The organism is Shinella sp. Sh6 (genome assembly GCF_055392685.1).
The window spans coordinates 446,753-557,973 of sequence record NZ_AP044006.1 but is presented as its reverse complement, the minus strand read 5'-3'; the positions used below and the strand labels follow the sequence as shown (position 1 = coordinate 557,973).

Genomic DNA, 111,221 nt, shown 5'->3' with positions numbered 1-111,221 from the left:
GGAGACGGTTTGAGCTTTATCACATCATGGAACTTGCGGCGCACATGCGCCATACAGGCGGCTTCAATGATCTGGTTACCGTAGAGCTTCTTGTAACCCCCGTAGCCGTCGGCATGCATGACGCCGCTGAAGCTTGCCAGGTGATCAGCCGGATGTGCGCCCCTGCGGTCGGGGCTGTAGTAATAGGCAATGGCTGCGGGAGTGGCGGATTGATAGCCACTGCCGTCAAAGACGTAGACCCAGACCCTGCCGGTTTTTGTCTTACCCCGCCCGGGGTCGAGAACATCGACCGGGGTATCGTCCGTATGTATTCGGTCGAGTGCTGCGATATGGGCCCTGATCAACAAGACGAGTGGCGTCAGCAAAGCGGATACGCGGCCGACCCAGTCGGCCATCACGGATCGGGAGATGTCTATCCCCAACCGGTCGTACATCTCTGACAGGCGGTAGAGGGGAATGTGATCGTCGAATTTGGCGATCATGATATGGGCGAGCAGTCCCGGTCCGGGTTTGCCGCGCTCGATCGGCAAAGTCGGCATCTCGCCAACCACTGTCGTATCGCATTCTCTACAGATCATGCGCTTTTCGACATGCCGGACAATCTTGACCGACGCCGGCACGTGCTCCAGCACCTGGACCACTCTGTCGGTCGCCTTCAGGAATGACGTGCCACCACAGGTCGGGCAATTGCAGGGAGCCACATAGACCAGTTCTTCGGTGGCGAGATCATCGGGTAGAGGCTTGCGCTTTGGCTTCTCGGATGCGTCGTCCAACTCCGGCAGAGGAGTTTTCCCGGAGCGCAGTTCAGCCTCGGCGCGGGAGGCCTCGATCTCCTCCAGCATCAGTTCGAACTGCTCAATCTTCCTGTCGATCTTTTCCGAAGAGGCGCCATGCTGCCGATGTCGGAGCAGCTCCAGTTGCGCGCGAAGAAGCCCGATTATGGAGTCACGCTTGATGACTTCGGCTTCCTGGCTCTCAAGTTTCGCCGCCTGCTCGGCGACCAGTGCGCGCAAAGCAGTGAGCTCGTCCTGACTGTTCAGCGGCGCTGTTTCCATAACCGCAAATCTAGCCGATTTGCCTCTGGCGCGCCAGCATTAAGCCTCTGATGTCCCTGCAAAATATAGATTTTATCCCGTTCGACCAGGAGCAGATGTCCACGCTGGGCGACGCCAATCGATCCCTTCCACGAGCATGGAAAGCTGCGCCTGCGTCAGATGTGCGACACCTTCTTTCGCCGTCGGCCACGGAAAATATCCGCGCTCCAAAATCTTGTAGTAGAGGCAGAAGCCCTGGCCGTCCCACCAGAGAAGCTTGATGCGATCGGCGCGTTTTCCGCGAAAGCCGAAGATCGCGCCCGAGCCCGGCGCCTCCTTCACGACCGTTTCGACCAGCGCCGATAGGCCATCAATGCCACGCCGCATATCGGTCACTCCGCAGGCCAGATAGACCCGCACATTCCCCGATGGCCCGATCATGCCGCCTCCACGCAAGCGACCAGCGGGCCAAGCAGCTTTAACTCTACGTCAGCCGGAACCTTCAAGCGCCGACCGTTTCGAAGCAAAATCTCGACGATCGCCGGCCTGGTTGCCGCGGCAGAAGCCTGGCCTACGCCAACCTCCTGGGTAATTTCCACCGGGAGGAACACCGTCGGCCGATCGGCATAGTTGAATGATTGCCGCCACAAGCGGATCTGGCCCGGATGAATGTCGTGCCGGCGCGCCACATCGCCAATGCGAGCACCGGGCTCATCAGCTTCCGCAAGTATCCTCAGCTTCGCCTCGTCCGACCAACGCCGTCTGCGCTCGGTACCGGATATGATCTCCATGCGAGCCATGAAACCTCTTTGTTCTGGTATTAATGTCAGCACTATTGCTGGTTCTAATGCCAGAACATCGCCTGATTTGCCCCATCAGCAAAAACAGCTCACCAGACGCTCACCGTCGAAGAGCTGCACGGCTGGCTCCAAACCGAGCGGGCAAAGCTATCGCGCAGTTCTCCCGTCGCAGAGGCGATCGACTACATGCTCAAGCGTTGGGATGGCTTCACGTCATTCCTCGAGGATGGCAGGATTTGCCTGACGAACAATGCAGCCGAGCGCGCGCTCAGAGGCTTCGCGCTCGGCAGGAAGTTCTGGCTCTTCGCCGGATCGGACCGTGGTGCTGACCGTGCCGCGTTCATGGGGACACTGCTCATGACCGCCAAGCTCAACGACATCGATCCGCAGGCATGGCTTGCCGACGTTCTCGCCCGCATCGCCGACACGCCGATCACCAGGCTGGAGCGATTGCTTCCGTGGAACTGGCAGCAAGACACGCTGAACGCTCAAGCGGCATAACCCGCGGCCTCCACCGGAGGATTACGGCAGCGCCACGTGGCTTGTTGAGCAAAAGCGGCGGCAGGATCGACCATTCGTGGTCGGTGAGTTCATAGCGGCAGCGCGTCATCAGGGCTCCCTCATTCGAAAGCCTTGAATCATTATCCGCCCCAGCCGGCAATCGACTTTATGGGTTTACTGCCTAGGTAGGGGACTTATTCAAATTCTTGTCAAGATTGGATGATTCTGTTTCGGAATGGGTCTTGGGGCATGGAGGAAACCATGCGCGATCTCTTCTGGCTATCGGATGAAGCCTGGGCGGCATTGGAGCCGCACTTGCCGAAGAACCAACCGGGCAAACCCCGGGTGGATGACCGACGTGTCATCAGTGGCATCCTGCACATCCTGAAAACGGGTGCGCGCTGGCGGGACGTGCCACCGCAATACGGTCCGGCGAAAACGATCTATAATCGGTATGCCCGATGGGCGCGGCGCGGTATCTGGCAGCGCATCTTCGCCAAGGTAGCCGCTGCCGGATCGATCCCTGATGAACTGATGCTCGACAGCTCTCATGTGAAAGCTCACCGCTCTGCATCCGGCGGAAAAGGGGGGAGTGGACGCAAGCGGTCGGGGTCTCGCGTGGCGGGAGAACAACGAAAATCCATTGTATGGCCGATACTTGCGGCCGGATCGTTGCCGTCGCCCTGACGCCGGGAAACATCGCGGACATCTCCATGGCCCAGCCCATGCTGGAAGTTATCTCACCGACCCGCCGCCTGATCGCCGATAAGGCCTACGATGCCGATCGGCTGCGGCTTTGGCTTAGTGAACGAGGAATTGAGGCCGTTATCCCTGGACGGGCAAGTCGTGACGTAGTCTACCCACTCAATCGAACTGCTTACAGACGCCGCAACGTCATCGAGCGCATGTTTGGTAGACTCAAAAACTGGAAGCGCATCGCAACACGATACGACCGCCTCGCTGTCAACTATCTCGCCGCTATCGCCCTTGTTGCTCTTGCGACGCAGTGGCTTAAATGAGTCCCCTACCTAGCGCAACCTGTCTAGCATGGTGGCCACTCGATCAATCACCTCTCCTTGCTGCTCATCGGTCATGTCGCTTCCCGAAGGCAGGCAGAGACCTTTCTCGAATAAGCCCTCGTCAAGACCGCTCCCATGGTAGTTAGCGCCTGCATACAACGGCTGCAGGTGCATCGGCTTCCACAGTGGACGGGTTTCAATCTGGTGTTCAAGGAGCATCAATCGGATGTCTTCGCGGCTCACCCCGGTCTTGTCCGGATCGATGGAGAGCGCCGTGAGCCACCGGGTTGAACGGCAATTTGATGGCTCCGGCATAAATTCGACCCCAAGACCTTCTAGAGCGGCCTTATAGCGCGCAAAGACCTCGCGCCTACGTCTCACTCGGGCCTCGAGCACATGCATTTGCCCCAATCCTATCGCTGCGCAGATATTGGATAGGCGATAGTTATAGCCGTAGGTCGAGTGTTCATAGTGCGGGGCCGGATCGCGAGCTTGGGTTGCCAAGAACCGTGCTTGTTCCGCCCAGTGTTTGTGGCGAGTGACCAGCATTCCCCCGCCCGATGTAGTTATGATCTTGTTGCCGTTAAACGAAAGGATCGCGGCATCACCACCTGTACCCGATCTGCGATCCCCAATACTGGCACCCAAGCTTTCTGCGGAATCGACAATGAGGCGGACATCATACTTGGCGACAATGGTCTCCAATGCGCAGATATCTACGGACTGGCCATACAGATCGGTTGGCACCAAAGCCTTAGGTAGACGGTTTTCGACTGCGGCCCTGGCGAGCTCCTCTGAAACAAGCTCGACGTCGATAGTCCAACTCTTGCGATCAAGATCGAAGAAGCGCGGTGTAGCGCCGAGATAGTTTATAGGAAATATTCCACCTGCAAAGGTCATCGAGGATATCCAAACCTCATCGCCTGGTCCTACCCCGGCGATCCGCAAAGCCAGATGGAGAGCCGCGGAGCCAGAAGAAAGCGCGACACAATGCGCATCTGCCCCGAGATACTCACGCACGGAAGCCTCAAAGGCATCGAGCTGAGGGCCAAGCGGAGCGACAAAGTTTGAGGCAAAGGCTTCAGCTACGAACTGCTCCTCGTAGCCAGACATATGAGGACGGGAGAGGTAAATACGCATACTCAGTCCTTGACCAAAGGTCTTGCCGGATTGCCGACAACGGTAACGCCGGGGGGCACGTCGCGGACAACGACTGCTCCCATGCCGACTACTGCTCTTGAACCAATCTTGATACCTTGGCGGATGACTGCGCCCGAGCCGATATAAGCATGATTGCCTATGGCGACATTCCCGTTCACTTTAGCGCCCGGCGCGAGGGTGACGAAATCCCCAACGGTACAATCATGCTCGACATAGGAATATAAGTTAGCATGAAAACAGAGGCCTATGCGGATGTTGGAAGTCAATGTCACAAATGGTGAAAGGCACGCACCATCTCCAATAATGACTTCATCCATCTGCACGACGGAGGCGGCGCGAGCCTCGATTAGAGGGACGTCTGCAGCCGCGCATTTTTCAGCGAGGCACTGACGGATTGTTGACGAGGCGACGGCAATACTGACGAACTTCTGTCCGACGTCGCACCTCAGGAAGTCAGTCCAACTTACAATATCATGACCGTTCATTTTACCAGGCGCTTGCCAGTCATCTATGAACACGAGTTCAGCCTCAGGGCATTGTGCTCGAAGCAGCGGCATGATGCCTCGGCCGCAACCGGACGCTCCGTACACGCCGATTAACCTGCTCATGAGTTGCTCCCTTTAAACTTGGACATTGTCGCCTCGCCCGCAGCCGAAATGCCTTCCCTTTTCAGGACTTTGTGGAAGGTCAACCACATAATCTTGATATCCAGCAAAATGCTTCGGTTGTCTACGTACCAGACGTCCAGTGCGAATTTTTCATCCCAAGAGATCGCATTGCGCCCGTTCACCTGAGCCCAACCGGTGATGCCTGGGCAAACCTCATGGCGACGTGCCTGCTGCGGGGAATAGAGCGACAGGTATTCCATCAATAGCGGACGCGGGCCGACTAGGCTCATTTCTCCCTTCACAACGTTCAACAGTTCGGGCAATTCGTCGAGTGAGCTTGAACGTAAAAAACGGCCGAGCGCGCTGAGCCTTTCGGCATCAGGGAGGGGGGTGCCATTGGAATCAAACGCATCACGCATGGTGCGGAACTTGATCATCTGGAACGGCCTGCCATGGAGGCCGGGCCGGGTTTGGCGAAAAAACACAGGGGATCCCATCTGAGTGCGGATGAGCACCGCAACCACGATGAACACAGGCGAAAGTAGGCTCAGGCCGAACGTTGCGCCTAGGACGTCGAGCATACGCTTCATTTTACGATTCCGGCCCCGCGCCCACGACCCATTCAACCCATCTGTTTGCCAGCAGTTTGCGTGAAAACTGAGCTTCTGCAAGCCATAGGGCGTTGGCCCCTTTCTGCTTCAAAGCACGCCGATCCTCTGCCGCAGCAATTAACGCATCTGCGAAGGCCACAGGATCATCAGGTGGCACTACGAAGCCGCAATTCATATCGAGGATCATTTCAGCAAGCCAACCCGGATAGTTATTCAACACTGGCAAACCTGCAGCGATATAGTCGAAGAACTTGTTTGGCGACGTCCCGTAGTAGAAAGCAGGGACATTTCGCAGCGTCTGAAGACCCAAATCCGCACCAGCCATCAGCGCGTTGAGTTGTACTTTGGGTAAAGGATCAAGAAACAGCACGTTGTCAAGCTTTTCGCCACTAGCGCGCGTTTGTAGACGCGGCTTTTCCCGGCCTTGACCAATGAAAGCGATCTGAATATCGTTTCGGCCACGGTGCTTCAGCTCAGACGCCGCGTTCAAGACGGCATCAAGGCCGTTGGCGGGACCATGTGTGCCGGTGAAAATAGCTAGCAACTGATCGTCGCCAACGCCCTCTGGGCGCCACAAGGCGCTTGAACCTGAGAAGAGATCGATATCGCAGCCATTCGGCACCATTGCGATCCGCGATTTGTCGACACCACGGGCCGCGATGCCTTCAATGATACCAGGGGAGAGACCGATCAGCCGATCGGCGCAGCGATACGAAATCCATTCCAAAATGGACATTAACGAAAGTATCACGGGATTCTTGATGACACCCATAGCCTTCGGCAATTCTGGCCAAAGGTCTCGCACCTCGAAAACGAACGGTTTACGCCGCAGCCAACGCGCAATAATTCCAGGGATTCCAGCAGTAAGCGGGGTTGTGGTGGCAAAGATGACATCCACAGGCTCACGCAGCGCGACGCCGATCGAGTTAACCGCGAATTTTACAAATACAGCTACGCGCCGAACAAATCCCATATGGTTGGAGTAGTCGAGATCAAATTCGATAACATCAATCCCATCAACACCCCCTCGTCGACGCCCCTTCTCAAACGGCCCGTAAAGCCCAGTCTTGCCTTGGGCATAGCTGCCGCAAACCATCGTGACACTGTGTCCAGCCCGAATGAGTGCCTGCGCCATCTCGTAAGATCGAGTTCCAGCTGATCCTTGTGGCGTTGAGAAGTGCTGGTGGAAGTACAATACTCTCACGCTTCCCTCGCGTTTGTATGAGTTTCCAAGCCGAATAGACCTGCTACCATCTGACTTTTTTGAGTTTCGCGCGAAGCCACACCAAAATCCACTCTACTCTCAGTTTCCTAAGCCCTAGCTCTACTGGCAGCGATCAGTTCCAGTGCCTGTCTGGATAGCGACAATTATAACAACACTGTTATAGGCGCCGATGGAAAAGACAGCGAACGCGGCGAGGGTCGCAAATGCAGCTCCGATTGCCCCAAACAAGTAGACAAGACATATATTAGCTATCAAACCGACGATCGCGCTTTTTATCGCGAGCTTGGCAACCAGTGGCGTCATATCGAAGGCACTCAAGACCGGGACGCAAACCTGGTAGCCGGTCCGAACTACAAAAGCGGCGCTGACTAGTAGACCCAGGAAAATTAAATCCATCTTTCCAAATCCTATATCTATTTTCAGAAAATAATAAAATACATAGGCAATTAAAATTAATGCAATGGCAATACACCACGATGAAATATAAATAAGCCTCACCCAAAAATGATAAAAACTAAAATATCTCTCCTTATTAGCCACAATATGAGGTGACCAAAGAAGTGAAAAACTGTCGAATAACATGCCTATTGCCGAACCAACAATATAAGCCTTACTATAAGAACCGACATCTTCCAAGGGAAACCAGGCAGACAAAAAAAATCTATCGCTTACTCCGTTTGCTAACGCAACGATTTGCATCAAAAAAAGAGGGGAAACGTATGATACAACTTTTGAATATGAAAGTATTGCCTTTTTTGTCGCTATATCATTCTCCTGCAATTTCCAACTGATTAGAGCAGCAAGCAATGACGAAACTAAAAGCGCAACAATAAAGAACGGGCCTACTGGCAAGATCGGAGGCGCCATAAGAAAACACAGCATTCCGAGAAAAATGCACCCTGGACGAAGAAGCTCACCCGCTGCATACGCCTTAAGATTGTTCGTGGCGCGAGCTACAGCGCTGCCCGATGCCAGGTGTGAAGCTGCCAACCCCGAAAGCGGCAAAAGTGCAAACCACGCAAAAGGCGAATCGGGACCCAAGATAAGAAAAATCACAACTCCAGCCAACAATGCGAAGGCCAGCATTCCTACATATAAATGCGCAACAGCACTCAAGACCGCCCCGGCACCGAATTCGTATGTATAGCGCGTGAACGCAGATTGGAGGTTCAATCCGAACACACAAATTGCTGCCATAAAATATGCTTGACTAATGCTGATAAACCCAAAATCAGTATCCGAAATATTATAAGCCAGGGTTAAATTTAGCGCCAAAACAAGCAGTTTCGAGACGATAAGCGCAGCTGAGTACCCAGCGGCAAGTCGTGCTAACTTATATAAATTTGCCATGATGCTTTAGGCTCCGGTAGTGCTCCGCGTCCCGAAACTTTATCGGCCTCGCGGGATTTCCGCCGGCTATTGCAAGGGCGGGAACGTCTATCGCAACCACGGAACCAGCTTGAACTATAGCACCTTCGCCAATGGTTACACCGGGCAGAACCAGCACGTTCAATCCTATCCAAACGTTATCGCCGATCTGGACGTCACGGACCAAGACAGAAGTGTCGTATGGTAGTGCATCGCCCATATAATTGTGGCTTTGCGTCAAAACTATGAGTCCAGCTGCCGAGTGAAAGTTGTCACCGAAGGTAACCATGCCTCGACCATACGTTCGGACGCCATTAAAGTTAGCATTCTTTCCAATACTTACTCTGGAGCCAAACCTCGACCAGCCATTTATATGAAGCTCGCGCCTGCCGTGACGACAGACAGCGCGCCGACCGAAGGCAAAGCGATAGAGCGCTTGCCGCAGCATATGTAGTAGCATCTCTCTATCTCTCTAAGGGCGTCATACAGCCTGCGAATCTTCCAATCTACGCACGGAAAGCAATTCTTTCCCGAGGGAATTGACCGGCATAGTTATCGCAAAATAAAAACAAGACAACGGAAAATAATTTACTATGAATCCACCAGATTGCGACAGTGAAATAAAACAATACGAAGATAGAACTATGAAGAAATCGAGTATCTTAAGCCTACTATATCGAAATAATCCAAACATCAATACAAACATAAAAGGAAGACCCAACTCAAGAATCATTTGTAGCGGCATATTATGTATACTTTTTATCAAAAAAAGATCCTTACTATTAACTTTTTGCAGAAGTGCAATACTATTTCCGGATCCTATTCCTAAACCAAAACTCCTCGCGAAATCGGCAAGTGCGTAGGATGCGGCATTTGCGCGCACATCGATGGATATAACGGAGGACACATCATCTCTGTATCCCAAGACTATCAGCGCGCCGCGGGTCAACTGTTCAGCGATCTTGTTCAACGCGCTCGTTGCGAGCAGAAGCGCAATGAGCACAATTGAGATTGATGCGAGGGATACGACCAACCCTTTCAGCGAATTTCCCCAATGCTTCTTGTACCAGTATGCCGACGAGTACCAAAACGCTGCATACGCCATGCAACCCCACAGTGCAGCACGCGATTCATTAATGCCCATTAAGGTCAAAGCGGCTAAATGCACGGGAAACATTTGGCTTACATCGCCGGCGCGTATTGCCAGGATGAAGAAAGCAGCGAGAGCGAGCGAGGCATCATTCTGGTTCCAATACCATCCGGTCACCCCCCTCCCGTTCGTATTAGGCAGATCGAAACCTGCGAAATATTCGACACTCATTAAAACAATTAATACCACATAGAAAACTCTGAGCATATGGTAAAAATCAAACGGACTCCTGCAGAAATACTCATATGACATAAAGAATAAGAATAACATTACCAAGTAATGACTCATGAATACAACTTGAAGGTGCGATAAAGGATATCCACCGACGGCAATGCTAAGAATCTGAAAGACGAAGAAAACAAAAACGATAGATATAAACCACTGCAATTGGCTTTTCTTGCTTAGAAAGAATATAAAAAAAGCAATGGGAAGCATAATCCTAAATAAAGTAATATCTGACTCTGGCCCAATCCTCAGAACGGCATTCAAGAACGCGACCCAGAGGAAAACGTTAGTCCATATATCTCTTTTTGAGAAGAGCAACATCATTAAAGTTCTACTTCGGTCACGTGGATCGCCGGAGCTTTTTTTAAGGCATCTACGATCACAGAGATATGAGGAATACGTGGATTACCATAGAGCGACAACAAAGGAAACGCGTGGACTCTACTTTCCGGGAACAACAGAGAAAGTGAAAAAAGCGCCGTGGAAACGCATGAATAGATCGCTTCAGGTGGCTCCGCTCGAGAAAGAAACTCAAGCTCTATGAGTGTTTCAAGTTGCAGGACTTTTATACCGGGAATGGCGTCTATGCGGTCAAGCGCTACCCGGCATTCGGCGCGATGTGCCACGTACGTCAAATCGCTTGCAGCCTGCGACACGACTAGGCGGAGCAATGAATGATAAGCGTCTTCAGTAACGTATCCCTTTTCGACAAGGGGCTGGCCTATGAAATAGGTGCCAATTGCGGGCTTTTGGCCCGCGCAAAATTTAGTTTTAAGGGCTTCGAAATTGTGCCTGACACAGTGCTGCTGTGCTATGGCCTCGATTGGAAGAAAGGTGAAGACGTCTCTCGGCTTGCCTGCGTTCCGCATCAAATCTTGGGCGAGTAATGTGGCCACGCCATCATCGAGGAGAGATATCGGGCCTCTAAAAAATGTTGCGACGACCCTGATAAACCTCGAAAAATAGCTTCCAACAAATACTTTTTCATATTTGTGAAACAGAAGGTCGCGCAAATGCCACAACGCCAAGATCATTGCGAAACGCTGACCAACATGTGCCTTTAATAACCTGCAGTTCAGGCCGAGCTTTCTCGCTAACGATACGGTCTGTATGTCGTTGCGACCAACTCCGGTGAGGCGGAGAATGACAATATTGCCGCTGTCATAGCCGACTGCCTCATATGCGCACAGAAGCTGGAGTGGGGTTTCCACAATGGCCAAGCTGCATTTGTTCATATCATTGAACCTAAAGATATTCGCTACTTCAATCTTTTCAGTTTTTTTGAATCATCTCCCAGAGTAAAGGCTCCCCACGATGCAATTCCCTGGCAGCTCGATAACCAAGTACAGTTTCCATGTACTTTGGTGCTAACCCATAACCAGGTCGTATTGATCGCACGTTCGACGTTGTAATTTCCCCCCCTTCTGGGATGTCTTCAACAACGAACAACGAGCGGCGAAAAACGACATTGCTGCGCTCGCTTGATTTTCGCTCATAGTCGACACGCCCCAGTGCATCCCAGCTAGTACGGACCATATTGCACAACTCGCGTAAGTCGTGCGGCTCCAGCGAAAAGCTGTCATCAGGTCCGCCGCCATTCCGATCCAGCGTGAAATGTTTCTCAATTATAGAAGCCCCCATCGCCACGCTTGTCACTGCCGTGATGTTGTCGATGGTGTGGTCGGACAGTCCTACAACGGCGCCGTAATTCGCAATCATATCCGGGATGGTACGGAGATTGTAATCCTGTGGAGGCGCAGGGTAGCCACTTACGCAGTGCAACAACGCCAGCTGAGTGCAACCGGCACCGCGTGCAGTAGCAACTGCCTCCGCAATTTCCTTGTCGTCGGCCATCCCTGTCGAGATGATCATTGGCTTTCCCCTCGACGCGATGTGCTTAATCAGCGGCAAATCAATTGCTTCAAAGCTAGCGACCTTGTAGGCCGGCGCTCCCAATTCCTCCAATAAATCTACCGCGGTGCTGTCGAAGGGCGAAGAGAAAAGGGTTATGCCAATCCTGCGAGCCTCGGCAAAAAGTTCTCGATGCCATTCCCACGGGGTAAAGGCTTCGCTGTATAGGTCATAAAGGGTTCTTCCATCCCAGAGCCCACCCTTGACCTGAAACAGCTCGCTATCGCAGTCTATGGTTATCGTATCCGGGCGATAGGTTTGGATTTTTACCGCGCACGCTCCAGCCTCCTTGGCTAAGCGGATAAGCTTTAGAGCAGTATCAAGGTTTCCGTTGTGATTCGCTGAGATCTCCGCAATAATGTAGGGTGGGTGTCCGGACCCAATCTTCTGGCCATCAATCTCAAACTCAGGCATTTAGTTGCGCTCCATCGTCGGTGTACTAGTATCACGCGCGCCGGGAAGAGATCGTAGCTCGCGAATGAACCTTACGTAGCCATTGGCTAGTACAGAAGCTTCAAGCGGTACAAAGCCGCACTTCACAAAAACGCGCCTCGAAGCTTCGTTTTCCACGGCAATATCAGCAAAAAGTGTCCTGATACCTAGCTGCCTTGCCTGAAGACAGCCAATAGAAAGGGCGCTACTTCCAAAACCCATCCTTCGGATATCGCTGAGCAGAGCGATGCTCACGCGATGACTGACTTTATCCTCAAGTGGGTCGAAACGCAGATAGCCAAGCCACCTCGCATCATGTTCGATGATCATGAAATGGCGGCTAGGGTCGGCTATAGCACATCCAAACCATACCAAGTGGCTTTCGTATGTTTCCGTTTGAGACACCGATTGTATGGCGGCACTGCCATGTAAAGCCTGCCGACAATCCCAAATCTGCTTGGCGTCGGCGAGCGTTGCCGGACGTAACACCAGCCCACTTTCTGAGGGCCGCCGGCTCATACGCCTTGCCCCAACATTTCAGCAGCGACGCGATCGCACCCGTAACCATCCGTAACTGATCGCGCCCTGAACGACATACCTTCGAGATTGGTCAATACATCTCTGCTATTCAGGAAATCCATCAAACGCACTTTCCAGCCGTCATTGCCGATTTCCCCTAGAAGCAACGCAGCGCCGGCATCAGCGAGCGCGACTGCGCCCGGACGCTGATTGGGCGCCAAGACTAGTATCAACGAAGGTACTCCGAGACAACAACGCTCCCAAGAGGTCCCGCCGCCTGCCCCGATGGCGAGATCGGCCTTTGCCATCAGCCCCGCCATATCACTTACATCCACCAGAACTTCGGTTTGCCAAGGCATTCGCGCCGCCAAGTCGGTCACATGCACAAGCGTTGGAGCGCGGCTGCCCATTACCACAGTTATTCGCATATCTTCGGGTAGATCAATACCTGCCAGCACTTGAAGCACGCTAGCAGTTGCATCGCCAATATCCGTCCCGCCCATCGAAATCATCACGTGCCCTATTCCGCTTGTCTGGCGCTGCGCAAGCGCAGATTTGCGGCACCTGCTAAATTCTGGTCGCAGAAGCGCATAAGTGGGGCCGATCAAGCGGCGACACTCCATAGGGACAAGCCTGTCATAGTCCGCCGCTAAACGTCCAAGGTTTTGGTCAAGTAGAAGGTCTGCTACATGTAACCGATCAGCCAAGTCGTCAATCACAAACAGTCGCGTTGGACCTACCCGCAACGCGCGGTGCCACCGGTAGTCTAGAGCGTAATGATCAACCACTACCCAATCTGGTGGTTTAATAATTACATCGCACGTTTCAGATGCATCCTGTTCCAAGCCACTTCCGGCTCCAACTTTTGGAGCCTTCAGCAAGGCTATATCAAAGCCCTCTGCAGTGATTTTATCGGCCAAGTGACCAGGATATGCTCGCGAAATGAATTGGCAAAATGCGCCGCGTTGGCGTAACGCCCCAGCCAAGGCCAAACACCGCATGACATGGCCGTTGCCAATTTCAGGTGAAGCATCGGTACGGAAAGCAACCGTTGGGGTGGCTACCATGCAGTCCATCCCCCATCGATAGGGAGAATGGCACCCGTGATAAATGATGCTGCGGGAGAAGCCAGAAATGAAATGGGTGCGGCAACCTCAGCGGCTCGCCCTAATCTCCCCAGCGGAACCCTGTCGAGAAGACGTTGCATCAACGCCGGCGCACGTTCATAGGCCTCCGGCGACGGAAACGGTCCTGGCGCTACTGCGTTGCAGCGAATTCCTTGGGAGCCGAGTTCGACGGCCGCGTAGCGGGTGAGCTGAGCGAGACCGGCTTTTGCCGCCCCATAGAAGGGTGGATTGGTTCCTTCAGGGCTGTCGTAGTTACGGGGATCGGGACTGACCAAGCCATACATCGATATCAAATTAACGATACTAGCGTCGCCACTCTCTACGACGGCTAGGCGCAAATGTGGGATCGCTAATTTTATTAGCCGATGTGCGGCAACCACATTGATCTCATAGGTCGACCGAAAATCTTCAGATGTCGCAGTCTCTAAATTACCGCCCCTACCTGAATGAGCATTGTTCACCAGTATATGCAACGGACGATTTCTGCCAAAACTACTGAAGAACGTTTCTACCGCTTGTTCATCAGTCAAATCGAAATTCGCGGCCTCTGCCCGCAAACCACGTTCCTGTAGCTGGGCAACGAGTTTATCGCAGGAATCGCCAAATCTTCCATTAATTAAAACCGTTGCACCTGCCGCTCCAAGCGCAAACGCAATTTCACGACCGAGAAAGCCTGTTGCGCCGGTGACAAGCGCCACCCGACCACACAGAGACGCACTCACTTTTCCACCCTATCACGAGATTTCCATTGAGAAGGGTCTAGTGACTTAACTGATAGTACAGGTCTAGCTTGTGTTAGCGTTTCAAGCTGCTGTTGGGTCAAAAGCGGCTGGTTCGCCGACATCAAGACCTGTTCAAGCTGCCTTACATTGTCGAACCCAACGACAACACCATCGATCCAGTTATGGCTTCGCAAGAATGCCAAGCAAAGCGCAGCGACGTCCTCATATCCGGTAGCTGCAGTTTGCGCGATGAGCCATGATCGTATTTGAGTTGCATTAGGCACATGAGCGCACTGCCAAGCTTCGAGATCGTCTGACAAGAGCAACCCCTGTAGAAAAGCACTGCGCACATGAACGGTCAGCCGACGTTGATCTCGTAGCAAGCGCAGCATATTAATCGCTGTTTCCCAGCGGTAATCAAGTATATTAAAGGGAATCTGGACGTGCTCAATGTTGACGTCCTTTATTGCTAAAATTAGCTCTTCCGGAGTTTGGACAGAAACACCTATTGTATTCAGCAAACCTTTTTTTTTCCAGGTTTTTAGAATCTCAAATACATGACCACCCCACATCCCAATATGTGCGGCACGGTGCAAGAGAACAGTGTCGAGCGCCTTGCGCTGCAATGCTATACAAGAGGCACGCAAGCTGTTCTCGGCTATTGCTTCCGCCAACTCGGGGGCAGCATTAGGGGAACATTCGGCCATAGGTGAGAGCTTTGTAACAATCCTACAGCGTCCAGACCAACCAGTCGCATTGACTTTTCCAACTACGTCTTCGCTACGACCATAAGCCCGGGCCGTATCCAACCAATTGATGCCTGATGCGATGGCGATCTTGATCAATTGCATGCTTTCGGCTTCGTCGGGCTCGTTGGCGCGCACAATACCGTAGGGCATGCCGAATTGGGCTGTCCCCAGCACTAATTTATCGGCGGATCGTTCGGGCCAACATTTATCACCCCATATCCGCAACGAATGTACAATATCACGCCAGCTCACTGAGACAGGATCATGATTGCGTGGGAAGTCATGTAACAGCTGGAGATAATCATCAAGACAGTCAATCGTACACCGTGTATGGCCGCGATTCATACCTGCGAATTTGTCGAAGATGAAACTTCCTTTTCGAGCCCTTATCCAGGGCATAACATGCTCCCGCTCGAAGGGCGTTTTCGCTTCGATGCCAGCTTGGCGAATAATCCCAACCCGCGAGACTTCTACAGAACAACCGTGGGGCAAGCCGGATGCAGGATCCGAAGTGGTGAGGTAGTTAAGGCCCCGACGCCTAAAGTCGGCGACCACCTCTGCGATCAACTCCCCATCCGGGACCAAGTTGTCGGCGGTCAAGCGGACGACTATCTCATCATCCTGACAACCTTCAAGCGCCCCAACAAATCGACCAAGGACGTCGTCGAGCGCCCCTCTATAACACCTCAATCCATGGATATTCGCCAATTCCGCCAGGGCGTCGTCGGATCTCCCAGCCGATGTGGCAAGTATTAGTCGATGTCCCCGATTGGCTGCTCGCTTTGCGGCCAACACAGCTATAGGCGTACCGAGAAAATCTAATAACACTTTCGCGGGGAGCCGAGTTGAATTTGTCCGGGCCTGCATCACAATGATGATATCTTGCGACATGTGCCTCAACCAACGACGGACTTAACTGCTGATATCACCGCGGCCTGCTCATAATCACTCAAACCAGCATGCAGCGGAATTGAGATGGCGCGAGAATAGTAGTCTTCAGCTTTTGGAAAATCACCCAAATTAAAGCCAAGTTTCCGATAATATGGCTGTAGGTGGACCGGTATGTAGTGTAGATTTACCCCGATACCGTTGGCGTGAAGGGTCTCGAATACTTGGAGATGCCGCGATTCGTCGCGCAGACGGATCACGTAGAGATGCCAGGACGATTCCGCGCCAGGCAATCGGCCTGGTAGTTCGATTGGCAAATTCTTGAGACCAAGATCGTAGTGATCCGCAATAGTGCGTCGCCGCGTGATGAAATCATTAAGCCGGTCAAGCTGACTCAATCCAAGTGCAGCCTGCAACTCGGTCATTCGATAATTCCAACCGAGTTCCAGTTGCTGATAATACCACGGTCCATCAGGCGCATGTGTCATCTGCTCAGGGGCGCGGCTAATCCCGTGGCTGCGCAGCCGCTCCATCCGTGCGGCAAGTTGCGCGTCGTTGGTAACAGCCATGCCGCCTTCGGCAGTGGTAATGATTTTTACCGGATGAAAACTGAAAACAGTGACGTCGGAATAGACTCCGCTTCCCACAGGCAAACCCTGGTATTTTGCTCCGATTGAATGGCTGGCATCCTCGATAAGCCGCACTCCGTAAGCTCGCGCGAGGGCTGCAATGCTGCTCATATCGGGAGATTGGCCGCACATATGCACTGCGACAATGATTTTTGGCAATCGGCCAGCTGCCTGCGCGACCTCAAGTTTTGACGCCAAAGCATCGCAACACATATTGAAAGTGCTAGGATCAATATCAACAAAGTCCACATCAGCCCCGCAATACCTTGCGCAATTTGCGGAGGCGACAAAAGTGATTGGAGAGGTCCAGACGAGATCACCTGCCTGTAGATCTAACGCTAGACACGCGATATGTAGGGCCGAAGTGGCGGAATTGACAGCTACAGCATAGTGCGCCCCCACTCGCTCGGCCAGGGCTTTCTCAAATCGCGAGACCACAGGCCCTTGGGTTAGATAGTCGGAGCGCAAAACATCCGTAACCGCCTGGATATCCTCCTCGCTAACAATCTGGCGTCCATATGGAATCATCAGATTGTTCCTATCTTCTTGAAATTCGCTTTGATCCAGTCAGATAGCTCAGCTTTATCCATCCACGTATCGTTGTGATCACTTGTATACGTGAAATCGTCAGAAACCCTGCGCCCATCTTTAATGCGCTGAGGATCATCAGCCCACTGGTTGATGTTGGGCAAAATCTTGTAATGTTCGTCGTACTCGTAAGTGTACGGACCATCCTCTTTGCCGATCATCTGCTCATGAAGCTTCTCACCTGGCCGTATGCCAACGATAGTATGCTGTGCGTCAGGCGCGATAACCTTAGCGATATCCATTATGTTCATGGATGGGATTTTTTTGACATAAATTTCGCCCCCTACCATGTCGGAGAATGCATGCCAGACAAGCTCAACACCCTGATCTAGCGAAATCATGAAACGCGTCATTCGGGGATCTGTGATCGGCAGCACGCCCTTGTCCTTTATCGACATGAAAAAGGGAATGACCGATCCGCGTGAGCCCATGACGTTACCGTAGCGCACCACCGAAAAATGGGTATCGTGTTCACCAGAGTAAGCGTTCCCGGCTACGAACAGCTTATCAGACGCAAGCTTTGAGGCACCGTACAAGTTAACCGGGCTCGATGCTTTGTCTGTGGACAAAGCGACGACTTTTTTTACGCCGGTGTCAATCGCCGCATCGATCACATTCATCGCACCATTCACGTTTGTTTTGATGCACTCAAATGGGTTGTATTCAGCTGTTGGCACGATTTTGGTTGCCGCTGCGTGCACGACGTAATCTACACCATCAAAAGCCCGGTACAAACGCTCACGATCCCTTACATCTCCGATAAAGAATCGGACACGGGAATCGCCTTCAAACTTTTTGCTCATATCCCACTGCTTCATCTCGTCGCGTGAGAATATGATAATCTTTTTGGGATTGAACCGCTCAAGCGTCATTGGCACAAACGAATTGCCGAACGATCCGGTACCACCGGTGACTAGAATGGTGCTATTCGTTAACATTCGCAAAATTCCGTAGGTTTATACTGTCATTCATTCAGCGGCTCCAACTTCCCCTGGTGTCGATAATAGTCCCTTGTAGCGGAACGGTGCGTTTGAATAACGCGTGGTCTACCAACAGGACGTGGATATCTGCTCTAACCGAAGCATCTTCAAACGTTGTTAGCTCGATTCTGTCAACGAATGGAGGTATGTCTTGATCAATGTACGGCTCAACACCAAGAATACTACAAGCCTCCCTCTCTGATAACCTTCGCGCAATTTCCAACGCCGGGCTTTCCCGCAAGTCATCAATGTCTGGCTTGAAAGCAAGACCATACACAGCCACCGTCACGTCCCGCGCTGTTTTGCCTGGATGTTCGATCAGATGCGCACCGATTGCCGCATGGATCTTGTTCAGTACCCATTCGGGCTTGCTGTCGTTGACTTCGCGCGCAGTTCGTATGAGGCGAGCCTCCTCACGGGCAGAGGACACGATGAACCATGGATCGACGGCAATGCAGTGCCCCCCGACGCCGGGCCCGGGTTGCAAAATGTTCACTCTGGGATGACGGTTAGCAAGTCGAATTAGCTCCCACACGTCTATTTGAAGCCGGTCGCAGATCAATGAAAGCTCATTAGCAAAGGCGATATTTACGTCACGGAAGCTGTTTTCCGTCAGTTTCGCCATCTCGGCAACATTTGGGCCACTGGCAATAACGCACTCGCCCGTAACAAAGGCGCTGTAAAGTGCCACAGCGCAGGCGGAACAGGTCGGCGTCATGCCGCCGATCACTCGGTCATTCGTGATTAGTTCCTGCATAACCTTGCCGGGCAGCACGCGTTCGGGGCAATGCGCAATACGGATGTCGGAAGCTTCGCCCGCATCCTGTGGGAAACTCAGGTCCGGGCGTGCCTCCGCCAGCCACCCTGCCATAGCCTCGGTCGCGCCGACAGGTGAGGTAGATTCGAGGATCACGAGGTTGCCGGGTCGCAAGACCGGAGCGATCGCCCGTGACGCGGATTCAATGTAGCTAAGATCAGGTTCGTACTTGGCACCCTTGAACGGAGTGGGTACGGCAATAAGGAAGGCGTCGGCTGGTTCCGGCTCTGTGGTGGCTCGCAGATAACCTTCCCGCACTACCGCCCGCACCAGAATGTCGAGATCAGGTTCCACGATGTGAATCTCGCCGCGGTTGATACTATCAACCGCGGCGAGATTCACATCGACACCGACGACCTCAATCCGTCGCGAGGCGAACATTGCAGCTGTCGGGAGCCCGATATAGCCAAGCCCTATAACTGAAATGCGTTTTAAAGATACTCCGGGCATCACTTCATACCTTGTCGAGGCCAAAAAAATCGAGAATTGCGTTACGGATACGCTGCGCAGCTAAGCCATCGCCATACGGATTGTGCGCTCGGGCCATCATCCCATAAGTTGAAGCGTCATCCAAAAGAGCCGAAGCCCAACGAACAATCTGAGCAGAGTCAGTGCCCACCAGCTTAACTGTGCCGGCGTCGACCGCCTCAGGGCGCTCCGTCGTGTCGCGCATTACCAAGACAGGCTTACCCAGCGAAGGCGCCTCCTCCTGCACCCCTCCCGAATCGGTTAAGATAATGTCAGCACGACGCATTAGATGAACGAATGGCAGGTAACCCTGCGGCGAAATGAGACGCACCCGCTCCAAAGCCCCAAGCTTGGATTCGACCGGACCCTTCACGTTTGGGTTTAAATGTACTGGAAATACAATCTGAACGTCCTCCCGTTTAGCTAGCGTAGCGAGAGCATCGCAAATTCGCTGAAAACCGTCTCCAAAGCTCTCGCGTCGATGCCCAGTTACAAGGATCATTCGCTTCGATGGATCAAGCCCGAAGGCGATATCGAAACCCTCGCTCTGCGCCTCGTTGCTTTTAAGTCGAAGCTCAACCTCTAGCAGCGCGTCGATCACAGTGTTGCCAGTCACTATGACCGCTTCAGGCGCCACTCCTTCGGCGATCAGATTGGCCGCTGACATCTGGGTCGGCGCGAAATGTAAACGTGCGATAGTCCCGGCGACCTTGCGATTAATCTCCTCGGGCCAAGGAGAGTAAATGTTGCCCGTACGCAGACCTGCTTCGACATGACCAACGGGGATTTGCTGATAATACGCAGCAAGCGAGGCCGCAAGCGTGGTCGTTGTATCGCCATGGACAAGCAGCAGATCAGGAGAAAATTCTTCCAATATCGCCTTAAGGCCGACAAGCACCGCCGTAGTGATTTCCGTGAGCCCCTGTCCTGGCTTCATCACGTTGAGGTCGTAACAAGGAGCTATCTTAAACAGACCCAACACTTGGTCGAGCATTTCCCGATGCTGAGCCGTGACCGCTACTTGGACATTGAGGTCAGGCGATTCATTCAGCATTTTATAGACTGGCGCCATCTTGATGGCTTCCGGCCTTGTCCCAAATACTAACAGGACCTTTTTCATTTATAACTCAGACAGTTCACATACGTGTTCAAGTTCGCCACCTACATTTGCCCCAAAACGGCGTCTCGTATTGAATCAAAGTCAGTGGCTGTAACCGCGTTCCGGAGACGATCAAGACAACCTTACCCTACACCAAGCGCTTCGACCGCAAGACGGTATCCAGTCGATACCATAAGCGTGCTTCATGCCTTTATGCGCTGAAGCAAAATGCATCCATCAAACTAGCCGACCATTACTTCCGGTATTGAGGCACGACTACCGTCATCTTAAGCGGACATTCATCAACACCCGTTCCCGCCGTTTGCGGAAAGCGTTTAGCACTATGGCGTACAGCGCGCTACCGAATCCCCCAAGCAATGCAGATAAAGCCAAGATCAACCCGACTCTGGGAGAATTTCTCACGATGAGAACTGAACCAAAATCGACTGCGTTCTGTCCGCCATCTACGTCTCGTATCACCCTCTTGGCATTAAGCAAATCGGCAGCAACGACATCGGCGCTTTGCATATGCTCGTCTAACCCCCCTGTTATCAACGCGATATCTGCTTTTGCTTTCCGGTACACCTCAGACGTAAACGTTTTTGCAAGCTCCTTTTTAGCAGCATCATAGTCCGCAACTGAAGACGGATTGTCTGTAACCAGCCTCATAGTGAAATTTTTGCTATCAACGGTCCAATCATCTTTCAGATAGTCAGCCATCTCATTCGCCGTGCGAAACTCAAGACATGCGGCGTCATTACTACAAAGTTCCCGCTCAGATACCGGATAAATGTTAACCTTATAGGGGATTGTTACCTCATACTGGTGCACGACAATCTGCGAATAAGCGAGCCCACTCACAATCACCACACCCATTACGATAGCCACAACCCATTTTTGGTCCCACAGCAATTCACATAAGTCAAACAGGTTAATTTCGCCGTTCTCCGGATAGCCATCAGACATCAATCCCCCCCCCTCATGATACACGTTGTAGGCAAAAGGCGAGCATCACTATCAAAGACACCCCCTACTGAGCAAGTTACTAGCGCCCACCCGGCGCCAAAATCAATTCCACCGCCTTTAATGCTGCAGTTGTGTTGACTTCTATGACTGTCGCCAGCATTCGACGACATCTGGCTTGGACACGTACTTTACACACGATCCCACCGCAGCAATGTTCACTTAGTACTGACGAATGCACGCCTGTTCCACACAACGTCATGAACGTCGGGAGAAGGCCTATAGCCTGACACTAATGACTTGAGCAGCTCCTTCGCGCCCTCGACATCCCCATTATTCGTCAAATGCTCAAGACGCTGAAGCGAAGGCTCTAAGGTAATCCAAGGCAAAAAATCTTCGCGCGCGCGCATGATTAGCGGATGCGAGCTTGGCGCCGGACTATCGCCTATCAGCAGTTCTTCGTAAAGTTTCTCGGCAGGACGAAGACCGGTTGTTACGATTTCAATATCCCCGTCGGGGTTTGAATCGTCCCTGACCGTGAGACCAGACAACTCCACCATACGCCGCGCTAGATCAATGATTTTCACAGGCTCACCCATGTCTAGAACAAAGACTTCACCGCCTTCGGCCATGGCTCCCGCTTGGATAACTAGCTGTGAAGCCTCCGGTATCGTCATAAAAAAGCGCGTGATTTCCGGATGTGTCAAAGTGATCGGACCGCCACTGCGGATCTGCTCCCTAAACAATGGTACTACGGACCCCGAGGATCCAAGCACATTGCCAAAACGGACCATGGAAAAGTTGGTTGAGCCGCTTCCTTCCGCCAATGCTTGTAAGGCCATTTCAGCCAGCCTCTTGCTGGCCCCCATTACATTCGTTGGACGCACGGCTTTGTCAGTACTTACGAGAACGAAGCGAGCAACACCCGCCGACATGGCAGCCTTTGCACTGACCAATGTGCCGAAGACATTGTTGCGAATGCCCTCTATGGGGTTGTGCTCTACCAAGGGCACATGCTTGTACGCTGCGGCGTGATAGATAGTATCCACACTCCAGCTAGTGAGGATATCCAGGATTCTCCTCTCGTCCCGTACTGACGCCAGCATTGGAACGACTATAGTTTCAGCCTCAGCGAAATGGCGAAGTAGCTCTGCGTGGATGGAATAGAGTGCAAACTCACTCTGCTCAATCAGCAACAACTTCAGCGGCCTAACGGCCATAATCTGGCGACACAGCTCCCTACCGATTGATCCGCCCGCCCCCGTCACGAGGACCGTTTTATCCTTGATATCGCGACCCAGCAAATCTCCGTCTGGGCTGACAGGTTCACGACCTAATAGATCATTTGCATCAAGCTCTTGAAAGGCTGAAGAATCGAGTTTCCCCTTGGCAATTTCGCTCACATTCGGAGCAAGGCGAACAGCAACGCGCTTACCTCGGAGACTTTCAATAATGTCTTTCCGTCGCGATGCCTTGAGCGTCGGAAGAGCCAGCAGAACCGTCTTCACCTCATGCTTGAATACCAAGGTGCTAAGATCGCTGGGACTATATACCCTTATGCCATTGATCAAGGAGCCGTGGAGCGTGGCATCATCGTCGAGATAACCAACAACCCTCTGGTCGCCTGCATTTTCAAGAGCGCTTGCTAGCTGGCGGCCGGTCAATCCCGCGCCATATATCAGCACACTATAGCGCGATTTACCGCTCAATATCCGCCGGTAGGATTCGCCCAAAAAATAGCGAACAACCAACCGGGACATGCCGACAGCAATGAGCAGCAGTAGAGGCTGCAAGATGCCAACGGTCCTGGGGATGCCAGGAACACTTATAGACGTAAACACTGTCAGGTAGATTAGCCCGTAGAGTGACACCGCCTTGACGATTGAGAAGTAAGCGGACCAGCCAATGAAGCGGAAGATCGCTCTATAGAGACCTAAGCGCACAAATATTGGAATAGCGATTGCTATTGATGCAAGTATCGCAATCCATTGTACGCCCGAGATAGCCACCCAGCCGTCGAGTCTGAGACAAAAAGCGAACCATACTGTCAAAGCGCATAGCATCGCGTCCACGGCCAACGCCAAAAAGCGCTTGCCCATACGTGGGATTTCCAGAACCCTCAGCACGTAGTCGTCTGTCATATCATCATCGCCGCCGCTGACTGAACGCTCTCACATTCACACCGCTTTCATAACTTCAAGTCCTGGTAGCCCATACACTGCAATCAAACCATTTCAAAAGATCGGCAGGAGAAAACTGGCTCCTCATCGCGCCACCATCGCTGATCTCTAAAGCTCCATGCCGAATCGGGCAAACAGATTTTGGGGATCAGAGCAATCTGTCTGCCGGTCGGACGAGGGGTGACGGAAAAACCTTCGGCATCGACGAGGGTGTCGATTCTGCTCGTAAGTCCGCTGCGGGAACACCCCATGCCGCCTTCGTATGCATGCCCCGTTTCCCGTGGCCGCGCGCTGGTTAACGCGGATATAGGTCGAGTCGATTCTGACTATGTCGCCATCGTAAGTCTCCGAAACGGCTTCAAGCAGCCGATCGCAGATCCGGCTTTCCGCCCCCGGGCGAAGTGATTGTACCAGGTGGCGACAAAACCGTGGCGTTCTGGAATTTCTGCCCAAAGCGAGCCCCTCGGGGCCGCCAGAGGATAACCTATTCAGCACGGGCACGGGGAGCCCCTCGCGGACCTTGTCGGGCAACAGCGGATGCGGCCGGCTGGCTGGCTAGAATGGCGGTGTCAGCCCTTGGTCTCGGGGCCGATGGTTGCCTCCAGCGCCGGAAGCGATCCGGTCTCCACTCGTCATGGCGTCGAGGTGAACTTGCTATATGCGCGGGGTCTGTTCCGCAGCGCGGCTTCTTCAATTCGATGGAGGGCTCAGCCCAATCAGACTCTTGATGTCGCCGTGGGCCGTGCTTGATCCCCGCGCGAGCGAAAGCCGATGCCAGTGCTCAGCATATCACATATCTTGTTGGGCCGCAGTCCTTGAATCATATACGATCGGAGTATCTGTCAGGGCAATCGCATACCTCTTTCATGGCAAGCCTGATAGCAAACACGGCCGCCGCTGCGACGATAAAAAAGGATTCCCCGATCGCTAACCGATTGTTGGAGTTTGTGGTAATTGTGCAGAAAAAGAAGAAACTTATACTATAGAGATAGACGGCGAGGCTTGAAGAGATCACGTTGCGACGACGAGCGTCATTCACGCTATAGACCGCAGCAATGACGAAGACAAGCAGGAACGTGATACCAAGAAGTCCGTGGCGGACCATGATCTCAAGGTAGCCGTTATGCATCAGGTTGTAACCGACACCCGAATAGGTCGTCTTTCTCCACTGAACAAGCCACGCATTGCCCCAGCCGATCCAAGGCGCTTCCTGTATTAACTCTCTTGCGTTCGACCACAACTTGAGACGTTCGCGCATCGATGACGGAGTTGTCGGATCAGCAATCGACCTCTGTATCGCAGAGAGCGGTCCCCGCGCAGTGAGGGTATCGTCAATCAGCCTCTCGGCTGCATCCATTGTTGTTCCCGCAACTTTCTCCACATAGGGGGTGGCGATGGTCGCGATGGCAACTGCGACCAGCAACGAGCCTCCCAATAGAAGCAATCGCCATCTGCCAACATAGTGTAACAGCATCAAGATACTCATGAATGTGATTGTCGTGGCGAGTGCAAGCCATGCCCCTTTGGACTGCGAGCCCAGCATGCCGAAGAGGCTGAGGGCCGCGGTTGCGCCCCCAAGCGCTAGTTGAGGCCACTTGTGATCGCCCCTCAGGCGGCCAGTCTCTGCAGCATGAAGTACCCAAAAAAGCGCTGTCAGAAAAAGCATGCCGGCTCCGATCCCGGCATGGATGGAATTATGATGGAAAAGGGGGGCAGCCCGTTTTCCCGTAGAGATCACAAAAAAATCCAGAGTGAAAAATAGACCGACGAAGCCGCAGATGAGGAGAAGAGCTGCCGCTGGGAGAATACAACGTCGCGTCGCATATAGGGCAACGCCCGCAAAGGGAAAGAAGACCGGAAAGACATAGAGCCATTCAGAGGTGCCTTTGTCCCCCGAAATCAAAACTCCAAACAAAAATCGAATAGCGACATAGATGGACCAAGCATAGCACACAAGCGCAAGCCAATCGCGGGAGACCCGCTTGGCGTCTGCTCCCCGTCTAATAACGGCAAAAACAACAAGGACGATAGTGACGTACCGGTAGACGTCGCTTTCGACCAGCATGGCGGAGGCCATGAGAGCCCACAACGCTGGGAACAGAAGAACGCGCACCTGTTCGCCTGATATTGTCCGAAAATTAGTCAAGGCGTGCATATGCGATCCTGTGCGCAGTTTCGATCACGCAGATGCCATAAATTCTTAGCCGGTTCCACCAGTGAAACTTCGACGCTCGATAGACCGAACGCCTTGCAACCTTCGTAACATCGCGTGTTGGCGCGGCTAAAAATTGGCGCGTGGTGTAGATTCGCATACCGGAAGCCAAACCTCTCTCCAGCACTATGTCCCAAAGGTAATTCATTGTTTTCAAACCAGTGAGCAGTCTCTGCGCGCCTTATCGGGTGACGATATAGCATGCGCAGAGCCTTGAGGGCCATGTGCTGCGCGGCCGATCTTGTCGCCAAGCCGTGATATGACAATGCACCTGAAACCTACGATGCGATGATTGAAAAGTTTGATTGCATCCGCGCCGGGAAGCGCTTCGACGGCAGCGGTGGCCTGAGCGATGAGATTGGTATGAAGCTCGATGTTGTCCTCGACGATCACACCTGTAGGTTCACCAATATAGAGAAAGACGGAGAGGTCTCTAGATGGCTACGATAACAGCCGTACTCGCCAAGCAAGATGGTGCGACCATTATTGCGGAGAGGTATTGGCACCACAGTCTCAATGCGCTCTGTTGGCGGCGTCTTCCCTCCGTCAATGCCAGAAATGCGCACAGGAGGAGGAGTCAGGACCTCCGCTCTACGGAATAACATGTTCCAGTGATTAGCCGAGCGGTCGAGATTGATCGCATAGATGCGGACGTCCATTTCCAATCGTCTTTCCAATGCGCTAGCTGCGCAGTTCATTGCGTTGCCGCACATGTTCTCAGTTATCAAACATTCGCCCAACACAGTGGGGAAACCTAGATCTCCCTTGACAAAAGAGGGAATGGCTGGGGCGCCAGGATTCGAACCTGGGAATGGCGGTACCAAAAACCGCTGCCTTACCGCTTGGCTACGCCCCAATACTCTTTCTTAAGCTTGCATCGCCTGCGATGGTTCTGCATTGCGCTGGGCGCCTTAGCAAAGGAGTCGTGCGAATGCAATGCTACTGTCTAACAGTTATAGAATCTCGCAAGGATGGCGATCCTCCATCAGACTTTTGGAGGGACAACCGGGTGTTCTGCATTCGGTACGAAGTGCTCCTGGCTGAGTCTGCGGCTTTATAATGTCAATTTTAGAACTCACTGATCGGCATAGATTCGGCCAATCTAGCGATTTTGCAGAGAGGTTGGACAGGACTTAAACCGTGTACGCGCGCCTCTATTAGGATGCGCTTAGGCTGGCCGTTAATGATGATGCTATGTCGGATCCCGAAACCGAACGCCAACGCCGCCGCCATTCTCAGGGATAAATTCGATCCCACCATTTTCGAGCACTTGCGTGATACGTTCGAGAGTAGTTTTACGCAGTTCTTCTCCTCGCTCCAGTCGAACAATGGTTTGGGTAGAGACTTTCGCAGCTTTTGCGAGTTCAACGACACCCCAACCCAACGCGGTGCGCGCCAATTTGCACTGTATTGGCTTCATATCACCAAACCATGGTGATTTGTGTTGCGCATCATCGCTTCTTCCTGTAGGTCATGCACAGCAGACGGCCAGAAGGCGTGTTGCAGCACACCCTCCGGCCTGACCACAACCAAGCTGTAAGGAGCTCGGATCATGGCTGATTCTGAGAATAGCAGAACTTTGCCTGCAATCACCCATAGAAACCTCCCCATCGCGTCGCTGGTGCCATAGCCGCTTCGACACGGCTCGACCCGTTTCAGCGATCTGGACGCCGCACGACCTTGCCACCGAGCAGGACACCCCTGCCCCGTGGATAGCGGGCCTGTGCGTCGTGCGCGGCAGCACCCTTTCATGCCTCAGGTAATCAAAAAATCTCAAGGAGGGAACACCATAATGACATTCATGCATCGATTCCGGCCGGCAGCCCTTGCCGGAGCAGTCGTAATCGCCCTGTTCGCAGGGTTCGTCGCAAGCATCGCACAGGCCGAGGACCTTCGCGTCGGAACGCAGATGAAGCTGATGACGCTCGATCCGCACTACGCGGACCTCAACGAGAACAATTCGCTGCTCTCTCACATCTACGAACGGCTGGTAAACCAGGATGAGCGGTTGAACCCGCAGCCGGGCCTTGCCGTATCCTGGAAGCGGCTCTCCGAGACGCGCTGGGAATTCAAGCTACGCGAGGGTGTGACGTTCCATGACGGCTCCCCGTTCACGGCAAAGGACGTCATCTACTCGATCGAGCGCATCCGCGACTTTCTCAAGCCTCCGAGCGGGGGCTTCCAATCCTATACGCAGGCGATCAAGGCAGTGACGACCCCGGACCCCATGACTGTGGTCATCGAGACGAGCGAGGACATTCCGACCCTACCGCTGTCGCTGACCTCCATCTTCATCATGAAGGACAAGGCAGACGGCTTTGTCACGACGGAGGCGCTCAATGCCGGCACGCAGCCGATCGGAACCGGTCCCTACAGGTTCAAGAGCTGGCAGTCGGGCGAGGTTCTGACCCTTACGAGGAACGATGCCTATTGGGGTGGCACGCCCGCCTGGGACAATGTCGTCTTCCGTGTCATCGAAAGCCCGGCGGCCCGCGTGGCGGCGCTGACGACCGGCGATGTCGACATCGCCGACTATATCCCGGCCCGCGACGTCGAGGGTCTGAAGCAGCGTGGTCTCAAGGTCGAAAGCACGAGCGCCGCCCGCTCCAACTTCCTGCAATTCGACATCGCGGACGAAGCCGCCCCCGGGGTCACGGACCAGTCGGGCAAACCGATTGCCAATCCCTTCCGCGACAAGCGCGTGCGCGAGGCGCTCACCCTTGCCACCGACCGCGCCTTCATCACCGACCGCATCCTGCTTGGCTATGGCACGGCCGCCTCGCAACTCTTTCCCCCGGGCATGGCAGGGACGTCGGAGAACCTCAAGGTAAGTTCGCCCGACTACGAAAAGGCAAAGGCCCTTCTTGCCGAGGCCGGCTACACCGGCGGCTTCAAGCTGGTTCTCGCGGGCCCTGCCGGCCGTTATCCGGGTGACGGCGAGTCCCTCCAGTCGATCGCGCAGAACTGGGCTCGGATCGGGGTGAGCGCCCAGCCCGTGGTCGCCCCCTTCTCGGTCTTTGCCACCAAGCGCTCCAATGGTGAGTACCCGGTCTGGTATGGCGGTTGCTCGGGCGAGGCGGTCGGCTTCTGCCTCCAGGCACTTCTTGGCTCGCGCGACGACAAGACAGGATCGGGCTCGCTCAACTACGGCAGGTACGGCAATCCTGAGTTCGACGCGATGCTGGCCAAGGCCCTCGACATGGAGGATGGGCCGGAGCGCAATGCTGCAATCGCCAAAGCGACTGAGTTCGTCATGGCCGACTATCCGATGCTGCCGCTCTACCATTTCCACCTGATCGTCGGGCACGGAAAGAAGGTTGGCGCCTATGCCGTCCATCCGCGCGGCTGGACGACGGCCATGCAGGCTGTCCCGGCGCCCATGTGAGGACGCGGCCATGATCAGCACCATCGTCGGAAGGCTTTCACAGGCCTTCCTTCTCCTCCTCGTCATGTCGGTGATCGGCTTTGTCGGCATCCATAGCATCGGCAATCCCGTCTTCAACATCGTCAATGCCGAGACGGCCACCGCCGAGGACATCCGCAACGCCACCATCGCCCTTGGCCTCGACCAGCCGCTCTGGTGGCAGTACCTCGTCTTCATGGGCAATGTCGTAACCGGCAGGTTCGGCACGTCCTATATCTATCACCTGCCCGCCTTCCCGCTGGTCCTGAGCAAGTTGCCGGCAACCTTCGAGCTTGCCACGGTCGCCATGCTCGTCGCGGCTCCCTGTGGCACGCTCCTTGGCCTTCATGCCGGGCGCCGGCAGGGCGGGCTCGTCGACAGGCTCGTCCTCAAGGCCAGCGTCTTTGCCCTCAGCATTCCCTCCTTTTGGCTGAGCATGATGCTCATCCTGATCGGCGCCATCGCGCTCGGCTGGCTGCCGCCGGGTGGGCGAGGGCAGACCAATGCCTTCTTTAGCGAGGAATGGAGCTTCCTCACCCTGGACGGCCTTCGTCATATTGCTCTTCCCGCCCTTGCCCTTGCCGTTCCGAACATCGCACTGGTCGCCCGGCTTGCGCGGGCCGGAACGATCGAGGTGGAGGGTCAGGATTTCATCCGCTTCTGCCGGGCCAAGGGACTGTCACCGCAGCGCATCCTCTTCCGACATACCCTTCCCAATATCAGCATTCCCATCGTCACGATCGTCGGCATGCAGTTCGGCGGCATGCTCGCCTTTGCCGTCGTGGTGGAGACGATCTTCGCCTGGCCGGGCGTGGGCAAGCTGCTGATCGATTCCATCCAGCTACTCGACCGGCCCGTCGTCATGGCGACGCTGACCTTTATTTGTGTCGCCTTCGTCCTGCTCAACGCCCTCGTCGACCTGCTCTATGCCGTGCTCGACCCGCGCGTGCGCCGCTCCGCCTGAAAGGATCACCATGAACGTCCAGACCCTCCGCGCGCTCTGCAAGGCATCCTGGCACTATCGCGTCAGTCTCTCGGTGCTGCTGCTTGCCGCATATGTGCTCCTTGCCCTTGCCGCGCCCTTCATCGCGCCACAGAACCCCTATGATCCGCTGCAGATCCAGGCCTGGGAGGCCTCGTCTCCTCCCGGGACGATCAGCGGGGCGGGGTATCTCTATCTCCTCGGCACGGACGGCCTTGGCCGCGACATCGTCAGCACCGTGCTATACGGCCTTCGCCTTTCCCTCCTGGTCGCGCTCGTCAGCACCGCAGCGGCTGCCTTCATAGGACTGACACTTGGGGTCAGCGCCGCCTACTTCGGCAAATGGGTCGATGCACTGATCATGCGGATCGTCGACTTGCAGCTCAGCCTTCCGACCATTCTCGTCGCTCTCATTGCCATCGTCACGCTAGGCCCCGGCGTTGACCGCATCATCCTTGCGATCGTTATCGTCCAATGGGCAAGCTATGCACGGCTTGCCCGGGGGGTGGCGCTCTCGGAAATCCGCAAGCCCTATATGGACGCGGCCCGACTCTTGCGTCTCCCGATCGAGCGGATCATTTTCCGACATCTGCTGCCCAACAGCATTGCCCCGGCTATCACGCTGATCCCGATCGAGCTCGGCCATGCCGTCGCGCTTGAGGCGACGCTCTCCTTCCTGGGCCTTGGGGTTCCGATCGACAAGCCCTCCCTCGGCTCGACCGTCGCCAACGGCTTCCAGTATCTGCTCACCGGACAGTACTGGATCAGCCTCTTTCCCGGCCTTGCCCTCTTCGGCCTTATCGCCAGCATCAACTTCGTCGGCGAGGACATCCGCCGCCGCCTCAACCCGAGGAGCCTGTCCCATGACGCATGACAGCATCGAAGAAGCGGCCCACGAAGCCGGGCGCGCGCCCCTGCTCACCGTCAGAAATCTCACCATCAAGCACCGGGGTGCTGGAAGTGGCGGAAGCGCGGGCGCCGGCGCCGGCGCCGCAACCATCCTCCATGAGGTGAACCTCGATCTTCACCGCAGCGAGGTTCTCGGGCTGATCGGCGAATCCGGCGCAGGCAAGTCGACACTCGGCAATGCTGTCCTCGGGCTTCTTGCCACCGAGTTCGAACAGACCGCCGGCAGCATTGTCTTCGACGGCATGCCGCTTAAGGGGATGGGTATGCGCGAATGGACAAAGCTGCGCGGGCGGCGGATCTCGGCGATCTTCCAGGATCATACGGCATCCCTCGATCCGCTGATGGCCGTCGGCCGGCAGGTCGAGGAGGCGGTCGTTGCTAACAACGATGGACCGCTGCGCAAAGAGGCGCGCACCATTGCGCTGAATCTTCTCGCCCGCGTCGGAATCACCAATGCCGCTGACCGCTACGACCACTATCCCCATCAGTTCTCCGGCGGGCAGCGCCAGCGCATCGTCATCGCCATCGCCCTTGCCGGCGCACCCGACATGATCATCGCCGACGAACCGACCTCGGCCCTCGACGCAACCGTGCAAAAACAGATCCTCGGTCTCCTGCGTGATCTGGTGGACGACACCGGCGTCTCGATCATCCTCGTCACCCATGACATGGGCGTCGTCGCCGAGGTCACCGACCGCGTCGTCGTCCTGCGCCATGGCCGGATCGTCGAGAAGGGGATCACGAGCGAACTCCTCGATGCGCCGGAGCGGAGCTATACCCGCGGCCTGCTGGCCGCCGTCCCGCGGCTGAAGTTGGCGGGTCCGGATGGGGAGACGGAGGAAGGTGGCAGTGCCAGCACGTCCCCTGCCCCGCAGGATTCGCCGATCCTCTCCGCCAGCAATGTCACGAAGGTCTTCTCCGGCGGCAGTCTTGCCTGGTTTGCGCCGAGGAACCGCAAGCCGGCGCTGGAGAACGTATCGATCGGCCTCGCTCCCGGCGCCATTACCGGCATCGTCGGGGAAAGCGGCAGCGGCAAGAGCACGATCGGGCGGATCATCGCCGGGCTCGAGACGGCAGATGCCGGCGCGCTTGCGATCGAGGAAAGGCCGTTTGACATCCGCCGGCCCGGCCGCAGGAGCGGCCTCATCGGCAAGGTGCAGATGATCTTCCAGGATCCCGCCGTCTCGCTGAACCCGTGCCTCACCGTCAGCGAGACGCTGAGGGAGGCCGTGCGCTTCGGCAATCGCCCGGCGGACGACGTTGCGGGCGCGATCGGCGCGATGCTCGACCGGCTGCGCCTTGCCCGCACCCTTCTGCCCCGCTATCCCCATCAGCTCTCCGGCGGGCAGAAGCAGCGTATCTGCATTGCCCGCGCCCTCCTGGCCGCTCCCCGCCTTCTCGTTGCCGACGAGCCAACCTCGGCCCTCGACGTCTCCGTCCAGGCCGAGATCGTCGCACTCCTGAAGGAGACGATCACCGAACAGGGCATCTCCATGCTGTTCATCTCGCATGACCTTGCCCTTGTCCAGGCGCTCTGCTCGTCGATCTACATCTTCAAGGACGGCAGGGTCGAGGATGCCGGACCGTCCGGCTTCGTATTCGCGCGCTCGCAGAACCCCTATACCCGCAGCCTGATCGACGCGCGCCCGCGCCGCTTCGTCCATTGAGCCCGGCCCTGCCGTCATCGCGGCAGGGCCGTCCTCCCCGTTCCCTACTCTTCACCCCCCACACGCTGCGCCCTCCCGCGCGGCGAGGAAAGGCCTGTCATGACATCCCCCTTCACGATCGCTGTTACCGGACAATCCCTCATCAAGCACGATACCCGCGCCATCGCCACGCCCGGCTTCGATGCGGTGCGCGACGTGCTCGCCCGCGCCGACTTCGCCTTCACTAACTTCGAGAGTACCATCCTTGGAAGCCATGGCGGATGGCCGCTGAAGGGCGCCTTCTTCGGCTGCAGCCAGCCCAATGTGCTCGATGCCCTGCAGGACCTCGGCTTCCACGGCCTGTCGCTGTCGAACAACCATGCCTTCGACCTCGGTCCCGCCGGCATTGTCTCCACGCTGGAGGAGGTGGAGCGCCGCCGCTTCCTTCATGCCGGCATCGGGCGCAACCACACCGCCGCCGGCCGTCCCGGCAAGGGGGCGTTTGGCGGGCGCAAGGTCGCGCTCGTCGCCATGGACGGGGGACCCGGCCCGGACTTCATGTATGCCGCTGACGCCGCCATCGGCCGGCCGGAGCGCCCGGGCGTAAACCGCCTAAAGCTGACGAAGGTCATCGACGTCGATCCCGAGGCCTTCGACTACCTGCAGGCCGTCCGCGACGAGGTCGGCTATACCCGCATGGATCTCGGCAATGACAGCCAGCCGGACGATACACCCGACGTCGATCCCGATCGTGAGGTCGCGATCGCCCGGGCCATATTCCGGCGCGCCAACGGCTTTGCCCAGCGCGTCAGGATCGATGCCACCGACCTTACCCGCAATCTCCTTGCCATCAAGGCCGCGACAAAGGAGGGCTGTCTCGTCATTGCCTATCTGCACCACCATCACTGGGCCTCCGTCTGGTCCGACGTTCCCGACTGGGTGGGTGCGATCGCCAGGAACTGCATCGATGCCGGCGCGGCCATGTTCGTCAGCCACGGAGCGCCCGTCCTCCAGCCCCTCGAAATCTACAAGGGCAGGCCCATCTTCTACAGTCTCGGCAACTTCATCTTCCACGTGCGCTCCGAGAAATCGCCGTGGCGCGCTCGCGAGGTCTGGGAGAGTGTTGTTGGGCTTTGCGCTTTCGGGGACGAGGGGCGGCTGCAGAGCCTCTCCTTCCATCCGGTGGTGATCGGAGGCGTCGAGGCGTTGAAACACGATGCGCTTGACAGCCGGGTCGTGCCGGAGGTCGTAGGCGGCGCGGATGCCGCTCGGATCCTGCAGAGGTTCAAGGATCAGTGTGCCGACGTGGGAACTGAGGTCGAGATCGACGGGGACGTCGGGTACGTGCGCAGCCTGGAATGACTGGCGCGATGGTGCATATTGCGCCCGCGCACGAGACGCGCGCTTGACGACGTTTGGCTTCGGCCAGTCTCCAGATTTTGCCGGAGAGGAAAACACGCAGTGCGGCGCCAATGCGCTCTGAACATTGGCAGTAGCGGCAGTCGCCCGAAGGGTGGAGAAGTCCACTCGCCAATCACGGGCGGCGCCTTGGTGATTGCGGTCTTTGACAATTGTTTGGCGTTCCGGCCCGTCGGACTACGTAGCGCGTGTGCCTGACTGACTGACGCCACGGATTTGAACCGACCAGGCGATTTCGAGGTTCGTGCGAGAGCGACGGTGTGACGGTGGCGTTTGTCGGTCAACGCACCGTCGCCCTCAGCGCAGCAACCATCTAAAGGCCCTTTGCAGTTCCTGCGTTCCATTCGACTGATACCAGCGTCCGTGGGAAAAAATGACCCGCTCGGGTTCCCAGGCAATCATTTCTTCGACCGCCTGCTTCAGGGCTTGCCGCTCGTTGCGAAATGTCAGCCGCATGTCCCGCGGCATCTGCCCGTCCGGGTCGGAGACGCCGCCGAGCTTGGTGAGAAGCCTTCCCCACCACGTCAATTTCCGTGGCTCGAAATTTTCGATGAGGTCGGTCAGGATCAGCGTGCGACTGGGTCTGTGAAAGACTTCGACCTCCGTCATGAAGCTTCCGCCTATCGGCAGGGTCGTGATCTCGCTATCCCACGGGTACCCGGACCGTGCATCAAGCGGCAGGTGCGGGAAGGTGATCCTTTCGCCAGCGCGCTCGACAATTCCGGGCGCGAGATAGACAGTGGCGCTGGGAAAAGCGTGGTGCCAGGCGCCGATCCACCAGTAGTGGATTTTGTTGGGTCCGATGATCCATCTTGGTACCCCGACGTCTTCGACGGCGGCTTTCAAATCGGCGGTCAATTCCGTCGGTGAATGGATAAAAAGATCCTGCCTGTTCAGGCGGAGGATCGTCATGCGCGTGGGGAACGTCATCTTTATGATCGGCGGGCCAAACTCGATCCCAGGTCCGTCGACAACCCAAACGTCTTCGCAAACACGTTTCAGGGTGTTGATTGGCGGGTAGAGGTTGGTCTCGGTCATTGTGCCAGCCTATCCCGCCGCGTAGGATAGGTCTAATCGTCATTCTGCTCGTTTCGTTGGCGTGTATCTGGCGCTGACGCTTGGAAGTGCTTGAGCTGCACGCCGACGTGGAACTGACATAGTGGACCAGGCTTCCTGTCGGCCAAGCTCACCGTTTCCGTCCGGGCGTCGACTTCAACAACGACAGACATTCAAGCAAATCTCGGTCAATCCATCTCGGTGCGCACGTGACGATCGCGAGGGTCGAAAGCGATTGCAACGCCGATGGAGGCAACCGATGCGACGCCGGTGATACATGGCGCTCAACGTGACCGGCCAGAAAGACGCTTGTCAACGATTGCGCCGGTAAAGGCGACTGTATCTCAGATGCTTGCGGTCCGTGATTGCGATACGGTTCTGGGGGCAGCCTGAAGTTCCTGTTCTCCTCGACATCCGTGGGCACGGGGCGGCTATTGCCGACGCCTGCACGCCCCCGGACCGAACCGGTCGCGGATCGCAGGAAAGCGCGTCGTGCCGGAGCGTGTCGATGGGAAGGAAGCCTAAGAGGATACTGCAACAATTTCGAGCAGCTTCCCGGACGCACGGGACGTATACCGAGATCACCATTGATACAGGATATGTCAATGTGGCTCACGGGCGGATCTGGTTTTAGCCCCTTGGCGAACCGGTATTTTGGTGTTCAACCGAGCTAATTCGCCAAACGACGGGCGGCCCACCGGAAAAAACAGCAATGTCGCCAATGAGGCGATCCCCGTAGTTGAGAGGTAACTCAGACGCCATGGCCAAGCTCAACCCTCAAGCCATGGAGGAGGAACAACCGCTTCAGGTCACACCAAAGACCGCCTGATCATGACTGCCCCGGGGCTGCACCGGGAAATTACACCATCTTGACGGACGTTATCATCGCCTGCCGCTGTCGGCTATCGACCGGTACCCTTCACACAGCTGTCAACCTGACCATATCGATAGGTTGCTGAACGCAAACTTCGTTTGCAATCCTAGGCCATCCCAAACGGGAGGGCCGGATGCTCAGGATCCTTACCAAGCGCGATCATACCTCGTTCCTCTATGAAGAAATGCTACGCGGAAGAGCGCGCGTCTTCCAAGAGAGATTGCAGTGGAACGTTGATGTCCGCGACGGAAGAGAAATGGACTGGTACGATGTCAACGCCGATCCGATCTACATCGTTTCGCTGACCCAATCCGGACATGTTGCCGGGTCGCTGAGAGTACTCCCAACGAGCGGCCCTACGATGCTAACCCGCGAATTCCGGTCTTTTTTCCAAAAGCCGATAAAACTCGCGAACCCGTCGACCTGGGAATGTTCGCGGTTTTGTGTCCATCCAGATTTTCCCGCAGCGGCGCGTGCCACGAATGTCTCTGCTCGTCTCCTCTCGGGTCTATGTGATCTGGCGCTAGAATCCGAAATTCGTATCATCGTTGGCGTATACGAGGTTTCGATGGAGCGCGTGTATCGGCGGATCGGCTGGTCGCCGACGCGGCTTGCGGCATCCTTGCCAGAGTTTGGCAGCTTTTGCTGCGGATCGTGGGAGGTGTCCCAGAACACCTCCGTCCACCTCCGGAATCGATGCTCGGGCGGATGACAAGCACGTCCCACGGCATACGACAAATTGCCCGCAACGCTCGCAGCACATTTAGAGTAGTAAAAAATTGTTTACCAACACTCTCCTACGTTGCAATGCAGTAAGATGATGCAGTGAATTGGGAGGCCGCAGGATGCCAAGGCGAGCGTTACGTATACATTGCCTGGATATGATTACCTCAGCATCGAATATCGACGAGCTCCGATCAGCCATTTTCCATATCCGGGATTGTTATCGTCTTTCACATTTCGTCTTTCACCTGGTTCGGCTTGGGATGGGCAATGCCGAACATCCTCTAATCCTCTCCACATATTCAAAAGCTTGGGTTGACTACTATGTCGAGAACAACTTCTTCATGCTTGATCCCGTTCTTGACGTCAGCCGTGTTGGGCTCTTGCCGGTTGACTGGTCATGCTTGGAACGTGCGAGCGCAGCGACAGAGCATTTTTTCCGCCAAGCGGATTCCTACGGGGTTGGACGCTTCGGGATAACAATCCCTGTCCGTGGTCCACGTGGAGAGCGATCTTTGCTCACAGCTACATCCAATTTGAGCGAGCATGGATGGGCGGATCTGCGCACGGATTGTGAAGAAGACCTTCAGCTTCTCGCGCCTCACATCCATGAGCAGGCACTGACTGTCTCAGGGCTGCGCGCCAAGGCGGCGCGCGCGTTATCCCCCCGACAGCTTCAGTGCATCGATCTGATAGCACAGGGAAGACTCCCAAAGCAGATTGCTGCAATGCTGGGAATTTCTGAAAGCGCGGTACGCCTCCATTTGCGCTTGGCGCGGCAAAAACTCGGTGGCGCGACAACAACGCAAGCCGTCAGCCGCGCCGTTGCGATCGAACTGGTTCACAGCTAGCTCCAGGCCCACGAGGCACACCGCGCTCCACGCGGGTGCGGCATGGAAACGTCTTTACTGCGATTGAAGGCTTGCTCTGCCGATGCATGACCACGGTCTTGCCGTTTGGGGAACACCCCATGGACGTCCGCGCCTTTTTGTCGACCACCGCGTTCTGTAGAGCGACGGGGTCTTTGGCGGCGTGGAGCAAAGGAGGGCGCTGCAACCTATCAATATTGTCAGGTAGAGCGCCTCTGATTTTCTCATAGGGTTGCGTTCACGGATCGGTGCGGCCGCATTGTCCGCGCCGTAAAGACTGGGACTGGTGGTTCGATGCGAAAAGAGGAAATCGATATTAGTCTCGTGCATGTTGCAGAAGTATGCATCGTGACAGCTCATGCTGAGCGAGTCGCTGCCGATATTTGCAAGAGAGTGCGGGACTATTGTTTGTCGGCCGAGGTCAGTGCGCTCAAAGCCCGTCTGAGCTTCGAGAGTGCCGAGGCGATGATGACATCCGACGAAGAAGGACTCCACATTCGCGTGGAGACTCGTGACCTCGCAATGCTCCACGGCATCCGAATACTCTTGCAGATGGCAATATCGAAAGTCGCATCGTCGTTACAGACGAGGACCGATTGGCACACACCATAAACGGCCTTGCCCAACGTCGCATTCTAGGCTCCCAGAAAAGTTGGGGCATTCTGGCGTGACGCAATTTTCAGTCGTGAATCCGAGCTTTCCCCGAAAGGATCGCGTAGTGGCCGCATTACCAAAGGCAGCCTTGAGAATTCCGGCCATTGGCCGTACACTATAAGGAGGAGAACGACGATGGCTGCACCTGCATTGAACACATCTAGAGCCCGTGTCCGTGGTGAGCGTCTGGAGACGCGCGTCACGGCGGACCAGAAGAGCCTTATTGAACACGCCGCCGCACTTCAGGGCCGGACAGTGACGGATTTCGTGCTGACCAGCGTACAGGAAGCGGCACGGCGCGCCATCGAGGAACATCAGCGTCTCGATCTGTCCCTTCGTGACAGCCAGGCGTTCGTGAACGCGCTTATCAATCCGCAGCCGGTCAATGACCGTTTGCGCGATACGGTACAGCGGTATCGCCGAACCACCGGCGCCTGACGGGTGGGAGAGTTTTCTGAGGATTTCGTGCGGGTCGAAGTGCTCGGCCCGCAACATGATCGAGCATCGTTCGACAGCGGCGTAGAGCCGCTCGATCGATACTTCCGTACCCAGGCGGGACAGGATGCCCGCAAGAACATGGCAGCACCATTCGTGCTGGTGCTGCCGGATGGTGCTGCTGCTGGCTATTATACGCTGTCATCAACGGCGGTGAACGTGGGTGATTGGCCGGCCGCTACTGTTCGAAAGCTTCCGCGTTACCCGGTTATTCCGGCGACACTGCTCGGAAGGTTGGCCGTCGACCGGCGCTATCAAGGAAACGGCTATGGTCGGTTTCTTCTGGCCGATGCGCTGTTTCGATCGGTCCGGAGCGAGATCGCGTCTTTTGCGATCATCGTTGAGGCCAAGGATGAGAATGCGCGTTGCTTCTATGAGCGAGAGAGCTTTTTGCCGTTCCCCGATCAGCCTTTGAAACTGTTTCGGCCGATGGCGGACATAGCTGAACTATTTAAGTAACGGATTTAGGGGCATTTGAATAATCTGGAGGAAGCTGAAAAGCGCCGGCAGACATTCGGAGACCTAGAAATACCGCTGAAATGGTGATTGGCGGCGTGGGCTGATGGCTGTTGGCGGCATTTGCATCCGATTTTGCGTTGGATTTCGTGGCGTGATGTACCTTTCGGAGCGTCATGCTGTGGCGCCTCGCCCTTCGTGGAAGATTTAGCTAAGCATGTTTCAGGCGATCTTGGCCATGCCGATCTTCACCGTTGCCCTGCTGATGCCAATGGTGCGGATGAAGAGCTTCACCTTGTCCTTTTGCCTGGCGAAGACATGCTCGAGGCGAACCTACTCCTTCGCTGCGGAGAATGCCCTTGCTCCTCTCAGGCGAAAACGGGTCGGAGGCCTGGTTCTCCGCCATGATCAGAACTCGCCCTTCATCCTCGCCCCCAGAGCGTAATCATGGCCTCGACCGCCTCGCAGTCAGCAGCGGTGATGCTGTGCTGCAGGTGATCAATTCTCGGCGGCGAAAGCGCAACGCTTCGGCAGCATCGAAATCAATACCGTCGAGTTCATAGACGCAGGCCGTCAGGATCGTGCGCGCCTGGTTGATAATCTCGATCGCAATCTCCGTACCTGTCGCAGGAGGTCTCCTGCTCAGCCATGATCGGCTTTTTTCTGTGCCCCAAAATGCTCAACGAAGAACACCGCGGCCGCGGTCGATGGCCCGACGCTGACGCTCCGTTACGATCTGCTGCGCGCTTCCCATGCGAACGGCCTGTTGCAGAACCTTCAGGCGATCCTGCATCACCTCGAAGGCCCGGCGCTGCGCCGGCGGCACGCCGTTGATCACGTTCCTCTCGCCGCGCAAGATCGCATCGCGCCCGAACCGTAGATCAAGCGCCCGGCTGACGTCCGCAAATTCCTCCCCGATGCGGCCATCGAGCGACCCGGCGGCAACGTTGAGCTTGGCGCCCTTCTTCTTCATCGCTGCCGCCAGCTCGCGTAAAGCGTCTTCTGCCGGCGCCGACAGGCCCGGGATGGCAATACCCATGCGCCGGCGCTCCTCGCCGATTGCCTTGGTCTCGCTATCGAGGGCCGTGGCGTAGGACGCACCCAATGAGCGAACGCGGCTTTCAGCTTCCGGCACGGCCTGGAGAGCTTCCTTTCGCTCGCGGCCGACTGCCAGCAACCGGTCCATGATGCGATCGGAGCCCCGAAGCGCGCCATAGGCCGCGGGATCGTTGGCAACGGCCGCCGCGATCCGCTCACCCGCGAAGCCTTTCACGATCAGGCTCTCGATCCTGTCGACGGCGCCGGCGGGATCGCGCCAGATGCGCTCGGCCTTTTCGACAAGGGCAGCGCGATTGTGACGGTAGTGGGCAACCTCTCGCGCCCTCGCCCGCGCCTCATCTTCCACCGAGGTCTTGAACTCCGTTACGGCGGCAAACATCGGCAACACGCCGCTCGTCTCCTTCCCCGGCTCGAGGCTGGCGCCGGCAACCACCTTTGAGCGGTCCTTCTTTTCCGCAAGATGCTGTTCCTCGGCAAAGCGGCGCACGACCCTGAAAAGCCGCTCCAGCTTCTCGCGTCGATCGGGAGCAAGATCGTCGGGCATACGCTCGACCATGTTGCGCTCGGCAATGGCATCGGCCTTCTCCGTGAAGGCGGACCATCCAAAGCGCGCCGTCAGCGCCTCATTGACCGCCTTCACTTCCTGAACCAGCAAACGGTCCTCGACAGCATAAGCGAAGGCGGTCTTGTAGGCATCGGATCCGCCGCGCTCACGGACCGCCTCGATTTCGACAAGGCGCGCCATGGCCGGTTTCGAGAGCGCGGGGATCGACAGGGACATATGCCCACGCCTCTGTTCCTCTCGAATGCAGAAGCGTTCGGCCTGACGACGGAATTCGGTCGCATGCGACCGGGCGAGCGGCAGCAGATCCGACAGGGCCGCCATCGCTGCATTCCGTTCGTCCCGCGCGGCACGGCCATCGACCAGATGCTGCGATCCCTGCAGACGGCCAAGCCGCTGTGGACGCATCGCAAGATCGTCAGCAAGGCGGCGCGGCTCCATGCCGGTATCCGACGCCAAGGCGTTCAGCCTAGCCAGCGCACGATCAGGATCGCGATAGACTTTCTCCAGGACCGGGCGAAGAATCGCCTCCCGCTCCTTCCATCGCTCCGAGGCCAGTTGCGCCCTGCGGGCTTCCTCCTCGAGGCTACGGGCAAATCGGGTCGTCGGTGGAATGAGATATGTTCGATCCGCGGGCACTTGTGCCGCGACGGTTTCGGAACGCTCCTCATTATAGGAGACGCTCTTCTCGCGTTCGATGGCGAAACCGAGCGCCACGCTGGCGCGCTCCCACAGCTTCGCCACCTGCCCGCGCTTCTCCGCAAGCCACGCCAGCCGCCGAGAAGCCCCCTCCTCTTGTCGCGCCGCGACCTCGGCAGCCAAGTTGATACCGCGACGACGGGCAAAATCGCGGGCATGCGTCTGGTAGCCAGCCTCGCTCTCGAAATCGAGCGTCGTGGTCTTCGCACCCGAGCGGCCGAGACGTTCGACGATCTGCTTGAACAGTTCGGGACGATGGCTCTCGCGCTCGAGCCGCTCCTGGCGGTCAGAGGCCGTTTCCTTCAGTTCCGCCGTCCAGACATTGCGATGAACCTCGCGTTTCTCCGTTCGCTTTTCGCCTGTCTCCGGATCGGTGACGACGACATCCACTTTGACGGCCTCGACGCCGTCCTTGCGCAGCGTGACCGTATCGCCGACAAAAACGCCGCCCTTCGCCAGCGCCTTCGGCAGGCTCACGCCCCAGACTCGCTGGACGGTTCCGTCATCCGTGCGGACATCGGCATAGGGGCTTTCCTTGGCATCCTCATCGTCCGGCCGGAACTTGGCCCCGCCGGTCTCGACCAACTCGCCGGTGACGCCGGCGGCATGATCGGCGCGCGGCTTGCGGCCCCATTCCGGCTTCGGCTCGAAATCCTCGCGCGCCGCATAGAGCGTTGCCTGATCGCGATGTCGGGTCATCGAGACATAGGTCAAATGCTGGTCCATCATGCCGGTGGCGAGCACGAAGGTCCGGTCGACAGTGGCGCCCTGCGATTTGTGGATCGTCGCGGCATAGCCGTGATCGACGTTGCGATAGCTGTCCTGGCTGATGACGACGTCGCGGCCATTGTCGAGACGAACCGACAGCAACGGCCCTCCGCGCTGATCTCCGGTCGCAACGACCGTCCCGAGCATGCCGTTCTTGACATATTGCGGGCCGAGGCGGCGCGCCCGCGGTTCGAGGAAGCGAGCATTTTCGAGAAAGATGATGCGATCGCCCGCGGCGAACTCGCGAACGCCGCGCTCTGTCTGGAACGCGCGTGCGGCGGTCAGCGCGCCAGCCGCGTTCATCACGTTGCGCAGCGCTCCATTGAGACGCTTCACATCCTCGTTGGTGTGGGCGAGCACGAGCAACTCGTCGCCCCGCAGCCGGCCGTCGTGACCGGCCGCCTGTGACAGGGCAATGGCTTCTTCGCGCGCTGCGCTCCAATCCGCGACGATCCGCTCGACGGCTTCGACGCGGTGCTCGGCCTCGACGATCCGGCCTCGCTGTGCATAGGCATCCAACCCCTCTTCGATCTTGCCGCGGGCGAAGAAACGCGATGCATCGCGTGCCCAAGCTTCCCGCTGGCGGCGGACACCGGCAAGCTCGGCGGAACCGATCCGTTCGGATATCGCCCGGAAAGCCGCACCGGCCTGGATCGGCTGAAGCTGCATCGCGTCACCCACCAGAACGGCCTTTGCGCCAGCATCCTCGACCGCCTTCAAGACACGCGCCATCTGCTGCGACGACACCATGCCGGCCTCGTCGATGACGAAGACATTGCCGCGTTCCAGGAGATCACGCCCGTTCTCCCAGGAGAGTTCCCATGAGGCGAGCGTTCGCGACTTGATGCCGGAACTGTCTTCCAGCCCTTCTGCCGCCTTGCCCGCAAGGGCAGCGCCGAAGACGCGATGATGTTCGCCCTCCCAGGCAACCCGCGCGGCGGCAAGCAGCGTTGACTTGCCCGCCCCTGCAAGCCCGACGACAGCCGCGATTGCATTGTCACCGGTGACGTGACGGACGGCGTCGACTTGCTCCCGGTCGAGCTTGATGGGCTTTGCCGGATCGGCCGTTTCGACCTGCCCCACTGCTGCGGCAACCTTCGCTCCCGCGATACCGAAACCGGTGCGCTTCAACAGGACCTCTGCCGACTGCGCCATGTCATATTCGATGCGCAGGATCTCGCGCGTGGTGAAGATCGCCGGTTCCGCGACCTTCCCGGTCTGCCGATCCACCTGCTGCGGCTTCAACAGCACAAGATTGTCGGACGCCATCAGACGCGCGCGAATGTTCGCGAAATCCGTGGGGTCGTCGACATAGCGATGCAGCGCCTTGGCGATAGCCGTCTCATCGAAGGTGGACCGTTCGTTGGCGAGCTGTTTCAGCAGAAGTTCCGGCTCGGCGAGCAGCCGGTCGGCCATGTCCTGCCGCCGCGCCAGATCGGCCGGCGCGAAGTACATCTCGACGCCCTTGCGGGCGAGCGCCGCTTTTTCCGGGCCGAGATGTTTTTGCGCGATGCCATCGAGGCCCTGCTCCGCGTAGGAGCGTCCGTCGAGACGGATGTCATGGCCGGCGAGCGCCAGATGCCGGTTCGCCGTCTCCGCCCAACCGATCTTCCACGCCTTCATCGTCTCCTTGTCCCCGGCCCAGAGTCTATAGACGATCTTGCCGTTCGGCCGGTCCGGCGTGACGACGCGCAGCGGCTTTCCATCCCCGCCGAGGACCGGAATCTTCTTCGGCCCGAACCCCTCCTCCGTCAGGGGCCGCAGTGCCGTCATCAGATGAATGTGCGGATTGCCGTCCTTGTCGTGATAGACCCAGTCGGCGATCATCCCCTGCGAGGTCAGATTGTCCCGGACGAATTCCTGGACCAGGGCGATGTTCTCCGCCCGCGTCAGCTCCTCGGGAAGCGCAATGATCAGCTCGCGGGCAAGCTGGGCGTCCGCCCGCGTCTCGAAGGCATCCACAGCGTTCCACAGCGCCTCGCTTGCCGCAGCGACGCTCTTTTCCTCGATGGCCGTGCGCAGCCATGCCGGAATCTGGTCCGGCAGCGCCAGCTCCTCATGCTTCAGTTCGCCGGCACCGCGGTGATAGCTGAAGGAGGTCCCGGCCTGTTCGTCCATCATCCGGGCGCGGTGGCGATAGGCAGCGGCAGAGACGACGCTACGCCCTGCTCCCCTGCCGATCACCTGCGCTCTGACGAACATGATCGTCACGACGGTCTCCGGATATCCCAAGCACGTCGCGTCAGCGACGTATATTGCGCCCTCAAATCGATCGGGCCGCAGGCCCGATGCCATTTTTCCGGAAGACGGCTCGCTCAGGAATTCCGGCATCGACGTTTTGGGGCTTGCACAAGATAGCTCGCTTAACTATCATTTTCTAGTCAGTATAATGAGCCAGATAGCAATATCTACTTTATAAAAGGAACCGGATAAGTGGCTTCAAAATCGTCAATTCTGGACATCGACACACAAATCGAGAAGCTCCGCGAACGTAGAAAAACGTTGATAGCAAAATCCGCCGAGCGGTTCGCCCGTGCCGCGACGAAAGCAGGACTGGCGGAGATGGAAATCACTGACGAGGAGGTCGATCGCATCTTCGAAGAGATCGCCGCGCGATTTCGCAAAGCGAAGGAGAAAGGGGCCGGTGGCACGGCTACTTCGCCGCATGGATCGGCAAATGGCGGGGCTGGAGCGAAGACGGAGGTTCCTCATGACGGCTGACCGCAAGAAGGAAGCCCGCGAGAAATTCCTGCTCGGCGGAATCGTCGTGCGCGCCGGGCTGTCGAAGGCAGACCGGGCGTATCTGCTTGGCGGGCTCATCGAACTGGCACGCGTTGCGTCCGGTTCACCGGAATATCAGCGGCTGCGCGAGGTGGGCGAGAAAGCCTTCATGGCTCCAGCCCTCAAGGGCGACCAGCGGGTGCTGGAGGCCGCAAAGTAATGGCACGAGCAAGACCGCATCCGAGCGTGTTGCTCATCCTTGTGCCAGTCGTCGTTTCCGCTTTTGCCTTCTATGTCGCCAATTGGCGTTGGCCGGAGCTGGCAACCGGCATGACGGGCAAGGTGCAATACTGGTTCCTACGGCTGTCGCCTTTGCCGGTGCTTCTGTTCGGACCGCTCGCCGGGCTGCTCACGGTCTGGGCGCTGCCGCTGCATCGGCGTCGGCCGATCGCAATGGCAAGCTTCCTCTGCTTTCTGCTGATGGCGGGCTTCTATGGACTGCGCGAGATTGCCCGGCTTTCGCCATTCGTCGAGCGCGGCACGCTGACCTGGGATCAGGCGCTCTCCTTCCTCGACATGATAGCGGTCGCTAGTGCGGCACTGGGCTTCATCGCGGCGGCGGTCTCCGCACGCATTTCCAGCGTCGTGCCGGACCCGGTCAAGCGCGCCAAAAGCAGAACCTTCGGCGATGCCGACTGGCTATCGATGGGAGCAGCCGCACGCATCTTTCCGGAAGATGGCGAGATCGTCGTGGGCGAGCGCTATCGTGTCGACAAGGAGCTTGTCCACGAGATGCCGTTCGATCCGAACGATCCGTCGACATGGGGGCGCGGCGGAAAAGCGCCGCTCCTCACCTACAAGCAGGACTTCGATTCTACGCACATGCTCTTCTTCGCCGGGTCCGGTGGCTACAAGACGACCAGCAACGTTGTACCGACGGCGCTGCGGTACACCGGCCCGATGATTTGTCTCGATCCCTCTACCGAGGTTGCGCCGATGGTGGTCGAGCATCGCCGGAAGACGCTCCAGCGCGAGGTGATGGTGCTCGATCCGGTAAACCCGATCATGGGCTTCAACGTCCTCGACGGGATCGAGACCTCGACGAAGAAGGAGGAGGACATCGTCGGCATTACCCATATGCTGCTGTCGGAAAGCGCACGCTTCGAAAGCTCCACTGGCTCCTACTTTCAGAACCAGGCCCACAATCTCCTGACCGGGCTTCTGGCGCATGTGATGCTGTCGCCGGAGTTTGAGGGGCGGCGCGACTTGCGCAGCCTGCGCCAGATGGTCTCGCAACCGGAGCCGTCCGTGCTCGCCACGCTCCGCGACGTTCAGGAGCATTCAGCCTCGGCCTTCATCCGCGAGACACTCGGCGTGTTCGTCAATATGACGGAGCAGACCTTTTCCGGCGTCTATTCGACGGCATCGAAGGATACGCAATGGCTGTCGCTCGACAATTATGCCGCTCTCGTCTGCGGCAGTACGTTCAGGTCTGCTGAGATCGCCGAAGGCAAGAAAGACGTATTCCTCAACATTCCCGCTTCGATCCTGCGGTCCTATCCGGGCATCGGCCGGGTGATTATCGGCTCGCTGATCAATGCGATGACCGAGGCCGACGGCGCGTTTCGGCGCCGGGCCCTGTTCGTGCTCGATGAGGTCGACCTGCTCGGCTATATGCGGGTGCTGGAGGAAGCGCGCGACCGCGGCCGCAAGTATGGCATCAGCATGATGCTGATGTACCAGTCCGTCGGCCAGTTGGAACGGCACTTCGGCAAGGACGGCGCTGTCTCATGGATCGACGGCTGCGCCTTTGCGAGCTACGCCGCGATCAAGGCGCTCGACACGGCGCGCAACGTCTCGGCGCAATGCGGGGAGATGACCGTCGAAGTGAAAGGCAGTTCACGCAATATCGGCTGGGATACGAAAAACAGCGCCTCACGGAAATCCGAAAGCGTCAACTTCCAGCGCCGGCCGTTGATCATGCCGCACGAAATCACCCAATCGATGCGCAAGGACGAGCAGGTCATCATCGTGCAGGGACACAGCCCGATCCGTTGCGGACGCGCGATCTATTTCCGGCGGAAAGAGATGAACGCCGCAGCCGAGACCAACCGGTTCGTCAAAGTGGGCAAACCGTAAGGTTCGGATAGCCGGTCTGCGTTGGAGTAAGAGCCGATGCGCAAGATCGCCTGGAGGCTGATCAATTGCGTCGGGTAAACCGATCGGCGGGGTCTTCAGCTCCGGGTGGCCGGATCCAGTCGACGAAGGCGGCATAGGCGATTGAGAAGGCAACGAAGCCGATCGCCATCAGCAGCATTGCCCAAGCGGGCATCGCGGGCGAGGTCTCAGGCTTCACGAAGGCCGCAAACGCCAACAGCAACGTGATGACGGCCGCCGGGAAGAAGAGATAGGTAATCGGACGAAACAGGCAGAGCAGGAAATAGGCCAAATGCCAGACGCTATGGATGATACCGCGCGCCACTCCGGCGGCGAGCGCGCTCATCACGCGGCCGACATACCGCACGACGCGAAAAAGTGGGCTCCGCTTCTTCGGTTGCGCATGGAGATTGACGGCGGATTGTTCTTCGGCCACGGCAGTATCGTCCTCATCCTGACGAGCGTGCCATTGCTCGGGGCATGGCACAGACCCTCGGCTGTAAGTGAGTCCAGCCGCGGCGGATGCTCGGGGCAAGGATAGGTCGGCACGATGGGCCACGTTTCCAGTCGAATCCGCCGTGACCAAGTGCCGGGCACTCGATTCAAGAAAAGGACGAGGGCGACCGCCACGCTTCTTGGTGCCACGCTCAGTCGGCGGGAGCGCGAGGGGAAGTCCCTGCCCGCGAGCCAGCCGGTCGATCCCGCCGTATCGCCCCGCGAGAGTGAGCGTCACCGAAGGCCGGCTCGGGGAGCGCCGGACGGTGCGAGTAGGGATCGGTCGGCCAATGGCCGGCTCGCCCAAATTATTCGCTATCTCCGGCCTCCAACCATCACGAAGATCGGACCATCGGGTTCGTTTCAGAACTGTCGCTGGACGCGGGAAACGAGGCGGCGATTCTTCGTTCATGCTCACACAGCCCTATCCTCTCCATGTCGAACGCGTGGCTCCGGAGTGGAACCGGGCGCACGTCCATATGCTCGCGATCGAACCCACGCTTATGGGCACGCCGCATCTGTTGCGCCGCTGGGCGGATAGGCACGCTCGGCCGGATGATGATGGCGCATGATTTCGAGCGGGAAGAGGACGCTGTCGTCTGTTTCTCGAATTGCTGCGGGAGAGACAGGCCCGCGGATACCGGGTGAAGCGGGCGGTGGAATTGGCCCGTGAGCGACGCTCGACGAGGCTCGTCATGGAGTCATAAGGCGCAGCCGCCGGCCGGGACGCCGGTCGACCCGGCGCATCGGTCCCGTCGTTTACGGCAATAGCCTCCCTCAATGGGGAGGCTCGCCGGCCCGCGCGGCATCTTCGGCGGCGATGATCGCCGCCAGCTCCGCGCGGGCATGTTCCAGCTCCGCTTCGATCTGGGCGCGCTCTGCCGGAGCGCAGTGGTTGGCCTCGCGGCGCAGCTCTTCGATGTGGATTTCGAGGGCGTTCGTCATCGTCGTCATCTCCTTGGTTAGATGTGAAAGATGACGCTGGCGGCCATGACGGAGCGGTGCGGGTCAAAACCCGCCTTAGCGGCTCGCGCGTGGGGGAGCCGATTTTTTTGTCGAGCCGCTTCGGCGGTTCGGCGGGAAAATTGGGGGTACCACGCGGTTTTGACGCGCACCGTTCCGTCATGGCAGACTTGCTTTCCTGAGCAGACACCCTTTCCCCTCGTGGGGCACCCGGACATGCGTGGCCGCTGGCGCGGTCGCGGCCGCTGGCACGAAAGGAAACCGGCCCCTTGCGGGGCCGGTCTGGCTTGCACCTCACTCCGGGTTGTTCCAGAGGAGCACCTTCCTGCCGTCGTCGCCGCCAGGTGCAGGGGCCAGGTTCCCGAAGATCACGCCGATCTCGGGCGCTTCCATCCGGATCGAGACGTATTCTGCCCCGCTGCGCGGCGAGATCCGGTTCCAGCCTGCGCCGATCTCGAAGCCGGTGCGCTTGTTGATGACGCGGTAGTCCGGGGCGTCCTCGCGGGCCTTGTGGGCGTTGGGCAGGACGGCGATCGGGGCATTGACGCGGAGCGTTGCGAAGACGCCTTCCATCGAGCCGTCTGCCTTGGTGGTGAGGTTTGCGATCGTGGATGCCATGGTCATTCTCCTTCGGTTGCATCGGGACCGTTCCCGATGACGGCAAAGAAGAGGGCTGGCCTGCTGCGGTCAGCTCGGCGGAAAATTTTGCAAAATTCGATTTGCCGCCAGAGGCGAACAAACCGAAATCGAATTTTGCAAAAATTTCTGTCGAGTCTTACCCCTTCCGGGGTTGGCCGCAAAAGCAGGCAGTCCTCTACAAAGTCGGCATCAATGGGAACGGGCCGGGTGGAACCGGAGGCGATGCGCGCCCTGGCGTCCTGATTTGCTGCCTCTTTTTCCAGTGCTGCGACACACTCGTGGATGCGCCTTCGCCTATCGGTCCGCCCGCGATTGCCTTCGCCACCCTTCCCGCACGATCGTCCTGCAGGGCGCTCGGGCTATCGATGTCTTCGTAAGCGCCGGCGTTCGCCGGCGCTGGTTGAGACTGGGGTGCGCTGTGCAGCGGGTCCGGTCTGCCGCGTCCTGGATGGAAGCCTCGGAATCATCGTGATCTTCGACATTGGTCCTGACTGCCCCGCCGGGCCGCGACAAGACGACGATCCTTCTGCGTAGGACATTGGAAGACGTCGTGCGAATGGCTCGACGGAATGGAATGGCCGGCTTCGAGAAGCGGCGGGCACACTCCCGGCTGGAAAGATGTTGCTTGCGCGGCTGCGGCCTTCGGGTGAGCGGAGCGCAACGGCGATCGCGGGCGCGCTGCGGGAGGACAAACCGTTCATGGGAAATCTCTCATCGCGAGCGAAAAAGAGGCGGTCGCGAGCGCTCTCCAGCCTGACAGCTCGCCCCTTCCCCCTTTCGGCGGCAGAGGCGCCGCTGCCCACCTTCAGACGGGCGTGAGGCTGAGGTTTCCGAACGGAGCAACGGTGGCGAGCGAAATCATGCAAGGTATGCCAAACCACCCTTTACGGGGTCGCAAGCCGTATTTGCCTACCTGTCTCGCTATACGCGCCGGGTCGCCATCTCAAATAGTCGCCTGATCTTGTTCAACGAAGCGGATGGCACCTTCCGCTACAAGGATTACCGCCGTTGCGGCTACAATCGGCAGCAGGTCGCGACGCTCGCGGTCGATGAGTTCATCCGCCTGCGTACTCCGATGAAGCCGGACGGGTATTCCGAGGCGAAGCCGGACACCTTACCAATCCGAATGTTGGTACAGTTGACTTTGCGTCGTAAATGCGGCCGGTTCACCTTCCGCAAACTGGATGCAATGGCAAAAATTCCTGCTCAGCAATGATGCAATCCGGTGCGATCGCTTGTTTGCTATCGTTGAGTCTTGGCGTGTAGCCCGAAAAGAGCTTCCGGAACGACTTGATGCCTCTTATCTACACGTCGAAATTTGTCGGCAAGACAATCATGTCCCGGATTGTGACGTTTCGCGGGCGGGTCAGCATGAAGATGATGGCATCGCTAACCTCTGAGGGCTCGATCAGACTGCCATTGGCTTTTGCCTTTTCAAGGTTTTCCGCGGGCCAATCGGAAAGCAAGGCAGAAACGACCGGGCCAGGCGAGATCTGGCTGACCCTGATTCCGTGGTTTTTCAACTGCCGGCGCATGATCTGGACGAAGCTGGTAATTGCCCACTTGGAGCTGGAGTAGACCGGTTCCCACTGGATTGGCGCGTGTCCCGCTACGGAGCAAGTGACCAAAATGTCCCCGGTCCCGCGTTCGATCATATGCGGAGCGATGTCGTGAACGTTCTTCATGACCGCGTTTATGTTGAGATTCAGCATCCGATCCATTGTCGCGGTATCGGTATCGATAAGATCTCCACCAATGTAGGAGCCAGCGTTGCAGTGCAGGATGTCGAGATGATCGACCTTTGCCAGGATTTCCGGCACCATGGTTGCGCAACTTGCGGCGTCGAGAAGGTCGGTAACCTGTGTGACCACAGCGTCGCCGAATTCGGCAGCATGGGTTTCCAGCGCGTGTCTGTTATAGTCTACCATGACAACCTTGGCGCCGGCATCGACCAAGGCACGGGACGTTGCCAGCCCAATACCGGAGGCTGCACCGGTTACCGCAGCGATCTTTCCTTCGAGTGATTTGGTCATTGTCTTGTCTCGCCTTTTGATTTTCAGACGGCCAGGAAGCCGCCGTCGACTGGTAGGACTGCGCCGCTGACCATGGGCGCGTCCTCTGAAATGAGCAGCGCGATCGAGCGTGCGACATCGTCGACGTCCGCAAAGCGCGCCATCGGGTGGCGAACAATCATTGGGCCACGTTTGGAGGGGTCGGACCACGCCTTCGCGGCAAGCTCCGTCATGGTAACCGTGGGCGCCACTGCATTGACCCGGATTCCATGGTCCCCAAGTTCCTTGGCCATGACACGTGTCGCGCCTTCCAGGCCCGCTTTCGAGGCGGCGTAGGCCATGTGATCCGCGAAACCACGATGTCCGGCAATCGAGGTCACATTCACGATCGCACCGCCACCGCCGTTTGAAATGCGAGCCCGGGCAAACTCCTGCGCACAAATCAGCGCGGCCCGCAGGTTGATGCCAAGGACCTGTTCATAGCCCTCCTCCGTCATATCGAGGACGCTTTCGAGCACGTTGGTTCCCGCGCAATTGATCAGCACATCGGCCAAGCCCGCCTTCTTCATGGCGGCGCGTGCTGCTGCATTGTCAGCCAGATCGACCAATATTACGGACGCGCCGAACTTTGCGGCCAAATCATCCAGATCGTCCTGCGAACGCGACAAGGCGATGATCCGCGCACCGCGGCGGGTGAGCAGTTCGACACAGGCACGGCCGATACCCTTGCCAGCGCCGGTAATGATGACTGTTTTGCCTATAAAGTCCGACACGGTTAATCCTCCGATGCCTGTTGCTCAAACCGCCAGCCTCTGGTCGGTCTGCTTGTCAAACACGTGAGCTGCGGCAGGATCGACGTCGAGCCGTATCCGGTCGCCCGGCTTCAAAGCGTGGCGCTCGCGGAAGGCGCACAGGACGCGTTTGCCGGCCAACTGGGCTGCCAGGAGAATTTCGGCCCCCGTGGGCTCGATCAGCTCGACGGTCGCCGGTACGCCCTTATCGCCTTTCGACAGGGTCCACTGGTCGGGACGAACCCCGTAGACCACCGTCTGGTCGTTGCAGGCCCGCGCGCCTTGTGGAAGCGGAAGGGCTGACCCGTCGGCAAGCCGCGCGGCGTTTGCAGACAGATCGATCGTGGCCGGCAGCATGTTCATGGCCGGTGATCCGATGAAGGCGGCAACGAAGGTATTGGCGGGCCTGTCGTAAAGCTCTAGCGGCGCGCCGATCTGCTCTACCTTGCCGTCGCGAAGCACGACGATGCGGTCCGCCATCGTCATGGCTTCGATCTGGTCATGCGTGACGTAGACGGATGTCGCACCAAGGCGCTGGTGAAGCGCCTTGATCTCGGAACGCATGTCCACGCGTAGCGCCGCATCGAGGTTTGACAAAGGCTCGTCGAAAAAGAACGCCTTCGGGCTACGAACCATTGCGCGCCCCATGGCGACGCGCTGTCGTTGGCCCCCGGAAAGCGCCTTTGGGTAGCGGTCGAGATAGGGCGTCAGCCGCAGCATCTCGGCAGCCTTGTCGACCTTGGCGTTGCGGTCGGCAAGGTTTTCGCCGCGCAACTTCAGGGCGAAGGCCATGTTCTCCCGAACGGTCATGTGCGGATAGAGCGCGTAGTTCTGGAAGACCATCGCTACGTCCCGGTCCTTGGCGGCGATGTTGTCGACGCGATGTCCGCCAAGCCTGATGGTGCCGCCGGTGATCTCCTCAAGGCCGGCGAGCGAACGCAGCAGCGTGGACTTGCCGCACCCGGAAGGACCGACCAGAACGACGAACTCGCCGTCGGCGATGTCGAACGAGATGTTGCGCAACGCGTGATAGGAGCCGTAATGCTTGTCGACGTGGTCGAGCTCGATCGTCGCCATGTGTCAATCCTCAGTCAGTTATGCGGCGGGGCCGCCGGTCATTCGGGACAGGTGCACGGTCAGCGTCACCATGTGGTATATCCTGCATCGGCAACGACGATGCTGCCGGTCATCAGGCTGGCGGCATCGGAGGCGAGGAACAGGACGACGGACGCGATTTCCTCGACGTCGCCCATGCGCTTCATCGGCGTCATGTCCATCCAGTCCTTATCCCACCCGGTCGTCTCGATGGCCGCTTTTGTCATGTCAGTCGCGATATAGGTCGGCGCGACGGCATTGACGCGGACGCCCCGCTCGGCCCATTCCCCTGCAAGCGACTTCGTCAGCATGTGAACGGCACCCTTGGAGGTGTTGTAACCGGCCTGCGGCTGCGGCCGGTTGGCGATGATGCCGGAGATCGAACCGATATTGACGATCGAGCCCCTGCCCGCCTTCAGCATCAGGTTTCCGAAGGCGCGGTTGCTCCAGAACACGCCGTTGACGTTCACATCTGCAACTCTCAGCCAGTCCGCATCCGACATTTGCTCCGCCGGGCTTTGTGAAGAGATGCCGGCATTGGCGACCAAAATGTCCACGCGGCCGAGCCTGGTGGCGATTTCTGCCGCGACGCGGTCGGTTTCGCCCGAATCCGTCACATTGAGGCGAACGAATTCAGCCTTGCGATCCATCGTCGCAGGTTTCGCAACGGCCGACCGGCCGAGTTCTTCATCAAGATCGGTTAGTACAACGTGTGCGCCGGCCTCGGACAGGGCATCGGCGCAGGCGTAGCCGATATTGCGCCCCGCTCCGGTAACGACCGCGACCCTTCCGGTGAGATCGAATTTCCGCAGGTACATGCTTACCTCCCAAGCTCGATCTGAATTTTCACGGAGGACGGCTTCGGTCGCACGGCGTAGTCGAATGCTTCGACAGAATCCTCGAAGACGTAGGTATCGGTGATCAGCGCATCGACATTGATCTGCTTCGCCCCCAGAAGCGCGACGATGCGCGGGTAGACATGGGCGTAGCGAAACACGTGTTCGATACGCAGTTCCTTGGTCTGGGCGATGACGATATCGAGCGGAACCGGCTTCAGGGGCATGCCGACAAAGACAAGGGCGCCGCCTGGGCAACCATGATGCACCGTGTCTGCGATCACGTCCGTCGCGCCGGAGCATTCGAAGACGACATCGACGCCCCAGCCATCGGTTTCGCGGGCGATGACGCTCTTAAGATCCTGCGAGCGGACGTTGACTGTGATGATGGCAGGGCCGAGCTTCTGCGCCACGGCAAGCTTCTCGTCGACAACGTCGGTAACGATAACCCGGGCGCAACCGGCTGAGAGCGCCGCGATCGCGGTCACCATGCCGATCGGCCCGGCCCCCGTCACGAGGGCGACCGCGCCGGGCGTCAGCCTCGCCTTGGAGACCGCATGAAAGCCAACGGCGAGCGGCTCGACCATGGCGCCGGCGGCGTAGGAAACATTGTCCGGAAGCTTGAATGTGAAGGCGGCGGGATGGACCACACTCGGCCTCATGACGCCATGCACGGGTGGCGTCGCCCAAAAGCGCACTGCGGGATCGAGATTGTAGAGCCCCAGCCGCGACGCGCGACTTTGAGGGTCGGGAATGCCAGGCTCCATGCAGACGCGATCGCCCACTTTCAGGTTCTCTACCGCGCTGCCGACTTCTTCGATGATGCCGGCGGCCTCGTGACCGAGGATCATCGGCTCGCGTACGACGAAAGGCCCGATCGCACCGTGCTTGTAATAATGAACGTCCGACCCGCACACGCCGACGGTCTTGATGGCGATGCGCACATCGGTTGGACCGAGCGTCTCCTTCGGGTCCAGGTCGCGAATGCGCAGTTCGTCTTTACGTTCGAGAACGAGCGATTTCATATCTTCAGCCCTTGCGGATAATGAACACGGCCAGCATCAGGCAGAGCCCCGTCGCCACCCATAGGGGCAGCATGCCCTCCAGGAAGCGCATCCACAGAAGATGCACGAGGATCAGGATCACGACCGAAACGAAGCCTCGGTCGAATCCGTTGGTCCGGATTGGCAGAAAGCCGTCGCGTTTGGTTTTTTTTGGTTGAACGCCAGCCATCATCCTACCCTTTCAGTGCGCCGAACGTGAGGCCGGTCACGATGTGCTTCTGGACGAAACCGAGCACGATCAGCGCCGGAAGCGTCGTCAGGAACGCCATCGCCGCCATCTCGCCCCAGTTCGTGCCGGTCACCGAGACATATTCTGCAAGCGCGGTCGTCACGGTCCTGGCATCGGCCGACGACGTCAGGGTCGCGGCGAACAGGTATTCGTTCCAGGCGAAAATCCAGGTCAGGATGAAGGTGACGGCCAAGCCGGGCCGCGCTAGTGGCAGGACGACATGGGACAGCACTTGGCCGGTTGTCGCGCCGTCGACCCGCGCCGCCTCGTCAAGCTCCAGCGGAATCCCGTCGAGCATTCCCTTCAGCAGCCAGATGGCGAAGGGCAGGTTGAAGACGCAATAGAGCAGGATCAGGCCGATCTTCGTGTCGAACAGCATGAAATCGCCGAACACGAACCATTTGGTGAAAAGCAGGAAGAGCGGCAGGAGAAACACGGCAGGCGGCGCCATGCGATTGGTGATAAGCCAGAAGAACACATTCTCGCCGCCGCTGATCTTGTAACGCGACAGCCCGAACGCAGCGAGCAGGCCGAGCACGCAGACCAGCGCCGCGTTCGATGTCGCCACGACCATCGAATTCCAGAGATACTGGAGGAAGGTTGAGCTATTCAGCACCGCTAGGAAATTATCCCAGTAAAGATCGTCGATGAGCACCGACTTGGAATAAAGCTTGACGCGGGGACGCATTGAAACGACCAGCATCCACCAGACAGGAAGCAGCGTCAGGATGGTCAGGCATATCCAGAGGACGAAGGAAGCTATACCGGAGCGTCTCATTGTGCGCCTCCCTTGCGGCCGGTCATGGCGACGAACAGCAGCCAGCTTAAAACGATCGTGACGTAGAGCGTCAGGAGCGACATGGCCGCGCCGTAGCCGTAATCGGTCTTCGGAAAGACGTTGATCCAGATGTGAAGGCCGATGAAGCGGGTCGCCTCGGCCGGACCGCCCTTGGTCAGCATCCATATCTCGTCGACGGAGCGCAACGCATCCATCAGCCGGATGAAGACGGTCGTCAGCAGCACCGGCTTCAGCATCGGAACGATGACGTACCAGAAGATCTGTAGCTTGTTGCCGCCATCGATCTGCGCCTGTTCGAGAGGCTCTTTCGGCAGGGCGGTCAGTCCCGCCATCAGTGACAGCGTGACGAACGGCGTCCAGTGCCACAGGTCCATGATGATGGCCGTCGCGAAGGCGTGATAGGCATTGGTCGAGATGTTGTAGTCGATGCCGAACCATAGTTTCAGATAATAGGGCACGATGCCAAAGCCCGGGACGCACAGCAAACGCCAGGTCGCACCGACGGCAATGGGCGCGACGACGATCGGCAATGTGTGGATTGTGCGGAAGAACTGCCGGCCCCACAGGCGATCCGCCATCAGCGCGCGAGCGAAGGCGTAGCCGAGCAAAAGTTCGCTTACGACGACGAAGAACGCGAAGACCAGCGTACGGGCAAGCGAGTTCAGGAAGGTCGCGTCGAAAACGAGGCTGCGATAGTTCTGGAGGCCGGCCCAGCGCAGGGTGGGATCGAGTGCATTGGTGTTCCAGTCAAAGAAGCCGACGTAGAGAATGTAGATGAAGGGAACGAACCCGACGACGAACAGGATTAGCGTGGCTGGTGCTAGAAACAGCCATCCGATGTTGGATTGTCTCATCTGGCGCTCCGTCAGATCGTGCTGGAGTCTTGCGTGCCCGACTACCGGTATCGCGAGCGGGCTCGCAACACGCAGTCAGGAAAGGAGCGGCCGCCTTGTTTGAAGGCGACCGCCAACCGCCGGGAGGTGCGGTCTTTTACTTGCGGTAGCCGAGCTTCGTCAGTTCAGCTTCGGCTGCGGCAGCAGCCTGATCCAAGGCATCGTCCGGTTTGATCTCGCCAATGATCGCCTTGTAGATGAACGGTGCGACGACCTGCAGAACCTGCGAGTGGAACGGGAACGGCGGAGCACCGGCAAAGAGCTTTCCGTCGTCACGCATCAGCGTGTAGTAGCCGTTCATCTTCTTGTCCTGATCGATGATCTTGGGATCGTCGTAGGTCGAGTTCATGACGATGCGCGAGCCGGCCAGCGCCCAGTCGGTCTGCACGGACGCCTGCCCGATATATTGCAGAAAGAGCAGAGACGCGTCCTTGTTCTTGGACGAATGCGGGATGCCAAACGCGCCACCATCGTAGTAGCCGATATAGCCCTTGCCGGATTCGGCCGTTTCCATGACACCCGCTTCGACCGGAGGCAGCGCCACACCCACCTTGCCGACGACGGTGGACTTGCTTTCGTCGGTCGCAATCCAAGCAGCATTTTCGCCGTAGACGAGGCCCTGGGCTGCGCGGCCGGCGGCGAATGTGCCGGCCACTTCATCCCAGGTGGACGACGTCGATTCCGGCGGCGCATATTTCAGAAGGCCGACCCAGTAGTTGAGCGCCTTCTTCGCAGCGGCAGAGTTCATCTGGCCGCCATTGGCCTCGGTCGCGGCAAACGTCGTACCGTCGATGCCCCAATTATAGACGCCGTAAGTCGGCGCGATCGACTCGAAGAACTCGTAGAACGCCGCAGGGTGGCTCGACGAGGCCTGCACGGTGGTTCCCCAGAGCTCCTTGTCTGCGCCGTATTCGGTGAAGAACTTGGCGATCTGGGCATACTCGTCGTGGGTCGTTGCCGGCTTCAGATCCGCACCGGTCGCATCCTTGTAGGCTTTCTGGATCGCCGGATCATCGAAAAGATCCTTGCGGTAGAGGTACGGCTTGATGAACGCTTCCATCGGGACGCCCATGACGTCTCCCGACTTCGGATCCTTGAAATAGTTCAGGAAGGTGGTGAAGTTCTCCGGCTTGAAGTCCGGCGAAGCGATGTTTGCATTGTCGGCCAGCGACTTGGTGATATCGACCAGGAAGTTGCGGGCGAGATAGGTGTATACGATGTCCTGCTCGATATAGACGAAGTCATAGATGCCGGTATTGGCTTCCATGTCCTTGATCGCCTTGTCGTACATTTGGTCCCAGGACGTTGCCTCGAACTCGACCTTGATGCCGGTCTCTTCGGTGAATTTCGGACCGAGGACCTGCTCGACATATTTCGATGCGGGGGTCGATTCCGAGATGCCCCGGATGGTCGTGCCCTGGTACGGCTGGGCAGCGGTCTTCCACCAGGAGTCCTCGGCGGAAGCAGTGGTGCTCCACAGGGCAAGCGTGATGAAGCCGACGCCTGCGGCTTTGGCGAAACTGTTCATTGTTCTCCTCCATCTGGATCGCAAAATCGGTCCGGTTGCGCGTCTCCAAACTCTCCTCCGACACGCTCAACGGACCTTAAGAGTTGTAGAAAGAGCGGATGGACACAAGCGTAACCGTTGCGCCATACTGATACTCTCATGCGCGAAATGCCGACTTTCTGCATGAAATCGTGTGTGCAATGCACAATGTAGTATTGATTTTCGTCGCAACGGGGATGCCGCTAGGCTGGGGAGGATGTCCGCAATGTCAGCCATTTCGCCGACGGTCGCGAGGTTTGAATATGTCCTGACAGGCGCAGACGAGTCGTTCCTGTGGCGCCGCGACGACTATCCCTGGGAACGCAACGTCTGGAATTTCCACCCGGAGGTGGAGATCCACTACATTCCCAGCGCCAGCGGCGTCTTGCTTGCAGGCGACCATGTCGGCGCGTTCACGCCGGGGCATATTTCCGTCATCGGCAGCAACCTGCCGCACGACTGGGTGACGCCACTTGGACCGGACGAGCGCATTCCGGGACGCGACATCGTCATCCAATTTCTGCCTGCAAAGCTGGAGCAGGCGTCGGCCTTCCTGCCGGAACTGGCTGAATTGCATGATTTCCTAATCCGCGCGCAACGCGGACTGTCCATCAAGGGCCGCGCGCGGGAACAGGCAGAGGCCCTGATACTCGATATGGAGTTTCAGACCGGCTCGATGCGGCTTGCAACCTTCCTCTCCCTGCTGTCGCTGCTACGGGACACCGACGAGTTCGATACGCTGTCTTCGGAAGCCTATCTTCCGGACTTGAGCTATGGCTCGCTCGAAGCTCTACAGCAGGTCTTTGCGCATCTCTTTGCCAATTTGTCCGAGGACATTCGGTTGCCGGACATGGCTCGCATGGTCGGTATGAGCGACAGCGCCTTCTCGCGATTCTTCAAGAAGAATAGTGGCCATAGTTTCACCGACCACGTGAATAAGCTTCGTATCTGGAAGGCAGGTCAGCTATTGACGGATACCTCCCTGCCAATAACGGACATCTGCTTCGAGGTGGGTTATCGCAATCTGTCCAATTTCAACCGGGTGTTTCTCCGACACCACAACCTGACACCGTCACAATATCGGAAACTGTCCACCAACCGTAGAACCTTTCCGTTACCCCAAACGTTGACAGACCATATGCGTGGACGGTGAGTGTGGAAAGATAAATTCCTGCGCATCCTCAATCTACTGGAAAACCCGCCCAAGCCGAATGCTAAGTTACGTGCTGTTGTCGCAGCGCTGCCGGATACGCTATAAGCATTCCGCAATGGCATGAGGAACCGACTAAGAAATCTCATGATCGGGCTTCCTTTGATTGTGGCGATATGCAGATGAACGAGTTTCTGCAACGCTTTGCACGACAGAGCCATGAGCAGAATGCAGCCAAGACCTTCTGTGCTGTCGATAATGCGATACCAAACCGCATCTTTGGCTTTTACACCGTAGCGCCTTCGACTGTGGCATATGAAATCGTACCGGCATCAATGACAACAGGACTGGCACGTCATGACGTATCGGGCTTCAAGCTTGCCCGTCTGGCAACAGACCGCGCCATGGCGGGGCAAGGATTGGGAGGACAACTCCTTGTCGCAGCAGCGTCGCGTTGCCTGCGGCTCGCCGATGAAGGCGGTGGTATTCTCCTGACTATCGGCGCAAAGAGCGAACGCGCGGCCAACTGATACGCTTCTTTCGGAGCCGAACCGCTACAAGAAAAGCCGCGGACCCTCGTCATGCCGCTTGCAACCTTTGCCCCCGATTTGCGCGTGAAAGGCCTGCTGTAATGGGAGGCGCGATTTTGCACTCCTCAACGGTTGCTTGCGCCCGTTGCGTGCTTCCCAATCTTGTGCAATGCAGAGACGCAAAAGGGGCAATCGTGTCCCCCTAGCTATTCCAGAAAGTCCAACTTCAAGGCTTTTGAGCGATGGTGGGCGCTCCCTCCGGGCCGACCAAGCAATTTCCGTCTTACTTACGAGATCAGCTTAGCTAACGTCCGCTTTGCCCATTACGCCCGTTCCGGTAGCCATGCGTGGAAGGTACGGGTACATCTGGATGCGAATGAAAGCTATCAACGGCAGATGCCCTGCATTATTCAAGACTGGCATTGGATACCCATGAACGAGAAAATCTTCGACACCCTTGTCGGCATGTACTTCACCGTGGACGATCCAGATGGAAGCTACGGCACCGGACAGGTAATCCGCCTCGCGGCTGAAGGAATCTACTTCGTTCGCTTCGACGGCAACGAGGTGGTGCTGCCTCTCGAACTCGCCTCTATCGGCGAAATGCTGGAGACCACCGATGAGGGCTACAAACTCTGGAGGTTCTTCGACACGCTTGAGGAACGAGATAAATGGATTGAGTGGCTGGATGCGCCGTCGAAACCGCGAGTGATTTCCCTGGTGAGGCCGACGAAATAATAGATTCTAAGCCGAATGTTTCGGGCTGGCAGGGCATGCCGGATTCGAGCAAAATCAGCCGCTTAACCGTGCGGAACGAAAGCATCGCTTCATAAAAATCAATGGCTCAACAAAGCCGCCGTCCCACTTTTCTTTGGCCGTTTCCGGCCCTTCTTTCCCGGTCATATTGCGACCAGGGAGGCGCGCATGAGCGGGTGCGACCATTTCGGGACGTGAAGCTGCAATGGCTTCAGCAGTTGATCTGCGACAGGGATTTGAGCGACAGCGCGCGATCCGTGGTGCTTTATATCATCACTACGCATTTGAACGGCCACACCGAGAAGGCGTGGCCGTTCAATCAAACGATTGCCGACGCGACCGGCAAGAGCGTCAAGACCATTCAGCGCACCGTCGGTGAACTTGTGACCAGTGGCTGGTTCGAAGTCCAGCGCAGAAAATAGCGTCGGGCACAACACAGAATATCGTCCCTCAGCGGCGTCGATTTTACGCGCATCGGACGCCCGCGAAAAGACGGACAAATTTATCACTCTACCCAAGCGAAGGCGGTCAAAATCTTCCGGCAAGGCGGTCAGATGTGTCCGGCGAAGGCATCCCCCAGCTTTTCGCTGTGGTCGTAGGTGAAGCTGTTGATCTCGCGTAGGAAGGCGCGCAGGGTTTCAGGATCGCGATACGGCAGATAGGCGTCGCGGAAAATGTCGCGGAAGAGCTTTTGCGGCAAATGAATAATTCTGCCATTATTACGATTTTGGAACAAATCCGACAGAAAACCCGAACAATCGGCCGATTTTCATCAAAGTTTGAAGAGTCGGATTCGCCGCCCCGACTTCAATCTCTGCAACTTGGCGTCTTGTAAGCGACAGGGTCTTGGCAAACTCTTCCTGTGTCATGCCAAACCCTTTGCGGATCTCCGCCACAGCACCGGGCAGCCTCAGATCTCCGGTTCGAGCACGTTCTGCCAGGGTTCGGCGGTTTTCCAAAATTTCTTCTTTCGTTGGCTTCTTCCATCGAGCCATTTAGCGGTCCTTCGCTCTCACTGACACACCTCCAAAACGCTATCTGCGATTTCGATACAGCGTCCCATCGCAGGGTCCAGAATGTCCGAAGACGCTCCCATCTCTTTCGCCATGGCCGGAGCCTGGCGCAGGTGTTCGGCAAATACGGCAAGCGTAGCGGCGAGCGCCCTCCGCTCAGCAGGATCAGCTATCAGTTCGCCGCAAATGTGCTTCCAATCGGGAAGATGGTCACGACCTCCGTCGCGCATCATGGCCCATCGGGTGGAGAGAACGATCCCCTCTTTCGCGAGCCGCATTGGCGCGAAATCAAAGAGCGGAGACAGGCGGATCCTGCTGTCCTGGTGTTTGCTCAATGCGGAATTTCGGCCATGATTATCAGGATCGCCGAGCGCCAGATTGGCGATGTCGCGCTTCAGGTATTCAACAATGTCTGCGAAGGGATCAGCGGTATATTGGCGCAGAATGTCGATATAGGCCTCGTGCGTGCCGACATGACCGAAATCGGCAACGCCTATCGCTGACACGAGGCTTTCCTGCCCTAGCCGGATGGTTCCGCCGCCTTCTCTCTTATTCCGGTCGAAACGGGGAATGATCAGGACGCCTTCGGCATAGGTCGATGGTTCGCTGACAGTCAGACCGATCTCTTGAGCGATCCGCGAATATAGGGCTTCGCGTTCGAGGATGAGGCGATCCACAGGCTCATTGCTGCGCACCAGCTTGACAATGACGTGGCGCACGGCCTCGTCATCGGTCACGAAGCTGTCGGGATAATACAGCCCGTCATTCGCCTGGGTCATCGAGACCTTCGGCCATTCGCCTCGCAGGCCGTTTGAGCCGGAGGCGAGCATTCCAAAACGATCGGCGACTTCCATGAAGCGATCGGACCGCTCAAGAATTTCCGCTTCCGTCACCCCTTGGCGCTCAACACCGCGCAGCCGTTCCGCTTCGGCGTCCGCCGCCTCTTTGATGCGGATATTGCCTATGCCGCCGGTCGCCGATCGCAGAAGCAGCGGGAGATCAGAAGCGCGCGAGCCTTCAGCGAGACTGAGATACTCGGCAAGCTTTCGCCGTGCATGCCCCTGGGGCATAAGGTCCAAGAGGAAGGGCGGCCAGCTGCTGCTATATCGACTTTCGAGATCGACGGGGTAACGGACTGACAAGGCGCGATGGTGCCGGACCGTTTTTCCAGCAGAAAACTCCGCCGATGCCACGGTGACGAAATAGTCGAGATCGTAATCGACGATCGATGCGCCTTGAAAGCCGGCCGCGTCGTCCCCGAGTTCCATTGACACGGCGTGATGCCACTCACCGTCAAAATGGGTTTGGAGCGTCAAGCGCATTAATTGACCCTTTCAATGGTTCAAATAATGCATTCTCCGAAATTATTCAACCCATCACAGTGGGTTTAATAATTGCCATCAGAACTGCCGGCTACCGAAACGGTCATTGAAGCTTCTGATCCGGCTGACCATCTTCCGGCCACGCAACGCACTGCCGCAAGCGAACAAAATGAACGACAGGCTGAGCAGTGGCGTCATCCATGCTTCGGAGCCGCTGTTTGCGTCGAACAAGATGAGCGAAACGGCTCCCATTGCAGCGAAGAAGACCATTCCGAAATCACATTGCACTTGATAGGCCGGTAATTTTTATTGACTAGGAAACTTTCTCGATTTAGTTTCCTAGTCAACAAGGAACTCTTCATGACATTAGTCCCGAAATTGACCGATCACACCGGCTACTGGATGCGAATGGTATCAAACGCCGTATCGCAAGAGTTCGCGCGCAAGGTATCCGGCGAAGATGTCACTGTCGCGGAATGGTCATTCATGCGTTCCCTCTACGACTCCGAACCAACGCCTCCATCAGTTCTGGCGAAAAAGATGGCCATGACAAAGGGAGCCATCAGCAAACTTGCGGAACGGCTGATGGCCAAAGGACTGGTTGAGAAGACGGAAAGCCAAGAGGACAGGCGTGCTCACAACTTGTCCCTGACGACAGAGGGACGAGCCAAAATTCCGGTCCTGGCGTCGCTTGCCGATCAGAATGATGCTGAATTTTTTGGCGTGTTGACGAAAGAAGAGCATGAGACACTCGACCGCATCATGCGGGTTCTCGCGGAAAAGCGCGACTTGAAAGCAACCCCGGTGGACTGAACCATCGACCAAAGCCAACCTTCAAACGAAAGGAAGCCGCCATGGAAGCGGAACGGATTGCTGTTGCCGAAAATTGCCTGCATGCTGCCCATGATGGAAGTTTGAGCTTTCCGGAGATTATCGGACAATTATTAGCGGCGGGTTTCGAGGGATACACCGTCGACTATCGCCGTAACACTCAAACCTATTACCTGCCGGATGGAGACAGCGTAGCGGTGGACATGCATTCTTCCGCTAGCAAGGTCGCCGCTACATTCGATGCGAGCGAGGTCGAGCGCCTGGTGCGATGGGCGCAGGCCAATCCCGCCGACTATAGCTACGTCGCCTTCTGCGAGAAAGCCAAGGCCGCTGGGTGCGCAGGATACATCGTCTCGTTTCTAGGTCGCCGGGTCCTTTACTTCGGCCGCACCGCAGAGACCCATATCGAGCAATTCCCAAATTGATGGGTACCGGTCATGACAAAGCTGCGATAGTGGGTGACAGCTCCGGTCCGACAGCAAACTTCAGCCGTTTGTTCGTCCCGTGTGACTGCATTGTTCTCTGTCGACAGAAAGCTCGGACTCGCGAACTTTAGAGCAATGATGAACCGTACCCCACGGCCGTGGTTTCTCCAGATTGATTGGTTAGCCAGAACTCGACTTCAATCCGCACTCTGCCAAGCTCTTCACTACGATCCGTCACTACACCTTCAAGTTTTATGAGGTCTCTGGGATAGATCGGTGTAAGGTAGGTACAGAAATGCCGCCCGGTTGAAAGGAAACTTCCGCCGAACAGATTGGTGAGATACTGTGACGCCCAGCATGATTCCATCATGCCCTGGGCGATGCAGTCCCGCAGGCCCGCCTTCTTCGCAATGTCGAGATTGGTATGAATGCCCTGCTTGTGGAATTCGGCCCCGGTAAAGACGGACATTTGCGCCTGGCGAACCTCTTTAACGAGGGGCCGCAGCGCAGTTCCGAGCGGGGTCTCACGCGAGATTCTGGATGTGCGCTCGGCGGAAAGCTCGCGAGGGCTGACACGCCGCTCAGGCTCCGCCAAGCCCGTGCCGACCTTGACGCCGTCGGGAATACGCATGACCTCCGTGGAGCGCTGTAGCACAACGATTTCACCCGCCTCGTCCCGCGCCACGCTTTCGAGCACCGTATAGCCCTTGCCGCGCTTCATGTATTTGTCGACATAGGTTCCGGTCAGCGTCAGCTTCGCGCCAACCGGCACGGGCTTGTAGTGGATGACCTCCTCCTTCTGGTGCAGGCCGACGACCTTGTCCCGGTCATAGACCGTCAGGAATATCTGCATCAGGTCGGAAACGATCATGTGCGGAGGCACATGGCCGACAGGCTTGAGCGCGCCGTCCACGATTTCCATGCCGCTGTAGTCATCGAGCGCATAGGCGTAGCTGCGCAGGAAGAAATCATCCACCACGAGTTCGACCGGCCCGAAGGTCTCGCCGATATAAACGTTCTCGTAGGTCGGATCCTTGAAGGTCGGGGCAGTCATCTGAAGCTATCCTGTCAGGCTGTGATGCCCGCCGCCGGACGAACGGCGGGCAGATTACGCGTTACTGAACGCTGCGGATCTTGGCGAGTAGCGCTACGGCCTTGTCGCCAAGGCTTGCGGCATACTCGTCCTGGAAGCCGGCGAGACGCTCGGCGAACTTGTCGAGGCCCTGGGTCTCGACGATGGTCACGCCGGCGTTCTTCATCTCGTCCAGCGCCTTGGTGTTGAAGTCGTTGACGAGGCCCGCCTGGTAGGTCTGAGCATCGGCTGCCGCCTGCTCGACGATGCCCTGTTGCTCCGGCGTCAGCGTGCTGAACTTCGCGGCGTTGACCGGGATGAAGCGGAAATGCCAGATGTGCTTGGTCAGGCTCACGCTCTTGGTGACTTCGTACCATTTCGTGGTGGAGAGCGTCGCAGGCTCACCCTCGGAGGCCTCGGCAACGCCGGTCTCGATAGCCGAATAGACTTCCGGGAAGGGAATCGGCGTCGGCACGGCACCGAGAGCCTTCGCAAAGCCGATGTAGAGCGGGGATTCGGGAACGCGCAGCTTCAGGCCTTCCATGTCCTCGATCGTGTTGATCGCGCGCTTGCTGGCGATCGATCGCGGGCCGAGGAAGAGGAAGCCGAGATTGTGAACGCCCTGCGCCTCGAAGGCGGCCTGCACGTCCGGCGCGATCACCTTGGCGACGCGCTGCATGTGATCGAGGTCCTTGTAGATATAGGGCAGCTCGAGGACCTGCAATTCGGGGAAGAAGCGGCCGATGCCCGACATACCGCTCGGCGCGATATCGACCGAGCCGGAAACGACGCTCTCGGCAAGCTCGCGCTCGTTGCCGAGCGTGGCATCGCTGTAAACCTCGATACTGACTTCGCCCTTGCTACGCTCGGCGACGAGTTCGGCGAAACGCTTGTCTGCCAGCGTATTGCTGTGATCTGCGGCGTAGATGTCGCCGAGCGTCAGCGTGGTTTCCGCCTGCGCCATCGTCACGCCGGCTGTCAGCGCCAGGGCAGTCATCGCACTCATCAAGAAACGTTTTTTGTCAAACATGCTCTACTCCTCCGTTGAGCTTTGATTTTTCCGTCACATGAAGGACGGCAGATAGGTGGTGAAGAAGGGAACGTATGCGATCAGCAGGTTGACCAGCAGAAGCGGGATCAGGAACACCCAGACGAGCACCAGGATACGCGACAGGGGAATGCGCGCGATACTGACGCCGATGAACAGGAGCGTCCCGACCGGTGGCATGACCGCACCCATCATGATCGCAAGCACCATGACGACGCCGAACTGGACCGGATCGAAGCCCATCTGCGAGCCGATCGCGGCCAGCGTCGGCACGAAGAGGACGGCGGTCGACACCTCGTCCATCAGACCGCCGATCAGGGTCAGCACGACGATCAGGATCGTCACGACGAGCAGCGGCTCGGTGGTGATCGAGAACAGCACGGACGTGATCTGCTGCTCGAACCGGCCGAGCGCCAGGATGGTGCCGAAGACGGCGGAGAAGCCGACGATCATCATGATGTTGGCGGACGAAAGCGCCGCCGACATGGTGAGCTCGCGCAGGTTCTTCAGGTTCAGCGTGCGTTCGATGACGAAGCCGTAGAAAAGCGCATAGACGACGGCGACGATGCCGGCTTCCGTGGGCGTGAAGATGCCGAAGCGGATGCCGCCGATGATGAAGAACGGCATGACAAGAGCCCAGCCGGCCTTCATCACCGCCTCCTTCAGGCGCTGGCCGGAGAACGTGACCGGCTCCACCTTGAATGAGGAGAAGCGCGTCAGGATGAAGGCGAGGGCGAGCAGCGACAGGCCGACGAGCAGGCCTGGAATGATGCCGGCCATGAAGAGACGGCCGATCGAGACGCCGGACATCGACCCATAGATGATCAGGAAGATCGACGGCGGGATGAGCGGTGCCATCATCGCCGAGAAGGCCACCATGAGCGCGGCAAATTCAGGCTTGTATCCCTGTTCCTTCATAGCCGGGATGAGAATGGATCCCGTTGCGGCGGTATCTGCGGACGCAGACCCTGAAACGCCGGCCATCAGGACGTTGGCGATGACGGTCACATAGGCCAGGCCCGCGCGAAAATGCCCGACCAGCGCGATAGCAAGATCGACGATGCGTTTCGTCAGGCCGGAGCGAGACATAACCTCCCCTGCCAGAACGAAGAACGGGATGGCCATCAGCGTGAACGAGTCCATGCCGCCGAACGTCTTCGTGATCAGCAGACGCTCCTGCACGATCGGGAAATTCAGGACGACCACGAAGGCGGCGAGCCCGGTCGAGAACGCCACGGGCAGTCCGATCAGCAGGAACAGGAAGAAGCAGCCGAAAAGGGTAAGGGTCATTGGCCGGCCTCCCACGTGCCGTTGCGCATGTCGCGGACCATGCGGGCGACCGTTGCGAAAATGATGAGGGCCGAACCGACGGGAATGGCGAGGTAGATCCAGAACAGCGACAGCGACAGGGCCGAGGACAGCTGCGGCGCATTCACGCGCGCCATCGTCCAGCCGTAGTAGACGAACGTGCCCATCAGGAGGATGACGGCAAGATCGAGCAGAATGGCGATGGCGCGCTGCACGCCCTTTGGAAGCATATTGATGAACACATCGACGGTAAACATGGCGCGGCGCCAGACGAGGATGGGCGCGCACAGCCAGAACAACCATATGAAGGCGTACCGTATGACCTCTTCCGACCAGAACAGGGCATAGTAACCGTTGAAGACATAGCGAAGGCACACGGCGACAAAACCGACGGCGATGATGGCCAGCATCAGCGGTACGATGATCATCTCGCCGATTCGCTCGATCAGCGTCGGATTTTCAGGGCTCTCGATGATTTCGGATTGTTCCTGCATCAGGCTGCCAAAGCTCCCCCGTCGACCTTGATTACCGCGCCGGTTATATAGTCCGAAAGCGGGCTGGCAAGGAATGCGATCGCTCCGCCGACCTCCTCCGGCTTGCCGGCACGCCCCATCGGCACGCGGTTTTCCACCTTGGCCAGCCACTCCTTGTTGTGGAAAAGCGGCTCGGTGAGCTCCGTGCGGAACCAGCCGGGCTCGATGGCGTTGACGCGAATGCCGGCCTTGGCCCATTCGACCGCAAGCCCCTTGGTGATCTGCTTCACGCCGCCCTTCGACGATCCGTAGGCGACGATGAAGGGCATGCCGATCTCGCTCGCCATGGAGGCGATATTGACGATCTTGCCGTAGCCGTTGGCGCGCATGGCGCGGCCCGCGGCCTGCGACATGAAGAAAAGGCCGCGGGCGTTGATGGCATGCACCCGGTCCCAGTCGTCCGGGCCGTACTCGAACGAATCGCCGCGAATATTGAGGCCGGCGGCATTGACGAGGATGTCGAGCTTTCCATGTTCCGCGACGATCCGATCGACGAGCGCGCTCGCCTCCTTTGGATCGCTCACGTCACAGGTCATCGCCTGCGCGCCGGCCTCCGCCGCTGCCCGTTCGAGCACATCCTGACGCCGGCCGGCGATGATGACCGATGCGCCGGCCGCCACCAGCGCATCGGTTCCCGCCCGGCCAAGTCCGGTTCCGCCACCCGTAACGAGCGCGATGCGGCCTTTGAGATCAATTGACAGCGACATTTCGAAAAGCACCTGCATTCTGGAGATTGATACGGCGGCCGTCGCTTTCGACGACCGCATGGGCAAGGGCAACCGCTGCCAGGCCGTCCTCGATGGACGGTGTTACCATTCCGCCGGCAGCAAGCGCGGACAGGAGATTGCGCATCTCTCCGACATAACCCATGTGGACGAGCGATGCGTTCTCCTGGGAAATGTTGGTCATGTTCGGCTCCCAGACGAGCCGTTCGCGATCCGGCGAGAAGGCCCGGCCCGGCACCATCGGCTCCGCATCGCGGGTATAGGTGACGCGCGAGACGTTCTCGACGGTCACGCTCGTGCCGTTCGATCCCGTGATCTGGATGCGCTCATTGGGCACGCCGCGGCTTTCGTAGTTCGATATTTCGAGAAGGCCAGCCGCGCCGCTTTCATAGCCCAGCATAATGGCGAAGCCGAAGCGATCGCCGGATGCCTGCGTCTTGACCGCACAAACCCAGGCGACCGGGCCGCCGTAAAAGCGCATCAGATCGAGGAAATGCACGCTGTGGTCCAGAACGAAGGAAAACGGCGTCAGCGTCTCCGACCAGGCCGGCGTCCAGACGCCGGAGGTGATCCGCGCGCTGACCATCTGCACGGCGCCGAAATCGTCGCCCTCGGAAATCTCCTTGGCCATGCGGTAACCGGTGGCAAAGCGCTTCATGAAGCCGACGACGAGCTGCTTTCCCGCCCGCCTGGCGGCGAGCGCCATGGCCTCGGCCTCGGCGACCGTGATGGCCGGTGGCTTTTCCACGAAGACATGAACGCCAAGCGCAAAGGCCTGCTCCGCCAGCTTCGGATAGATCGTCGGACCGACGGCCATGACGACCGCATCGACCGTCTCCGTCGTCAGCATCTGCGAAAGATCCGCATACGCGGCGTTCGCGCCGGCGGCCATTCTGGTCGCCTCGGCCCGCGCGCCATCCGGGTCGCAGACCGCCACGACCTCGATACCCGCCATGCGCATGGCGGGAACGAGCGCAGCATTGGCAAATGCCCCACACCCCACCAACGCCGTCCGAAGACGCAATTCACCCGTCATGAAATTCCTCCGAAACGAGGTTCGCTCCCAACCTCAGAAAACGTTTTTCGAAAAACGGTTTTCGTCGGCTTGATTAACCCCGCACGGCGGACGTGTCAATCGAGGATTCGACTATTTTCGGCGATGATTCTCCGCTAAAGTCGCGATAAGGAAGAAAGACAAGGCGGCCGTAAAATCGGTTCTGCAACTGGAGTTTGAAGATTGTCCGATAAAGGCCGGATTACGATCAGGGATGTGGCGGCGGCGACCGGCCACGCGGTTTCAACTGTTTCGAACGCCCTTGCGGGCAAGCGGCACGTCAACGAGGAAACCCGCAAGCAGGTCAAGGAAGCCGCCGAACGGCTTGGCTACCGCCCCTCCGCCGTCGCCCGCTCGCTTCGCATGAAGCTGAGTTCGACGATCGGCGTGCTTGTGCCGGATGTCAGCAACCCGGCCATTCCCGAATTCATCCGCGGCATTGACGACGTGGCCGTGCGCGAGGGCTGTACCATCCTGCTTTGCAACACGGACGAACTGCTCGAAAGGCAGGTCGGCCAGATGCAGACCCTGCTCGACCGCCAGGTCGACGGCATGATCCTGATCTCGCAGCACTGCGACATGCCGGAAGTGCGCGCGCTTCTCGATGGAAAGACGCCTTTCGTGCTCATCCAGCGCCGCAGCGCGCGTTTCCGCGACGATTATATCGGCTCGGACAACCTTCAGGGCATGCGCGACAGCGTGACCTACCTGCATGAACTCGGCCATCGCCGCATCGCCCTCGTCACCGGCCCTGCCACGTCCAGCACGGCGCAGGAGCGTCTGGAAGCGTTCGAGGCGACTGTCGCCGAACTTGGCTGCGACGAAGATCCAGATCTGATCTTCCGGGGCGATTACACCGTCGAGGCCGGCTATCAAGCCATGCACTATTTCGCGACGCTGTCGCAGCGTCCAACCGCAGTTATCGCCAGCAACGACGTCTGCGCGCTCGGCGTTCAGGATGCGGCGAGCGAGCTTGGCCTCTCCGTCCCTGCCGATCTCTCCCTGCTCGGCTGCGACGACATCGACCTCGCCAGGCTCCGCCGCATCAATCTGAGCACGCTGCGCCTGCCGAAGCGCGAAATGGGCGCCGCCGCCGCCGAGCTGCTCATGCGCCGCATCCACTCCAAGCGCCCGCAGACGCCGCGTGAAATCATCATCCCGACGAAGCTCGTGCTTCGCGAATCCTGCGCAGCGCCCAACGGAGCAAACGCAAAAAGGCCGGCGCAACGCCGGCCTCTCGTGTCTCCCGAATAGGGGCTTTACGCCGCGAGCGCGGCGGAAAGCGCCTTGATGGCCAGCATGCCGGGATCGTCGTGACCGATGGTCTGATCGCCAAACATGCGCGCGCGGCCGATGCGGTTCGGCTTGCTGCGGAAGGCATCCAATGCTTCCGCAGCCGACTTCGCCGCAGCCTCGGCCGCACCTTCAATGGTTTTCGCACCCTGTAAGGCGGCAGCGATGGCGTCGAGAGAATCGAGCACCGTCTTGTCGCCAAGCGATGCGCCGCCGCGCGCGATCATTGCATCGCGCGCCGTCGCGACGAGGCCGGCGAGATCGCCGGCAGCAATTGCCGGCCTGCCCTTCGCTTCGCGGCCCGCCGCCAGCAGCCCGGTCGCAAACAGCGTGCCGAGGCTCGATCCGGTCGCGACGGTCGCGGCCTTGGCCAGCTGTGTCAGCGCGGCACCGGGATCGGCGGCGCCGGAGAGATCCACCTCCGCCATCTTGCCGATGACACGGGCCAGCATGCCGCCCGTATCGCCGTCGCCGAGTTTCGCATCGGCATCATTCAGCACCTGTTCCAGCGGCCCCATGGCCTGATGGGCGCGCGCAACGGTGGAGGCGATTGTGGAGACCGTGACGCTCATGCCGACACCGTCCAGAACGGGCACCGTGCGGGCGCGGCGAGCAGCGTCTCGATTTCGTCGTCGACGAAGCAGAGCGAGATGGACGCCCCGGCCATTTCCATCGACGTCGCATAGTGACCGACCAGCGGCCGGACGATGGTGATGCCGGCCGCTTCCAGCTTCGCCCGGGCGCGGCGATAGAGGATGAAGAGTTCTTCCAGCGGGGTGGCGCCGAGGCTGTTGACGAGGATGGATGCGCGTGTGCCGGCACCTTCGGGTCTGTCGGCAAGAAGCCGCTCGATCATCTCGTCGGCAATGACATCGGCTTCCTTCAGCTGGTCTCGCCAGATGCCTGGCTCGCCATGGATGCCCATGCCCATTTCGATCTCGTTTTCGCCGAGCGTGAAGGACGGCTTGCCGGAGCCCGGAACCTGGCAGGGCGACAGCGCCACGCCGATGGTGCGCGTACGGTCTACGGTCTTCTGCGCGATCGCCGTCACGGCATCGAGGTCGGCGCCGGTTTCGGCGAGCGCACCGGCGGTCTTGTAGGCATAGATGATGCCTGCAACGCCGCGGCGCTTCTGCCGCTCCGCAGGGGCCGCGCTGGCCACGTCGTCATTGCCGAGCACGGTGGTCGTGCGGATGCCTTCGTCCTCCAGCATTTCCCCGGCCATGTCGAAGTTCATGCGGTCGCCGCCGTAGTTGCCATAGAGGCGCAGCACGCCCTTGCCGCCATCGGCGAGGCGGATCGCCTCCATGCAGGAACCGACCGTCGGCCCCTCGAAGACGTTGCCGATCGAGCAGGCGTCTAGCAAACCCTCGCCCACATAGCCGGTGAAGAGCGGCAGGTGGCCCGATCCGCCGCCCGAGACGACGCCGACCTTGCCCTGCCGGATGGGGACGGCGCGATGCACCACCCGACCCATCTCGCCGCCGAGCGTCAGCGAGGAGTTTGCGGCGACAAGGCCGTCGAGCATTTCATCGACGAAGCCGGAAGGCTTGTTCATCAACTTCTTCATGATCGCGCCTCCTCAGTATTGCAGGGCTGTGTTGTCGTCGAACATGGTGATCGGCGGATAGGCCCGCTCGTCGGTGACGACGTCGAGCACCGTCGTCGCATTGGCGGCGAAGGCCGCCTTCAGCGCCGGCAGGAAATCCTCCGCCTTGTCAATCCGCACGCCTTCGCAGCCCGCGCCGCGGGCAATCGCCGCATGGTCCACGGGCGTGAAGTCGCAGGCGTCGGAATATTCGTTGAAGATCACCTTTTCGGCGTGCTTCTCGTAACCGAGGATCGAATTGTTCAGCACTGCGACGACGACATTGAGGCCCATGCGGCGCGCGGTTTCCAACTCGGACCAGACATGGGCGAAGCCGCCATCGCCGACGAGCGCGAAGATCGGCGCATCGGGCCTGGCACATTTGGCGCCGAGCGCATAGGGCAGTCCCCAGCCGAGACCGGCAAGTCCGCGCGGCGTGAGGAAGCGCATGCCGGGCTTGCGCGACGTCAGGTGATTGCCGATCCAGATCGAGGAATAGCTGGCGTCGGAAACGACGATGTGCTCCGGCGTCAGCAGGCTGTCGAGATCGCGCATCAGCCGTTCCGGGCGGATCGGGCTCTCGTTCGAGGTCTCGACGGCTTGCGCATCCTTGCGGCCCTGGGCAAGGCCTTCGGCGATCGTCTTCTCAAGCGCGGGACGGGCAGCCTTGCGCTTTGCGCCGTCTTCCTTTTCGAGCGCGGCAGACAGCGCCTTGATGCCGAGCCTGGCATCGCCGACGAGCCGGACGGCCTCGTAGTTCCGGCCGATCTCCTGGCCGTCCACGTCGAGATGGATGTACTTCGCATCCTTCGGGAAAAGCGACCAGCTGTCCGTGCCGTTCTGGTTGGTGCGGTTGCCGATCAGCATGATGACGTCGGCATCCGTCACCAGCTGGCGCAGGTGCTTGGTGCGGCTGCGCGTCGCCATGAAGTAGCCGACGATGCCGACGGAAAGCGGATGGTTTTCGTCGGTCGACCCCTTGCCCATGACAGTAGTGGCGACCGGAATGGAGAACTTCTCCTGTAGGGCCGCGAGCTCCGCCGCCGCATCGGAAACATGAACGCCCCCGCCGGCGATGATAAGCGGGCGCTCGGCGGAGGCCAGGAGCCTGGCGGCCTCGGCGATACGGTCCGGATCCGGGCCGCTGCGGTCGAGCGGGAAGGTGCCGAGCGAAGCCATGCGGCTCTCGTTGCGGCTTTCGGCGGTTTCGACGAACATGTCGATCGGCGCGATCAGCACGGCGGGACCCGGCCGGCCGGAGGCGGCGGCGGTGAAGGCCATGTCGACATAGTCGTCGATGCGGTTCACGTCGGCGACACGCTTGATCCACTTGGCAACGCCCTTGAAGAGATCAAGGTGGTCCAGTTCCTGGAAGGCGTTCTTGTCGGCGAAGGGACGCGCCACATCCTGAACGATGGCGACGACAGGGATCGAAGCCTTATAGGCTTCCGCCAGCCCCGCGACCAGCAGCGTCGCCGCCGGCCCGTTCTGCGCAGTGACGACGGCGACCTTGTGCGAGATGCGGGCATAGGCGTCGGCCATCACGGCACCGGCGTTTTCGGTGCGGTAGCCGACCTGGCGGATGCCGTAGTGCGGCGCCGCCAGGAAGAGCGCGGCTGGGATCGACTGCCCGAAAATGACCTCGACGCCATGACGCTTGAGCGCCTGCGCCATGACATGTGCGCCGCTCATATTACCCTTGCTCACGTGTAGTCCTCCCTGGAACCTATGGAAATGCGGATGAAACTTGTCAGATGACGGTTGCCGACCGGAGCTTGCCGATCTCGCCTGACGGCATGGAAAGCCACTCGGAAAGCACCTCGTCGGCGTGTTCGCCCAGCATCGGCGGCGGGCGCCGCACGGTCGACGGCGTGGTGCCGAGGCCGACCGGCGGCCCCTGCATCGGCACCACGCCGGCCTTGGGATGAACCACGTCGACGATATGGCCCGCCTCGCGCATGTAGGGGTCGGTTGCGACCTCCTCGATCGTGCGGATGCGCGCCGAGGGAAGCTCGGCCTGCCGCAGCGCGGCCAGCACCTCGTCCGCGGTGTGCCGGGCGATCCATTCGGCTGCGATGCCCTCGATAGCCTCGACATGGATCATGCGCTGTTCGAGCGTCGCAAAGCGCGGATCCTCGAGCAGCTCCGGGCGGTCGATCATCTTCACGAAGCGCGGGAAATGCGCGTTGTTGCCGGCCACCATGTGGATCCAGACGTCGTCCTTGGCCTTGAAGGTGTTGGCGGGCGCGGCGTAGCGGTCGCGGTTGCCCGCCCGCGTCATCCGCCGGCCATTCACCAGAAACTCGGGAAGGGCCGTCATCAGCATGGAAGTGGCGCCGCCGATGAGGCTGACATCCACCACCTGCCCCTCCCCCGTGCGGGTGCGATGGTTAAGCGCGGCGAGGATGCCGATCGTCGCATGCAACGCCGTCGCATAGTCGACGAGGAAGGTACCCGCCATCATCGGCCCGCCCTTGGGATCGCCCGTCAGGTCCATGAAGCCGGTGATCGCCTGGGCTATGCCGTCGAAACAGGGCTCGGCTGACAAGCTGTTGTTCTGGCCGAAGCCGGACAGGCGCGCCATGATGAGCTTCGGGTTGATCTTGCGCAGATCCTCCCAGCCGCACCCCATCTTCTCCATCGTACCGGGACGGAAATTCTCCACCAGGACATCGGCTTCGAGCACCAGCCGGCGCAGCAGCTCCTGAGCCTCGGGGTTACGGAAATTCAGCGTCAGGCTGCGCTTGTTGCGGTTGAACATCATGAAATAGATGCTCTCTCCGGCAATATAGGGCCCGAGGGAACGGGTGTCGTCGCCGGCGCGCGTGCGCTCCACCTTGACGACATCGGCCCCAAGATCACCCAGAAGCATGGCGCAATGGGGACCGGCGATGAACCGGGAAAGATCCAGCACCTTCAGGCCGGAAAGGGACGTGGGCTGTGCAGTGGATGGCATGATCAGACTTTGAGCAGGATGCGATTGGGGTCGATATCGTTGCGGATATGCGCAAGTTCGGTTTCAGTCGGTGCTTCCGTTTCCGCAATCGTTTCGGGAACCAGCGGCACGAAAGACATGTTCGCCAGCACTTCCTCCCTGGTGACTCCTGGATGCAGCGACTTCAGCCGCATTTCCCTGGTGTCTTCGGCAAAGTCGAAGACCGCCTTGTCCGTAACGACAAGCGAGGGACCGCCTTCGCCCAAGCCGGCTTCCCGGCGGCTGTTTCCGCCGGTCAGATGGCCTGCACTGGTGATGAAATCGACCTTCTCGACGAAGCTGCGCGGATCGAGATCCATCAGCAGGATCGGCCGGCGGACGAAAGCGAAGTGCTCCGGCTGCGCGAGGCTGCCGACGAGGCGGACCTTCGGCGTGCGATAATCGCCGATCGCCGTGATGTTCATGTTGCCGTAGCGGTCGAGCTGGGCTGCGGAGTTGAAGGACACGTCGAACTTGCGGCGAGCCAGCATGTCGCATTTCACGCCGGTATCCGGCGGGCAGGCAGCAGCCTGCCACTGCGTGAATGCGTCCTGGGTGAAATGCTCGGGAATGACGGAGAGATCCGGCTCCAGAAGGTTGCCCCAGTAGACGGCGGCACCCGGCGCGTGCCCCATCTGGGCAAGGCGCGCCGCGGCAAGCGGCATGCCGACGGCGAGCGTGAAGGCCCGGCCGTTCGTGCCGACGCCAACGAAGCACAGATCGTCGTCGCGGATCTGGCGGGAGAGATAGGCGGTGATGAGTTCGTTGTTCGTGAACGACGCCATGGCTTATGCCCTCCCCTTGACGTTGAGCGCGGAGAGCGCGCCGAGGCCGCCGCATTTTTCCAGATAAGCAGCATGGTCCGGCAGGGCGCGGGCAAATTCGTCGAGATAGGCCTTCACGCCATCGGCAGACTTGGAGCGGGCGATATAGTCACGCATATGCGCATCGTCTTCGTCATAGACCGTGTCGCAGGCGGCGGGATGGGCCCCATAGGGCACCTCGACGATGGCCTCCACCCAGTTGCCGGGAATGTAGGTCAGAGACGGCTGCTTCTTGATCTCGTCATGCGGGACGATCTTCTCGACGGTGACGATGAGACGCCTTGCACCCGCCGCCATCGGCTGGTCCATGTCGTCGGTATCGCGCACGACCGGCCACTGGACATTGCCGTATTTGTCGCCGGCATAACCGTGAATGATCGTAAATTCCGGCTCGGCGGCGGCGACAGCCTGTAGCTTTTCGCCGGTGAACGGGCAGTCGACCGTGCGAATCTGCTCCGGATTAACCTTGGCGATATCGGAGCCGAACAAGGTGCGGATCGGCAGGAACGGCATGCCCTGCGCCGCGGCGCGAAGGCGCGCGACCATCGCCGTCTCGGAAAAGTCCCGCACCTCGATCTTTCCGCTTTCGACCGCGCGGCGGAAATTCGACGCCAGCCCGTAGTTGAACAGGCCGACATAAATGCCTTCCCACCGGCGAATGGCGTCAGCGGCAGCCAGAAGATCGACCGCGGTCGTTCCGGCCCAGCTCATCACCGTGAGGTCGCGCACGCCGTTACGGATCAACTCGCGCACCGCGGCATTGGGCTGGCGACGCAGGAGACTGCCCCCGATCATGACGGTCGAGCCCGAGACGATGGGCGAAAGCGCCTTCTCCAGGGTCGTCAGTTTCTCTTTCAAAATCATGTCCTCCCGAAATCTACGACCGATATAAAAACGTTTCTGGACTTTAGCAACAAAAAACGTTTCTTGATTCGCATTTTTCTGTTAGGCCACAGCTTGAACGCACCAGGAAAGGACGGCGCATGGCGAACGAACACACCCTTTACGGCCTGATCGGCTATCCCATCACGTTCGTGCGTTCGCCCGGCATTCTGAATGCCTATCTTGCCGAAAACGGTCTTGCCGGACGGATGGTCCCGTTCGGTGTCAGGCCGGAAGCGCTTGCCAGCGCCTTGTCCGGCCTGCGCCATCTCGAAAACCTTGCCGGCTTCTTCGTCACGATGCCGTTCAAGGAAAGCATCCTTCCTCTGCTCGACGAGGCGAGCGAGACCGCCCGCATTTCCGGGGCGGTCAACATCGTTCGCCGCACGCCGGAGGGTCGCCTTTTCGGCCATCAGCTCGACGGTACGGGCTTTGTGGGCGCGATGAAGGCAGCACAGGTCTCCATTGCCGGTGCTTCCGTCCATGTCGCCGGTGCGGGCGGCGTGAGCGCGGGCATCTGCTGCGCACTGGCCGAAGCCGGCGCCGGCCGGATCGCCATCAAAAATCGCAACCGCGGGCGCGCCGAGGCCCTTGCGGACAGGCTGCGCAGCGCCTTTCCGAAAACCGTCTTCGTTGTGACGACGTCCCAGCCCGGCGAGGAAACCGACATCGTCGTCAACGCCACCAGCCTTGGTCTGAATGCCGGTGACCCCCTGCCGGTTGATCTCTCCGCGATCAGGCGCGGCATCTTTGTCGGCGACGTCGTCAACATACCGGGCCAGACGGCCTTGCTGAATGCGGCGGAAGCGCTTGGTTGCCGCACGCAGCACGGCCGCGCCATGTTCGGCCCCCAGATCGAGTTCGCCCTTCACTTCTACGCTCACGGCCTGTGATCCCTCCGGTCACGCTCAATGCGCGACCAGGTTGGCGCCCGTGATCAGCTTGACGATGTCTTCCGGGTTGGTCTCGGTCTTCTTGCGCACGCCCGCGGTGCGCCCCTGCCGGAGCACGTGGATACGGTCGCAGACTTCAAAAATGTGATGCAGGTTGTGGCTGATCAGGATGATCGAAAAGCCGCGCGAACGTAGATCCTTGATAAGCGAAAGCACCTTCTCCTGCTCCGGAACGCCGAGTGCCGCCGTCGGCTCGTCCAGGATGACGACCTTGCGGCCGAAGGCGACGGCCCGCGCGATCGCCACGCTCTGGCGCTGGCCGCCGGACATGCCCTTGACCGTGAAATGCGTCGACTGGATGTGGATGTTGAGCGACTTGAGCAGATCCTTCGAACGGCTGTGCATCTCCTCGGCCTTGAGAAATTTCGCACCGAGAACCTTCCGCACGACCTCTCGGCCGGCAAAGATGTTTTCGGCGACGTTGGAATCGTCGAAGAGCGCAAGGTCCTGATAGACGGTCTCGATGCCGAGCTGGCGGGCGTCTTCCGGCTTGCGCACGACCACCTCCCGCCCTTCGAACAGGAACGCGCCGCTATCGGCCGGCTGCGCGCCGGAAATGATCTTGATGAGCGTCGATTTTCCGGCGCCGTTGTCGCCGGCGAGCGCCACGACCTCGGATTCATGAAGTTCGAAGTCGATGTCCGTCAGCGCACGCACGGCGCCGAACGACTTGCAGATATTGTTCAGTTTCAGCAATGGGGTCATCACGCCTGTCCTCTGGGCGGTCGAGGAGAAGCTCCTCGACCGCGACCGATATTACTTGCAGTAGGTGTCGTGCGTTTCCTTGGTGATCATCGGCGTGTCGAGGAACGTCATCTTCTCGACGGTCTCGCCGGCCAGCACCTTCATCGCCAGGTCGAGGGCTTCGGGGAACATGGTCGGATAGTAGACCGAGCCCGTCAGGCGACCGGAGGCGACACCGTCGCATCCTTCCTTGGCACCATCCATGCCGACCGTGACGACGCCTTCGAGCTTCTGCTCTTCCAGTACCTGCGCGGCCCCCAGCGCCATGGTGTCATTGTGTGCGAAGACGGCCTTCACATCACGATGCGCCGTCACCGCGTCTTCCATCGCGGCGACTGCTTCCTGAAGACGGTAGTGACCGACATAAGAGACGACCTTGATGCCGGGATGCTTGGCCATCTCCTCTTCGAAGCCCTGCTTGCGATCCACCGTCGCCGAGGCGCCGGGCGTGCCTTCGAGCTGGATGACCTTGCCCTCTTCGCCGATCTTCTCGATGACGAAGCGGGCAGCGACGCGGCCCATCTCCACATTGTCCGAACCGATGAAGGCAGCGAAATCTTCCTGCGGCACGTCGAGCTGGCGGTCGAAAATGATGAGCGGAACGCTCGCGCGCTTCGCAGCGTCCGCAATCGGCGCCAGCGCCTTGGAATCGTTGGGCGACATCACCACGGCCGAGACATGGCGGGTGATGAGGTCCTCGATGCCCGAAAGCTGCGTGGCGCTGTCACGACGCCCGTCGACGATCGTCAGCTTCACGTCGGGGTGTTCCGCACCCCAGGCCTTGGCACGTTCGATGCCGCCGACGCGATAGGGATGCTCGAGATTGGGCTGGGCGATGCCGATTTCCACCTCGTCGGCGTGCGCGGCAACCGGCACGGCAAGCATGGTGCCGGCCAGCAATGCAATGTTGATCATCAGTCTGCAAGTCATGGTTTCCTCCCTTTCGACTTGATCCGGCGTCCTGCCGGAAATGTGTTTCCGGTGCGCTATTTGCGCGCCCGGCTCTTTGCCTCTCGGCGAATGCTGAACATCACGGCGACGACGATGATGACGCCGCGTGCGAAATCCTGCGCGTAGGGCGAGACGGAGAGTAGGTTCAGAATGTTGTAGGTCAGGCCGATTACCATCAGGCCGACGAAGGTGAGCAAGACGCTGCCGACGCCGCCGACGAAAGGCGTGCCGCCGATGACGACAGCCGCGATGCCCGACAGTTCGAACAGCATGCCGCCCGTCGGCTCGCCGACACCGAGGCGTCCGAGAAACAGGAGGCCTGCCATGGCCGCAAGCACGCCATGCAAAGCGTAGACGCTGCGAATGACGCTCTCGACCTGAATGCCCGAGCGGTGCGCACCGACCGGATTATCGCCCACAAGGCAGACGTGCCGGCCGTAAACCGTGTATTTCAGCATCACGGCGGCGACCACGAAGACAATCGCCGTCAGAAGCACCGGCATCGGGATCGGGCCCAGATAGCCGCGACCGAAGGCGAAGACGAATTCCGGCGCGAGATCCGCCGTCAGCGTGCGCCCTTCACTCAGGATAAGCGCCAGGCCGCGCGCAGCGGTCATCATGCCGAGCGTCGCGACGAAGGGCGGCACCTTGCCCCAGGTAATGAGTGCGCCGTTGACATAGCCGCACACGGCACCGACGAAGAGCACGACGAAAATCATGCCGGTGGAGCCGACCACTGGCGCGGCAAGCGCCCCGACGACCGTCGCCAGCGCCAGCACTGCGCCGCCGGAAAGATCGATACCGCCCGATATGATGACATAGGTCAGGCCGATTGCGATGAGCCCGACCATCGTCCATTGGCGCAACACATTGAAAAGGTTGTCGGCCGTCAGGAAGTAGGGCGACAGGAAGGTCGAGATAACGATGAGCGCCAGAAGGCCCGTCACCGCGATATTGCGCAGCATCAGGTCCTTGGCGGTCGCCGCGATATTGCCTTTGGCGAACATGGATGTCCTTTCGCTGAGGTTCGTGCCGTCAGTCATGCCGCCCTCCTAGTCATCGACCCTGGCCGACGCCCATCCGGCGGCCGTCATCAGGCCGTCCTGATTGCGGGTCCAGACTTCGAGCTCGAGGCGGCCATCGCCTGTGCGCCCGGTCACGACGCCGAAGGTCGTCAGTTCGTCACCGGCAAAAACGGGTTGGAGATAGGCATTCTTCATCCATCCGGAGGAGAACCACGCCGCAGGGCCGAAGAAATTGGCGAGCATCTCGGATATCCAGCACGTGGTCTGGACACCTTGGGCGAGGCGCGCACGAAACCCGGCCGCACTGGAGACGTTGTCGTCCGTGTGAATGTTGTGCCGGTTGAAATGGATGCCTGAGAAAACCGCCATCTCGTCGTTGTGCGCCACCTTCTTTAGCGAAGGGACCGGCGTTCCGGCAGGAATGTCGAGACGTGCCCGTGCAATTGGAGAAACGTTTTTGGAAACCGTGCCGGAAACGCGCCCGGCGGAGGGCGTGGAACTGCCCTCGCCCATGTGGATGCCTTCGGGGATACGCATGATCTCGGTGGATTTCTGGCGCACCAGCAGACGGCCCTCCTCATCGCGAACATCGACGTCCAGCACGCAGTAGCCCTTGCCGCGACGCTCGTACTTGTCGACATATTCACCGGTCAATGTGACCTTGCAGCCGAACGGAACGGGCGCGTGATACCAGAGCTCTTCCGACTGGTGCAGGCCGACGACCGTATTGGGGTTATACTTCGTCAAAAACAGCGCAACCCCGTCGCGAACCAGCGCTGCGGAGGGGACAATCCGGTGCCCGATGGCCGGATCCGCGTGGAAATAGCAGTCGGAATGATCGGCCAGCGAGAAACAGGCGGCCCGCAGATAGTGCTCGTCCATGTCGATGACCTGGGGCCCGAATTTCTCGCCCACCTCGACGGATTCGAACGTCGGATCCTTGTATTGCATTGAAGTCCTCTCCGGTATTTTGCCGACCCGTCGGCTCTTCCAAGACAGCCGGACGCGCGCACTAGGCTCGCCCCTAAAAGGCCCCCCGCAGCGCATGTCATTCGTTCGGCAAGTCTTCTCCCGGCATTCACATTTTCATATAAAAACGTTTCTGCAAACGTTTTTATTGGTCATAGTGCAAAAACCATCAGCGGGAGGAGCCAGGGATGGCAGCAAGACATCGGGCAAAGCGCGGCATAACGATCGTTGATGTGGCGGAAGCCCTGGGCGTGGCGCCCTCCACCGTTTCCAACGCCTTACACGACAAGGATATCGTTGCCCCGCGCACGAAGGCGCGCGTTCTCGCCATGGCGAAGGCGATGAACTACGAGGCGTCGGCAGCCGCACGCGCGCTCGTCACCCGACAATCGTCCTCCGTCGGCGTCATCCTGCCCGATTTTGCCAATCCCGTGTTCAACGAGATCATCAGCGGCCTCAATTCCATCCTGGAGCCTGCGGGCTACGCCACGCTCGTCGCCAGTACCTCGAACAACGGCCGAACCTGCAAGGCGGCGATCCACGCCTTCGTCAAACGCAACGTGGACGCCATCGTCGTTATCTCGCAGAGTCTCGACGCGGGCGAGACCGCGCAGCTTTCCGGCTGCGGCCTGCCCGTTATCCTGGTGCATCGCACACCGCCAGACTGGAAGACGACCCAGGCGCCGAGTTCCACATTCGACTATGTGGGCATGGACAATGCCGGCGGCGTGCGGTCGCTGGTCGAGCATCTGGCGGCACTCGGCCACCGGCGGCTCGGCTTCATCACCGGGCCGCTCAAATCGTCGGCCGCCTGCGAGCGAACCCGTGGTTTCCGCGAAGGCGTCGCCGCGCTCGGTCTCGATTGTTCGCCGGAGCTGATTGCGGAAGGCAGCTACGATTTCATTGCCGGCATGCGCGGCGCGCGTGCCCTGCTTTCTCTTCCCGAGCGGCCGACGGCCGTCATCGCGGCCAACGATCTCATGGCATACGGCACGATGGATGTCGCGCAGCAGATGAAGCTTTCCGTCCCGAACGACCTGTCGATCGTCGGCGTCGACGACGTGTTCTTCTCAGCCTTTCCGATGATCTCCCTCACCTCGGCCCGTCAGCCGGCCATCGAGATCGGTGAAAGCGTCGGTGAGAGGCTGCTCGAGCGCTTCGCGCAAGAGGATCTGCCGCCGATCGCCGTCACGCTTCCCGTCGAGGTCATCGTCCGTCATTCCACAGCGGTCGTTCCGCCCGTCATCGATCCGGGGCGAACCCTCTCAGTCAACAATCTGGAAGCCTATCTCACCAGCCGCTGGAAACCGTCCACCATCATCGTTGCATAGAATGGAGCAGACATGTCCCCCAATCCGCCGCTTGCCGGCCTGCGCGTCCTCGATCTTTCCCGCTTCATCGCCGGCCCCTTCTGCGCCATGCAACTCGGCGACATGGGCGCGGATGTGGTGAAAGTGGAAAAGCGCGGCGTCGGTGACGACACCCGCCTCAACCAACCGAAGATCGCCGGGGAAAGCACCTATTTCCTGTCGTTCAATCGCAACAAGCGCAGCGTGGAACTCGATTTCCGCGATCCCGGTGACCAAGAGACGCTACGGCAGCTGGCATCGACCGCCGACATCCTTATTGAGAATTTTCGTCCCGGCACGCTGGAGAAGATGGGGTGCGGCTGGGATGTGCTGCAAGCGCTCAATCCTCGCCTGATCCTCGTGCGCATTTCCGGCTTCGGACAGGATGGCCCCTATGCCCACCGCGCCTGTTTCGATGTCATCGCCCAGGCGATGGGCGGCATCATGAACCTAACGGGGCAGCCGGACGGTCCGCCCACCATGGCCGGCACGTTCGTGGTGGACTATTCGACGGCGCTCTATGCGACGATCGGCACCCTGTGCGCGCTCGAAGCGCGCCGCCAGACCGGCAAGGGCCAGCTCGTGGAGGCGAGCCTGCTCGAAACCAGCGCCAGCCTGCTGATGAGCGCCATTCCGGATTTCAGGCAGCTCGGCCAGTCCATGAGCCGCATGGGCAGCCGCGATCGCTACACGGCGCCGGTCAACAGTTTCCGGTGCAGCGATGACGACTGGGTCTACCTGTCCGCAGGCACCGATTCGCTTTTCCGTCGCTTCGCAGGCGTTGCCGATCTCATGCACCTGCTCGACGATCCGCGCTTTGCAACGGCCGATGCCCGTCTCGCCAACCAGGACGCCATCGAGGCAATCGCCCAGCAATGGACGGGCCTGCACCCGTCGGCCTTCGTTGTCGAAGCCATGGAACGCGCCGGAGTGCCCTGCGCGAAGGTGGCTGGCATCGGCGAGGTCACGGAAAACCCCCAGCTTCGCCATCGCGGGCAGATCGTCGATCTTCACCATCCGGCGGTCGGAACCTACACGACACACGGCGTGACGGTGACCCTGCACGATACGCCGGGACGCATTGCGCGGCCTGCGCCGCTGCTTGGCGAACATTCGCACGAGGTGCTGAAGGAATGGCTCGGCGACACCACACCCGCCCGGCGAAGCGTCTGATGCGCGCGCCATCAGTCCTTGCGCGCCGGGCCGGTCGTGTCCCGTATGCGCAGCTCCGTCGGCAGGATCACCCGTCTTGCCGGCGCCTCCGGTTCGCTCAGGCGTTCGAGCAGCAATTTGCCGGCCGCCCGGCCGAGATGCCGCTTGGGCTGATTGACCGTCGTCAGACCCTCCACCCTGAGGACAGCCGTTTCCATCAGACTGAAATCGAAAATATCGTCGAAACCCGTCACCGATACATCGCCCGGCACGCTCAAGCCTATGCCGTGCAGGTAGCGCACGATGCCGAGCGCCACGAAATCGTTGGCCGCAAGTATCGCCGTCGGCCTCGGATCGACGGCCATGAACGCTTCGGCCGCCTTGGCCCCGGTCTCCTTGTAATAATTACCGGCAAAGACCAGCCGCTCGTCGATCGCCAGCCCATGCGCCGCCATGGACACGCGAAAGTGCGCCAGACGCTCCCGCGAGGTGGAGGAATGCGACGGACCGGAGACATAGGCGATGCGGTCATGTCCGAGAGCGCGCAGGTGCCCGAGAAGAAGCTCGATCCCCTGTTCGTTGTCGGGACCGACATAATCGACCTTGTCATGAGGCCGGCGGTTCAGGAAGACACAGGGTGGCCCGTGCTCCAGGAGCTTCAGCGTCTCGTCCGCCAATGTCTGCGACACCATGACGAAGCCGTCCACCTGCCGGTCGAGCAGCGAACGGACGATCGCCACCTGCTTTTGCGGATCCTCGTCCGTATTGGACAGGAAGATCGTGTGGCCGCCGCCCGAGACGACCTCGTCGATGCCCTTCACGATCTGCGGAAAGATCGGGTTGGTGATATCGGCGATCAGCACGCCGATGGACGAGGTGCGCTGCGTGCGCAATGCGCGCGCGATCGTCGACGTCCGGTAACCAAGCCGGTCTGCGGTTTCCTGAATGACCCGCCGGCGTTCCGGATCGACATAGCCCTTGCCCGAAAGGGCACGAGCGACAGTCGCCCGCGACAGCCCGCATTCCCGTGCAATATCGACAAGCGTCGGCCGCCTTGCCGAAAGAGTGGAAACAACGTGTTCCACCATGAAGCGATCCTCCCAAGGATTTACCCCCCAACTCCAATCACGCTTTGGACAGCGAGGCAACTGTAGCGTTGACAACGTTCCCAAGATGTGAGATCGATCCCACATGAGATCGATCTCACACTAAATTCAATCGGTGGAAAGATCAATCCGCAAGCGGCCGTCGAGGAGGATGGCCTGGAGGAACAATCCGTGGGACGCATGTCCAAAGCTACCTCGCTACGGGAAGCTGCAGCGATCGTGAAGGATGGCCAGCGCCTGACGCTGGGCGGCTTCGCCATTTACCAGCGGCCGATGGCCTTCGTGCGCGAACTGGTGCGCCAGAACCGGCGGGACCTGACGATCGTCGGCGTCGTGAACGCCATAGAGGCAGACCTGCTGATCGGCGCCGGCTGCGTGTCGCGCATCGAGACGTCCTATGTCGGCCTTGAAAAATTCGGTCTCGCCCGCAATTTCCGCCGCGCGGCGGAGGCAGGCACGCTCGATACGGTCGATTATCCCGAACTCATTGCCTGGGACCGCTTCCGCGCCAGCCAGGAAGGCCTGCCCTTCTGGCCCTGCACGTTCCTCGGCGGCAGCGGCATCGTCGCATACAATGCCGATATCAAGCCGTTCGACTGCCCCGTTACCGGTCGCAAGCTCTGGGCCGTGCCGCCGGCCGCGCCCGACGTCGTCGTGGTCCACGCCGTGATGGGCGACGAATACGGCAACGTCGCCTTCCATAATCGCAAGATGCTGCCGCAAAGCGTCGACATCACGCATACCCGGTCCTGCAACACTCTTATTGTGACCGTTGAAAAAATCGTTTCTGGAAAGGAAATGCGCAGCCGGCCGGACCTTGTTGAGATTCCGGCATTCCGCACGACGCACATCGTGGAAGCGCCGTTCGGCGCCCATCCGACCTCGCTTCTCGGCATCTATGACTGCGACGAGCAGGCCTTCTCCGATTATGCGGCGGCCTCCGCGACGGCGGACGGCTTCTCGTCCTATCTCGACAGCACCGTGCATACCCCGAACGGGCATTCCGGCTATCTCGCCGACCTCGGCGTCGAGCGACTGCTTGCGCTTCGCAATGTGGAGCTTCCGGCATGAGCGCCCTGCCTTACACCATCGAGGAACTGATTACCGTCGTGCTCGCCAGGAGCTTCCGCGATGGCGAGGTCGGGTTCACCGGCCTTGCGACCGGCGGCGCGGCCGCGCTCTACATCACCGGCATTCCGCTGGCCGCCATGGAATTCGCACGCCAGACGCATGCACCGAACCTGACGATCCTGCTCGCCGGCTGGTCGATCAATCCGGACTTCTCCGAAATCCGCGAACTGCCCTCGGCGGAGTTCGACAGCGGCCTTCAAGGCCTGCCCTGCGAAGCGCAGATGGGGAGCTATCCCGGCCCCTACGCGGTGCGCCGCGGCGACGTCGATTTCGGTTTCGGCTCCGGCGTGCAGGTCGATCGCGCCGGCAACATCAACAGCACCTGCGTCGGCGATTACCGCAAACCGAAAGTGCGTCTCGTCGGCTCGATCCTGCTGCCCGAGCATATGACGTGCTTCCAGCGCGAATACATCATGATGCCGCATCACGAGGCGCGCAGCTTCGTTGAGCGCGTGGATTACGTCTCGGGCGTCGGCTATCCCGGCGGCGAGACCGGCCGGCAGGCGCTCGGCCTGACGATCGGCGGCCCGCAATGGATCGTCACGCCCAAATGCATTTTCGAGTTTGACCGTGTCGCCGGCCAGGCCCGGCTGCGCAGCATTCATCCGGGCATCGACCCGGACGACGTCCGCCGCTCGACCGGCTTTGCCGTCGAGACGGACGGCATTCCCACAACAAAAGCCCCGACGAATGAGGAACTGGCGATCCTGCGACGCAGGGTCGATCCGCATGGCGCCCTCATTCCGCACGGCGGCGAATGACACTTCTGGAGGAGCTGAGAACATCATGTCCAATATAGAGATCGGTTCGAAGCCGGCGACGAACACGTCGTCCCCGACAAATCCGCGCAACATCGGGCTGTTTCTGCTGAACTACAGCCACGTCATCACCTTTCTCGCGCTGGTGATTGCCGCAAGCATCGCCTCGCCGCACTTCCTGAACTCGACGAACATCCTCAATGTCGTGCGCGGCGCGAGCATGGTCGGCGTGGTGGCGATCGGCATGACGGTTGTCATCCTGTGCCGCGGCATCGACCTTTCCGCCGGCTCGCTCGTCGGCGTTTCGGCTATCACGGCAGCCGCGCTGGCCGGCCAGGGCTCGGCGCCGGCCTGGGGCCTCGCACTCGTCATCACAACGGCGCTCGGCGCGATCAACGGCGTGCTCGTCACCAAGCTCAAGCTCCAGCCCTTCATCGCCACGCTCGCCATGATGATCTTCGCACGCGGCTGCATCTATCTCTATTCGGACGGCGGCGACGTCTATGCGCAGGGCGCGGATGCAGCCTTCCGCTGGCTCGGTTCCGGCTATATCTGGGTCGTGCCCGTGCCGGTCGTGCTGTTCGTCGCGCTCTGGCTGGCACTCGCCTATGTCATGAAGCACACCCGCTGGGGCCGCCACGTCTATGCCGTCGGCGCGAACGAGGACGCGGCCCGCGTCTACGGCATCGGCGTCGACCGCATCAAGATCCAGGTCTATGCGCTGTCCGGCCTGCTCGCCGGGGTGGCCGGCCTCATTCTGGTCAGCCGCGTCAGCGTCGCGGAGCCGAATGCCGGCAACCTGTTCGAACTAGATGCGATCGCCGCGACACTGATCGGCGGGACGTCCTTCGATGGCGGCGTCGGCGCGGTCACGGGAACCATACTCGGCGTGCTGATCCTCGCCATCATCACCAATCTGCTCAACCTGCTCGGTGTGTCCCCCTTCGTCCAGATGCTGGCGATGGGCGTGATCATCGTCGTCGCCGTCGTCATCAGCGACATGCGCAACCGGCAGCGCTGAGCAGCCAGACTTTCGAAGGTCCAAGGAGGAGGAGACTCGAATGACCAAGATACTGACACTGAAAGACGCACTTGCCATGAACCGCCGCAGCCTGCTGAAGATGGGTCTCGGCGCTGCCGCCATGGGCACGCTGGGCGCACCCTTTGTCATCACCAGCGCGCGCGCCGAGCAGCCGCTCGCCGGCAAGAAGATCGGCTTCTCGCAGTCCTACGCTACGGATGAGTGGCTGAAGGCGCAGCGGCAGGACCTGCTCGCGCAGGCCGAAAAGCACGGCTTCGAGGTGACGGTTACCGATGCGCGGGAAAACCCGGCGCAGGAAATCCGCAACCTGGAAGACCTTGCCGTGCGCGGCGTCGATGCCGTCGTCATGATCACCTACTACGCCGAGGCCGTTCAGCCGGGCGTGCAGGCGCTCAACGATGCCGGCATCCCGATCATCGTCATGAGCTCGGCGCTCGCCGGTGAAGGCCAGTTCGATGCGCATCTTGCCGCCGACACGCTCGGCACTTCCCGTTCGGCCGGCGAATATTACCTGAAGGCGCTGAACGGCAGCGGCAAGGTCGCGCAGATCGAGGGCAAGCCGGGCTCGCTCGTCAACCAGGCGCGCGGCAAGGGCTGGCGGGAGATCGTCGACGCCAACAGCGGCATCGAGGTCGTGGCGCAAGGCATCGCCAACTACAGCCGAACCGAGGCGCTGACGCTGATGCAGGATTTCCTGCAAGCCAACAAGGAAATCGACGCCGTCTATTGCCATAACGACAACATGGCCAAGGGCGCCCTACAGGCGATCGAGGAAGCAGGCCGCAGCAAGGAAATGTGGCTGACAGGCTATGACGCCATCACCGTGGAGACCTTTGAGATGATCGCAGCCGACCGCCTGCGCGGCTCGTTCCTCTACCCGACCTTCGGCGCCGAGGCGATCGAGGTGGCTGCCGCGATCCTTCAGCAGAAGGACGTGAAGAAGGAGATCGTCTTCGCCTCACCGATGGTGACGAAGGAAAACCTCTCGCAGTTCTTCGATGCCGACAAGAAGGAACGCATCGTTCCTCCGGTCGATATGGCCGCCCTCGGCCTCTGATTTCTCCCAAGGCGCAACGGGCGCGGCAATGGGGCCGCGCCCGCGCACGATACGACAATTGAGGATTTCACAATGAGCGTTCGCCAAGAGATGCGGCCTGCCGGCACAGGCAGCGCGGCCCTCGCCGCCCCCCTCGTCTCGATCCGTGGGCTGACGAAGCAATATGGCGGCCACGTCGCCAACAGCAATATCGACCTCGACATCTTTCCGAACGAGGTGATGGCCCTCGTCGGCGACAATGGCGCCGGCAAGTCGACCTTCATCAAGATGATCTCCGGCGTCGTCACGCCGACCAACGGCACGATCCGTATTGCGGGCGAGCCGGTCGTCATGACGGCACCCGCCATCGCCCGCGAAAAGGGCATCGAAACGCTGCATCAGAACCTGGCGCTGGTCGATGTCTTCACCCCGCAGGAAAACATCTTCATGGGCCGCGAGATCCAGCGCCGTGTCTTTGGCGCCATCCCCTCGCTCGACCATGCCGAAATGCGTCGCCAGACCGTGTCGCTGTTCGAGGAACTCGGCCTCAAGACGCCCGATCTCAACAAGATGGTACGTGCGCTTTCGGGCGGCCAGCGCCAGGCAATCGGCATTGCCCGCCTGCTGCTCGACCGCAACGTCAAGCTCATCATCATGGACGAGCCGATGGCCGCGCTCGGCGTGGAGGAATCCCGCCTCGTGCTGGAGCTTATCGAGCGACTGCGCGACAAGGGCTATGCCGTCTTCATCATCAGCCACAATCTGGAGCACGTCTTCCAGATCGCCGACCGCATCGCCGTGCTGAAGACCGGCCGCATGGTGGGCGTCGTCCGGCGCGAGGACGTCGGGCACGACGAGGTCGTGTCTATGATCGTCGGTGGACGGATGCCGCAGCGGCTGACGGCGCACTAGACCCCAAACAGCATCTCACATCGCCCGGCGACGCCGCATTCTGCGGCGGCGCGGCGCCATTGCACAAACAGGACATGCACATGACTTCCCCGCTTCAGGGCATCAAGGTTCTCGACCTCACCCGCTTCATCGCCGGCCCGCATTGCGGCATGATCCTCGGCGACATGGGCGCCGACGTCGTCAAGGTCGAGAAGAAGGACTCGGGCGACGACAGCCGCCACTTCCCGCCGTTCCAGGGCGGTGAGAGCCTCTACGGCATGGCGCTCAACCGCAACAAGCGCTCCATCACGCTGAATTTCCGCGACGCGCGCGCCCAGGAACTCCTGCGCGAGATGGTCGGTCACGCCGATATCCTGCTGGAGAACTTCCGCCCCGGCACGATGGAGCAGATGGGCTGCGGCTGGGAGGAACTGAGCGCCATCAATCCGCGCCTCATCATGACCCGCCTGTCCGGCTTCGGGCAGGACGGCCCCTATGCGCTACGCCCCGGCTTCGACGGGATCGCGCAGGCGATGAGCGGCCTTATGGGCCTGACGGGATCGCCGGACGGCCCACCCTACCTCGCCGGCACGTTCTACATCGACTACATGACCGCCATGTACGGCGCCACGGCGACCCTTGGCGCGCTCAACGCACGCCATCTGACCGGCAAGGGCCAGATGGTGGACGTCTCGCTGCTCGACAGCGCCGTTTCGCTCCTGACGACCGCCATTCCGACACAGATCAACAAGGGCGAGACCCTGAACCGCACCGGAAACCGCGACCGCTATTCCTCGCCGGCGAACGTGTTCAAGACGGCATCGGGCGATTTCGTGCTCCTGCTGTCAGGCACCAACTCTCTCTTCCGCCGCCTCGCCGAAGCGATAGGCAAGCCGGAGCTTGCTGCCGACCAACGGTTCGCGACCGTCGATGTCCGTCTGCAGAACGCCGGAGCCATCGAGGAGATCCTACAGGAGTGGATGGATACCAGGGAAACGGACGCAATCTTGTCGATCATCGGCGATGCCGGTGTGCCTTGCACGAAGGTCGCGACCATCGATGAGGTCGTCGAAAATCCTCAGCTCCGCCACCGTAACCAGATTGTCGACATCGACCATCCGGTCGCCGGAAGGGTCTCGATGGCCGGCGTGACGATGAAGCTTTCCGACACCCCCCTAGAAATCCGCCGCCCCCCACCGACACTCGGCCAGCACACAACGGAAATCCTCTCCGACTGGCTTTTGCTGTCCGCCATGGACATCGAGGCACTCATTGAGGCCAATGTCATTTAATCCTTGTACCCAACCGTAACCTTTTTAAGCTCTCGAACGGATCCGAACCCGCACCTTGGGCAAGGTCGCTTCGTTCAGCAACAGGTTTCCGCTCCACGTAAACGATCGCGATGCATACAGGCAGGGACTCTTGATGCAGCTTGCGTGGATTGTATCGCGTAAATAGCCCGTGCAAGTTCCGGATTCTGGACCATGCCGGCCGCCTCCCCCAGATCGAACCAGCCGCGCATTCGCTGCGCCCGCTCGGGCCAGTTCGTCAGCGTGCCGCGTACGCGCAGGCCGAACAACGTCACGTGGCAATGCTGTAGCAATCCGCTAGCCGCCTCCCTGACATAGCGATAGCGCGCCAGAGGGTGCGTCAGGATATCGCCGATCACGCCAGCCTCCACGAAAGCGTCCATCGCCGCCGAAAGATAGGGCGGCCTGTCTTTCCGGAGCGGTCCTTTCGGCACGATCCAGCGCCCGCGCCCCCGCGACGTCACGAGCAGCACACGCATGCCGCCAAGCCGGTCCTTCCTCCAGGGTATCACGCCATATTGCTGCAACAGGCCCTCGGCGGGCACGCCGACAGCCTGCTCCCTCACCGCGCCCATCATGGCCGTTCTCCCACAGGGCCGGCCCGGCGCACCGATCGGTCATTCCTGCGCGGGAGCGGCAAGTCGGCGTGGCCGGCACTCAACCGCTTGCACCACGGGCAGTGACGGGCTGCGCGCGGCAGGGGGCGGTTGCAGGAAATGCAGAACCGCATGGAAAGGGAATGTCTCATGGATACGCTCCATCTGCACGGCGTAACGGCACCGCTGGAATGAACCGCGATCTTCAAAATTCCCGGAGCAGGCTATGTGCGGCGATCAAGAACTGGGAAAACGCCGCTCCGGGACGAAGCACGTGCTTCGCCGGCAAGCCTCGAGACCCTGATGAACGTTTCCATGCACATGCCAGCAATGTGGTGTCACCCGCGGGGCAAAGCAAGATGCGCCGATTTTTTCTTTTTTTTCAGTTATTTGACTTTCTCTTCCCGGTGGCCGATAGAGGCCCCATGAACACGCATCGCGCCGGTCACAGACCCAAGCCACGGCAGGGCCATGTCGACGGGTTGCCGCGCCTTTGAGCGGCGGCAACCCGGAAAGACTTTCGGCTCCGATGCGTTCCCCTGTCGAGAGCACGGTGATGCGCTTCATCAACCAAATCCGGCCATTTCCGGCCGTGCGGTTTCGGATGCGACGATGCTATCTTCGAGCAATCTGGCGAGGATCTTGCGCGGGCTTGAAGAGAAGGGGCTTATCCGGCGAGAGAGCGACCTTAAGGACGCCAGGGCTGTCCGTCTTTATCTGACGGATTTAGCTCACGCCAATCTGAAACTTTTGCGGAATTCATGGAGCAGAATGCTGGATGGCCTCATCGAGGATGAGGGGGCTATTGATCTGGTCAACGGTGTCCTGCGACGAGTGGACGAGGGATTGCTTGCTCGCCGCAAGGGTCAGACTTCGACCGACGGGAGATCAGAGCCATCGGTGGAAGGCTGAACTGATTTCCGCGTAGTCGATCTTGTCTGATATCAGGCTCGCGGAAGTTTAAAGGGTGATTACACATCACGCTCACGGACTTGAGGGCGTCTAGATCGTTTTGCATTTAGGTTGATCCATATCCTGCATTTTGGATGTAGTTTGCGCATTCGGCTGGCGGGATTGCCCTGATGGTTTCGGCGAGTGCCGCGTGGACGGCGTGCTCTGATCGAGCCATGGCAGTTCTCATGGCGTGCTTGATCTTGGAAAAGAGTTGTTCGATCGGGTTGAGATCAGGGCTGTATGGCGGCAGGAAGATCATTCTCGCCCCCACACGCCGGATCGCCTGACGCACAGCCTGGCCCTTATGGCTGCCAAGGTTATCGAGGACGACGATATCCTTGGGCGAGAGCGTCTTGACCAGTTCCTTTTCCACATAAGTCAGGAAGGCATTGGCATTGACCGGACCATTGAGAACCCATGGCGCATCGATGCGGTCGCACCTGAGCGCCGCGATGAACGTCATTGTTCGCCAATGGCCATGGGGAACATGGGCGATCAGCCGCGCGCCTCGCTGGCCCCATCCCCTGAGCGGAGCCATGTTGGTTTTCACCCAGGTTTCATCAATGAACACAAGGCGGTTGGGGTCAATCTTGCCTTGATGGCGTCTCCAACGTTCGCGTTGACGCACCAGCTTCGGCTTATTCTGTTCAGCCGGCAGAACGGTTTTTTTTGAAGCTTTTGCCCTCGCGGTGCAAGAAGCGGCAGACGCTGGCCGGGTGCACTTTCAAGCCCCGCTCCAACAGACCGGCCGCCAGCATCTCCAGGGTGATATGGTCCGGCCCTTCGATCATCGACAGTACCCAGTCGCGATGGCCGCCGGTGATCGCATGCGGACGATATCCACCCATCTTGCCTGGTGCCACACTGCCGGTTTGGCGATATCGCTGCGCCCATTTGATGACGCTCGACGGCGCAACCTTCAGTGCCGCCGCAACCTCATGGCAACTCTCACCCGACGCGATCAGATCCATCGCCAGATGCCGCAAATCCATCGAATAGGGGCGTCCCATCTCAGCAGACCTCCGTTGAACACCCAACAGAATCTGATTTCGACGTAAATGGGAATCCCGATTCCGATAAACCGCAAAACGATCTAGCATGCGCTCCTAACCGGAAACATGTGTTCGCCGTAGTGGTGAAGCCTGGTGTGATGCCGGCGGCACAACCAACGCACCTTCAAAGGCTCATCATATTGATCGTGATGGGCATCGACCGCTTCGATCCCACAGACCTTACATGTTTGCTTTTCCAGTGCGCCGGCCTGCACAGCGAGGTGATTTACCTGGATTCGAGCGACGCCAATTGGCCTGGCGCGTATCCGTCTTCACCATCCCTTCAATCCACCTTTATAATCCAGCGTCCGTCTCTCCGATCTCGTCGCTACCGATCTTCGCTACGCCGCCGTAGGTAAGGGTGAGACCTTGATGTCACGCTCGTGTGCCCTCACCTGCGCGAGGTCATAGGCCCCCTGCATCCGCATGATCGTTTCCGCTCGCAATCCGAAGGCTTTCTCGAAACGGATCGCCATTTCCGCCGACAGCGCGGTATGGCCGTTCAGAACATTGCTCAGGTTCTGTCGGGAAACGCCGAGATGCTCGGCGAGCGCCTTCACATTGACGCCACGCGGCTCCACGATCTGACGCTTGAGCCAAGGGCCTGGATGAACGTGGATCGAAGAATGAATCTTAATAGCCATTAGTGATAATCCTCCAAATCAAGATCAGCGATTGTGGCATCATCAGCCAGAGTGAATGTTAGCCGCCAGTTCTTCGTAACTGTCATGGCATAAACGCCCCCGCGATCTCCGGTAAGAGCGTGGAAACCGAAGTTCGGCGGAATGCCAAGCTCGTCGACGCTGGAGGCCGAGACAATAAATGCGATCATGTCGATAACACGATCGGCCTCGATGACACCCTTCACACGGCCCTTCTCGACGAGGCTTCGCAGGGCCTTATGCCTGATGCTCTCGATTTCCATGTGTCGTGTCATAGACGACACGCAAGGCTCGTGTCAATTGATAATTGACACACAGCACAATCGCCATCCCTCAGGGCGAGCACATGGCTGATGAAGATGATCGAACCGCCGTCGGCCTTAAGCTGCTCGACCAGGGCGAAGAAATGCTGCTTTTCCTCCGGCGTTAGCGTCGCGGTCGGCTCGTCGAGGATGAAGATCTCGGCGTTGTGCTGGACCGCGCAGGCGATCTCGACCATCTGCTTCTTGGCGGCGCCGAGCAAGGAGACGAGCGCCGTCGGCTCGACATCGACGCTCAGAAGAGGCCCTGGCGATTGCTGACCGCATCTCGATCCTGCGCGACGGCGAGTTGGGCGTCACTGACGAGACAAGGAATTTCACCCACGGTCGGATCGTGCAGGCCAAGGTTGGCCGCCAGTTGAAGAACGAACTCTACGGCAAGGTAAACAGGCGCGTCGCCCGGCCTGCCGACAGGAAGGTGCTGGCGCTGGAGAGCCACCGGCATGTTCGGCTTGGTCGCCCGCCGCACGGAAGTGATGAAGATTGCCGCCGGGTGCTGAAGCGCGGTCTCTTCCATGGCGGCCGGATCAAGCTCAATGGCGAGACCGTGCGCTTCGACGTGCCGCGTAGCGCCATCAACAACCGCATCGCCTATATCACCGGGGACCGCGAGCTCGACGACCTGTTCGACACGATGGGGATTGCCCAGAACATCTTCTACGGCAAGCTGGTGAAACGCGGCGAGGTTGTTTCTACCCTCCACCTAGGACAATGAAAGAAGCACCCTCTCGACTCAAACTCCACGACGGAGCATCCTCCTCCTTGTCGGACTAGGAAGGGTACTGCGTCATGGCTCGGCAGATCGCGCTTTGCGTTGTGATCGGGGTAATTGCCTACGCTTTCTTTTGGATGGCGTGGCAGTGGCTTTGAGAAGCCGGCCCTAAGCCCGGCCCTGGTTTCGGGCAGGCGGGACAGCAGCGCCTTCGGAGTTCGACGAGGGGATGCGATTGGCGGTCAGATCAGCAAGATAAGGCTTTCGTTGCTCGATAACGAACATCGACTGGCGGCGGCCCTCAGCCCTGTAGATTGGAGGCGGCCAATGTGGAGACGATGCTCCCGCCCTGCTCTTCAGAACTTTACCCGTACCTGCCAGTGCTCTCCCTTTCCGGCAGAAGGAATCGCAAGTCCTCGCCGGTCGGGCTCTGGAACACACGCAGGCCGAATTCCGGGAGGATCGCTAGCAGATGATCGAAGATGTCTGACTGGATGCGCTCGTAGGCAGCCCAGACCGTCGTGTCGGTGAAGCAGTAGATTTCCAGCGGCAGCCCTTCGGGATGCGGCGGAAGCTGGCGCACCATGATCGTCATGCCCCGGTGGACGCCCGGATGATTGCACAGGTAGTCCTCTACGTAGGCGCGGAACGTGCCGATATTGGTAACGCGGCGGGTGTTGGCGGGAATGCGGCCGCGCTCGCCGAGCCTGCCGTTCCATTCGGCGATCTCTTCCCGCTTGCTCTTGAGATAGCCCCCCAGGCGGTCGAGGCTCGAAAGCCTTTCGGTCTCCTCGCCGTCGAGGAAACGGACGCTGGTCTGATCGAGAAGGAGCGCGCGCTTGATGCGCCGGCCGCCCGATTCCTGCATGCCTCGCCAGTTCTTCACCGGCTCGGTCACGAGCTTGCGGATCGGGATGGTGGTCACGGTCTTGTCGAAATTCTGCACCTTGACGGTGTGAAGGGCGATCTCGACGATATCACCGTCGGCATTCTGGCCGGGCATCTCGATCCAGTCACCGACGCGCACCATATCGGTGGACGAAATCTGGATGCCCGCCACCAGCGACAGCAACGTATCCTGGAAGACCAGAATGAGGACGGCGGCCATCGCGCCAAGGCCGGACAGCAGGATCAGCGGCGAGCGGTCGATCAGCGTCGCAATCATGAGGAGCGCGGCGATGACGTAGACCGCGATCTTGACGACCTGAATATAGCCCTTGATGGGCTTAAGCCGCGCCTCGGGCCGGCGATGATAGATGGTGTCGACGATGTTAAGGGCCGCGCTCACGGCCATGGCGGCCGTCAGGATCATGAAGGCGCTGGAGACGTTGCGGACGACGACGACGACGAAAGCCGGCAGGCCAGGCACGAGTGCTATGCCCGTCGACACCACTAGGGCAGGCATGATGTTTGCCAGCCTCTCGACAAGGCCGTGCCGACGCAGGTCCGGGTCCCGGCCGTAAGCGGTCAAGGACAGCGCACGGTTGAGCACGCGCACCAGCAGCGCCTTAACGACAAAATTGGCGAACAGCGCCATGAAGGCGAGCAGCAAGAGTGCCACTGCAATCGTGAGAACCGGATGTATATCGGTAAAATTCCAGATCATCGTTTATCCTGAAAATCTCGCGGCTCACCGCGCGCGGGAGCGTTGTCCCTTACGGCGCGGCGAGCGGCTGCGCGCCGGTCTCGCGTTCGGGGCTTTTCTCGAAGGGGCCGGAGCCAAGCCCGGTCAGCAGCCAGGACGGGCTGACGGCGAGGATGCCGGCCATCATGACCAGCCGGTTGGCGCGCGGAACGTCGCGGTCGCGCTCCCACGCATTCCAGCTTGCCGAAAGAACGCCGAGTCGGCGGGCGGCATCGGCGGCGGAAAGCCCGCAGGCCTCGCGGGCGGTCGAGATGCGGCCGCCGAGTGTATCGTCGCAATGGGGTGTCGTATCGCTGCAAAGCATCGTTCAGTCTCCAATTCATCGGAATCGAGAAAAGCGCAAACGGCCCGGCCGGGAAGAACCGTTCACGGTGATTGTCGTGGGCCCCTGCCCTATGGCTGCCCGTTGTAGCGGGCCAGCGCCCGGATGACTTGTCGCGCCCTGACGCGCCCGATCTGGCTGCCTGCGTCATCGAGGACGCCCACCCATTCATGCCGGTCGAAACAGGGCAGCACGTCCTCGCAGCGCGCATCGGCCGGCATCGCCACCTCGCAAGGCTCGAATACACCCTTCTCCATGATGGTACGGATATGGATCGCCCGCGCCTTGTTCACATCGCGGACGAACTCCTCGATATGGGCATTGGCCGGGTTGAGCACGATCTCCTCCGGCTTGCCTACCTGTTGGACGGCGCCATCCTTGAGCACGGCAATCCGGTTGCCGATCTTCAGCGCTTCGTCGAAATCGTGGGTGATGAACAAGATGGTCTTGTTCAGCGAGGATTGCAGATCGAGAAGCTGCTCCTGCATGCCCGAGCGGATCAGCGGGTCGAGCGCGGAGAAGGCCTCGTCCATCAAGAGGATGTCGGTGTCCATCGCCAGCGCGCGGGCAAGACCGACACGCTGCTGCTGGCCGCCGGAAAGCTGGCGCGGCCGCGATTTCTCGTAGCCGGAAAGGCCGACGATCCCGATCCAGTGCGCGGCCTTCTCCAGCCGTTCGGCCCTGTTCACGCCACGCGTTTCCAGGCCGTAGGCGACGTTGTCGATGACGGAGCGATGCGGCAGCAGCCCGAACTTCTGGAACACCATGGCGATGCGGTTGCGCCGGAAATCGCCGAGCTGTGCCATCGTCATGTCGAGCACCTTCTCGCCATTGACGACGATCTCGCCCGCCGTTGGCTCGATCAGCCGGTTGACGTGGCGGATCAGCGTCGACTTGCCGGACCCCGAAAGCCCCATGACGACATAGATCTGCCCCCGCTCGATATCGAGCGAGACATTGTCGAGGCCAACCACATGCCCGGTCTTAGCCTGTACGTCGGCCTTGGACTTCCCCTGCCGCAGCAGCGCCAGCGCCGCCTGCGGATCGGGGCCGAAGATCTTGGTGACGCCCCGCATGACGATGGAAAGATCATCTGGACCGGCAGAGAGCGCGGAATTGGAAAGCTGGATATGGTCTGTCATCAGCGGACCTCCCCGACACCGATCCGCTCCTGCAGGCGGCGGCCATAGGCTTGAGTGATGCGATCGAAGACGATGGCAAGCGCGACGATGCCGAGGCCTGCGAACAGCCCGCGGCTGACCTCCAGCCGGCCGATGCCCTGGAGCACCTGGTAGCCAAGTCCGCCAGCGCCGATCATCGAGGCAATGACGACCATGGCGAGCGCCATCATCGTCGTCTGGTTGATGCCGGCAAGGATGGTGGGCAGCGCGAGCGGGATCTGCACCCCGAACAGACGTTGCGTCGATGAGGTGCCGAAGGCGCGGCTCGCCTCCATCACCGCCGGGTCCACGTTGCGCAGGCCGAGATCCGTCAGCCGTATCAGGGGCGGCGAGGCATATACGATGGTCGCAAGCAGCGCCGGTATCTTGCCCGGCCCGAAGATCATCACCGTCGGAATGAGGTAGACGAAGCTCGGCAGGGTCTGCATGAGGTCGAGCACGGGCGTCACCATGTGGCGCGCACGCTCGGAGCGGGACATCCCCACACCGACGGGAATGGAGACGACGATCGCCGTCAAGGTCGCTGCGATCATCAGCGCCGTGGTTATCATCGCGTCGCGCCACAGCTGCATCAGGCCGAGAAAGACCAGCCCCAGGAAGACGACCAGCGGCAGCCGCCAGTTGCGCGTCGCCAAGAAGGCGAGGCCGACGAAGAAGCCGATGAACAGCCACCACGGCGTTGCGATGAGCAACCGCTCGATCCAATTCAGCAGCACCAGTAGCGGATGGGCCGCGGCCTCGAGTTCCCCACCCCAGTTGCGCACAACCCAGCCTAACCCGTCGTCCACAGCGCGCCGAAGCGGCCGCGTGTCGATCAGTTCCGGAAACATCCGTCCCCCTTACGATATGCAATTGGAAAGCCTGCCGGAAGAAAATGCGACCGGGCGGACGGCCCGGTCGCATGCAGGCATGGAAATAGCCGCAGCGGCATCAATCCAGGAAGGCCCGCACCTTCCCGGCAACCGCGTCCGGAACCCACTTCGTCCACACGTCCTGCTCGGTCTTGAGGAAGTTGCGGGCCGTCTCGGCTGCGTCCGCCTTGTTCTCGTCGCCATAGACGAGAAGCGAACTGATCTGGGCATTGCTCAATCCGGCCTTGGCCAGGTAGGCGGCGACGGCCGGCGCTTCCTTCGGCAGCCAGGAGGCCGCGCCGATGATCGCCGGGGAAGACGGATAGGCGGTGACGCCGGGTGGATCGGTGCAATCGGTGTCCGTGTTGCAGGCGTAGACGTCCGGCTTCGCCGGCCCGAGATCGAGCTGAACCGCATCGTATTTACCGAGGATCGAGGTCGGCCCCCAGTAGTAGAACAGGATCGGCTCTTCACGGGTGAAGGCGCGCGCGATCGAGGCGTCGAGCGCACCGCCGGATCCCGGCGAAAACAGGTTCCACCCCTTGCCGGACATGCCGAAGGCTTCATAAAGCGCCGACGTCGACAGCTCGCACGCCCAGCCGGGAGGGCAGGAATACAGCCGCCCCTTGTCGCCGCTCTCCGGGTCCGGGAAAAGATCGGGCCGGGCGATCACCGCTTCGGCGCTCGTCAGTTCGGGATGTTTCTCCTGCACGTAGCGCGGGATGAACCAGCCCTCGACCGTACCGTCGGTGATGGCATCGCCGAGCTTGACGACAATGCCGTCCGCGATGCCTTTCTCCCAGGCCTCCTCGACCGTGCTGGTCCACAGTTCCGGCGCGATTGCGGGCGCGCCGCGCGAAATCATCGAGGCGGAGGTCGGAACGGTGTCGCCCGTCACGATCTCCACCGAGCAGCCGTAGCCGTGCTCCAGGATGATCGCATGGATATGCGCAAGCGCCGCCGCCGATGGCCAGGTCATTTCCGCGATGTCGATCTTCCTCTCGGTCCCGCAAGCGGCAGCGTCCTGCGCATTCGCCATACCGGGCAAGGTGGAAATCATGCCGACGGAAAGAAAGGAAACCCCCATAAGGGTGGCGATAGCACCCGATTTTTCAAGCATATTCAGCCCCATGCACAATTAAATACGCACAAAAGCTAACATTCACATAATATTATGTCAAATCAATGATATACATACAGACAGAACCTAAATTTATCCTCATTTTCCATTTACATCCAAGGAATATTATTTCAATAAATAGTTTTACGCAGTCGAATATAATTCAACAGCGTGAAATTTTTCCCGCAAAAATATCTTTAACATGAGAAAAAAATTCTTTCTACAAGATTGCATGCCGTTGCCGCCGTGCCGACGAATTCCTACAGCTCTAAAAATTCAGAACGAAGAGAACTTCCGAATAAATTTAGGAAACTAAAGATAAAAGTAACAAAATCTCTATAATTCACAGTAATAAAATAATTTATTCTTTAAATATAAAATAACGACTCATGCACAACGCAGCATTTATGCTTTATCCAGCAAGAATTCATCATAGGAAACATTCCCACTCATCCCGCTCATAGATGACTTTCGGCCCCCAGCCCCTCCATTGCCTGCCCTACCCGCACAGGCGGCAGATCTCACCGCGTGCATAGGTGCCAGCGACCTGTTGCCAAATGGGTCTTAACGTGAAGGATCCAGAAGCGCATCGCCTTGCTCAGGCTATCGGCCATGACGGTGATACCGAAACGGCGGGCCAATGTCGCGAAGGTTTTCGGCGATGCCAGAATCCGGGAAATAAGGACGTTTGTCGGCTCTGCGATATACGCACGCCTGAAGGGCTGTCTATCGGGGTCGCCCAGGAACTGGCTTGAGCATTTTGGTCACCCGCGCCGGCCATGGAGTTGGTCAAGCAGCAGGTTCCGAGCGGGCCAGGAAGGAAGCACCATAGAGTGGTACGTTCCGATCTTCGGAAACGAAATGCGCACCCTCGGCGAGCGCCTGCGCCATGAGGAGATGATCGAACGGATCGCGATGGTGAATCGCGAGTCCGGCCAGCGCAATCAAATGGGCATCGGTGATGTCCAGGCGCTGAAAGCCTTCGCCCGGGAGGATGCCAAGAATTTCAGAGATATCCGCATCGAGCTTGCCGATGCGCAGCTTCACGGTGATCTCCCGTAGGGAAACCGCGCTGACAAGAACGTCGTTTGCGGGGTCGCCGATAAGGCTGCGTGAACGCCCGCCCAGTTTCTCGTCGTCATTCAACCACCACAGAAGCGTGTGGGTATCGAGCAGAAGTCTCACGCCCCCTCTTCCATCACCTTCAGGACGTCCGCAGGCAGAGCGTCGAAATCATCGGCAAGCTTGATCTTGCCGCGCAAGGCACCCGGCTTGCGGATTGCGACGTCGGATGAGGGCGGGCCGATCTCGGCAACGATCTTGTGGTGGGACGTCAGGACAAAGCGCTGCCCGTCCTCGACCTGCCGCAGGAAGGATGTCGGGTTGCCGCGAAACTCCCGCACACCGACACGGCGTGGAGACGATGTGTTTTGTCGAGGTCCAGCCATTGCGTCGCTCCATTTCCGAGGAAATGCGTACACATTCCTTCGGAAATGCAAGGGCTGAGCATCGAGCCACATGAAGGAAAACGGCGCTCACGCGCCGTCTCCTTTCAGTTCCCAGACCCTGATGCCGAAGCGGCGGGCCTTGTCGCGAAGGTTTTCGGTGATGCCGGAGCCCGGGAAGATGATGACGCCTGCCGGCATCACGGAGAGCATCTCGTCGTTGCGGCGGAACGGGGCGGCCTTCGCGTGCTTCGACCAATTCGGCTTGAAGGCGACCTGCGTCACGCCGCGGGATTCGGCCCAGCACGCTGCAATGCGTTCAGCGCCCTTCGGCGAGCCGCCGTGCAGCAGCACCATGTCGGCGTGCCTGGCGAGCGCCTTGTCGAGCGCGGCCCAGATCCGCTCGTGATCGTTGTAGTCCAGGCCGCCTGCGAAGGCGATCTTGGTGCCGGCCGGGATCAGAACCTCGGTCTCGACGCGCCGGCGGGCGGAAAGGAAGTCTCTGCTATCGATCACCGCCGCGGTCATGTTGGCGTGATTGACCTTCGAGCCGGTGCGCGGCCGCCATGCCGAGCCGGTCTGCGCCTCGAAGAGGTCGCCGGCGAAATCGCGCATGAACTCGAAGGCGTTGCGACGCTCGAGGAGCGAGATGCCCTCCATGACATGGCGTTCGAGCTCGACGCTCTTCACCTCCGAGCCGTCCTGCTCGCGCTGTCCGTTGCGCTGGGCGTCCTCGTTGCGCTGCAACTCGCGCTGGATACGCTCGCCGGCACGGTGGAAGAGATTGACGGTCGACCAGAGCATGTCTTCGAGATCGGGTTCCAGGCGCGTGTCGCCGAGCATCTCGAACATGGCGTCGAACATCGCGGTCAGCGCGGACTGGACGACCGGCTCCGCCGGCAGGGGGCGCGGATCCGGCTCGTCCTGGAACGGACGATAACCGAAGACCTGCATCTCGTAGATGATGCGGTCGGTCGGGGACGATGCGTGGCGGGGCTCGACAGCGGCGTCGATGGGAAGCAGGACGTTCATGATGGTCTCCGTCGGTTGGGGGCCGCGCCTCTCGCGGCCTGACGGCGATCCCTTTCCATCCGGCGGGCAGGCCGGAACCGCGGCGCTTGCGCCGCGGCCCAGCGCAGCGCCGGGCCGCCGGGGACAGGTTTTTTGCTCCGCGAGGAGCGCCGGCTTCGCCGGCGCGGGGAAAAAGCTGGCCGCCGGCGGTTGGAGGCCTGAACGCCTGATGGTAAGGGTCGCCTCTCGGCAGGCCCGCGGGCGCGGTCCTCCGTGCGGCGAGCGATATGCCCTGCCCTCTCCTTCGCCGCTCCCACCCCGCTGCATCTCCTCATCACGGCCTCATCACGACGGCAGAAAGACGGTTGCGTCTTCCCGGGCGAGCTGTGCTCTCAGACTGGCGATGAGCCGGCTCGGGTCCAGCCGCAGATCGTCATTGAAGTCGCCAAGTTCCGGGGCGAGCACCAGCGGCAGGATCCCGCAGGCGCGCGCCCGGCACTTCAATCGCTCGATGCCGTTCCGGCCGGCGGCATCCGCGTCCGCGGCGATGTAGAGACGCACGCAACCGGAAGGCAGCTCGAAGGTGGCGAGGTGCTTGGCAGTCAGCGCCGAGACCATTGGCATGGCGGCCATGACGTGCGCCGCTCGTCTTGAGCGCCGCACTCGGCTCGATCGGTATTGCGGCGTTTGTCGCGGTGGCGATGGCGACGAAGCGGAGCCTCGTCGCCGCGCCGAGCCCGTCAAATTGACCGCAACGATACACGCTTCTCAAGCTCGGCCGCCTGTTCCTTGCGCTCGCTGTAGCGGTCGGTGAGGTAGGGGGAAGCATCGCGCGTCAGGACGGTGAACTTCACCAGTTCCTCGCAGACGTCCACCACCCGGTCGTAATAGGACGAGGGCTTCATCCGGCCGTCGGCGTCGAATTCCTGATAGGCCTTGGCGACGGAGGACTGGTTGGGGATGGTGATCATCCGCATCCAGCGACCGAGGATCCGCATCTGGTTGACGGCATTGAAGGACTGGCTGCCGCCCGAGACCTCCATCACGGCGAGGGTCTTTCCCTGGGTCGGCCGAACCGATCCGACCGAGAGCGGTATCCAGTCGATCTGCGACTTCATGATGCCGGTCATCGCGCCGTGGCGTTCCGGGCTCACCCAGACCTGGCCTTCCGACCACTGGGAAAGCTCGCGCAGTTCCTGCACCTTCGGGTGACTCACTGGCGCCTCGTCAGGGAGCGGCAGACCCCTCGGGTCAAAGACACGAACTTCGCATCCGAGCCGCTCGAGCAGCCGGCGGGCCTCGAATGCGAGCAAGCGGCTATACGAGATCTCGCGCAGCGAGCCGTACAAGATCAGGATACGGGGCTTGTGCGTCGAGAACGAAGGGCGCAGGGCATCGACGTCGGTCGTGCGCAGGTGCTGATCCTGCAAAGCGGGGAACGTGTCAGGCAATGCGCTTTCCTTCCTGGTCGAGAACCTCTTCGCCGTCCTCCTTGAAGAACGGCCCCTTGAAGGTGTCGGGCAGGATGTCGAGCACGGCCTCGGACGGGCGGGCCAGCCTCGTGCCGAGCGGGGTCACGACGAAGGGGCGGTTGATGAGGATCGGTGTCGCGACCATCGCATCGAGCAACTGCTCGTCGGTCAGGTCCGGGTTGTCGAGACCGAGATCTACATAGGGCGTGCCCTTCTCGCGGATGGCTTCCCGGACCGTCAGGCCAGCATCTGCGATCATCGCTACTAGCTGCTCGCGCGTCGGCGGCTCCTGGAGATATTCGACAACGGTCGGTTCGATCCCGGCCGCGCGGATCAGCGCCAGCGTGTTGCGGGACGTTCCGCAGGCGGGGTTGTGGTAGATGATGGCGTCCATGGTCATTGCCTTTCGGTAACGGTGCTTCGGGAAACGGCGGGGGCAGCCTCGTACCAATCCTTCGAGCGGTTCACGATCCAGACAACCGAGAGCATCACCGGAACCTCGATCAGCACACCGACGACAGTGGCGAGCGCGGCACCGGACTGGAAGCCGAACAGGCTGATGGCGGCGGCGACCGCAAGCTCGAAGAAATTGCTGGCGCCGATCAGGGCCGACGGGCCGGCAACGCAATGCCGTTCGCCGGTCATCCGGTTCAGGAGATAGGCGAGCGCGGAGTTGAAATAGACCTGGATCAGGATCGGGATGGCGAGCAAGCCGATCACAGCGGGCTGGGCGATGATCTGCTCGCCCTGGAAGGCGAAGAGCAGGATCAGGGTTGCAAGAAGCGCCACCAGCGACACCGGTTGCAACGTCGCGATCATTCCATCCAGCGCCCGCGTCGTTCCGTCGGCCGTGAGCCGATGGCGGATAACCTGTGCCATGATGACGGGCACGACGATATAGAGGGCAACCGACAGGGCAAGCGTGTCCCACGGCACGGTGATGGCGGAGAGGCCGAGCAGCAGGCCGACGATCGGCGCGAAGGCGACGACCATGATCGCGTCGTTCAGCGCGACCTGTGACAGCGTGAACAACGGCTCGCCGCGCGTCAGGTTGCTCCAGACGAACACCATGGCCGTGCAGGGCGCAGCGGCCAGGATAATCAGGCCGGCGATATAGGAGTCGATCTGATCGGCCGGCAGATAGGGGCGCAGCAGCCAGCCGATGAACAGCCAGCCGAGCAGCGCCATGGAAAACGGCTTGACGGCCCAGTTGATGATCAGCGTGATGCCGATACCGCGCCAATAGGTGCCGACCTGCGCCAGAGACCGGAAATCGATCTTGAGCAGCATCGGGATGATCATCAGCCAGATCAGAACTGCCACGGGGATGTTCACCTTGGCGACCTCGGCCGCGCCGATGCTCTGGAAGAGACCGGGCATGAAATGGCCAAGGGCCACGCCGACAATGATGCAGAGGAAGACCCAGATGGTGAGATAGCGTTCGAACGTGGACATCAGGCGGACTTTCCTTCGAGGCTGGTCGTGCCCTCCATCGCACCGATCTGGCGAAGCCTGGTCTCGATCGCCATTCGTTCGATCGAGGCGAGCGGGAGATTGATGAAGGCCATGATCCTGTTCTTGAGGAAACGGGCGGCCTGGGCGAAGGCGCGCGGAATCTTGGCGTCCGATCCGACGACGGCGGCCGGATTCTCGACGCCCCAATGGGCCGTCATCGGATGGCCGATCCAGACCGGGCAGGCTTCGCCGGCGGCGCTATCGCAGACGGTGAAGATGAAATCCATCTGCGGGGCATCGGGTTCGGCGAACGTGTCCCAGCTCTTCGACAAGAAGCCCGTCGAGGGATAGCCGAGCGCCTCCAATTCCGTCAGGGCGTGCGGATTGACCTCCCCCTTCGGCTGGCTGCCGGCGGAATAGGCTTTGAACCGTCCGCCGCCTTCCTTGTCGAGGACGGATTCGGCGAGAATAGAACGAGCAGAATTGCCCGTGCAGAGGAACAGCACGTTGTAGGTCTTGTCGGTCATGGTCGTGGTCCGCGGTTAGGTCGGCGGCTTGATAAGCTTCATGATGGTCGCTGACGATGGGCAGATGGAGGAAAGCTGGCGCGTCGCCAGCACCGCTGCGGGTACGCTATCGCGCTGGACTTCGGAAAATCCGATGCGCGCAAAGAAGGGCGCCGCGCTCGTCGTCGCGAGGAAGACGGCGCCGCCAGGGACGAGACTCGCCACCGTCCCCTCGACCATGGCTTTGCCGAGACCGGATCCGCGCCGATCCGGATGCACGACGACGGAGCGGAGGAGGTAGTCGCCATCGCAGCGCTCGAGACCGGAGAAGCCAACGATCTGGCCTTCGGCTGACAGCGCTTTGAAGAAGGTCCGGCCGCCATCCTCGATGTCGTCTATGGGCAGATGGGCGTCGGTCAAAGCCGCCTTGAGGCCGGCATCGCTGCCTGTGATCTGCTCCAGCCTGATGATGCTCATGACACCTTCGCCTCGGGGCTGCAGCAGGATGCCAACTCGGCGATCAGCGGGGCGCAAAGCTCCGTCGATCCGCCGCAGCAGTCCTTCAGCAGGAACAGCGTCAGCTCACGCAGGCCGTTGAGGGCGGCGCGATAAATGATCGATCGGCTCTGCCGTTCGCTCGTGACCAGTCCCGCCCGCGACAACGTCGCGAGATGGGCCGACATCGTGTTCTGCGGCACGTCGATGAGGCGGGCCAGTTCGCCGGCCGGGATGCCATCAGGCTCGTGCCGAACGAGAAGCCGGAAGGTCTCCAGCCGCGTGGTCTGGGCCAGGGCACCGAGCGCCGCGATTGCCGTATCATTATCCATATATCCAGAATAAAGGATATATGGCCGCTGTCAAGACAGCAGGCCGGTCACTTTATGCTGGCCGCTCCGATGCGCATAAACCGCCTCCTGTCCGTCGGGATGATTTGGTATTGGAGGTTGGCTCGTAGCTTGGCGAGGCCGAAGGCCTGCAGGTCTTCGTTGAAGTCGCCCATGCGCGGCGACAGGGCGAGCGCCTCGATACCTGCGGCTTCGGCGCGTTCGGACAATGCTGCAAAGGCCATGTCGCCCGCGGCGTCGGCGTCGCGGGCGATGTAGAGCCTGCGCAGCGCGGGCGGAAACAGAAGGGCAGCAAGGTGGTTGGCCGACAGCGCGGCCGCCATCGGCATGGCAGGCAATGCGCACCGCAACGACAGCATCGTCTCGATGCCTTCTCCGACAGCGAGAACATCCTCGACCACCCCAAAGCGGACGGCATGACCGAGAAGACCACCCATCGCCTTCCTCTGGATATCGAGCGGCGCCTTGCCTGAGCCGTCCGGGGCGAGCCAGGTCCGATGCACGCCGGTGATGGCGCCGGAAAGATCGGTGACGGCGGCGATCATCGCCGGCCAGGTCTCGGTCGGGGAATGCTCATCGGGCTTGTAGAAGCATCGGGGATGGAAACGCAGTGATCCGGTTCCAGCAAGCATGGTGATGGCGCGGTGGCCTAGATAGGCCTCGACCAGCGTTCCAGGGATCGGCTGCGACATGGCGAAGAGCCGCCGCGAGGCCTTCGGCGACCCGGCAGAGGCAGGCGAACGAGAGGATTTCAGGGCGCCGTGCGGCTCGTCGCGCGGCAGGCTCAGAAAGCGCCTCGCCTCATCGGCGACATCGCGAAAGTCGGTGAACCCGCAGCTCTCCCGGATGACATCGAGAAGGTCGCCATACTCGCTCGAGGCGGCGTCGGTCCAATGCCCCTGAGCGCCGGGGCCGGATTCCGGTCCACTCAGCCGGACGAACATCGATCTGCCGGGCGTGTTGCGAGCGTCGCCCACCGTCCAGTAGCGGCCCCGACGCCGGCCGTTGGACAGATAATGGCGGCAGACCGCCTCGGCGTCGCGAGCCAAACGGCGTGCCAGTTCGGAAGCATCGCAGGGCATCACGAAATCCCCCGCGTGCTGACATTCTGTTGCGTGGAAACCGTCGACCGTCTGCAGGGCAGCGCCTGATCGCCGAACCGTAACGTAACCCGCGCCGCACCATATTCGGTCCACCGGCCGGCGCGTGGACCGGACAGATGAACGTAGAGCGACTTGCCCTTGCTGTTGGCAGTGTCGCCGACGATCCAGCAATTGCCGGCCCTGCGGCCGGCGGAGCGGTCGTGCCGGCAGACCGCCTCGACAGCACGCGCGAGACGGTTCGCCAGTTCGGAGGCCGTGAGCATGGCGATCCTCCTTCAGTGCCGGCTGACGACATCGAGCAACCGATGACGCTGCATCAGGCGCGACAGGATTGCAGCGCCTTCCTCGGTGACCGGAATGAAGAAGCGCAGCTTCCATGCGATCATCTCCGAAAACAGGCCGATCGCGCGTAGCCAGTCGCGCATCCCGTCCGTGAAGCCGGTCAATTCGACGCGGTTGTCGTTCATGACCCGGACGCGGCGCACCGTCATCTCGCCCGCGAGGCTGATGATTGAGGAGCCATCGACCACCGACCGCCACGCCTGCTCCGGGTCGAGCACCTCGCTCCGGTCGATCCCGAAATTGTTGCACAGCCGGGAGAGGCCGGCCGGGGCGATCACGCGGCCGACGATGCGCTCGCCATCGTCGGTCTGCAGGCGGTAGACCCGGCAATAATCCTGCGGCAGCAGTTTCCAGATCGGCAGTAGCAGGCCCGAGACGACGTGCAACGTCGAAGTCGAGAATTCCGGCACCTTGGCGACCTCGGCATTCCAGGCGGCGGCGAACACCTGTTCGTCGGCCTCCTCCCAGTTCGTTTCTTCGAGATGACGGATCTCGAAGCGCAGTTCGTCCATCGGCCGGATCAGCGCGACGCGCGGCTGGAGCGAGCCGTCCTCGAGCATGATGGAGCGCGTCGGGGCCATGACCGCGGCGCGTTCGGACTTTGCGTTGATCATCAGCTTGGCGCGCGGGTCGTGCGCCACCAGACGAAGGGCATCCTCGATGAGCATCGGCCGGTTGCGGTCCAGGCGCTCGATGGTCAGAAGGTGCGACTGCGCGCCCGTGACCGGATGAGTGTAGACCAGCTTGCGATCCTTCAGCGTCATGCGATCGGCCGTCAGCGTCTCCAGGCCCTTGTCGTAGACGCCGGCGGCGATGGCACCCTCGATGCGGGCCGCCAGCAGTTCCTCGAAGGACTCGAAGAGGACGTTTTGCATGGCAATGGTCAGCGCCAGCATGCGATTGAGGAAGGTGTGGATGGGCGGCAATTCATCCCTCAACCCACCATCCTCGTCGCAGAGTGAGAGGCCCGTGATCGTCTCGAAGGTTTCCAGCGAGCAGCCGGTGACAGCACCGCTATGGACGCGCTTGTAGAATTGCCTGAGCGCATCGCGGGCGTATTGGGATTCGAGATTGTCCTCGCT

At 59.6% G+C, this 111,221-nt stretch carries 109 protein-coding genes, 1 tRNA gene and 11 pseudogenes (2 of these 121 running past the window's edge); 36 read left to right on the top strand and 85 right to left on the bottom strand.

The window, feature by feature from the left end; all coding sequences use genetic code 11:
* The 3 genes from tnpC to tnpA form a co-directional block, all read right to left on the bottom strand.
* A protein-coding gene (gene tnpC / locus ACZ5TO_RS21095) for an IS66 family transposase (RefSeq protein WP_464800576.1) crosses the window boundary here: on the bottom strand, positions 1-1,055 show its 5' portion. It extends 511 nt beyond the left edge of the window; only the first 1,055 of its 1,566 coding nucleotides appear in the window; its start codon is at positions 1,053-1,055; its stop codon lies off the left edge, out of view.
* A gap of 72 nt (positions 1,056-1,127) precedes the next feature.
* Positions 1,128-1,475, bottom strand: coding sequence for an IS66 family insertion sequence element accessory protein TnpB (gene tnpB, locus ACZ5TO_RS21090; protein ID WP_464800575.1), 348 nt, complete (start codon positions 1,473-1,475; stop codon positions 1,128-1,130).
* Positions 1,472-1,834, bottom strand: a complete 363-nt coding sequence (gene tnpA, locus ACZ5TO_RS21085; RefSeq protein ID WP_464800574.1) for an IS66-like element accessory protein TnpA — start codon at positions 1,832-1,834, stop codon at positions 1,472-1,474. Before tnpA ends, tnpB begins: the two co-directional genes overlap by 4 nt.
* Positions 1,835-1,909: 75 nt before the next feature.
* Here tnpA and ACZ5TO_RS21080 point away from each other — a divergent pair.
* Positions 1,910-2,335, top strand: a pseudogene (locus ACZ5TO_RS21080) (IS66 family transposase); the annotation flags it as partial.
* A 31-nt stretch (positions 2,336-2,366) separates the two neighbouring features.
* Here ACZ5TO_RS21080 and ACZ5TO_RS21075 read toward each other — a convergent pair.
* Positions 2,367-2,444: pseudogene (locus tag ACZ5TO_RS21075) on the bottom strand (IS5/IS1182 family transposase); the annotation flags it as partial.
* A 110-nt stretch (positions 2,445-2,554) separates the two neighbouring features.
* On the opposite strand from ACZ5TO_RS21075, the pseudogene ACZ5TO_RS21070 reads away from it, so the two are divergent.
* Positions 2,555-3,354: pseudogene (locus ACZ5TO_RS21070) on the top strand (IS5 family transposase).
* A gap of 9 nt (positions 3,355-3,363) precedes the next feature.
* Here the strand turns inward: ACZ5TO_RS21070 and ACZ5TO_RS21065 are convergent.
* The 23 genes and pseudogenes from ACZ5TO_RS21065 to ACZ5TO_RS20955 all read right to left on the bottom strand — a co-directional run bounded on the left by ACZ5TO_RS21065 (position 3,364) and on the right by ACZ5TO_RS20955 (position 27,406).
* Entirely contained in the window at positions 3,364-4,494 is a 1,131-nt protein-coding gene (locus tag ACZ5TO_RS21065; protein WP_464800573.1) for an aminotransferase class I/II-fold pyridoxal phosphate-dependent enzyme, read from the bottom strand.
* Positions 4,495-4,496: 2 nt separating this feature from the next.
* Positions 4,497-5,123 (bottom strand): acetyltransferase, encoded by a 627-nt coding sequence (locus ACZ5TO_RS21060; protein WP_464800572.1) that lies wholly within the window; start codon positions 5,121-5,123, stop codon positions 4,497-4,499.
* Positions 5,120-5,713 carry a sugar transferase gene (locus tag ACZ5TO_RS21055; protein ID WP_464800571.1) on the bottom strand — a complete coding sequence of 198 codons (594 nt, stop codon included), beginning with the start codon at positions 5,711-5,713 and terminating at the stop codon, positions 5,120-5,122. The genes ACZ5TO_RS21060 and ACZ5TO_RS21055 overlap by 4 nt, the downstream gene beginning before the upstream one ends.
* A 1-nt stretch (position 5,714) precedes the next feature.
* The gene (locus ACZ5TO_RS21050; protein ID WP_464800570.1) at positions 5,715-6,938 is read right to left on the bottom strand and encodes a glycosyltransferase family 4 protein; all 1,224 of its coding nucleotides are present in this window, start codon (positions 6,936-6,938) and stop codon (positions 5,715-5,717) included.
* A gap of 120 nt (positions 6,939-7,058) precedes the next feature.
* Entirely contained in the window at positions 7,059-8,309 is a 1,251-nt protein-coding gene (locus ACZ5TO_RS21045; protein ID WP_464800569.1) for a lipopolysaccharide biosynthesis protein, read from the bottom strand.
* Positions 8,293-8,547: a DapH/DapD/GlmU-related protein gene (locus ACZ5TO_RS21040; RefSeq protein ID WP_464801007.1), complete on the bottom strand. Its 255-nt coding sequence runs from the start codon at positions 8,545-8,547 to the stop codon at positions 8,293-8,295. Before ACZ5TO_RS21040 ends, ACZ5TO_RS21045 begins: the two co-directional genes overlap by 17 nt.
* A gap of 261 nt (positions 8,548-8,808) precedes the next feature.
* The gene (locus ACZ5TO_RS21035) at positions 8,809-10,026 is read right to left on the bottom strand and encodes a hypothetical protein (protein ID WP_464800568.1); all 1,218 of its coding nucleotides are present in this window, start codon (positions 10,024-10,026) and stop codon (positions 8,809-8,811) included.
* A complete protein-coding gene (locus tag ACZ5TO_RS21030) occupies positions 10,026-10,937 on the bottom strand; it encodes a hypothetical protein (RefSeq protein ID WP_464800567.1) in 912 nt (303 codons plus the stop codon). Before ACZ5TO_RS21030 ends, ACZ5TO_RS21035 begins: the two co-directional genes overlap by 1 nt.
* A 37-nt stretch (positions 10,938-10,974) precedes the next feature.
* A complete protein-coding gene (gene pseI / locus ACZ5TO_RS21025; protein ID WP_464800566.1) occupies positions 10,975-12,027 on the bottom strand; it encodes a pseudaminic acid synthase in 1,053 nt (350 codons plus the stop codon).
* Entirely contained in the window at positions 12,028-12,564 is a 537-nt protein-coding gene (locus ACZ5TO_RS21020; RefSeq protein WP_464800565.1) for an N-acetyltransferase family protein, read from the bottom strand.
* Positions 12,561-13,631 (bottom strand): UDP-2,4-diacetamido-2,4,6-trideoxy-beta-L-altropyranose hydrolase, encoded by a 1,071-nt coding sequence (gene pseG, locus ACZ5TO_RS21015; RefSeq protein WP_464800564.1) that lies wholly within the window; start codon positions 13,629-13,631, stop codon positions 12,561-12,563. The genes ACZ5TO_RS21020 and pseG overlap by 4 nt, the downstream gene beginning before the upstream one ends.
* Positions 13,625-14,413, bottom strand: a complete 789-nt coding sequence (locus ACZ5TO_RS21010; RefSeq protein WP_464800563.1) for an SDR family NAD(P)-dependent oxidoreductase — start codon at positions 14,411-14,413, stop codon at positions 13,625-13,627. The genes pseG and ACZ5TO_RS21010 overlap by 7 nt, the downstream gene beginning before the upstream one ends.
* Complete coding sequence (locus ACZ5TO_RS21005) at positions 14,410-16,053, bottom strand: aldo/keto reductase (RefSeq protein ID WP_464800562.1); 1,644 nt, start codon at positions 16,051-16,053, stop codon at positions 14,410-14,412. The genes ACZ5TO_RS21010 and ACZ5TO_RS21005 overlap by 4 nt, the downstream gene beginning before the upstream one ends.
* A 5-nt stretch (positions 16,054-16,058) precedes the next feature.
* On the bottom strand, positions 16,059-17,207 hold the full coding sequence (gene pseC, locus ACZ5TO_RS21000) for a UDP-4-amino-4,6-dideoxy-N-acetyl-beta-L-altrosamine transaminase (protein ID WP_464800561.1): 1,149 nt from the start codon (positions 17,205-17,207) through the stop codon (positions 16,059-16,061).
* A complete protein-coding gene (gene pseB, locus ACZ5TO_RS20995) occupies positions 17,207-18,205 on the bottom strand; it encodes a UDP-N-acetylglucosamine 4,6-dehydratase (inverting) (protein ID WP_464800560.1) in 999 nt (332 codons plus the stop codon). Before pseB ends, pseC begins: the two co-directional genes overlap by 1 nt.
* Before the next feature lie 34 nt (positions 18,206-18,239).
* The gene (gene wecC / locus ACZ5TO_RS20990) at positions 18,240-19,445 is read right to left on the bottom strand and encodes a UDP-N-acetyl-D-mannosamine dehydrogenase (RefSeq protein WP_464800559.1); all 1,206 of its coding nucleotides are present in this window, start codon (positions 19,443-19,445) and stop codon (positions 18,240-18,242) included.
* Positions 19,446-19,518: 73 nt separating this feature from the next.
* A complete protein-coding gene (wecB, locus tag ACZ5TO_RS20985; protein WP_464800558.1) occupies positions 19,519-20,652 on the bottom strand; it encodes a non-hydrolyzing UDP-N-acetylglucosamine 2-epimerase in 1,134 nt (377 codons plus the stop codon).
* A 261-nt stretch (positions 20,653-20,913) separates the two neighbouring features.
* Positions 20,914-21,597, bottom strand: coding sequence for a Wzz/FepE/Etk N-terminal domain-containing protein (locus tag ACZ5TO_RS20980; protein ID WP_464800557.1), 684 nt, complete (start codon positions 21,595-21,597; stop codon positions 20,914-20,916).
* A gap of 215 nt (positions 21,598-21,812) precedes the next feature.
* Entirely contained in the window at positions 21,813-23,735 is a 1,923-nt protein-coding gene (locus ACZ5TO_RS20975; protein ID WP_464800556.1) for a polysaccharide biosynthesis protein, read from the bottom strand.
* A gap of 194 nt (positions 23,736-23,929) precedes the next feature.
* Positions 23,930-24,308, bottom strand: a pseudogene (locus ACZ5TO_RS20970) (IS5/IS1182 family transposase); the annotation flags it as partial.
* 286 nt (positions 24,309-24,594) lie between these two features.
* A complete protein-coding gene (locus ACZ5TO_RS20965; protein ID WP_464800555.1) occupies positions 24,595-25,929 on the bottom strand; it encodes an O-antigen ligase family protein in 1,335 nt (444 codons plus the stop codon).
* 838 nt (positions 25,930-26,767) lie between these two features.
* Positions 26,768-26,842 (bottom strand) — tRNA-Gln (locus tag ACZ5TO_RS20960).
* 336 nt (positions 26,843-27,178) lie between these two features.
* A complete protein-coding gene (locus ACZ5TO_RS20955) occupies positions 27,179-27,406 on the bottom strand; it encodes a helix-turn-helix domain-containing protein (RefSeq protein ID WP_464800554.1) in 228 nt (75 codons plus the stop codon).
* 372 nt (positions 27,407-27,778) lie between these two features.
* Between ACZ5TO_RS20955 and ACZ5TO_RS20950 the strand changes: the two genes are divergently transcribed.
* The 5 genes from ACZ5TO_RS20950 to ACZ5TO_RS20930 all read left to right on the top strand — a co-directional run bounded on the left by ACZ5TO_RS20950 (position 27,779) and on the right by ACZ5TO_RS20930 (position 34,288).
* Positions 27,779-29,371 (top strand): ABC transporter substrate-binding protein, encoded by a 1,593-nt coding sequence (locus ACZ5TO_RS20950; protein ID WP_464800553.1) that lies wholly within the window; start codon positions 27,779-27,781, stop codon positions 29,369-29,371.
* Positions 29,372-29,381: 10 nt separating this feature from the next.
* A complete protein-coding gene (locus tag ACZ5TO_RS20945; protein ID WP_464800552.1) occupies positions 29,382-30,353 on the top strand; it encodes an ABC transporter permease in 972 nt (323 codons plus the stop codon).
* A 10-nt stretch (positions 30,354-30,363) separates the two neighbouring features.
* The gene (locus tag ACZ5TO_RS20940; RefSeq protein WP_464800551.1) at positions 30,364-31,245 is read left to right on the top strand and encodes an ABC transporter permease; all 882 of its coding nucleotides are present in this window, start codon (positions 30,364-30,366) and stop codon (positions 31,243-31,245) included.
* On the top strand, positions 31,235-32,947 hold the full coding sequence (locus ACZ5TO_RS20935; protein WP_464800550.1) for an ABC transporter ATP-binding protein: 1,713 nt from the start codon (positions 31,235-31,237) through the stop codon (positions 32,945-32,947). The genes ACZ5TO_RS20940 and ACZ5TO_RS20935 overlap by 11 nt, the downstream gene beginning before the upstream one ends.
* 99 nt (positions 32,948-33,046) lie before the next feature.
* Positions 33,047-34,288 carry a CapA family protein gene (locus ACZ5TO_RS20930; RefSeq protein WP_464800549.1) on the top strand — a complete coding sequence of 414 codons (1,242 nt, stop codon included), beginning with the start codon at positions 33,047-33,049 and terminating at the stop codon, positions 34,286-34,288.
* A gap of 354 nt (positions 34,289-34,642) precedes the next feature.
* Here ACZ5TO_RS20930 and ACZ5TO_RS20925 read toward each other — a convergent pair whose 3' ends face one another.
* On the bottom strand, positions 34,643-35,383 hold the full coding sequence (locus ACZ5TO_RS20925; protein WP_464800548.1) for a DUF4336 domain-containing protein: 741 nt from the start codon (positions 35,381-35,383) through the stop codon (positions 34,643-34,645).
* A gap of 1,025 nt (positions 35,384-36,408) precedes the next feature.
* Here ACZ5TO_RS20925 and ACZ5TO_RS20920 point away from each other — a divergent pair.
* From ACZ5TO_RS20920 to ACZ5TO_RS20900, 5 genes are all read left to right on the top strand, one after another.
* On the top strand, positions 36,409-36,987 hold the full coding sequence (locus ACZ5TO_RS20920) for an acyl-homoserine-lactone synthase (protein ID WP_464800547.1): 579 nt from the start codon (positions 36,409-36,411) through the stop codon (positions 36,985-36,987).
* Between the two features lie 133 nt (positions 36,988-37,120).
* On the top strand, positions 37,121-37,849 hold the full coding sequence (locus ACZ5TO_RS20915) for a helix-turn-helix transcriptional regulator (RefSeq protein WP_464800546.1): 729 nt from the start codon (positions 37,121-37,123) through the stop codon (positions 37,847-37,849).
* Positions 37,850-38,161: 312 nt separating this feature from the next.
* Positions 38,162-38,479, top strand: coding sequence for an SMa0974 family conjugal transfer regulator (rctB, locus tag ACZ5TO_RS20910; RefSeq protein WP_464800545.1), 318 nt, complete (start codon positions 38,162-38,164; stop codon positions 38,477-38,479).
* Positions 38,480-38,656: 177 nt separating this feature from the next.
* The gene (locus ACZ5TO_RS20905) at positions 38,657-38,959 is read left to right on the top strand and encodes a type II toxin-antitoxin system TacA family antitoxin (RefSeq protein WP_464800544.1); all 303 of its coding nucleotides are present in this window, start codon (positions 38,657-38,659) and stop codon (positions 38,957-38,959) included.
* A gap of 27 nt (positions 38,960-38,986) precedes the next feature.
* The gene (locus ACZ5TO_RS20900; protein ID WP_464800543.1) at positions 38,987-39,475 is read left to right on the top strand and encodes a GNAT family N-acetyltransferase; all 489 of its coding nucleotides are present in this window, start codon (positions 38,987-38,989) and stop codon (positions 39,473-39,475) included.
* Between the two features lie 676 nt (positions 39,476-40,151).
* Here ACZ5TO_RS20900 and traA read toward each other — a convergent pair.
* Positions 40,152-44,771: a Ti-type conjugative transfer relaxase TraA gene (gene traA / locus ACZ5TO_RS20895; RefSeq protein WP_464800542.1), complete on the bottom strand. Its 4,620-nt coding sequence runs from the start codon at positions 44,769-44,771 to the stop codon at positions 40,152-40,154.
* A gap of 222 nt (positions 44,772-44,993) precedes the next feature.
* On the opposite strand from traA, the gene ACZ5TO_RS20890 reads away from it, so the two are divergent.
* The 3 genes from ACZ5TO_RS20890 to traG are packed head-to-tail and all read left to right on the top strand — an operon-like array spanning position 44,994 to position 47,420.
* The gene (locus tag ACZ5TO_RS20890) at positions 44,994-45,281 is read left to right on the top strand and encodes a TraC family protein (protein ID WP_464800541.1); all 288 of its coding nucleotides are present in this window, start codon (positions 44,994-44,996) and stop codon (positions 45,279-45,281) included.
* Positions 45,271-45,501: a conjugal transfer protein TraD gene (locus tag ACZ5TO_RS20885; protein WP_464800540.1), complete on the top strand. Its 231-nt coding sequence runs from the start codon at positions 45,271-45,273 to the stop codon at positions 45,499-45,501. Before ACZ5TO_RS20890 ends, ACZ5TO_RS20885 begins: the two co-directional genes overlap by 11 nt.
* Entirely contained in the window at positions 45,501-47,420 is a 1,920-nt protein-coding gene (gene traG / locus ACZ5TO_RS20880; RefSeq protein ID WP_464800539.1) for a Ti-type conjugative transfer system protein TraG, read from the top strand. Before ACZ5TO_RS20885 ends, traG begins: the two co-directional genes overlap by 1 nt.
* 61 nt (positions 47,421-47,481) lie before the next feature.
* Here the strand turns inward: traG and ACZ5TO_RS20875 are convergent, their stop codons facing one another.
* From ACZ5TO_RS20875 to ACZ5TO_RS20865, 3 genes are all read right to left on the bottom strand, one after another.
* Positions 47,482-47,874 carry a hypothetical protein gene (locus tag ACZ5TO_RS20875; protein ID WP_464800538.1) on the bottom strand — a complete coding sequence of 131 codons (393 nt, stop codon included), beginning with the start codon at positions 47,872-47,874 and terminating at the stop codon, positions 47,482-47,484.
* Positions 47,875-48,710: 836 nt separating this feature from the next.
* Positions 48,711-48,878: a hypothetical protein gene (locus ACZ5TO_RS20870; protein ID WP_464800537.1), complete on the bottom strand. Its 168-nt coding sequence runs from the start codon at positions 48,876-48,878 to the stop codon at positions 48,711-48,713.
* Positions 48,879-49,190: 312 nt separating this feature from the next.
* Entirely contained in the window at positions 49,191-49,514 is a 324-nt protein-coding gene (locus tag ACZ5TO_RS20865) for a DUF736 domain-containing protein (RefSeq protein WP_464800536.1), read from the bottom strand.
* An 886-nt stretch (positions 49,515-50,400) separates the two neighbouring features.
* On the opposite strand from ACZ5TO_RS20865, the pseudogene ACZ5TO_RS20860 reads away from it, so the two are divergent.
* Positions 50,401-50,598, top strand: a pseudogene (locus ACZ5TO_RS20860) (transposase); the annotation flags it as partial.
* A 241-nt stretch (positions 50,599-50,839) separates the two neighbouring features.
* Here the strand turns inward: ACZ5TO_RS20860 and ACZ5TO_RS20855 are convergent.
* From ACZ5TO_RS20855 to ACZ5TO_RS20815, 9 genes are all read right to left on the bottom strand, one after another.
* A complete protein-coding gene (locus ACZ5TO_RS20855) occupies positions 50,840-51,568 on the bottom strand; it encodes an SDR family oxidoreductase (RefSeq protein WP_464800535.1) in 729 nt (242 codons plus the stop codon).
* Between the two features lie 23 nt (positions 51,569-51,591).
* Complete coding sequence (locus ACZ5TO_RS20850; RefSeq protein ID WP_464800534.1) at positions 51,592-52,320, bottom strand: SDR family oxidoreductase; 729 nt, start codon at positions 52,318-52,320, stop codon at positions 51,592-51,594.
* Between the two features lie 24 nt (positions 52,321-52,344).
* On the bottom strand, positions 52,345-53,415 hold the full coding sequence (locus ACZ5TO_RS20845) for an ABC transporter ATP-binding protein (protein WP_464800533.1): 1,071 nt from the start codon (positions 53,413-53,415) through the stop codon (positions 52,345-52,347).
* Positions 53,416-53,480: 65 nt separating this feature from the next.
* The gene (locus tag ACZ5TO_RS20840; RefSeq protein ID WP_464800532.1) at positions 53,481-54,251 is read right to left on the bottom strand and encodes an SDR family NAD(P)-dependent oxidoreductase; all 771 of its coding nucleotides are present in this window, start codon (positions 54,249-54,251) and stop codon (positions 53,481-53,483) included.
* A gap of 2 nt (positions 54,252-54,253) precedes the next feature.
* Positions 54,254-55,294, bottom strand: a complete 1,041-nt coding sequence (locus ACZ5TO_RS20835; protein ID WP_464800531.1) for an NAD(P)-dependent alcohol dehydrogenase — start codon at positions 55,292-55,294, stop codon at positions 54,254-54,256.
* A gap of 4 nt (positions 55,295-55,298) precedes the next feature.
* A complete protein-coding gene (locus tag ACZ5TO_RS20830; protein ID WP_464800530.1) occupies positions 55,299-55,505 on the bottom strand; it encodes a DUF2160 family membrane protein in 207 nt (68 codons plus the stop codon).
* 1 nt (position 55,506) lies between these two features.
* Positions 55,507-56,340: a carbohydrate ABC transporter permease gene (locus ACZ5TO_RS20825; RefSeq protein WP_464800529.1), complete on the bottom strand. Its 834-nt coding sequence runs from the start codon at positions 56,338-56,340 to the stop codon at positions 55,507-55,509.
* Complete coding sequence (locus ACZ5TO_RS20820) at positions 56,337-57,215, bottom strand: carbohydrate ABC transporter permease (protein ID WP_464800528.1); 879 nt, start codon at positions 57,213-57,215, stop codon at positions 56,337-56,339. The genes ACZ5TO_RS20825 and ACZ5TO_RS20820 overlap by 4 nt, the downstream gene beginning before the upstream one ends.
* A 136-nt stretch (positions 57,216-57,351) precedes the next feature.
* The gene (locus ACZ5TO_RS20815; RefSeq protein WP_464800527.1) at positions 57,352-58,782 is read right to left on the bottom strand and encodes an extracellular solute-binding protein; all 1,431 of its coding nucleotides are present in this window, start codon (positions 58,780-58,782) and stop codon (positions 57,352-57,354) included.
* Between the two features lie 244 nt (positions 58,783-59,026).
* On the opposite strand from ACZ5TO_RS20815, the gene ACZ5TO_RS20810 reads away from it, so the two are divergent.
* The 5 genes and pseudogenes from ACZ5TO_RS20810 to ACZ5TO_RS20790 all read left to right on the top strand — a co-directional run bounded on the left by ACZ5TO_RS20810 (position 59,027) and on the right by ACZ5TO_RS20790 (position 61,658).
* Complete coding sequence (locus ACZ5TO_RS20810; protein ID WP_464800526.1) at positions 59,027-59,953, top strand: helix-turn-helix domain-containing protein; 927 nt, start codon at positions 59,027-59,029, stop codon at positions 59,951-59,953.
* Positions 59,954-59,968: 15 nt separating this feature from the next.
* Positions 59,969-60,058 (top strand): annotated as a pseudogene (locus ACZ5TO_RS20805) (DUF1778 domain-containing protein); the annotation flags it as partial.
* Positions 60,055-60,582 (top strand): annotated as a pseudogene (locus ACZ5TO_RS20800) (N-acetyltransferase). The pseudogenes ACZ5TO_RS20805 and ACZ5TO_RS20800, both read left to right, overlap by 4 nt.
* Before the next feature lie 330 nt (positions 60,583-60,912).
* Complete coding sequence (locus ACZ5TO_RS20795; RefSeq protein WP_184147171.1) at positions 60,913-61,218, top strand: hypothetical protein; 306 nt, start codon at positions 60,913-60,915, stop codon at positions 61,216-61,218.
* A gap of 101 nt (positions 61,219-61,319) precedes the next feature.
* The gene (locus ACZ5TO_RS20790) at positions 61,320-61,658 is read left to right on the top strand and encodes a helix-turn-helix domain-containing protein (protein WP_464800525.1); all 339 of its coding nucleotides are present in this window, start codon (positions 61,320-61,322) and stop codon (positions 61,656-61,658) included.
* A 128-nt stretch (positions 61,659-61,786) separates the two neighbouring features.
* Here the strand turns inward: ACZ5TO_RS20790 and ACZ5TO_RS20785 are convergent, their stop codons facing one another.
* The 3 genes from ACZ5TO_RS20785 to ACZ5TO_RS20775 are packed head-to-tail and all read right to left on the bottom strand — an operon-like array spanning position 61,787 to position 63,571.
* Entirely contained in the window at positions 61,787-61,936 is a 150-nt protein-coding gene (locus tag ACZ5TO_RS20785) for a hypothetical protein (protein WP_464801010.1), read from the bottom strand.
* Positions 61,937-61,955: 19 nt separating this feature from the next.
* Positions 61,956-62,231, bottom strand: coding sequence for a helix-turn-helix transcriptional regulator (locus ACZ5TO_RS20780; protein ID WP_464800524.1), 276 nt, complete (start codon positions 62,229-62,231; stop codon positions 61,956-61,958).
* A 17-nt stretch (positions 62,232-62,248) separates the two neighbouring features.
* A complete protein-coding gene (locus tag ACZ5TO_RS20775) occupies positions 62,249-63,571 on the bottom strand; it encodes a type II toxin-antitoxin system HipA family toxin (protein WP_464800523.1) in 1,323 nt (440 codons plus the stop codon).
* 106 nt (positions 63,572-63,677) lie between these two features.
* Between ACZ5TO_RS20775 and ACZ5TO_RS20770 the strand changes: the two genes are divergently transcribed.
* From ACZ5TO_RS20770 to ACZ5TO_RS20760, 3 genes are all read left to right on the top strand, one after another.
* Complete coding sequence (locus tag ACZ5TO_RS20770; protein WP_464800522.1) at positions 63,678-63,863, top strand: hypothetical protein; 186 nt, start codon at positions 63,678-63,680, stop codon at positions 63,861-63,863.
* A gap of 68 nt (positions 63,864-63,931) precedes the next feature.
* Positions 63,932-64,384, top strand: coding sequence for a MarR family winged helix-turn-helix transcriptional regulator (locus ACZ5TO_RS20765; RefSeq protein WP_464800521.1), 453 nt, complete (start codon positions 63,932-63,934; stop codon positions 64,382-64,384).
* Positions 64,385-64,425: 41 nt separating this feature from the next.
* Complete coding sequence (locus tag ACZ5TO_RS20760; protein ID WP_464800520.1) at positions 64,426-64,827, top strand: DUF1398 domain-containing protein; 402 nt, start codon at positions 64,426-64,428, stop codon at positions 64,825-64,827.
* A gap of 127 nt (positions 64,828-64,954) precedes the next feature.
* Here the strand turns inward: ACZ5TO_RS20760 and ACZ5TO_RS20755 are convergent, their stop codons facing one another.
* From ACZ5TO_RS20755 to ACZ5TO_RS20730, 6 genes are all read right to left on the bottom strand, one after another.
* Positions 64,955-65,881 carry a MaoC/PaaZ C-terminal domain-containing protein gene (locus ACZ5TO_RS20755; RefSeq protein WP_464800519.1) on the bottom strand — a complete coding sequence of 309 codons (927 nt, stop codon included), beginning with the start codon at positions 65,879-65,881 and terminating at the stop codon, positions 64,955-64,957.
* A 61-nt stretch (positions 65,882-65,942) separates the two neighbouring features.
* Positions 65,943-66,905 (bottom strand): TRAP transporter substrate-binding protein, encoded by a 963-nt coding sequence (locus ACZ5TO_RS20750; protein ID WP_464800518.1) that lies wholly within the window; start codon positions 66,903-66,905, stop codon positions 65,943-65,945.
* A gap of 57 nt (positions 66,906-66,962) precedes the next feature.
* On the bottom strand, positions 66,963-68,237 hold the full coding sequence (locus ACZ5TO_RS20745) for a TRAP transporter large permease (RefSeq protein ID WP_464800517.1): 1,275 nt from the start codon (positions 68,235-68,237) through the stop codon (positions 66,963-66,965).
* Complete coding sequence (locus tag ACZ5TO_RS20740) at positions 68,234-68,749, bottom strand: TRAP transporter small permease (protein ID WP_464800516.1); 516 nt, start codon at positions 68,747-68,749, stop codon at positions 68,234-68,236. Before ACZ5TO_RS20740 ends, ACZ5TO_RS20745 begins: the two co-directional genes overlap by 4 nt.
* Positions 68,749-69,495: an SDR family NAD(P)-dependent oxidoreductase gene (locus ACZ5TO_RS20735; protein ID WP_464800515.1), complete on the bottom strand. Its 747-nt coding sequence runs from the start codon at positions 69,493-69,495 to the stop codon at positions 68,749-68,751. The genes ACZ5TO_RS20740 and ACZ5TO_RS20735 overlap by 1 nt, the downstream gene beginning before the upstream one ends.
* Positions 69,479-70,549 (bottom strand): Gfo/Idh/MocA family protein, encoded by a 1,071-nt coding sequence (locus ACZ5TO_RS20730; protein ID WP_464800514.1) that lies wholly within the window; start codon positions 70,547-70,549, stop codon positions 69,479-69,481. The genes ACZ5TO_RS20735 and ACZ5TO_RS20730 overlap by 17 nt, the downstream gene beginning before the upstream one ends.
* 201 nt (positions 70,550-70,750) lie before the next feature.
* Here ACZ5TO_RS20730 and ACZ5TO_RS20725 point away from each other — a divergent pair, with 201 nt between their 5' ends.
* The gene (locus ACZ5TO_RS20725; RefSeq protein WP_464800513.1) at positions 70,751-71,821 is read left to right on the top strand and encodes a LacI family DNA-binding transcriptional regulator; all 1,071 of its coding nucleotides are present in this window, start codon (positions 70,751-70,753) and stop codon (positions 71,819-71,821) included.
* A gap of 5 nt (positions 71,822-71,826) precedes the next feature.
* Here the strand turns inward: ACZ5TO_RS20725 and ACZ5TO_RS20720 are convergent, their stop codons facing one another.
* From ACZ5TO_RS20720 to ACZ5TO_RS20695, 6 genes are read right to left on the bottom strand one after another with little or no spacing between them, the layout of a single operon-like run.
* Entirely contained in the window at positions 71,827-72,432 is a 606-nt protein-coding gene (locus tag ACZ5TO_RS20720) for a DAK2 domain-containing protein (RefSeq protein ID WP_464800512.1), read from the bottom strand.
* Entirely contained in the window at positions 72,429-73,430 is a 1,002-nt protein-coding gene (locus ACZ5TO_RS20715) for a dihydroxyacetone kinase subunit DhaK (protein WP_464800511.1), read from the bottom strand. The genes ACZ5TO_RS20720 and ACZ5TO_RS20715 overlap by 4 nt, the downstream gene beginning before the upstream one ends.
* A gap of 12 nt (positions 73,431-73,442) precedes the next feature.
* Positions 73,443-75,140, bottom strand: coding sequence for an acetolactate synthase catalytic subunit (locus ACZ5TO_RS20710; RefSeq protein WP_464801006.1), 1,698 nt, complete (start codon positions 75,138-75,140; stop codon positions 73,443-73,445).
* A gap of 58 nt (positions 75,141-75,198) precedes the next feature.
* The gene (locus ACZ5TO_RS20705) at positions 75,199-76,404 is read right to left on the bottom strand and encodes a CaiB/BaiF CoA transferase family protein (RefSeq protein WP_464800510.1); all 1,206 of its coding nucleotides are present in this window, start codon (positions 76,402-76,404) and stop codon (positions 75,199-75,201) included.
* A gap of 2 nt (positions 76,405-76,406) precedes the next feature.
* A complete protein-coding gene (locus ACZ5TO_RS20700) occupies positions 76,407-77,207 on the bottom strand; it encodes a CoA-transferase subunit beta (RefSeq protein WP_464800509.1) in 801 nt (266 codons plus the stop codon).
* Between the two features lie 3 nt (positions 77,208-77,210).
* A complete protein-coding gene (locus ACZ5TO_RS20695) occupies positions 77,211-78,104 on the bottom strand; it encodes a CoA transferase subunit A (protein ID WP_464800508.1) in 894 nt (297 codons plus the stop codon).
* 125 nt (positions 78,105-78,229) lie between these two features.
* On the opposite strand from ACZ5TO_RS20695, the gene ACZ5TO_RS20690 reads away from it, so the two are divergent.
* Positions 78,230-79,021 (top strand): shikimate dehydrogenase family protein, encoded by a 792-nt coding sequence (locus ACZ5TO_RS20690; RefSeq protein ID WP_464800507.1) that lies wholly within the window; start codon positions 78,230-78,232, stop codon positions 79,019-79,021.
* Positions 79,022-79,036: 15 nt separating this feature from the next.
* On the opposite strand, the gene ACZ5TO_RS20685 is transcribed toward ACZ5TO_RS20690, so the two are convergent.
* The 4 genes from ACZ5TO_RS20685 to ACZ5TO_RS20670 are packed head-to-tail and all read right to left on the bottom strand — an operon-like array spanning position 79,037 to position 82,752.
* Positions 79,037-79,786 carry an ATP-binding cassette domain-containing protein gene (locus tag ACZ5TO_RS20685; RefSeq protein WP_464800506.1) on the bottom strand — a complete coding sequence of 250 codons (750 nt, stop codon included), beginning with the start codon at positions 79,784-79,786 and terminating at the stop codon, positions 79,037-79,039.
* 51 nt (positions 79,787-79,837) lie between these two features.
* On the bottom strand, positions 79,838-80,755 hold the full coding sequence (locus ACZ5TO_RS20680) for a substrate-binding domain-containing protein (RefSeq protein WP_464800505.1): 918 nt from the start codon (positions 80,753-80,755) through the stop codon (positions 79,838-79,840).
* 56 nt (positions 80,756-80,811) lie between these two features.
* Entirely contained in the window at positions 80,812-81,819 is a 1,008-nt protein-coding gene (locus ACZ5TO_RS20675; RefSeq protein WP_464800504.1) for an ABC transporter permease, read from the bottom strand.
* Between the two features lie 9 nt (positions 81,820-81,828).
* On the bottom strand, positions 81,829-82,752 hold the full coding sequence (locus ACZ5TO_RS20670) for a MaoC/PaaZ C-terminal domain-containing protein (protein WP_464800503.1): 924 nt from the start codon (positions 82,750-82,752) through the stop codon (positions 81,829-81,831).
* Positions 82,753-82,958: 206 nt separating this feature from the next.
* On the opposite strand from ACZ5TO_RS20670, the gene ACZ5TO_RS20665 reads away from it, so the two are divergent.
* Both ACZ5TO_RS20665 and ACZ5TO_RS20660 read left to right on the top strand, forming a co-directional pair.
* Positions 82,959-84,101 carry a LacI family DNA-binding transcriptional regulator gene (locus tag ACZ5TO_RS20665; protein ID WP_464800502.1) on the top strand — a complete coding sequence of 381 codons (1,143 nt, stop codon included), beginning with the start codon at positions 82,959-82,961 and terminating at the stop codon, positions 84,099-84,101.
* 12 nt (positions 84,102-84,113) lie between these two features.
* The gene (locus tag ACZ5TO_RS20660; protein ID WP_464800501.1) at positions 84,114-85,292 is read left to right on the top strand and encodes a CaiB/BaiF CoA transferase family protein; all 1,179 of its coding nucleotides are present in this window, start codon (positions 84,114-84,116) and stop codon (positions 85,290-85,292) included.
* Positions 85,293-85,303: 11 nt separating this feature from the next.
* Here ACZ5TO_RS20660 and ACZ5TO_RS20655 read toward each other — a convergent pair whose 3' ends face one another.
* The gene (locus ACZ5TO_RS20655) at positions 85,304-86,464 is read right to left on the bottom strand and encodes a LacI family DNA-binding transcriptional regulator (RefSeq protein WP_464800500.1); all 1,161 of its coding nucleotides are present in this window, start codon (positions 86,462-86,464) and stop codon (positions 85,304-85,306) included.
* Between ACZ5TO_RS20655 and ACZ5TO_RS20650 the strand changes: the two genes are divergently transcribed.
* The 6 genes from ACZ5TO_RS20650 to ACZ5TO_RS20625 all read left to right on the top strand — a co-directional run bounded on the left by ACZ5TO_RS20650 (position 86,447) and on the right by ACZ5TO_RS20625 (position 92,527).
* Entirely contained in the window at positions 86,447-87,448 is a 1,002-nt protein-coding gene (locus ACZ5TO_RS20650; RefSeq protein ID WP_464800499.1) for a CoA transferase subunit A, read from the top strand. The genes ACZ5TO_RS20655 and ACZ5TO_RS20650 overlap by 18 nt on opposite strands.
* Positions 87,445-88,269, top strand: coding sequence for a CoA-transferase subunit beta (locus tag ACZ5TO_RS20645; protein ID WP_464800498.1), 825 nt, complete (start codon positions 87,445-87,447; stop codon positions 88,267-88,269). The genes ACZ5TO_RS20650 and ACZ5TO_RS20645 overlap by 4 nt, the downstream gene beginning before the upstream one ends.
* A 25-nt stretch (positions 88,270-88,294) precedes the next feature.
* On the top strand, positions 88,295-89,287 hold the full coding sequence (locus ACZ5TO_RS20640) for an ABC transporter permease (protein ID WP_464800497.1): 993 nt from the start codon (positions 88,295-88,297) through the stop codon (positions 89,285-89,287).
* Between the two features lie 40 nt (positions 89,288-89,327).
* Positions 89,328-90,365 carry a substrate-binding domain-containing protein gene (locus ACZ5TO_RS20635; RefSeq protein ID WP_464800496.1) on the top strand — a complete coding sequence of 346 codons (1,038 nt, stop codon included), beginning with the start codon at positions 89,328-89,330 and terminating at the stop codon, positions 90,363-90,365.
* A 72-nt stretch (positions 90,366-90,437) separates the two neighbouring features.
* Complete coding sequence (locus tag ACZ5TO_RS20630; protein ID WP_464800495.1) at positions 90,438-91,256, top strand: ATP-binding cassette domain-containing protein; 819 nt, start codon at positions 90,438-90,440, stop codon at positions 91,254-91,256.
* An 80-nt stretch (positions 91,257-91,336) separates the two neighbouring features.
* Positions 91,337-92,527 (top strand): CaiB/BaiF CoA transferase family protein, encoded by a 1,191-nt coding sequence (locus ACZ5TO_RS20625; RefSeq protein WP_464800494.1) that lies wholly within the window; start codon positions 91,337-91,339, stop codon positions 92,525-92,527.
* 74 nt (positions 92,528-92,601) lie between these two features.
* Here ACZ5TO_RS20625 and ACZ5TO_RS20620 read toward each other — a convergent pair whose 3' ends face one another.
* Positions 92,602-93,123, bottom strand: coding sequence for an NUDIX hydrolase (locus ACZ5TO_RS20620; protein ID WP_464800493.1), 522 nt, complete (start codon positions 93,121-93,123; stop codon positions 92,602-92,604).
* A gap of 489 nt (positions 93,124-93,612) precedes the next feature.
* Here ACZ5TO_RS20620 and ACZ5TO_RS20615 point away from each other — a divergent pair, with 489 nt between their 5' ends.
* Positions 93,613-94,053: a MarR family winged helix-turn-helix transcriptional regulator gene (locus ACZ5TO_RS20615; protein WP_464800492.1), complete on the top strand. Its 441-nt coding sequence runs from the start codon at positions 93,613-93,615 to the stop codon at positions 94,051-94,053.
* 106 nt (positions 94,054-94,159) lie between these two features.
* On the opposite strand, the gene ACZ5TO_RS20610 is transcribed toward ACZ5TO_RS20615, so the two are convergent.
* The 5 genes and pseudogenes from ACZ5TO_RS20610 to ACZ5TO_RS20590 all read right to left on the bottom strand — a co-directional run.
* Positions 94,160-95,105 (bottom strand): IS630 family transposase gene (locus tag ACZ5TO_RS20610; protein ID WP_464800491.1). Its coding sequence is split into 2 segments (ribosomal slippage): positions 94,160-94,765 and positions 94,767-95,105, totalling 945 coding nucleotides; the frame shifts between segments, so codons are not numbered across the junction.
* 83 nt (positions 95,106-95,188) lie between these two features.
* Positions 95,189-95,426 (bottom strand): annotated as a pseudogene (locus tag ACZ5TO_RS20605) (hypothetical protein).
* A gap of 62 nt (positions 95,427-95,488) precedes the next feature.
* Complete coding sequence (locus tag ACZ5TO_RS20600) at positions 95,489-95,791, bottom strand: HigA family addiction module antitoxin (RefSeq protein ID WP_184146954.1); 303 nt, start codon at positions 95,789-95,791, stop codon at positions 95,489-95,491.
* Positions 95,791-96,072, bottom strand: coding sequence for a type II toxin-antitoxin system RelE/ParE family toxin (locus tag ACZ5TO_RS20595; RefSeq protein WP_184146953.1), 282 nt, complete (start codon positions 96,070-96,072; stop codon positions 95,791-95,793). The genes ACZ5TO_RS20600 and ACZ5TO_RS20595 overlap by 1 nt, the downstream gene beginning before the upstream one ends.
* Positions 96,073-96,149: 77 nt before the next feature.
* Positions 96,150-96,368: pseudogene (locus ACZ5TO_RS20590) on the bottom strand (sugar ABC transporter ATP-binding protein); the annotation flags it as partial.
* A 50-nt stretch (positions 96,369-96,418) separates the two neighbouring features.
* On the opposite strand from ACZ5TO_RS20590, the gene ACZ5TO_RS20585 reads away from it, so the two are divergent.
* Positions 96,419-96,844, top strand: a complete 426-nt coding sequence (locus ACZ5TO_RS20585) for a hypothetical protein (protein WP_464800490.1) — start codon at positions 96,419-96,421, stop codon at positions 96,842-96,844.
* Between the two features lie 361 nt (positions 96,845-97,205).
* On the opposite strand, the gene ACZ5TO_RS20580 is transcribed toward ACZ5TO_RS20585, so the two are convergent.
* From ACZ5TO_RS20580 to ACZ5TO_RS20495, 18 genes and pseudogenes are all read right to left on the bottom strand, one after another.
* On the bottom strand, positions 97,206-98,447 hold the full coding sequence (locus tag ACZ5TO_RS20580) for a mechanosensitive ion channel family protein (protein WP_464800489.1): 1,242 nt from the start codon (positions 98,445-98,447) through the stop codon (positions 97,206-97,208).
* Between the two features lie 49 nt (positions 98,448-98,496).
* Positions 98,497-98,790 (bottom strand): helix-turn-helix domain-containing protein, encoded by a 294-nt coding sequence (locus ACZ5TO_RS20575; RefSeq protein ID WP_184146946.1) that lies wholly within the window; start codon positions 98,788-98,790, stop codon positions 98,497-98,499.
* 89 nt (positions 98,791-98,879) lie between these two features.
* Positions 98,880-99,950 carry a quaternary amine ABC transporter ATP-binding protein gene (locus ACZ5TO_RS20570; RefSeq protein WP_184146944.1) on the bottom strand — a complete coding sequence of 357 codons (1,071 nt, stop codon included), beginning with the start codon at positions 99,948-99,950 and terminating at the stop codon, positions 98,880-98,882.
* Entirely contained in the window at positions 99,950-100,819 is an 870-nt protein-coding gene (locus ACZ5TO_RS20565) for an ABC transporter permease (RefSeq protein ID WP_184146942.1), read from the bottom strand. Before ACZ5TO_RS20565 ends, ACZ5TO_RS20570 begins: the two co-directional genes overlap by 1 nt.
* A 100-nt stretch (positions 100,820-100,919) precedes the next feature.
* On the bottom strand, positions 100,920-101,879 hold the full coding sequence (locus ACZ5TO_RS20560; protein ID WP_281396998.1) for a glycine betaine ABC transporter substrate-binding protein: 960 nt from the start codon (positions 101,877-101,879) through the stop codon (positions 100,920-100,922).
* A gap of 870 nt (positions 101,880-102,749) precedes the next feature.
* The gene (locus ACZ5TO_RS20555; protein WP_184146940.1) at positions 102,750-103,145 is read right to left on the bottom strand and encodes a PIN domain-containing protein; all 396 of its coding nucleotides are present in this window, start codon (positions 103,143-103,145) and stop codon (positions 102,750-102,752) included.
* Positions 103,142-103,408: a type II toxin-antitoxin system Phd/YefM family antitoxin gene (locus ACZ5TO_RS20550; protein ID WP_184146938.1), complete on the bottom strand. Its 267-nt coding sequence runs from the start codon at positions 103,406-103,408 to the stop codon at positions 103,142-103,144. Before ACZ5TO_RS20550 ends, ACZ5TO_RS20555 begins: the two co-directional genes overlap by 4 nt.
* An 87-nt stretch (positions 103,409-103,495) precedes the next feature.
* Entirely contained in the window at positions 103,496-104,437 is a 942-nt protein-coding gene (locus ACZ5TO_RS20545; protein ID WP_464800488.1) for a DUF2493 domain-containing protein, read from the bottom strand.
* A 324-nt stretch (positions 104,438-104,761) separates the two neighbouring features.
* A pseudogene (locus tag ACZ5TO_RS20540) lies at positions 104,762-105,058 on the bottom strand (toprim domain-containing protein); the annotation flags it as partial.
* Between the two features lie 98 nt (positions 105,059-105,156).
* Positions 105,157-105,867: an arsenical resistance protein ArsH gene (arsH, locus tag ACZ5TO_RS20535; protein ID WP_281396996.1), complete on the bottom strand. Its 711-nt coding sequence runs from the start codon at positions 105,865-105,867 to the stop codon at positions 105,157-105,159.
* Positions 105,860-106,282: an arsenate reductase (glutaredoxin) gene (gene arsC / locus ACZ5TO_RS20530; protein ID WP_464800487.1), complete on the bottom strand. Its 423-nt coding sequence runs from the start codon at positions 106,280-106,282 to the stop codon at positions 105,860-105,862. The genes arsH and arsC overlap by 8 nt, the downstream gene beginning before the upstream one ends.
* Before the next feature lie 2 nt (positions 106,283-106,284).
* Positions 106,285-107,343, bottom strand: a complete 1,059-nt coding sequence (arsB, locus tag ACZ5TO_RS20525) for an ACR3 family arsenite efflux transporter (protein WP_464800486.1) — start codon at positions 107,341-107,343, stop codon at positions 106,285-106,287.
* On the bottom strand, positions 107,343-107,870 hold the full coding sequence (locus ACZ5TO_RS20520; RefSeq protein ID WP_464800485.1) for an arsenate reductase ArsC: 528 nt from the start codon (positions 107,868-107,870) through the stop codon (positions 107,343-107,345). The genes arsB and ACZ5TO_RS20520 overlap by 1 nt, the downstream gene beginning before the upstream one ends.
* A gap of 15 nt (positions 107,871-107,885) precedes the next feature.
* The gene (gene arsN2, locus ACZ5TO_RS20515) at positions 107,886-108,326 is read right to left on the bottom strand and encodes an arsenic resistance N-acetyltransferase ArsN2 (protein WP_464800484.1); all 441 of its coding nucleotides are present in this window, start codon (positions 108,324-108,326) and stop codon (positions 107,886-107,888) included.
* Positions 108,323-108,676: an ArsR/SmtB family transcription factor gene (locus tag ACZ5TO_RS20510; RefSeq protein WP_464800483.1), complete on the bottom strand. Its 354-nt coding sequence runs from the start codon at positions 108,674-108,676 to the stop codon at positions 108,323-108,325. The genes arsN2 and ACZ5TO_RS20510 overlap by 4 nt, the downstream gene beginning before the upstream one ends.
* A gap of 47 nt (positions 108,677-108,723) precedes the next feature.
* Positions 108,724-109,776, bottom strand: a complete 1,053-nt coding sequence (locus ACZ5TO_RS20505; protein ID WP_464800482.1) for a DUF7146 domain-containing protein — start codon at positions 109,774-109,776, stop codon at positions 108,724-108,726.
* Positions 109,777-109,880: 104 nt separating this feature from the next.
* Positions 109,881-110,060 (bottom strand): annotated as a pseudogene (locus ACZ5TO_RS20500) (DNA primase); the annotation flags it as partial.
* A 12-nt stretch (positions 110,061-110,072) separates the two neighbouring features.
* Positions 110,073-111,221 carry the 3' portion of a strawberry notch-like NTP hydrolase domain-containing protein gene (locus ACZ5TO_RS20495; RefSeq protein WP_464800481.1) on the bottom strand. It continues 3,324 nt past the right edge of the window, so only the last 1,149 of its 4,473 coding nucleotides appear in the window; its start codon lies off the right edge, out of view; its stop codon occupies positions 110,073-110,075.

What these genes read in the sequence shown, in the direction of transcription:
- tnpB (WP_464800575.1), bottom strand. Translation starts at nt 1,475, where the DNA reads ATGATCGGGCCATCGGGGAATGTGCGGGTCTATCTGGCCTGCGGAGTG.
- tnpA (WP_464800574.1), bottom strand. Translation starts at nt 1,834, where the DNA reads ATGGCTCGCATGGAGATCATATCCGGTACCGAGCGCAGACGGCGTTGG.
- ACZ5TO_RS21065 (WP_464800573.1), bottom strand. Translation starts at nt 4,494, where the DNA reads ATGCGTATTTACCTCTCCCGTCCTCATATGTCTGGCTACGAGGAGCAG.
- ACZ5TO_RS21060 (WP_464800572.1), bottom strand. Translation starts at nt 5,123, where the DNA reads ATGAGCAGGTTAATCGGCGTGTACGGAGCGTCCGGTTGCGGCCGAGGC.
- ACZ5TO_RS21055 (WP_464800571.1), bottom strand. Translation starts at nt 5,713, where the DNA reads ATGAAGCGTATGCTCGACGTCCTAGGCGCAACGTTCGGCCTGAGCCTA.
- ACZ5TO_RS21045 (WP_464800569.1), bottom strand. Translation starts at nt 8,309, where the DNA reads ATGGCAAATTTATATAAGTTAGCACGACTTGCCGCTGGGTACTCAGCT.
- ACZ5TO_RS21040 (WP_464801007.1), bottom strand. Translation starts at nt 8,547, where the DNA reads ATGGGCGATGCACTACCATACGACACTTCTGTCTTGGTCCGTGACGTC.
- ACZ5TO_RS21035 (WP_464800568.1), bottom strand. Translation starts at nt 10,026, where the DNA reads ATGATGTTGCTCTTCTCAAAAAGAGATATATGGACTAACGTTTTCCTC.
- ACZ5TO_RS21030 (WP_464800567.1), bottom strand. Translation starts at nt 10,937, where the DNA reads ATGAACAAATGCAGCTTGGCCATTGTGGAAACCCCACTCCAGCTTCTG.
- pseI (WP_464800566.1), bottom strand. Translation starts at nt 12,027, where the DNA reads ATGCCTGAGTTTGAGATTGATGGCCAGAAGATTGGGTCCGGACACCCA.
- ACZ5TO_RS21020 (WP_464800565.1), bottom strand. Translation starts at nt 12,564, where the DNA reads ATGAGCCGGCGGCCCTCAGAAAGTGGGCTGGTGTTACGTCCGGCAACG.
- pseG (WP_464800564.1), bottom strand. Translation starts at nt 13,631, where the DNA reads ATGGTAGCCACCCCAACGGTTGCTTTCCGTACCGATGCTTCACCTGAA.
- ACZ5TO_RS21005 (WP_464800562.1), bottom strand. Translation starts at nt 16,053, where the DNA reads ATGTCGCAAGATATCATCATTGTGATGCAGGCCCGGACAAATTCAACT.
- pseC (WP_464800561.1), bottom strand. Translation starts at nt 17,207, where the DNA reads ATGATTCCATATGGACGCCAGATTGTTAGCGAGGAGGATATCCAGGCG.
- pseB (WP_464800560.1), bottom strand. Translation starts at nt 18,205, where the DNA reads ATGTTAACGAATAGCACCATTCTAGTCACCGGTGGTACCGGATCGTTC.
- wecC (WP_464800559.1), bottom strand. Translation starts at nt 19,445, where the DNA reads ATGTTCGCCTCGCGACGGATTGAGGTCGTCGGTGTCGATGTGAATCTC.
- wecB (WP_464800558.1), bottom strand. Translation starts at nt 20,652, where the DNA reads ATGAAAAAGGTCCTGTTAGTATTTGGGACAAGGCCGGAAGCCATCAAG.
- ACZ5TO_RS20980 (WP_464800557.1), bottom strand. Translation starts at nt 21,597, where the DNA reads ATGTCTGATGGCTATCCGGAGAACGGCGAAATTAACCTGTTTGACTTA.
- ACZ5TO_RS20975 (WP_464800556.1), bottom strand. Translation starts at nt 23,735, where the DNA reads ATGACAGACGACTACGTGCTGAGGGTTCTGGAAATCCCACGTATGGGC.
- ACZ5TO_RS20965 (WP_464800555.1), bottom strand. Translation starts at nt 25,929, where the DNA reads ATGCACGCCTTGACTAATTTTCGGACAATATCAGGCGAACAGGTGCGC.
- ACZ5TO_RS20955 (WP_464800554.1), bottom strand. Translation starts at nt 27,406, where the DNA reads ATGAAGCCAATACAGTGCAAATTGGCGCGCACCGCGTTGGGTTGGGGT.
- ACZ5TO_RS20950 (WP_464800553.1), top strand. Translation starts at nt 27,779, where the DNA reads ATGACATTCATGCATCGATTCCGGCCGGCAGCCCTTGCCGGAGCAGTC.
- ACZ5TO_RS20945 (WP_464800552.1), top strand. Translation starts at nt 29,382, where the DNA reads ATGATCAGCACCATCGTCGGAAGGCTTTCACAGGCCTTCCTTCTCCTC.
- ACZ5TO_RS20940 (WP_464800551.1), top strand. Translation starts at nt 30,364, where the DNA reads ATGAACGTCCAGACCCTCCGCGCGCTCTGCAAGGCATCCTGGCACTAT.
- ACZ5TO_RS20935 (WP_464800550.1), top strand. Translation starts at nt 31,235, where the DNA reads ATGACGCATGACAGCATCGAAGAAGCGGCCCACGAAGCCGGGCGCGCG.
- ACZ5TO_RS20930 (WP_464800549.1), top strand. Translation starts at nt 33,047, where the DNA reads ATGACATCCCCCTTCACGATCGCTGTTACCGGACAATCCCTCATCAAG.
- ACZ5TO_RS20925 (WP_464800548.1), bottom strand. Translation starts at nt 35,383, where the DNA reads ATGACCGAGACCAACCTCTACCCGCCAATCAACACCCTGAAACGTGTT.
- ACZ5TO_RS20920 (WP_464800547.1), top strand. Translation starts at nt 36,409, where the DNA reads ATGCTCAGGATCCTTACCAAGCGCGATCATACCTCGTTCCTCTATGAA.
- ACZ5TO_RS20915 (WP_464800546.1), top strand. Translation starts at nt 37,121, where the DNA reads ATGCCAAGGCGAGCGTTACGTATACATTGCCTGGATATGATTACCTCA.
- rctB (WP_464800545.1), top strand. Translation starts at nt 38,162, where the DNA reads ATGCGAAAAGAGGAAATCGATATTAGTCTCGTGCATGTTGCAGAAGTA.
- ACZ5TO_RS20905 (WP_464800544.1), top strand. Translation starts at nt 38,657, where the DNA reads ATGGCTGCACCTGCATTGAACACATCTAGAGCCCGTGTCCGTGGTGAG.
- ACZ5TO_RS20885 (WP_464800540.1), top strand. Translation starts at nt 45,271, where the DNA reads ATGACGGCTGACCGCAAGAAGGAAGCCCGCGAGAAATTCCTGCTCGGC.
- traG (WP_464800539.1), top strand. Translation starts at nt 45,501, where the DNA reads ATGGCACGAGCAAGACCGCATCCGAGCGTGTTGCTCATCCTTGTGCCA.
- ACZ5TO_RS20870 (WP_464800537.1), bottom strand. Translation starts at nt 48,878, where the DNA reads ATGACGAACGCCCTCGAAATCCACATCGAAGAGCTGCGCCGCGAGGCC.
- ACZ5TO_RS20865 (WP_464800536.1), bottom strand. Translation starts at nt 49,514, where the DNA reads ATGGCATCCACGATCGCAAACCTCACCACCAAGGCAGACGGCTCGATG.
- ACZ5TO_RS20855 (WP_464800535.1), bottom strand. Translation starts at nt 51,568, where the DNA reads ATGACCAAATCACTCGAAGGAAAGATCGCTGCGGTAACCGGTGCAGCC.
- ACZ5TO_RS20845 (WP_464800533.1), bottom strand. Translation starts at nt 53,415, where the DNA reads ATGGCGACGATCGAGCTCGACCACGTCGACAAGCATTACGGCTCCTAT.
- ACZ5TO_RS20840 (WP_464800532.1), bottom strand. Translation starts at nt 54,251, where the DNA reads ATGTACCTGCGGAAATTCGATCTCACCGGAAGGGTCGCGGTCGTTACC.
- ACZ5TO_RS20835 (WP_464800531.1), bottom strand. Translation starts at nt 55,294, where the DNA reads ATGAAATCGCTCGTTCTCGAACGTAAAGACGAACTGCGCATTCGCGAC.
- ACZ5TO_RS20830 (WP_464800530.1), bottom strand. Translation starts at nt 55,505, where the DNA reads ATGATGGCTGGCGTTCAACCAAAAAAAACCAAACGCGACGGCTTTCTG.
- ACZ5TO_RS20825 (WP_464800529.1), bottom strand. Translation starts at nt 56,340, where the DNA reads ATGAGACGCTCCGGTATAGCTTCCTTCGTCCTCTGGATATGCCTGACC.
- ACZ5TO_RS20820 (WP_464800528.1), bottom strand. Translation starts at nt 57,215, where the DNA reads ATGAGACAATCCAACATCGGATGGCTGTTTCTAGCACCAGCCACGCTA.
- ACZ5TO_RS20815 (WP_464800527.1), bottom strand. Translation starts at nt 58,782, where the DNA reads ATGAACAGTTTCGCCAAAGCCGCAGGCGTCGGCTTCATCACGCTTGCC.
- ACZ5TO_RS20810 (WP_464800526.1), top strand. Translation starts at nt 59,027, where the DNA reads ATGTCAGCCATTTCGCCGACGGTCGCGAGGTTTGAATATGTCCTGACA.
- ACZ5TO_RS20795 (WP_184147171.1), top strand. Translation starts at nt 60,913, where the DNA reads ATGAACGAGAAAATCTTCGACACCCTTGTCGGCATGTACTTCACCGTG.
- ACZ5TO_RS20790 (WP_464800525.1), top strand. Translation starts at nt 61,320, where the DNA reads ATGGCTCAACAAAGCCGCCGTCCCACTTTTCTTTGGCCGTTTCCGGCC.
- ACZ5TO_RS20780 (WP_464800524.1), bottom strand. Translation starts at nt 62,231, where the DNA reads ATGGCTCGATGGAAGAAGCCAACGAAAGAAGAAATTTTGGAAAACCGC.
- ACZ5TO_RS20775 (WP_464800523.1), bottom strand. Translation starts at nt 63,571, where the DNA reads ATGCGCTTGACGCTCCAAACCCATTTTGACGGTGAGTGGCATCACGCC.
- ACZ5TO_RS20765 (WP_464800521.1), top strand. Translation starts at nt 63,932, where the DNA reads ATGACATTAGTCCCGAAATTGACCGATCACACCGGCTACTGGATGCGA.
- ACZ5TO_RS20760 (WP_464800520.1), top strand. Translation starts at nt 64,426, where the DNA reads ATGGAAGCGGAACGGATTGCTGTTGCCGAAAATTGCCTGCATGCTGCC.
- ACZ5TO_RS20755 (WP_464800519.1), bottom strand. Translation starts at nt 65,881, where the DNA reads ATGACTGCCCCGACCTTCAAGGATCCGACCTACGAGAACGTTTATATC.
- ACZ5TO_RS20750 (WP_464800518.1), bottom strand. Translation starts at nt 66,905, where the DNA reads ATGAGTGCGATGACTGCCCTGGCGCTGACAGCCGGCGTGACGATGGCG.
- ACZ5TO_RS20745 (WP_464800517.1), bottom strand. Translation starts at nt 68,237, where the DNA reads ATGACCCTTACCCTTTTCGGCTGCTTCTTCCTGTTCCTGCTGATCGGA.
- ACZ5TO_RS20740 (WP_464800516.1), bottom strand. Translation starts at nt 68,749, where the DNA reads ATGCAGGAACAATCCGAAATCATCGAGAGCCCTGAAAATCCGACGCTG.
- ACZ5TO_RS20735 (WP_464800515.1), bottom strand. Translation starts at nt 69,495, where the DNA reads ATGTCGCTGTCAATTGATCTCAAAGGCCGCATCGCGCTCGTTACGGGT.
- ACZ5TO_RS20730 (WP_464800514.1), bottom strand. Translation starts at nt 70,549, where the DNA reads ATGACGGGTGAATTGCGTCTTCGGACGGCGTTGGTGGGGTGTGGGGCA.
- ACZ5TO_RS20720 (WP_464800512.1), bottom strand. Translation starts at nt 72,432, where the DNA reads ATGAGCGTCACGGTCTCCACAATCGCCTCCACCGTTGCGCGCGCCCAT.
- ACZ5TO_RS20715 (WP_464800511.1), bottom strand. Translation starts at nt 73,430, where the DNA reads ATGAAGAAGTTGATGAACAAGCCTTCCGGCTTCGTCGATGAAATGCTC.
- ACZ5TO_RS20710 (WP_464801006.1), bottom strand. Translation starts at nt 75,140, where the DNA reads ATGAGCGGCGCACATGTCATGGCGCAGGCGCTCAAGCGTCATGGCGTC.
- ACZ5TO_RS20705 (WP_464800510.1), bottom strand. Translation starts at nt 76,404, where the DNA reads ATGCCATCCACTGCACAGCCCACGTCCCTTTCCGGCCTGAAGGTGCTG.
- ACZ5TO_RS20700 (WP_464800509.1), bottom strand. Translation starts at nt 77,207, where the DNA reads ATGGCGTCGTTCACGAACAACGAACTCATCACCGCCTATCTCTCCCGC.
- ACZ5TO_RS20690 (WP_464800507.1), top strand. Translation starts at nt 78,230, where the DNA reads ATGGCGAACGAACACACCCTTTACGGCCTGATCGGCTATCCCATCACG.
- ACZ5TO_RS20685 (WP_464800506.1), bottom strand. Translation starts at nt 79,786, where the DNA reads ATGACCCCATTGCTGAAACTGAACAATATCTGCAAGTCGTTCGGCGCC.
- ACZ5TO_RS20680 (WP_464800505.1), bottom strand. Translation starts at nt 80,755, where the DNA reads ATGACTTGCAGACTGATGATCAACATTGCATTGCTGGCCGGCACCATG.
- ACZ5TO_RS20675 (WP_464800504.1), bottom strand. Translation starts at nt 81,819, where the DNA reads ATGACTGACGGCACGAACCTCAGCGAAAGGACATCCATGTTCGCCAAA.
- ACZ5TO_RS20670 (WP_464800503.1), bottom strand. Translation starts at nt 82,752, where the DNA reads ATGCAATACAAGGATCCGACGTTCGAATCCGTCGAGGTGGGCGAGAAA.
- ACZ5TO_RS20665 (WP_464800502.1), top strand. Translation starts at nt 82,959, where the DNA reads ATGGCAGCAAGACATCGGGCAAAGCGCGGCATAACGATCGTTGATGTG.
- ACZ5TO_RS20660 (WP_464800501.1), top strand. Translation starts at nt 84,114, where the DNA reads ATGTCCCCCAATCCGCCGCTTGCCGGCCTGCGCGTCCTCGATCTTTCC.
- ACZ5TO_RS20655 (WP_464800500.1), bottom strand. Translation starts at nt 86,464, where the DNA reads ATGTGGGATCGATCTCACATCTTGGGAACGTTGTCAACGCTACAGTTG.
- ACZ5TO_RS20645 (WP_464800498.1), top strand. Translation starts at nt 87,445, where the DNA reads ATGAGCGCCCTGCCTTACACCATCGAGGAACTGATTACCGTCGTGCTC.
- ACZ5TO_RS20640 (WP_464800497.1), top strand. Translation starts at nt 88,295, where the DNA reads ATGTCCAATATAGAGATCGGTTCGAAGCCGGCGACGAACACGTCGTCC.
- ACZ5TO_RS20635 (WP_464800496.1), top strand. Translation starts at nt 89,328, where the DNA reads ATGACCAAGATACTGACACTGAAAGACGCACTTGCCATGAACCGCCGC.
- ACZ5TO_RS20630 (WP_464800495.1), top strand. Translation starts at nt 90,438, where the DNA reads ATGAGCGTTCGCCAAGAGATGCGGCCTGCCGGCACAGGCAGCGCGGCC.
- ACZ5TO_RS20625 (WP_464800494.1), top strand. Translation starts at nt 91,337, where the DNA reads ATGACTTCCCCGCTTCAGGGCATCAAGGTTCTCGACCTCACCCGCTTC.
- ACZ5TO_RS20620 (WP_464800493.1), bottom strand. Translation starts at nt 93,123, where the DNA reads ATGATGGGCGCGGTGAGGGAGCAGGCTGTCGGCGTGCCCGCCGAGGGC.
- ACZ5TO_RS20615 (WP_464800492.1), top strand. Translation starts at nt 93,613, where the DNA reads ATGTCGACGGGTTGCCGCGCCTTTGAGCGGCGGCAACCCGGAAAGACT.
- ACZ5TO_RS20600 (WP_184146954.1), bottom strand. Translation starts at nt 95,791, where the DNA reads ATGGCTATTAAGATTCATTCTTCGATCCACGTTCATCCAGGCCCTTGG.
- ACZ5TO_RS20595 (WP_184146953.1), bottom strand. Translation starts at nt 96,072, where the DNA reads ATGGAAATCGAGAGCATCAGGCATAAGGCCCTGCGAAGCCTCGTCGAG.
- ACZ5TO_RS20580 (WP_464800489.1), bottom strand. Translation starts at nt 98,447, where the DNA reads ATGATCTGGAATTTTACCGATATACATCCGGTTCTCACGATTGCAGTG.
- ACZ5TO_RS20575 (WP_184146946.1), bottom strand. Translation starts at nt 98,790, where the DNA reads ATGCTTTGCAGCGATACGACACCCCATTGCGACGATACACTCGGCGGC.
- ACZ5TO_RS20570 (WP_184146944.1), bottom strand. Translation starts at nt 99,950, where the DNA reads ATGACAGACCATATCCAGCTTTCCAATTCCGCGCTCTCTGCCGGTCCA.
- ACZ5TO_RS20565 (WP_184146942.1), bottom strand. Translation starts at nt 100,819, where the DNA reads ATGTTTCCGGAACTGATCGACACGCGGCCGCTTCGGCGCGCTGTGGAC.
- ACZ5TO_RS20560 (WP_281396998.1), bottom strand. Translation starts at nt 101,879, where the DNA reads ATGGCGAATGCGCAGGACGCTGCCGCTTGCGGGACCGAGAGGAAGATC.
- ACZ5TO_RS20550 (WP_184146938.1), bottom strand. Translation starts at nt 103,408, where the DNA reads ATGGCTGGACCTCGACAAAACACATCGTCTCCACGCCGTGTCGGTGTG.
- ACZ5TO_RS20545 (WP_464800488.1), bottom strand. Translation starts at nt 104,437, where the DNA reads ATGAACGTCCTGCTTCCCATCGACGCCGCTGTCGAGCCCCGCCACGCA.
- arsC (WP_464800487.1), bottom strand. Translation starts at nt 106,282, where the DNA reads ATGGACGCCATCATCTACCACAACCCCGCCTGCGGAACGTCCCGCAAC.
- arsB (WP_464800486.1), bottom strand. Translation starts at nt 107,343, where the DNA reads ATGTCCACGTTCGAACGCTATCTCACCATCTGGGTCTTCCTCTGCATC.
- ACZ5TO_RS20520 (WP_464800485.1), bottom strand. Translation starts at nt 107,870, where the DNA reads ATGACCGACAAGACCTACAACGTGCTGTTCCTCTGCACGGGCAATTCT.
- arsN2 (WP_464800484.1), bottom strand. Translation starts at nt 108,326, where the DNA reads ATGAGCATCATCAGGCTGGAGCAGATCACAGGCAGCGATGCCGGCCTC.
- ACZ5TO_RS20510 (WP_464800483.1), bottom strand. Translation starts at nt 108,676, where the DNA reads ATGGATAATGATACGGCAATCGCGGCGCTCGGTGCCCTGGCCCAGACC.
- ACZ5TO_RS20505 (WP_464800482.1), bottom strand. Translation starts at nt 109,776, where the DNA reads ATGCCCTGCGATGCTTCCGAACTGGCACGCCGTTTGGCTCGCGACGCC.